113 protein-coding genes, 2 pseudogenes and 6 other annotated features (2 of these 121 cut by a window edge) are annotated in these 115,343 nt (G+C 36.9%); of the genes and pseudogenes, 94 read left to right on the top strand and 21 right to left on the bottom strand.

Going from position 1 to position 115,343, the window contains the following annotated elements; translation table 11 throughout:
- From spoVID to pheA, 26 genes are all read left to right on the top strand, one after another.
- Window positions 1-234: the final stretch of a stage VI sporulation protein D gene (spoVID, locus tag MKY90_RS22745; protein ID WP_002015360.1), read on the top strand. 774 nt of this gene lie to the left of the window's left edge; 234 of the gene's 1,008 nt are visible here — the last part of the coding sequence; the start codon falls outside the window, past its left edge; its stop codon occupies window positions 232-234.
- A 72-nt stretch (window positions 235-306) separates the two neighbouring features.
- Window positions 307-1,332 carry a spore coat protein YsxE gene (gene ysxE / locus MKY90_RS22740; protein WP_002129265.1) on the top strand — a complete coding sequence of 342 codons (1,026 nt, stop codon included), beginning with the start codon at window positions 307-309 and terminating at the stop codon, window positions 1,330-1,332.
- Between the two features lie 134 nt (window positions 1,333-1,466).
- Window positions 1,467-1,698, top strand: a binding site (T-box leader).
- Between the two features lie 38 nt (window positions 1,699-1,736).
- Window positions 1,737-4,382, top strand: coding sequence for a valine--tRNA ligase (locus MKY90_RS22735; RefSeq protein WP_002129263.1), 2,646 nt, complete (start codon window positions 1,737-1,739; stop codon window positions 4,380-4,382).
- Between the two features lie 94 nt (window positions 4,383-4,476).
- Entirely contained in the window at window positions 4,477-5,778 is a 1,302-nt protein-coding gene (locus MKY90_RS22730; RefSeq protein WP_002129261.1) for a bifunctional folylpolyglutamate synthase/dihydrofolate synthase, read from the top strand.
- A gap of 164 nt (window positions 5,779-5,942) precedes the next feature.
- Window positions 5,943-6,905 carry a hypothetical protein gene (locus MKY90_RS22725; RefSeq protein ID WP_002129259.1) on the top strand — a complete coding sequence of 321 codons (963 nt, stop codon included), beginning with the start codon at window positions 5,943-5,945 and terminating at the stop codon, window positions 6,903-6,905.
- Between the two features lie 219 nt (window positions 6,906-7,124).
- On the top strand, window positions 7,125-7,700 hold the full coding sequence (locus tag MKY90_RS22720; RefSeq protein ID WP_002129258.1) for a Maf family protein: 576 nt from the start codon (window positions 7,125-7,127) through the stop codon (window positions 7,698-7,700).
- 51 nt (window positions 7,701-7,751) lie between these two features.
- Complete coding sequence (radC, locus tag MKY90_RS22715) at window positions 7,752-8,429, top strand: DNA repair protein RadC (RefSeq protein ID WP_002015368.1); 678 nt, start codon at window positions 7,752-7,754, stop codon at window positions 8,427-8,429.
- A 158-nt stretch (window positions 8,430-8,587) separates the two neighbouring features.
- Window positions 8,588-9,607 carry a cell shape-determining protein MreB gene (gene mreB / locus MKY90_RS22710; protein ID WP_002015369.1) on the top strand — a complete coding sequence of 340 codons (1,020 nt, stop codon included), beginning with the start codon at window positions 8,588-8,590 and terminating at the stop codon, window positions 9,605-9,607.
- 41 nt (window positions 9,608-9,648) lie between these two features.
- Window positions 9,649-10,500: a rod shape-determining protein MreC gene (gene mreC, locus MKY90_RS22705; RefSeq protein WP_002129256.1), complete on the top strand. Its 852-nt coding sequence runs from the start codon at window positions 9,649-9,651 to the stop codon at window positions 10,498-10,500.
- Window positions 10,501-10,514: 14 nt separating this feature from the next.
- Window positions 10,515-11,060, top strand: coding sequence for a rod shape-determining protein MreD (mreD, locus tag MKY90_RS22700; protein ID WP_002015371.1), 546 nt, complete (start codon window positions 10,515-10,517; stop codon window positions 11,058-11,060).
- Window positions 11,061-11,095: 35 nt separating this feature from the next.
- On the top strand, window positions 11,096-11,782 hold the full coding sequence (minC, locus tag MKY90_RS22695; RefSeq protein WP_002015372.1) for a septum site-determining protein MinC: 687 nt from the start codon (window positions 11,096-11,098) through the stop codon (window positions 11,780-11,782).
- Window positions 11,783-11,784: 2 nt separating this feature from the next.
- Window positions 11,785-12,582 carry a septum site-determining protein MinD gene (gene minD / locus MKY90_RS22690; RefSeq protein ID WP_000503308.1) on the top strand — a complete coding sequence of 266 codons (798 nt, stop codon included), beginning with the start codon at window positions 11,785-11,787 and terminating at the stop codon, window positions 12,580-12,582.
- Window positions 12,583-12,715: 133 nt separating this feature from the next.
- Window positions 12,716-13,462: a M23 family metallopeptidase gene (locus tag MKY90_RS22685; RefSeq protein WP_002034147.1), complete on the top strand. Its 747-nt coding sequence runs from the start codon at window positions 12,716-12,718 to the stop codon at window positions 13,460-13,462.
- A complete protein-coding gene (locus MKY90_RS22680; protein WP_002088816.1) occupies window positions 13,455-14,315 on the top strand; it encodes a M50 family metallopeptidase in 861 nt (286 codons plus the stop codon). The genes MKY90_RS22685 and MKY90_RS22680 overlap by 8 nt, the downstream gene beginning before the upstream one ends.
- A 42-nt stretch (window positions 14,316-14,357) precedes the next feature.
- Window positions 14,358-15,767 (top strand): Rne/Rng family ribonuclease, encoded by a 1,410-nt coding sequence (locus MKY90_RS22675; RefSeq protein ID WP_002015376.1) that lies wholly within the window; start codon window positions 14,358-14,360, stop codon window positions 15,765-15,767.
- Between the two features lie 77 nt (window positions 15,768-15,844).
- Window positions 15,845-15,923, top strand: a sequence feature (ribosomal protein L21 leader region).
- Window positions 15,924-15,937: 14 nt separating this feature from the next.
- On the top strand, window positions 15,938-16,246 hold the full coding sequence (gene rplU, locus MKY90_RS22670; protein WP_000270907.1) for a 50S ribosomal protein L21: 309 nt from the start codon (window positions 15,938-15,940) through the stop codon (window positions 16,244-16,246).
- An 11-nt stretch (window positions 16,247-16,257) separates the two neighbouring features.
- Window positions 16,258-16,602, top strand: coding sequence for a ribosomal-processing cysteine protease Prp (locus MKY90_RS22665; RefSeq protein ID WP_002138477.1), 345 nt, complete (start codon window positions 16,258-16,260; stop codon window positions 16,600-16,602).
- Between the two features lie 3 nt (window positions 16,603-16,605).
- A complete protein-coding gene (rpmA, locus tag MKY90_RS22660; protein WP_000944957.1) occupies window positions 16,606-16,896 on the top strand; it encodes a 50S ribosomal protein L27 in 291 nt (96 codons plus the stop codon).
- Window positions 16,897-16,959: 63 nt separating this feature from the next.
- The gene (locus MKY90_RS22655) at window positions 16,960-17,508 is read left to right on the top strand and encodes a sporulation initiation phosphotransferase B (protein ID WP_002015377.1); all 549 of its coding nucleotides are present in this window, start codon (window positions 16,960-16,962) and stop codon (window positions 17,506-17,508) included.
- Window positions 17,508-18,791 (top strand): GTPase ObgE, encoded by a 1,284-nt coding sequence (gene obgE / locus MKY90_RS22650; protein WP_002015378.1) that lies wholly within the window; start codon window positions 17,508-17,510, stop codon window positions 18,789-18,791. Before MKY90_RS22655 ends, obgE begins: the two co-directional genes overlap by 1 nt.
- Before the next feature lie 170 nt (window positions 18,792-18,961).
- Window positions 18,962-19,669, top strand: coding sequence for a response regulator transcription factor (locus MKY90_RS22645; protein WP_002034150.1), 708 nt, complete (start codon window positions 18,962-18,964; stop codon window positions 19,667-19,669).
- A complete protein-coding gene (locus MKY90_RS22640; RefSeq protein WP_341092592.1) occupies window positions 19,659-20,741 on the top strand; it encodes a HAMP domain-containing histidine kinase in 1,083 nt (360 codons plus the stop codon). Before MKY90_RS22645 ends, MKY90_RS22640 begins: the two co-directional genes overlap by 11 nt.
- 93 nt (window positions 20,742-20,834) lie before the next feature.
- Entirely contained in the window at window positions 20,835-21,611 is a 777-nt protein-coding gene (locus tag MKY90_RS22635; protein ID WP_002145597.1) for an ABC transporter ATP-binding protein, read from the top strand.
- The gene (locus MKY90_RS22630) at window positions 21,586-23,499 is read left to right on the top strand and encodes an ABC transporter permease (protein WP_341092590.1); all 1,914 of its coding nucleotides are present in this window, start codon (window positions 21,586-21,588) and stop codon (window positions 23,497-23,499) included. The genes MKY90_RS22635 and MKY90_RS22630 overlap by 26 nt, the downstream gene beginning before the upstream one ends.
- 49 nt (window positions 23,500-23,548) lie before the next feature.
- Window positions 23,549-25,462, top strand: coding sequence for an ABC transporter permease (locus MKY90_RS22625; RefSeq protein ID WP_098167968.1), 1,914 nt, complete (start codon window positions 23,549-23,551; stop codon window positions 25,460-25,462).
- Window positions 25,463-25,559: 97 nt separating this feature from the next.
- Window positions 25,560-26,411 (top strand): prephenate dehydratase, encoded by an 852-nt coding sequence (pheA, locus tag MKY90_RS22620; protein ID WP_002167625.1) that lies wholly within the window; start codon window positions 25,560-25,562, stop codon window positions 26,409-26,411.
- Between the two features lie 112 nt (window positions 26,412-26,523).
- Here the strand turns inward: pheA and MKY90_RS22615 are convergent, their stop codons facing one another.
- The 3 genes from MKY90_RS22615 to MKY90_RS22605 form a co-directional block, all read right to left on the bottom strand.
- A complete protein-coding gene (locus MKY90_RS22615) occupies window positions 26,524-27,171 on the bottom strand; it encodes an MOSC domain-containing protein (RefSeq protein WP_098167969.1) in 648 nt (215 codons plus the stop codon).
- Window positions 27,172-27,255: 84 nt separating this feature from the next.
- A complete protein-coding gene (locus tag MKY90_RS22610; protein WP_002034157.1) occupies window positions 27,256-27,798 on the bottom strand; it encodes a transcription repressor NadR in 543 nt (180 codons plus the stop codon).
- Window positions 27,798-28,940: an IscS subfamily cysteine desulfurase gene (locus MKY90_RS22605; protein ID WP_002190770.1), complete on the bottom strand. Its 1,143-nt coding sequence runs from the start codon at window positions 28,938-28,940 to the stop codon at window positions 27,798-27,800. Before MKY90_RS22605 ends, MKY90_RS22610 begins: the two co-directional genes overlap by 1 nt.
- Window positions 28,941-29,093: 153 nt before the next feature.
- Between MKY90_RS22605 and nadB the strand changes: the two genes are divergently transcribed.
- From nadB to MKY90_RS22580, 5 genes and pseudogenes are all read left to right on the top strand, one after another.
- Complete coding sequence (gene nadB, locus MKY90_RS22600) at window positions 29,094-30,623, top strand: L-aspartate oxidase (RefSeq protein WP_098167970.1); 1,530 nt, start codon at window positions 29,094-29,096, stop codon at window positions 30,621-30,623.
- A 19-nt stretch (window positions 30,624-30,642) separates the two neighbouring features.
- The gene (gene nadC, locus MKY90_RS22595) at window positions 30,643-31,476 is read left to right on the top strand and encodes a carboxylating nicotinate-nucleotide diphosphorylase (RefSeq protein WP_063218768.1); all 834 of its coding nucleotides are present in this window, start codon (window positions 30,643-30,645) and stop codon (window positions 31,474-31,476) included.
- Window positions 31,477-31,506: 30 nt separating this feature from the next.
- Window positions 31,507-32,613: a quinolinate synthase NadA gene (nadA, locus tag MKY90_RS22590; protein ID WP_341092585.1), complete on the top strand. Its 1,107-nt coding sequence runs from the start codon at window positions 31,507-31,509 to the stop codon at window positions 32,611-32,613.
- Between the two features lie 224 nt (window positions 32,614-32,837).
- Window positions 32,838-32,994 (top strand): annotated as a pseudogene (safA, locus tag MKY90_RS30455) (SafA/ExsA family spore coat assembly protein); the annotation flags it as partial.
- 1,826 nt (window positions 32,995-34,820) lie between these two features.
- Window positions 34,821-35,465 carry a YhcN/YlaJ family sporulation lipoprotein gene (locus tag MKY90_RS22580; protein ID WP_016100589.1) on the top strand — a complete coding sequence of 215 codons (645 nt, stop codon included), beginning with the start codon at window positions 34,821-34,823 and terminating at the stop codon, window positions 35,463-35,465.
- Between the two features lie 32 nt (window positions 35,466-35,497).
- Here MKY90_RS22580 and MKY90_RS22575 read toward each other — a convergent pair whose 3' ends face one another.
- Window positions 35,498-35,932: a hypothetical protein gene (locus tag MKY90_RS22575; RefSeq protein ID WP_063219503.1), complete on the bottom strand. Its 435-nt coding sequence runs from the start codon at window positions 35,930-35,932 to the stop codon at window positions 35,498-35,500.
- A gap of 433 nt (window positions 35,933-36,365) precedes the next feature.
- On the opposite strand from MKY90_RS22575, the gene MKY90_RS22570 reads away from it, so the two are divergent.
- Window positions 36,366-36,881, top strand: coding sequence for a BofC C-terminal domain-containing protein (locus MKY90_RS22570; protein ID WP_063219502.1), 516 nt, complete (start codon window positions 36,366-36,368; stop codon window positions 36,879-36,881).
- Between the two features lie 11 nt (window positions 36,882-36,892).
- Here the strand turns inward: MKY90_RS22570 and MKY90_RS22565 are convergent, their stop codons facing one another.
- Window positions 36,893-37,837, bottom strand: coding sequence for an iron-hydroxamate ABC transporter substrate-binding protein (locus MKY90_RS22565; protein ID WP_215599326.1), 945 nt, complete (start codon window positions 37,835-37,837; stop codon window positions 36,893-36,895).
- Window positions 37,838-38,026: 189 nt separating this feature from the next.
- Between MKY90_RS22565 and ruvA the strand changes: the two genes are divergently transcribed.
- From ruvA to yajC, 6 genes are read left to right on the top strand one after another with little or no spacing between them, the layout of a single operon-like run.
- A complete protein-coding gene (ruvA, locus tag MKY90_RS22560) occupies window positions 38,027-38,644 on the top strand; it encodes a Holliday junction DNA helicase RuvA (RefSeq protein ID WP_002088786.1) in 618 nt (205 codons plus the stop codon).
- Window positions 38,645-38,649: 5 nt separating this feature from the next.
- Window positions 38,650-39,651 carry a Holliday junction branch migration DNA helicase RuvB gene (gene ruvB / locus MKY90_RS22555; RefSeq protein ID WP_000344470.1) on the top strand — a complete coding sequence of 334 codons (1,002 nt, stop codon included), beginning with the start codon at window positions 38,650-38,652 and terminating at the stop codon, window positions 39,649-39,651.
- On the top strand, window positions 39,648-39,848 hold the full coding sequence (locus MKY90_RS22550) for a DUF2905 domain-containing protein (RefSeq protein WP_000138161.1): 201 nt from the start codon (window positions 39,648-39,650) through the stop codon (window positions 39,846-39,848). The genes ruvB and MKY90_RS22550 overlap by 4 nt, the downstream gene beginning before the upstream one ends.
- A 19-nt stretch (window positions 39,849-39,867) precedes the next feature.
- Complete coding sequence (queA, locus tag MKY90_RS22545; RefSeq protein WP_002167633.1) at window positions 39,868-40,920, top strand: tRNA preQ1(34) S-adenosylmethionine ribosyltransferase-isomerase QueA; 1,053 nt, start codon at window positions 39,868-39,870, stop codon at window positions 40,918-40,920.
- Between the two features lie 12 nt (window positions 40,921-40,932).
- On the top strand, window positions 40,933-42,072 hold the full coding sequence (tgt, locus tag MKY90_RS22540) for a tRNA guanosine(34) transglycosylase Tgt (RefSeq protein WP_002015319.1): 1,140 nt from the start codon (window positions 40,933-40,935) through the stop codon (window positions 42,070-42,072).
- A gap of 27 nt (window positions 42,073-42,099) precedes the next feature.
- Window positions 42,100-42,360 (top strand): preprotein translocase subunit YajC, encoded by a 261-nt coding sequence (gene yajC, locus MKY90_RS22535; protein ID WP_002015317.1) that lies wholly within the window; start codon window positions 42,100-42,102, stop codon window positions 42,358-42,360.
- 37 nt (window positions 42,361-42,397) lie between these two features.
- Here yajC and MKY90_RS22530 read toward each other — a convergent pair whose 3' ends face one another.
- A complete protein-coding gene (locus MKY90_RS22530) occupies window positions 42,398-42,781 on the bottom strand; it encodes a TIGR04086 family membrane protein (RefSeq protein ID WP_098167974.1) in 384 nt (127 codons plus the stop codon).
- A 104-nt stretch (window positions 42,782-42,885) separates the two neighbouring features.
- Here MKY90_RS22530 and MKY90_RS22525 point away from each other — a divergent pair, with 104 nt between their 5' ends.
- Complete coding sequence (locus MKY90_RS22525) at window positions 42,886-43,542, top strand: DUF421 domain-containing protein (protein WP_002143230.1); 657 nt, start codon at window positions 42,886-42,888, stop codon at window positions 43,540-43,542.
- Between the two features lie 29 nt (window positions 43,543-43,571).
- Here MKY90_RS22525 and spoVB read toward each other — a convergent pair whose 3' ends face one another.
- Window positions 43,572-45,131, bottom strand: a complete 1,560-nt coding sequence (gene spoVB / locus MKY90_RS22520) for a stage V sporulation protein B (protein ID WP_002015313.1) — start codon at window positions 45,129-45,131, stop codon at window positions 43,572-43,574.
- A 186-nt stretch (window positions 45,132-45,317) separates the two neighbouring features.
- Here spoVB and MKY90_RS22515 point away from each other — a divergent pair, with 186 nt between their 5' ends.
- The 11 genes from MKY90_RS22515 to MKY90_RS22465 all read left to right on the top strand — a co-directional run bounded on the left by MKY90_RS22515 (window position 45,318) and on the right by MKY90_RS22465 (window position 60,026).
- The gene (locus tag MKY90_RS22515) at window positions 45,318-45,602 is read left to right on the top strand and encodes a post-transcriptional regulator (protein ID WP_002112000.1); all 285 of its coding nucleotides are present in this window, start codon (window positions 45,318-45,320) and stop codon (window positions 45,600-45,602) included.
- 282 nt (window positions 45,603-45,884) lie between these two features.
- Window positions 45,885-48,149: a protein translocase subunit SecDF gene (secDF, locus tag MKY90_RS22510; RefSeq protein WP_098167975.1), complete on the top strand. Its 2,265-nt coding sequence runs from the start codon at window positions 45,885-45,887 to the stop codon at window positions 48,147-48,149.
- Window positions 48,150-48,456: 307 nt separating this feature from the next.
- On the top strand, window positions 48,457-49,350 hold the full coding sequence (locus tag MKY90_RS22505; protein ID WP_098167976.1) for a cation diffusion facilitator family transporter: 894 nt from the start codon (window positions 48,457-48,459) through the stop codon (window positions 49,348-49,350).
- Window positions 49,351-49,451: 101 nt separating this feature from the next.
- Window positions 49,452-51,773 (top strand): single-stranded-DNA-specific exonuclease RecJ, encoded by a 2,322-nt coding sequence (gene recJ / locus MKY90_RS22500; protein ID WP_098167977.1) that lies wholly within the window; start codon window positions 49,452-49,454, stop codon window positions 51,771-51,773.
- Between the two features lie 65 nt (window positions 51,774-51,838).
- Window positions 51,839-52,351, top strand: coding sequence for an adenine phosphoribosyltransferase (locus MKY90_RS22495; protein ID WP_002015305.1), 513 nt, complete (start codon window positions 51,839-51,841; stop codon window positions 52,349-52,351).
- Between the two features lie 211 nt (window positions 52,352-52,562).
- On the top strand, window positions 52,563-54,746 hold the full coding sequence (relA, locus tag MKY90_RS22490) for a GTP diphosphokinase (RefSeq protein ID WP_002015304.1): 2,184 nt from the start codon (window positions 52,563-52,565) through the stop codon (window positions 54,744-54,746).
- Window positions 54,747-54,763: 17 nt separating this feature from the next.
- Window positions 54,764-55,204 (top strand): D-tyrosyl-tRNA(Tyr) deacylase, encoded by a 441-nt coding sequence (locus MKY90_RS22485; protein WP_002015302.1) that lies wholly within the window; start codon window positions 54,764-54,766, stop codon window positions 55,202-55,204.
- Between the two features lie 268 nt (window positions 55,205-55,472).
- A complete protein-coding gene (locus tag MKY90_RS22480) occupies window positions 55,473-55,649 on the top strand; it encodes a hypothetical protein (protein ID WP_001242605.1) in 177 nt (58 codons plus the stop codon).
- 54 nt (window positions 55,650-55,703) lie between these two features.
- Window positions 55,704-55,934 (top strand) — a binding site (T-box leader).
- Window positions 55,935-56,003: 69 nt separating this feature from the next.
- A complete protein-coding gene (gene hisS / locus MKY90_RS22475) occupies window positions 56,004-57,275 on the top strand; it encodes a histidine--tRNA ligase (protein WP_012261743.1) in 1,272 nt (423 codons plus the stop codon).
- A gap of 12 nt (window positions 57,276-57,287) precedes the next feature.
- A complete protein-coding gene (gene aspS, locus MKY90_RS22470; protein ID WP_002015297.1) occupies window positions 57,288-59,063 on the top strand; it encodes an aspartate--tRNA ligase in 1,776 nt (591 codons plus the stop codon).
- Window positions 59,064-59,258: 195 nt separating this feature from the next.
- A complete protein-coding gene (locus MKY90_RS22465) occupies window positions 59,259-60,026 on the top strand; it encodes a tRNA threonylcarbamoyladenosine dehydratase (protein ID WP_000903181.1) in 768 nt (255 codons plus the stop codon).
- A gap of 156 nt (window positions 60,027-60,182) precedes the next feature.
- Here the strand turns inward: MKY90_RS22465 and MKY90_RS22460 are convergent, their stop codons facing one another.
- The gene (locus MKY90_RS22460) at window positions 60,183-60,824 is read right to left on the bottom strand and encodes an RsfA family transcriptional regulator (protein WP_098167978.1); all 642 of its coding nucleotides are present in this window, start codon (window positions 60,822-60,824) and stop codon (window positions 60,183-60,185) included.
- A 37-nt stretch (window positions 60,825-60,861) separates the two neighbouring features.
- A complete protein-coding gene (locus MKY90_RS22455; RefSeq protein WP_002167638.1) occupies window positions 60,862-62,148 on the bottom strand; it encodes a replication-associated recombination protein A in 1,287 nt (428 codons plus the stop codon).
- Window positions 62,149-62,543: 395 nt separating this feature from the next.
- Between MKY90_RS22455 and cymR the strand changes: the two genes are divergently transcribed.
- From cymR to MKY90_RS22420, 7 genes are all read left to right on the top strand, one after another.
- Entirely contained in the window at window positions 62,544-62,960 is a 417-nt protein-coding gene (gene cymR, locus MKY90_RS22450; RefSeq protein ID WP_000704117.1) for a cysteine metabolism transcriptional regulator CymR, read from the top strand.
- A 35-nt stretch (window positions 62,961-62,995) separates the two neighbouring features.
- Entirely contained in the window at window positions 62,996-64,141 is a 1,146-nt protein-coding gene (locus MKY90_RS22445) for a cysteine desulfurase family protein (RefSeq protein WP_002129219.1), read from the top strand.
- 16 nt (window positions 64,142-64,157) lie between these two features.
- Window positions 64,158-65,273, top strand: a complete 1,116-nt coding sequence (mnmA, locus tag MKY90_RS22440; RefSeq protein ID WP_002088752.1) for a tRNA 2-thiouridine(34) synthase MnmA — start codon at window positions 64,158-64,160, stop codon at window positions 65,271-65,273.
- Window positions 65,274-65,383: 110 nt separating this feature from the next.
- A complete protein-coding gene (locus tag MKY90_RS22435; RefSeq protein ID WP_098167979.1) occupies window positions 65,384-66,043 on the top strand; it encodes a tetratricopeptide repeat protein in 660 nt (219 codons plus the stop codon).
- Between the two features lie 107 nt (window positions 66,044-66,150).
- Window positions 66,151-68,487, top strand: a complete 2,337-nt coding sequence (gene recD2, locus MKY90_RS22430; RefSeq protein WP_098167980.1) for an SF1B family DNA helicase RecD2 — start codon at window positions 66,151-66,153, stop codon at window positions 68,485-68,487.
- Window positions 68,488-68,614: 127 nt separating this feature from the next.
- Window positions 68,615-68,803, top strand: coding sequence for a hypothetical protein (locus tag MKY90_RS22425; RefSeq protein WP_002015288.1), 189 nt, complete (start codon window positions 68,615-68,617; stop codon window positions 68,801-68,803).
- Between the two features lie 18 nt (window positions 68,804-68,821).
- The gene (locus MKY90_RS22420) at window positions 68,822-68,950 is read left to right on the top strand and encodes a YrzQ family protein (RefSeq protein ID WP_002015286.1); all 129 of its coding nucleotides are present in this window, start codon (window positions 68,822-68,824) and stop codon (window positions 68,948-68,950) included.
- A gap of 36 nt (window positions 68,951-68,986) precedes the next feature.
- Here the strand turns inward: MKY90_RS22420 and MKY90_RS22415 are convergent, their stop codons facing one another.
- Window positions 68,987-69,199 (bottom strand): hypothetical protein, encoded by a 213-nt coding sequence (locus MKY90_RS22415; RefSeq protein ID WP_002015285.1) that lies wholly within the window; start codon window positions 69,197-69,199, stop codon window positions 68,987-68,989.
- A gap of 177 nt (window positions 69,200-69,376) precedes the next feature.
- Between MKY90_RS22415 and MKY90_RS22410 the strand changes: the two genes are divergently transcribed.
- Window positions 69,377-70,444, top strand: coding sequence for an AI-2E family transporter (locus MKY90_RS22410; RefSeq protein WP_098167981.1), 1,068 nt, complete (start codon window positions 69,377-69,379; stop codon window positions 70,442-70,444).
- Window positions 70,445-70,482: 38 nt separating this feature from the next.
- On the opposite strand, the gene MKY90_RS22405 is transcribed toward MKY90_RS22410, so the two are convergent.
- The gene (locus MKY90_RS22405) at window positions 70,483-70,827 is read right to left on the bottom strand and encodes a PH domain-containing protein (protein WP_002129215.1); all 345 of its coding nucleotides are present in this window, start codon (window positions 70,825-70,827) and stop codon (window positions 70,483-70,485) included.
- Between the two features lie 237 nt (window positions 70,828-71,064).
- Window positions 71,065-71,283, top strand: a binding site (T-box leader).
- Window positions 71,284-71,324: 41 nt separating this feature from the next.
- Here MKY90_RS22405 and alaS point away from each other — a divergent pair.
- From alaS to MKY90_RS22345, 12 genes are all read left to right on the top strand, one after another.
- Window positions 71,325-73,967: an alanine--tRNA ligase gene (gene alaS / locus MKY90_RS22400; RefSeq protein ID WP_002015283.1), complete on the top strand. Its 2,643-nt coding sequence runs from the start codon at window positions 71,325-71,327 to the stop codon at window positions 73,965-73,967.
- 78 nt (window positions 73,968-74,045) lie between these two features.
- Complete coding sequence (locus MKY90_RS22395) at window positions 74,046-74,312, top strand: IreB family regulatory phosphoprotein (RefSeq protein ID WP_000348591.1); 267 nt, start codon at window positions 74,046-74,048, stop codon at window positions 74,310-74,312.
- Between the two features lie 3 nt (window positions 74,313-74,315).
- Window positions 74,316-74,729, top strand: coding sequence for a Holliday junction resolvase RuvX (ruvX, locus tag MKY90_RS22390; RefSeq protein WP_001221204.1), 414 nt, complete (start codon window positions 74,316-74,318; stop codon window positions 74,727-74,729).
- Window positions 74,730-74,741: 12 nt separating this feature from the next.
- Window positions 74,742-75,020, top strand: a complete 279-nt coding sequence (locus MKY90_RS22385; protein WP_002034112.1) for a DUF1292 domain-containing protein — start codon at window positions 74,742-74,744, stop codon at window positions 75,018-75,020.
- Between the two features lie 241 nt (window positions 75,021-75,261).
- The gene (mltG, locus tag MKY90_RS22380) at window positions 75,262-76,332 is read left to right on the top strand and encodes an endolytic transglycosylase MltG (protein ID WP_098167982.1); all 1,071 of its coding nucleotides are present in this window, start codon (window positions 75,262-75,264) and stop codon (window positions 76,330-76,332) included.
- Window positions 76,333-76,547: 215 nt separating this feature from the next.
- Window positions 76,548-77,189 (top strand): O-methyltransferase, encoded by a 642-nt coding sequence (locus tag MKY90_RS22375; protein ID WP_002129210.1) that lies wholly within the window; start codon window positions 76,548-76,550, stop codon window positions 77,187-77,189.
- Window positions 77,190-77,196: 7 nt separating this feature from the next.
- Window positions 77,197-78,126, top strand: a complete 930-nt coding sequence (locus tag MKY90_RS22370; protein ID WP_002015276.1) for a peptidase U32 family protein — start codon at window positions 77,197-77,199, stop codon at window positions 78,124-78,126.
- An 18-nt stretch (window positions 78,127-78,144) separates the two neighbouring features.
- Window positions 78,145-79,425: a peptidase U32 family protein gene (locus tag MKY90_RS22365; protein WP_002015275.1), complete on the top strand. Its 1,281-nt coding sequence runs from the start codon at window positions 78,145-78,147 to the stop codon at window positions 79,423-79,425.
- A gap of 17 nt (window positions 79,426-79,442) precedes the next feature.
- Entirely contained in the window at window positions 79,443-80,081 is a 639-nt protein-coding gene (udk, locus tag MKY90_RS22360) for a uridine kinase (protein ID WP_002015274.1), read from the top strand.
- 276 nt (window positions 80,082-80,357) lie between these two features.
- Window positions 80,358-80,834, top strand: coding sequence for a transcription elongation factor GreA (greA, locus tag MKY90_RS22355; protein ID WP_078213491.1), 477 nt, complete (start codon window positions 80,358-80,360; stop codon window positions 80,832-80,834).
- A 92-nt stretch (window positions 80,835-80,926) separates the two neighbouring features.
- Window positions 80,927-82,681, top strand: a complete 1,755-nt coding sequence (locus MKY90_RS22350; RefSeq protein WP_098167983.1) for a peptidoglycan D,D-transpeptidase FtsI family protein — start codon at window positions 80,927-80,929, stop codon at window positions 82,679-82,681.
- 116 nt (window positions 82,682-82,797) lie between these two features.
- The gene (locus MKY90_RS22345; RefSeq protein WP_002138429.1) at window positions 82,798-83,448 is read left to right on the top strand and encodes a YrrS family protein; all 651 of its coding nucleotides are present in this window, start codon (window positions 82,798-82,800) and stop codon (window positions 83,446-83,448) included.
- A gap of 36 nt (window positions 83,449-83,484) precedes the next feature.
- On the opposite strand, the gene MKY90_RS22340 is transcribed toward MKY90_RS22345, so the two are convergent.
- Window positions 83,485-83,700 (bottom strand): YrzA family protein, encoded by a 216-nt coding sequence (locus tag MKY90_RS22340; protein ID WP_002015268.1) that lies wholly within the window; start codon window positions 83,698-83,700, stop codon window positions 83,485-83,487.
- Window positions 83,701-83,837: 137 nt separating this feature from the next.
- Here MKY90_RS22340 and MKY90_RS22335 point away from each other — a divergent pair, with 137 nt between their 5' ends.
- The 13 genes from MKY90_RS22335 (at window position 83,838) to MKY90_RS22275 (ending at window position 95,678) form a co-directional block, all read left to right on the top strand.
- Window positions 83,838-84,476, top strand: coding sequence for a class I SAM-dependent DNA methyltransferase (locus MKY90_RS22335; protein ID WP_002015267.1), 639 nt, complete (start codon window positions 83,838-83,840; stop codon window positions 84,474-84,476).
- 14 nt (window positions 84,477-84,490) lie between these two features.
- Window positions 84,491-85,186, top strand: coding sequence for a 5'-methylthioadenosine/S-adenosylhomocysteine nucleosidase (mtnN, locus tag MKY90_RS22330; protein WP_016106205.1), 696 nt, complete (start codon window positions 84,491-84,493; stop codon window positions 85,184-85,186).
- An 82-nt stretch (window positions 85,187-85,268) separates the two neighbouring features.
- Window positions 85,269-86,192: an O-acetylserine dependent cystathionine beta-synthase gene (locus MKY90_RS22325; protein ID WP_002129198.1), complete on the top strand. Its 924-nt coding sequence runs from the start codon at window positions 85,269-85,271 to the stop codon at window positions 86,190-86,192.
- A 3-nt stretch (window positions 86,193-86,195) separates the two neighbouring features.
- Window positions 86,196-87,329 carry a bifunctional cystathionine gamma-lyase/homocysteine desulfhydrase gene (locus MKY90_RS22320; protein ID WP_098167984.1) on the top strand — a complete coding sequence of 378 codons (1,134 nt, stop codon included), beginning with the start codon at window positions 86,196-86,198 and terminating at the stop codon, window positions 87,327-87,329.
- A 259-nt stretch (window positions 87,330-87,588) separates the two neighbouring features.
- Entirely contained in the window at window positions 87,589-90,192 is a 2,604-nt protein-coding gene (gene adhE / locus MKY90_RS22315; RefSeq protein ID WP_098167985.1) for a bifunctional acetaldehyde-CoA/alcohol dehydrogenase, read from the top strand.
- 126 nt (window positions 90,193-90,318) lie between these two features.
- Window positions 90,319-90,555 carry a YrhC family protein gene (locus MKY90_RS22310; RefSeq protein WP_002034123.1) on the top strand — a complete coding sequence of 79 codons (237 nt, stop codon included), beginning with the start codon at window positions 90,319-90,321 and terminating at the stop codon, window positions 90,553-90,555.
- A gap of 147 nt (window positions 90,556-90,702) precedes the next feature.
- A complete protein-coding gene (locus MKY90_RS22305) occupies window positions 90,703-91,650 on the top strand; it encodes an ABC transporter substrate-binding protein (RefSeq protein ID WP_215599329.1) in 948 nt (315 codons plus the stop codon).
- A 5-nt stretch (window positions 91,651-91,655) separates the two neighbouring features.
- A complete protein-coding gene (locus MKY90_RS22300; protein ID WP_002015259.1) occupies window positions 91,656-92,684 on the top strand; it encodes a FecCD family ABC transporter permease in 1,029 nt (342 codons plus the stop codon).
- Window positions 92,671-93,489: an ABC transporter ATP-binding protein gene (locus MKY90_RS22295; RefSeq protein ID WP_002129193.1), complete on the top strand. Its 819-nt coding sequence runs from the start codon at window positions 92,671-92,673 to the stop codon at window positions 93,487-93,489. The genes MKY90_RS22300 and MKY90_RS22295 overlap by 14 nt, the downstream gene beginning before the upstream one ends.
- Complete coding sequence (locus tag MKY90_RS22290; RefSeq protein ID WP_002129192.1) at window positions 93,456-93,851, top strand: ankyrin repeat domain-containing protein; 396 nt, start codon at window positions 93,456-93,458, stop codon at window positions 93,849-93,851. Before MKY90_RS22295 ends, MKY90_RS22290 begins: the two co-directional genes overlap by 34 nt.
- A 294-nt stretch (window positions 93,852-94,145) precedes the next feature.
- Complete coding sequence (locus tag MKY90_RS22285; RefSeq protein WP_002015253.1) at window positions 94,146-94,673, top strand: GNAT family N-acetyltransferase; 528 nt, start codon at window positions 94,146-94,148, stop codon at window positions 94,671-94,673.
- 58 nt (window positions 94,674-94,731) lie between these two features.
- On the top strand, window positions 94,732-95,190 hold the full coding sequence (locus tag MKY90_RS22280; protein ID WP_002015252.1) for a GNAT family N-acetyltransferase: 459 nt from the start codon (window positions 94,732-94,734) through the stop codon (window positions 95,188-95,190).
- A gap of 110 nt (window positions 95,191-95,300) precedes the next feature.
- On the top strand, window positions 95,301-95,678 hold the full coding sequence (locus MKY90_RS22275) for a MaoC/PaaZ C-terminal domain-containing protein (protein ID WP_002015250.1): 378 nt from the start codon (window positions 95,301-95,303) through the stop codon (window positions 95,676-95,678).
- Window positions 95,679-95,717: 39 nt separating this feature from the next.
- On the opposite strand, the gene MKY90_RS22270 is transcribed toward MKY90_RS22275, so the two are convergent.
- The gene (locus MKY90_RS22270) at window positions 95,718-96,263 is read right to left on the bottom strand and encodes a helix-turn-helix domain-containing protein (protein ID WP_002015249.1); all 546 of its coding nucleotides are present in this window, start codon (window positions 96,261-96,263) and stop codon (window positions 95,718-95,720) included.
- Window positions 96,264-96,419: 156 nt separating this feature from the next.
- On the opposite strand from MKY90_RS22270, the gene MKY90_RS22265 reads away from it, so the two are divergent.
- Window positions 96,420-96,824, top strand: a complete 405-nt coding sequence (locus MKY90_RS22265; RefSeq protein ID WP_002015248.1) for a DoxX family protein — start codon at window positions 96,420-96,422, stop codon at window positions 96,822-96,824.
- Window positions 96,825-96,845: 21 nt separating this feature from the next.
- Complete coding sequence (locus MKY90_RS22260; protein WP_098167987.1) at window positions 96,846-97,703, top strand: VOC family protein; 858 nt, start codon at window positions 96,846-96,848, stop codon at window positions 97,701-97,703.
- 16 nt (window positions 97,704-97,719) lie between these two features.
- On the opposite strand, the gene MKY90_RS22255 is transcribed toward MKY90_RS22260, so the two are convergent.
- The 3 genes from MKY90_RS22255 to MKY90_RS22245 form a co-directional block, all read right to left on the bottom strand.
- On the bottom strand, window positions 97,720-98,034 hold the full coding sequence (locus MKY90_RS22255; protein WP_002167644.1) for a 4a-hydroxytetrahydrobiopterin dehydratase: 315 nt from the start codon (window positions 98,032-98,034) through the stop codon (window positions 97,720-97,722).
- On the bottom strand, window positions 98,015-99,769 hold the full coding sequence (locus MKY90_RS22250) for an aromatic amino acid hydroxylase (protein WP_002167645.1): 1,755 nt from the start codon (window positions 99,767-99,769) through the stop codon (window positions 98,015-98,017). The genes MKY90_RS22255 and MKY90_RS22250 overlap by 20 nt, the downstream gene beginning before the upstream one ends.
- 162 nt (window positions 99,770-99,931) lie before the next feature.
- Window positions 99,932-100,159: a binding site (T-box leader), on the bottom strand.
- Between the two features lie 51 nt (window positions 100,160-100,210).
- Window positions 100,211-100,439: a binding site (T-box leader), on the bottom strand.
- A 70-nt stretch (window positions 100,440-100,509) separates the two neighbouring features.
- Entirely contained in the window at window positions 100,510-103,257 is a 2,748-nt protein-coding gene (locus MKY90_RS22245; RefSeq protein ID WP_341092565.1) for a S8 family peptidase, read from the bottom strand.
- A 229-nt stretch (window positions 103,258-103,486) separates the two neighbouring features.
- Here MKY90_RS22245 and MKY90_RS22240 point away from each other — a divergent pair, with 229 nt between their 5' ends.
- Window positions 103,487-104,725: a TolB family protein gene (locus MKY90_RS22240; RefSeq protein ID WP_050000296.1), complete on the top strand. Its 1,239-nt coding sequence runs from the start codon at window positions 103,487-103,489 to the stop codon at window positions 104,723-104,725.
- A gap of 43 nt (window positions 104,726-104,768) precedes the next feature.
- On the opposite strand, the gene MKY90_RS22235 is transcribed toward MKY90_RS22240, so the two are convergent.
- Both MKY90_RS22235 and MKY90_RS22230 read right to left on the bottom strand, forming a co-directional pair.
- Entirely contained in the window at window positions 104,769-104,891 is a 123-nt protein-coding gene (locus tag MKY90_RS22235) for a DUF4023 domain-containing protein (RefSeq protein ID WP_000071861.1), read from the bottom strand.
- A 72-nt stretch (window positions 104,892-104,963) separates the two neighbouring features.
- The gene (locus MKY90_RS22230) at window positions 104,964-105,302 is read right to left on the bottom strand and encodes a hypothetical protein (RefSeq protein ID WP_002167648.1); all 339 of its coding nucleotides are present in this window, start codon (window positions 105,300-105,302) and stop codon (window positions 104,964-104,966) included.
- Between the two features lie 169 nt (window positions 105,303-105,471).
- Between MKY90_RS22230 and MKY90_RS22225 the strand changes: the two genes are divergently transcribed.
- The 3 genes and pseudogenes from MKY90_RS22225 to MKY90_RS22215 all read left to right on the top strand — a co-directional run bounded on the left by MKY90_RS22225 (window position 105,472) and on the right by MKY90_RS22215 (window position 107,157).
- Window positions 105,472-106,047 (top strand): histidine phosphatase family protein, encoded by a 576-nt coding sequence (locus MKY90_RS22225; RefSeq protein ID WP_002129176.1) that lies wholly within the window; start codon window positions 105,472-105,474, stop codon window positions 106,045-106,047.
- Window positions 106,048-106,332, top strand: a pseudogene (locus MKY90_RS22220) (delta-aminolevulinic acid dehydratase); the annotation flags it as partial. It lies immediately after the preceding gene.
- 324 nt (window positions 106,333-106,656) lie between these two features.
- The gene (locus tag MKY90_RS22215) at window positions 106,657-107,157 is read left to right on the top strand and encodes a DoxX family protein (RefSeq protein WP_098167989.1); all 501 of its coding nucleotides are present in this window, start codon (window positions 106,657-106,659) and stop codon (window positions 107,155-107,157) included.
- A gap of 36 nt (window positions 107,158-107,193) precedes the next feature.
- Here the strand turns inward: MKY90_RS22215 and MKY90_RS22210 are convergent, their stop codons facing one another.
- Both MKY90_RS22210 and MKY90_RS22205 read right to left on the bottom strand, forming a co-directional pair.
- On the bottom strand, window positions 107,194-108,078 hold the full coding sequence (locus MKY90_RS22210; RefSeq protein ID WP_002129173.1) for an alpha/beta fold hydrolase: 885 nt from the start codon (window positions 108,076-108,078) through the stop codon (window positions 107,194-107,196).
- A gap of 15 nt (window positions 108,079-108,093) precedes the next feature.
- Window positions 108,094-108,933 (bottom strand): GNAT family N-acetyltransferase, encoded by an 840-nt coding sequence (locus MKY90_RS22205; protein ID WP_002129172.1) that lies wholly within the window; start codon window positions 108,931-108,933, stop codon window positions 108,094-108,096.
- 269 nt (window positions 108,934-109,202) lie between these two features.
- Between MKY90_RS22205 and MKY90_RS22200 the strand changes: the two genes are divergently transcribed.
- Together MKY90_RS22200 and MKY90_RS22195 are read left to right on the top strand one after the other, a co-directional pair.
- Entirely contained in the window at window positions 109,203-110,588 is a 1,386-nt protein-coding gene (locus MKY90_RS22200; RefSeq protein ID WP_002129171.1) for an alkaline phosphatase, read from the top strand.
- 54 nt (window positions 110,589-110,642) lie between these two features.
- The gene (locus MKY90_RS22195) at window positions 110,643-111,107 is read left to right on the top strand and encodes a hypothetical protein (protein WP_098167990.1); all 465 of its coding nucleotides are present in this window, start codon (window positions 110,643-110,645) and stop codon (window positions 111,105-111,107) included.
- A 76-nt stretch (window positions 111,108-111,183) separates the two neighbouring features.
- Here MKY90_RS22195 and MKY90_RS22190 read toward each other — a convergent pair whose 3' ends face one another.
- Complete coding sequence (locus tag MKY90_RS22190; RefSeq protein WP_002015229.1) at window positions 111,184-111,834, bottom strand: GTP pyrophosphokinase; 651 nt, start codon at window positions 111,832-111,834, stop codon at window positions 111,184-111,186.
- A 304-nt stretch (window positions 111,835-112,138) separates the two neighbouring features.
- On the opposite strand from MKY90_RS22190, the gene MKY90_RS22185 reads away from it, so the two are divergent.
- From MKY90_RS22185 to MKY90_RS22175, 3 genes are all read left to right on the top strand, one after another.
- On the top strand, window positions 112,139-113,635 hold the full coding sequence (locus tag MKY90_RS22185) for a YcdB/YcdC domain-containing protein (RefSeq protein ID WP_341092561.1): 1,497 nt from the start codon (window positions 112,139-112,141) through the stop codon (window positions 113,633-113,635).
- 183 nt (window positions 113,636-113,818) lie between these two features.
- Entirely contained in the window at window positions 113,819-114,532 is a 714-nt protein-coding gene (sigK, locus tag MKY90_RS22180) for an RNA polymerase sporulation sigma factor SigK (RefSeq protein ID WP_000051382.1), read from the top strand.
- Between the two features lie 291 nt (window positions 114,533-114,823).
- Window positions 114,824-115,343 carry the 5' portion of a phosphatidylserine decarboxylase gene (locus MKY90_RS22175; RefSeq protein WP_002129166.1) on the top strand. Its footprint extends 269 nt past the window's final position, so the window shows 520 of its 789 coding nt (coding positions 1-520); it begins with the start codon at window positions 114,824-114,826; its stop codon lies beyond the right edge, outside the window.

The following is a 115,343-nucleotide window of genomic DNA, read 5'->3' as shown; positions in this document are numbered from 1 at the left end:
TCACAGCGAGATGAAAATGCACTTTATTTAACGAAATTATTTACGAAAGAACCAGAAGAAGAATTTACGAAGTTAAGAATGTACTTCGTACAAGAAGGAGATACAATTGAATCGGTTGCAGAACGTTATGAAACGACTGTACAAAGCTTATATCGTGTAAATCAATCAGAAGATATATATTTAACTACAGGGCAAATTATATATATTCCTGTTTCAAAAGCAACAGTGAAATAAGTGAGTGAGTTTTTTCACTCACCTCTTTTCTTTTCCTAGAAGCTATGTTTTGAATAAGAAAGGGTTATTCGTATGGATATTGAATTACGAAATCGCTATGAACCCATTGTGAGGCAATATAGATTGGACACTCAGCATATGGAAGAGCACGGAAGTGTAATGAAAATTTATACGAATCAAGGTCCGTATGCGTTAAAGAAAATACAAGATAGAAAATTAGAGCGGAATAATTTTTTACACCATATTCAATATTTGAAGGAGAAAGGTTTTTCGAATTATGTACCTATCTATCACACGACGGACGGGAATTATGTTTTAAGTGATGGGGCGTATAGCTATTATTTAATGCCTTGGTTAGAACGTGCGGAAGGAAATGGCGAAGATAATGATCAATACCATAAGATGTTTCAAACGCTCGGGACGTTGCATCAAAAAACGGTGAAAGAGGAGACTTATACAGAAGAAGATTTAGAAAAACATTATACAAATATATCCGACCGTTGGGAAAATGATGGTGAGATATTAGAAGAGTTTCTTGTAGAATCAGAAGCGAAGTGGTATATGTCTCCATTTGAATTACAATATTGTACGTATTATCACCACGCTATGAGAGCACGTGAGTTCGCAACGAAACAATTAAGTGAATGGCATGATGCAATGAAAGAAAAGGAAAAAACACGTACTACTTTCGTTCATGGAAATGTATCGCTTAATCACTTTTTATTTGATTATGAACGAAACGGTTATTTTATTAGTTTAGAAAAGTCTCAGTTTGCTACACCGGTACAGGATATCGTCAGCTTTTATTCAAGGTCTTTGAACACATATCCAATTGCGCGGAGCGACCGCTTTGAATGGTATCAAATGTATCAAAAAAATTTTCCATTTACGAAAGAGGAGCAGCTTCTTATGTTTGCGTATATGACGTACCCGTCGCATTTTATTCGGCAAATTCAGTCGTATACGAAAAGAAGAAAGAGTCGTAATGAAGAAAATGAGCTTCGCGGGGTAAAAATTCTGCAGCAATCGCATTGGCTCATTAGTAATACAGAATATTTCCTTTCGCAATTACAAGCTGCCCAGCAAGGGAACGGATAAAGAAGATAAGTAGGGAGAACCCTGCTTATCTTTTTTTATTAGTTCCATAAAGAGATAAAAGCCGTAGTTTCAAATTTATCTTGACGAATAAGGTTTCGTTTTTTACACTATTGTATATAATAATTAACAATCACATAAATGCATTGAAGGGGAAGAGTATAACATGAAACGTCTTCAGAGAGGGGAACCATTGGCTGGGAGGTTCTCTAGATAGTTATGTTAGAAGGTAGCCCTGGAGCATCTTTTCTGAACGGAATGATTCTTATTAGGAAAAGACGGATTTGTCCGTTATCAAATTAAGAGTATAAGCAAATTCTGAATTTGTTTGTAAATAAAGGTGGTACCGCGATGTCCCTCGTCCTTTTTTGGATGAGGGGCATTTTTTATTTTAAGGAGGGAAAATAATGTCAAACACGGAAAATAATTTACCAACTAAATATGATCATATGTCCGTTGAAGAAGGCCTTTACAAGTGGTGGCTTGAAGGCAAATATTTCGAAGCAACAGGAGATGAGAAGAAACAACCATATACAATTGTAATTCCACCTCCGAACGTAACTGGTAAGTTACACTTAGGTCACGCTTGGGATACGACGCTTCAAGATATTTTAACTCGTACAAAGCGTATGCAAGGTTACGATGTATTATGGCTTCCAGGAATGGACCATGCTGGTATCGCAACGCAAGCGAAGGTAGAAGGAAAACTTCGTGAAGAAGGTATTTCACGTTACGATCTTGGTCGTGAGAAATTCCTTGAAAAAGCTTGGGAATGGAAAGAAGAATACGCTTCTCACATTCGTCAACAATGGGGAAAAGTTGGTTTAGGACTAGACTATTCTCGTGAACGCTTCACATTAGACGAAGGTTTATCTAACGCTGTTAATAAAGTATTCGTTCAATTATATGAAAAAGACTTAATTTATCGCGGTGAGTATATCATCAACTGGGATCCAGCAACACGCACAGCTCTTTCTGATATTGAAGTAATTCATAAAGAAGTTCAAGGTGCATTCTACCATATGAACTATCCGTTAACAGACGGTTCTGGTCACATTCGCCTTGCAACTACTCGTCCAGAAACAATGCTTGGTGATACAGCGGTAGCAGTTCATCCAGAAGATGATCGCTACAAACATTTAATCGGAAAAACAGTTACACTTCCAATCGTAGGCCGAGAGATTCCGATTATTGCTGATGAATACGTAGAAAAAGACTTCGGAACAGGCGTTGTGAAAATTACACCAGCTCATGACCCGAATGACTTTGAAGTAGGTAACCGTCATGACTTACCACGTATTTTAGTAATGAACGAAGATGGAACGATGAACGAAAAAGCTGGTAAGTATAACGGTATGGATCGTTTCGAATGCCGTAAAGAGTTAGTGAAAGACTTACAAGAAGCTGGCGTATTAGTAGAAATCGAGCCTCATATGCACTCAGTAGGTCATAGTGAGCGTAGCGGTGCAGTTGTTGAGCCTTATTTATCAACACAATGGTTCGTAAAAATGGCTCCACTTGCAGAAAAAGCGGTAGAACTTCAACAAAAAGAAGAAGAAAAAGTAACGTTCGTACCAGAGCGTTTTGAAAACACATACTTACGCTGGATGGAAAACATTCATGACTGGTGTATTTCTCGTCAATTATGGTGGGGACACCGCATTCCAGCTTGGTATCATAAAGAAACTGGTGAAGTATACGTAGGTACAGAAGCGCCAGCAGATCTTGAAAACTGGAATCAAGATAATGACGTGCTTGATACATGGTTCAGTTCAGCATTATGGCCATTCTCAACACTTGGCTGGCCGAATGAAGATGCAGCAGACTTTAAAAAGTTCTATTCAACAGATGCTTTAGTAACTGGTTATGATATCATCTTCTTCTGGGTATCTCGTATGATTTTCCAAGGTTTAGAGTTTACAGGAGAGCGTCCATTTAAAGATGTATTAATTCACGGTTTAGTTCGTGATGAGCAAGGACGTAAAATGAGTAAATCTCTTGGTAACGGTATTGATCCGATGGATGTTATCGAGAAGTACGGTGCAGATGCGATGCGTTACTTCTTATCAACAGGAAGTGCACCAGGTCAAGATTTACGTTTCAGCATGGAAAAAGTAGAATCTACTTGGAACTTCATTAATAAAATTTGGAACGCATCACGTTTCGTATTAATGAACATGGATGACATGAAGTATGAAGAAATCGATTTAACTGGTGAAAAATCAGTTGCAGATAAGTGGATTTTAACTCGCTTAAACGAAACAATCGAAAGTGTAACACGTAACATGGATAAATATGAGTTCGGTGAAGCTGGTCGTTCATTATACAACTTCATTTGGGATGATTTCTGTGACTGGTACATTGAGATGGCGAAACTTCCACTATACGGTGAAGATGAAGCAGCTAAGAAAACAACTCGTTCGATTTTAGCTTACGTATTAGACCAAACAATGCGTCTATTACATCCATTCATGCCATTTGTAACAGAGAAAATTTGGCAGCATTTACCGCATGAAGGCGAGTCTATTACAGTAGCAGCATGGCCAACAGTTCGCGAAGATTTACAAGATAAAGAAGCGGCAGCAGAAATGCACCTTCTAGTTGATATCATTCGCTCTGTTCGTAACATCCGTGCGGAAGTAAATACACCAATGAGCAAAAAAGTTCAAATGCAAATTAAAGCAAAAGACGAGGTAGTACTAGCTCAGCTTACGAAAAACAGTTCTTACATCGAGCGTTTCTGTAACCCAAGTGAACTAACAATTAAGATTGATTTACAAGCGCCAGAAAAAGCGATGACTGCAATCGTATCAGGTGCAGAGTTATTCTTACCGTTAGCTGATCTTATCAATCTTGATGAAGAGAAAGCGCGTCTTGAAAAAGAACTTGAGAAGTTTGATAAAGAAGTAGAACGTGTACAGAAGAAACTTTCAAACCAAGGATTCGTAGCGAAAGCTCCTGCAGAAGTTATTGACGGAGAGCGTGCGAAAGAGCAAGATTACCTAGAAAAACGCGAAGCGGTTCGTCAACGTCTAGCGGATCTTGAGAAATAAAAATGTTTTTCAGAGACTCACTATATTGGTGAGTCTCTTTTCTTTGCGTATAATAGAATTAAGAAGTTTGTCTTTTGAAAGGGGAATAGCAAACGTGATACATACATACGAAGAAGCGATAAACTGGATTCATAGCCGATTGAAATTTGGGATAAAACCAGGGCTAGAAAGAATGCAATGGATGTTAGAAGAACTCGGAAATCCAGAGCGTCATATAAAATGTGTTCATCTTGCCGGCACAAATGGAAAAGGTTCAACTTTAACATATATGCGCTACATGTTAGAAGGCGCGAAATATAAAGTAGGAACGTTTACATCGCCTTACATAGAAACATTCAATGAACGTATTAGTGTAAACGGAATACCGATTGCAGATGAAGAGATTGCGGAACTTGTAAATATGGTAAAGCCAGTCGTTGAAAAATTAGATGAGACGGACTTAGGAGAAGCGACTGAGTTTGAAATCATTACAGTAATGGCAATTTATTATTTCGGTAAAGTTAATTTCTGTGATGTTGTTTTATTTGAAACGGGGCTTGGGGGAAGATTTGATTCTACAAATGTTATTCATCCGGTTCTCACGATTATTACGAATATCGGCCACGATCATATGCATATTTTAGGCAATACACTAGGAGAAATTGCATATGAAAAGGCAGGGATTATTAAGTCTGGTGTTCCAGTTATTACTGGTGTGAAAAATGAAGAAGCATTGCAAGTAATTCAAAAGGTTGCTAAGGAAAATCATGCAAGCTTATATGAACTTGGAAAACAGTTTACAACACTACATAAACATTCTAATAAAGATGGGGAACACTTTGATTTTGATTGTCCATTTGCCTCGTTTGAAAATGTTCGGATTTCAATGAAAGGCATTCACCAAGTAGGCAATGCAGCACTAGCGCTTATGGCAGTAATGTATTTAAAAACATATTTATCATTTTTAATTAATGAAGAGGAGATGAAAGTTGGCTTACAAGAAGCATACTGGATTGGTCGATTTGAAAAGTTACAAAGTAATCCAGATATTATAATAGATGGTGCTCATAATCCAGAAGGTATTGAAAGTCTTGTAAAAACAGTAGAGGCACATTATAAAAAGAAGAATGTAATAGTTTTATTTACTGCTCTTGGTGACAAACAGTTACATAACATGGTAGGGCAATTAGAAAAAGTTGCTGATGAAATAATATTTACGACGTTTGCCTTTGATCGTGCCATTTCTGCTGACAAGCTTGCATCGTATTCACAACAAGAGTCAAAATTAGTTTTTGAAGATTGGAAAGAGGCAATTGATACAAAGGTTGACAGGATAGGAGAACATGATGTTTTTATCATAACAGGTTCTTTGTATTTCATTTCCGAAGTTAGAAAATATATTCGCGAGAAAAACTAGATAGTCTTTGCTATCTAGTTTTTTGTTCTACAAATGAAGTCAAATGCATACATATAAGATAATAATATAGGGTTATTTGACGAATTCCTCTGACAAATATCTCGTTTTTTTGTGGAATGAATATGATATGATGCGGACAATGACAAGAGGTGAGGTGTGAGTGTATGGACAAGCAATCACGAACGATCTCGGTGAAAGTAAATGGAACAGAAGCGAAGTATGAGGAAAAAAAGAAGGATGAGTTTGACTGGATGATAGCAGAAAGTGAGAGACCGAAAAATGTAGTTCCGTTTCAAAAAGCGAAATCAGTATCTATGGAAAAATATCGAAAGAAGTGGAGCAATACAATAATCGCAATCGTTGCAACTGCAATAATTATCGGTACTGCATTTGGGATGGGTATGATTCATTTATTAACTGGACAAGGGACGACAGGAGAAGGTAAGGTAACGGCTTCGAAGCAGACAGGTAATGAGGAACAAAAGGTGGGTGGAACGGCAGAACAAACACCAACACCGAAAGAGGAAAAACCAAAGGCACAGGTAGGAACGTCATTAGAACCAATGAAACTATTTTTCGTTCAAGGAGGGCTTTATTCCTCTGAAGAAAAAGGACAGGCTGCTATTGAAGAGTGGAAAAGTAATGGGGGCGTGGCTACTTTGAAACCGAGTGGTGATAAGTATGCGTTAGTTGTTGCTATTACGAGCGATGAACAGGCTGTTAATCAATTAATAGATCAGTATAAGCAAGATGGTGTTTCAGTTTTGAAAAAAAATTGGGATATTACAGATAAAGCATTGCTCAAAAATGATAAAGAAGTAGGAATGTTTTTAGCGAAAGTGCAGCCATTATATACTCATTTAGCAAAATATGTGTCCAGCGTACAAACTAGTGGAAAAAGTAATCCAAAAGATATAGAAGCGATTCAAAAAGAGTGGAAAGCTATGGAAAAGGAAGGGAAGAGTATGAAGCGTGAAGATGCAAAGAAGCTTTATACGTATACGTCAATAGCGGTGCAAACGATTAAGGAAGGGAAGAGCGATAAGGAATCTGTAGCTAAATTAAATCAAGTTATTATTGATGGTATACTTTCGTATGAAAAAATGGTTTCACAAAAAGTGAAATAATAGGATAATGAAATGACGAAGAAAGAAGTACATATACTTCTTTCTTTTCTTTTGAATTTAGAACAAAGTGCTTTCTGTATGGGCAGCATATAATCGTATTTAAAAAGAACTATTATTTTGTTTAGAGAAAATGATATTTCTAGAATTTGTGGGGAAACTATTCCTTTGATACGATTGATTTGAATTATTCTGCTTCATGTGAGAAGGGAAGGAGAAAATATGAGGAAAATTATTTTAGCTTCAGGGTCACCTAGGAGGAAGGAACTGCTTGAATTAGCAGATGTGCCATTTGAAATCGTTGTTAGTGAAGTAGAAGAGACGATTGGTGCATATTCATCACCTTCTGATATTGTTATGTCGCTTGCTTTGCAAAAAGCATCTGCTGTGGCAGAAAACCATAGTAATCACGTTGTACTAGGTGCAGATACAATTGTTACATATGATTCGCGTATTCTTGGAAAGCCGTCTAATGAGGCTGAGGCGAAAGAAATGTTACGATTATTATCGGGGAAAACACACGAAGTATACACAGGTGTTGCAATTATATCGAAAGAAAAAACGGTAACTTTTTATGAACGTACAGAAGTAACATTTTGGGGATTAACAGAAGAGGAAATAGACGTATACGTTGCATCGAAGGAACCACTTGATAAAGCAGGGAGCTATGGAATTCAAGGTAAAGGGTCTATTTTTGTTCAACATATTCAAGGGGACTACTACAGTGTAGTTGGCTTGCCAATTGCGCGTCTTGTCCGTGAATTAAAACAGTTTGATAGCGATGTAACCCATGCGTAAAATTGCATGGGGTTTTCTTTAGGAGAAATCGTAAAAAAAAGGGGTGGAGAGATGAACGGTATTCGTGATGTTGTGAGAGAAGAACAGCCACGGGAGCGTTTATTGTTAGAAGGAGCAGGAAGTTTATCGAATCGAGAACTTCTTGCAGTTTTACTCAGAACGGGTTCTAAAGAAGAAACGGTGTTAACGTTATCAGATAATATTCTCCATCATTTTGACGGCTTACGAATGTTAAAGGATGCAACGTTAGAAGAGATGATGAGCATTCATGGTGTTGGGATTGCAAAGGCGTCGCAGCTTATGGCTGCTTTTGAATTAGGTAGAAGAATGGTACGTTTAGAATATCAAAATAGATATAGTATTCGAAGTCCAGAAGATTGTGCGAGTTATATGATGGAAGAGATGCGTTTTTTGCAACAGGAGCATTTTGTTTGTTTATATTTGAATACGAAAAATCAAGTTATACATAGGCAAACTATTTTTATTGGAAGTTTAAATACGTCGATTGTGCACCCAAGGGAAGTTTTTAAAGAAGCGTTCCGTCGGGCAGCAGCCTCTATTATATGTCTTCATAACCATCCCTCAGGAGATCCGGCGCCGAGCCGTGAAGATATTGAAGTTACAAAACGATTAGTAGAATGTGGTCGAATTATCGGAATTGAAGTACTTGATCATATCATAATAGGTGACCATAAATTCGTGAGTTTAAAGGAAAAAGGTCATATTTAAGACTATTCTTTTTACTTATTTTGTTTTATAATGTGATTTATGAGTTTTTTGTAGAAAATTATCTACAAAAAGGATGCAGATATAAAAAAACGTACTGTTTTTATAAATATAAAGTAAGAAAAATGAGTCCGTGAAAATAAGAAGGGAAGATAAATGATATGTTTGGATTTGGTGGATTTACTCGCGATCTTGGAATAGACTTAGGAACAGCGAATACGCTTGTATATGTGAAAGGGAAAGGTGTAGTTTTACGTGAACCTTCAGTAGTAGCATTACAAACTGATACGAAACAAATCGTTGCGGTAGGTAGCGATGCAAAACAAATGATTGGTCGTACACCAGGAAACGTAGTGGCACTTCGCCCTATGAAAGATGGTGTAATTGCTGATTACGAAACAACAGCAATAATGATGAAATACTACATTCAACAAGCTCAAAAATCAAATGGATTCTTCTCACGTAAACCATACGTAATGGTATGTGTACCATCTGGTATTACAGCTGTAGAAAGACGTGCAGTAATCGATGCGACTCGTCAAGCTGGTGCTCGTGATGCTTATCCAATCGAAGAGCCATTTGCAGCAGCAATTGGTGCAAACTTACCTGTTTGGGAGCCGACTGGTAGTATGGTTGTTGATATCGGTGGTGGTACAACAGAAGTTGCAATTATTTCTTTAGGTGGTATTGTAACAAGTCAATCAGTTCGTGTTGCTGGTGATGATATGGACGATTCAATCATTCAGTACATTAAGAAAAGCTACAACTTAATGATTGGTGAAAGAACAGCAGAAGCACTAAAATTAGAAATCGGTTCTGCAGGCGAGCCAGAAGGTATTGAGCCTATGGAAATTCGCGGTCGTGATTTAGTAAGTGGTTTACCGAAAACAGTACTAATTCAACCAGAAGAAATTGCAGATGCATTAAAAGATACAGTAGATGCAATTGTAGAATCAGTTAAAAATACGTTAGAAAAAACTCCACCTGAATTAGCAGCGGATATTATGGACCGCGGTATCGTATTAACGGGTGGCGGGGCATTACTACGTAACTTAGATAAAGTTATTAGTGAAGAAACAAATATGCCAGTTCTTGTTGCAGAGGATCCATTAGATTGCGTAGCAATTGGAACGGGTAAAGCATTAGACAATATCGACCTTTTCAAAACTGCTGCTCGATAATATTGCAAAATAAAAATCAATGAAATTAAGAGGGTGTGAACGTGCCACAGTTTTTCTTAAACAAAAGATTAATTGTTTTGTTAGTTAGTATTATTCTTCTCGTGGCATTGATTGGAATCTCATTGAAAGAACGGAACAGTTTATCATGGCCAGAGCAGTTTATAAAAGATACTGTCGGTGTTGTAGAACGTGTATTCCAAAAGCCAGCGAATTATGTTGCCGGATTCTTCGAGAATGTAGAAGATGTAAAGCGCACGTATGAAGAGAATAAAAAGCTGAAAGCAAAATTAGATTCTACCGCAGATTTATCTGCCGTAGTGAAAAATTTAGACGATGAGAATAAAAAACTACGAGAATTAACTGGTAAAGAAAAGTCCCGTGGTGATTATACGGAAGTACAAGCTAGTGTGGTTTCTCGTAATCCCGATAAATGGTACGATTTAGTTGGAATTGATAAAGGAGCACAGCAAGGGATCAAAAAAGATATGGCTGTTGTAACTCCGAAAGGTTTAGTTGGACGCGTAAAAAGTGTATCTCAGTTTACATCGTCAGTAGAGTTGTTAAGTTCGATGAGCCGAACAAACCGTGTTTCTGCTATTGTACAAGGACAAGAAAATATCTTTGGATTAATTGAAGGTTACGATAAAGAAAAACAACTACTTCTTTTCACAAAGATTAGCTCTGATGCAGAGGTACAAAAAGATCAACTAGTTGTAACATCTGGACTTGGTGATATCTTCCCTAAAGGTCTTGCGATTGGGAAAATTGTTGATGTTCAGCCAGATCCATACGGTTTAACAAAAACGGCTTATGTAAAACCATCCGCTGATTTGAATGATGTAGAGCATATTATAGTTGCAAAACGTGATATGCCTACAGCGCCGTTAGAATAGGAGGGAGAGAAGAGATGATGACGATTTTAAAAAGAGCAGCTCTTCCTCTTTTGCTCCTTTTTGTTTTTTTATTTGAAAATATGTTCTCTACTGTTGTTCCAACAGACGTCTTTTGGAAAGGCAGTATAGCAGCACCGCATTTCTTTATAATTGTGTTATGTTTTATTACAGTGTACTATAGTCCGGTTCAAGGGATTTACTACGGACTATTATTTGGTTTCTTATTTGATACCGTATACACGGAACTTGTCGGTATATATATATTTGCTTATCCGATTTTAGCTTATTTAGTTTATAGTGTGATGAAAGTATTACAATTGAATTTATTTATTGTCGCTTCTATCGTACTGGCTGGCATTGCAGCATTAGAGTATTATGTGTATGGGTTTTTAACTTTGTTAGGACGTACTCACATGTCAGCATCTGTCTTTTTCACAGATCGTCTCCTTGCTACTTTATTGCTAAATGGAATTTTCTTATTAATAGTTTGTTTCCCACTGAGACGATATTTAGTGCGTCTTTCAAAAGCGATAGAAGAAAAAGAAAAAAGGATTTTCTAATTTTATGTCGAATTGAATCGGTGGGGTGAACTTTAGTGGAAGAAAAAAAGCAACAAAATGTAACGATAAAAGGGACAAAAGATGGAATAACACTTCATTTAGATGATTGCTGTTCATTCTCTGAGCTACTAAAAGAATTGGATGAAAAGCTTTCTACACATTACTATGAGAGTGACGGACGTTCTTTAATTGAAGTGCGTGTTAAAGTAGGAAATCGCTATTTAACAGAAGTACAACAAGAAGAGATTCGTACGTTAATTCGCAATAAGAAGAACCTTGTTGTAGAATCAATCGAAAGTGATGTTATAACAAAAGCAGAAGCAATAGCTTGGAAAGAAGAAACAGAAATTGTCCCTATTTCCAAAATTGTTCGCTCTGGACAAGTGTTACATGTAAAAGGCAATTTATTATTAATTGGAGATGTTAATCCAGGCGGAACGGTTATCGCTGGGGGGAATATTTTTGTCTTGGGATCATTAAGAGGAATTGCACATGCGGGGTATGATGGAGATTCAGAAGCTGTTATTGCTGCATCTATTATGAACCCTATGCAACTCCGAATTAGTGATGTGACAATGCGGGCTCCGGAAGAGAAAGAAGACGGAGCAGAGGCGGCAGAATGTGCGTACATTAATGAGAATAATCACATTGTTGTCGATCGCCTGCAACTTCTCACTCATCTTAGACCTAATTTAACAAAGTTAGAAAGGGGAATTGTATAGCTGTGGGAGAGGCAATAGTAATTACATCTGGAAAAGGCGGAGTAGGTAAAACTACAACGTCTGCGAACATTGGTACAGCCCTTGCGTTATCTGGAAAAAAAGTGTGTTTAATTGATACAGATATCGGTTTACGCAATTTAGACGTAGTAATGGGGCTAGAAAATCGTATTGTATTTGATCTTGTTGATGTCGTTGAAGGGCGTTGTCGTTTACCTCAGGCTCTTATTAAAGATAAGCGTTTTGATGATCTTTATTTATTACCTGCAGCACAAACGAGCGATAAATCGGCGGTAACACCTGAACAAATGGATGAATTAATACAAGTATTACGTCAAGATTATGATTACATATTAATTGATTGTCCTGCGGGGATTGAGCAGGGGTTTAAAAATGCAGTAGCAGGTGCGGATAAAGCAATCGTTGTAACAACACCAGAAGTATCCTCAATGCGTGATGCGGATCGTATTATCGGGCTTTTAGAGAAAGAGGATATTGAACCACCGAAACTTGTAATTAACCGTGTGCGTAGTCATATGCTTCATGAACAGGATATGTTAGACGTTGATGAAATTGTACGTACACTGTCAATCGAGCTTCTTGGAGTTGTCGAGGATGATGATGAAGTTATTCGTGCTACGAATACAGGTGAACCTGTAGCGCTGCAACCTAGCGGGAAAGCAGCAATAGCTTATCGTAATATTGCAAGACGCTTGTTAGGTGAGAATGTACCATTACAAGCATTTGAACAAGAAAAAGTATCGGTATTTACAAAGATGAAAAATTTCTTTGGAATCCGTTAAAAGCACTTCGCATAAATGCGGAGTGCTTTCTTTTTTCTTCGCATGAATATCTTCCTTCTATAACTCATACATATGTACAAACTGTATATAACTGTTTCTATTTGAATAAGGCTAACGAAAGAAAGGAGACAGTATGAAGAATAGACGTGTGGAAGAAATTAAAAAGCGGATTGCGAAAAGGAAAGCAGAGCAAGAATTGCTAGAAGAAGAGCAGTATTTTGCGGGAGGAGATTTTGATAGCGAAACGGTCTTTATTGAAGAGGGGGAGAAGGAAATTCATCCTCTATTTCGAAAAGAAGTTTTTCTCTTCAAAGTTTTGCTATCAGCAATATTAGTTCTTTCGGTTGCTATTTTATTTAAGAACGCACCTTCTTCTTTTGATGGTACTAGAGCTGTTACAGAAAAAGTTATGCAAGAAGAATTTCAATTTGCTACTATATCGAAATGGTATGAAAATCAGTTTGGAAAACCTCTCGTGTTCTTTTCTCCAAATGAGAAAAAAGAAGAGGCTATTCAGCAAAAGGATTATGCGATTCCTGCCTCTGGAAAGGTGATGCAAGGATTTCAAAAAAACGGCCAGGGTGTATTTGTTCAAACGGCTACAAATGCAACGGTGGAGTCAGTAAATGAAGGTATAGTTGTTTTTGCGGGCAAGAAAGAGGAACTTGGAAATACAGTTCAAATTCAGCACGCTGATGGTACGGAGTCATGGTATGCAAATTTAAATGATATGTCAGTAAAATTATATGATTACGTTTCAAAGAAACAAAAAATTGGAATAGTGAGTAATGATGAAAATAATAAAAATGGCAAATTTTATTTTGCAATAAAAAAGAATGAAAAATTTATTGATCCAATTCAGGTGATTTCATTTGATTAAATATAGGGATGTTTTCACGAAAATTTCTGTGCATCCGTTGTTTTGGGTTATTATTGTCATTGGTATTTTTACAGCACGTTTTAAAGAGTTACTATTACTATTTTGTATCGTTTTAGTTCATGAACTTGGGCATGCTTTTGCCGCAGCGTATTATAATTGGCGTATTAAACAAATTCAGCTTTTGCCGTTTGGTGGCGTAGTTGAGATGGAAGAACATGGGAATAAATCTTTAAAAGAAGAATTAATTGTCGTTATGGCGGGGCCAATTCAGCATATATGGATGATTGCGGTCGCTTACATTTTGTATAAAGCGGGCTGGGTAACTGACGATTTGTACCATTTCTTTGTATGGAATAATGTCATTATTTTAGGGTTTAATTTATTGCCTATTTGGCCACTTGATGGTGGAAAAGTATTATTTAATGTATTATCATATCGTTTTCCCTATTTACAAGCACATGAAAAGATGATGAAATTGTCATGTGTTTTTTTTAGTGTAATATTAGGATGGCAGTTACTTTGGAATAGTAATAACATTATGATGTGGGTATTACTCGTTTTTCTAGCGATTTCTTTATATCAAGAATGGAAACAAAGACGGTACGCATTTATGCGTTTTTTATTAGAGCGTTATTATGGGAATAAAAGAGATATTGAAAAAATAGCACCTATTGAGGTGAAAACGGAAGATCATTTATATACGATTTTCACAAAATTTCGCAGAGGATATAAACACTCTATTATCGTCCATGGAAAATATAAAGAGCATTACACATTGGACGAAAATGAATTGTTGTATGCGTATTTTGCTGAAAAACGAACAACCTCATCTGTTGAAGAATTAATTGGTTAGTGTTGACGACGACACTAACCTTTTATATTGTAAGGAAAAGAAATGAAAAGTGAGGAAAGAATTTTGAAGACGTTATATATTAACTACACTGGTTCGGAAAAGCGTGTTGCGATAGAAGAGAAACAAAAAATTGTAGAGCTTTTATGGAAACGGAATGAAGAGCAGGAGATTGTCGGACATATTTATGTTGGGCGTATCGTAAGAACAATTGCTGGAATGAACGCAGCCTTTGTAAATATCGGATTAGAAAAACATGCATATCTTTCATTTGATGATGTACCATCTTCATATCGCATACATGAAGGACAGGCGATACTTGTACAAGTTGTGAAAGAGGCAATTGATACGAAGGGGCCAAAATTAACGGCGAAGATAGAAGTTACCGGAAAATATGTCGTTTACATGCCCTATGATGACATGCGCGCTGTTTCTCGGAAAATAAAAAATAATAAAAGAAGACAACAGTTACTGGGAATTGAAGTAGAAGGAACAGGTGGATACATTTTCCGTTCTGCTTCTGAAAAAGGAACGATCGATGAAATACAAGCTGAAATGCAAGGGTTGCAGCAGTTATATGAAGAGTTAAAAAGAAAAGAAGATCAAGGGAAGGCGCCCTTACTACTTCATCAACCAGCGACGTTTTTAGATCGTGTATTTCAGGAGAACCCAATTGAAACAATTGAAAAAATAGTTGTAGATACGAGAAGTATAGTAAAAGAATTAGAAGAAAAAGTAGGGAAAGAAAGAGTATCCTTTTATAATGAAAAATCTTCGATGTTTAACCACTTTGGAATAGATCGTGAAATCGAGAAAGCACTTCAAAAAATTGTGTGGCTACCAAATGGTGCCTATCTAATTGTAGAACAAATGGAGACGATGACTGTAATTGATGTGAATACAGGTAAATTTACTGGAAAACAAAATTTACAAGATACCGTATTTCGCACAAATGAAATGGCTGCTGAAGAGATTGCTCGTCAATTAAGACTTCGTGATATTGGCGGGATGATATTAATTGATTTTATTAATATGAAAAGACGGGAAGATAAAGAGAAGGTAAGAGAGCGTTTAATGATAGCTTTACAAGATGATCGCACATATACAAGAGTGCTTGGGTTTACAGAGTTAGGTATTTTAGAGATGACGCGTAAGCGCAAGAAACATTCGTTACGTGACGTATTATTAGAAGAGTGTGCGCCTTGTAAAGCGACAGGTTACGTTATATCTAATGAAACAATTGCGTATGAGCTAGAGAGAGAGCTTATTACTTATGGTAATATAGAGGATGAAGCTGTATTGATTGGTGCTTCAAAAAAAGTACAAAAACATTTTTCACAAAAAGAATTACAAAAAAATATTCCATTTGAAATTTATTTCAAAGATGATATTATCGAAAAGTACGCTATTATCCGTTTTGGAAGTAAGAAAGAAATTGTAGAACGGAAAAAATAGTTAGCAGAACATTCATTGACAATAGTCAATGAGTCATGGTAATATTTTTATGTTATAGTTTATAGCACCTAAACTGCTATATGCTACAACCGCACAAGACAGGTTCCCTAAAGACATTTTATGTCTACCTCGTTTTTGGCGAGTCTTAGTAATTAAGAGGAGGTGCAAGTATGTACGCAATTATCGAAACAGGTGGAAAACAAATTAAAGTTGAAGCTGGTCAAGCAATCTACATTGAAAAATTAGATGTTGAAGCTGGTGAAACTGTTACTTTTGACAAAGTTCTTTTCGTTGGTGGCGAAAACGTGAAAGTTGGTAGCCCAGTTGTAGAGGGTGCAACAGTTACTGCGAAAGTTGAAAAACAAGGTCGCGCTAAGAAAATCATCGTTTTCAAATACAAAGCGAAAAAGAACAATCGTAAGAAACAAGGTCATCGTCAACCTTACACTAAGCTAGTAGTTGAAGCTATCAACGCTTAATTCTGGTTAAGATGATTAAGATTACGATAAGTCGCACGAAACTAGGAAGTATCCGATCATTTAAAATGACTGGACATGCCAATTATGCGCCACATGGACAAGATCTTGTCTGTGCTGGAACTACAGCGGTTGTGTTTGGTTCTATAAATGCAGTGGAAGAACTTTGTAATGTGCAGGCAACTATTGAACTCGGAAGTGATGGCGGATTCTTGACGTATGAATTGCCTAATGATTTAGACGTTCATACAGCAGAAAAAGCACAAATACTTTTAGAAGGATTGGTTGTTTCACTTAAGACGATTGAACTTGATTACGGAAAGTATATCCGTTTAATAGAAAAAGTGCAGGAGGTGTAACGTATGTTAAGATTAGATCTTCAGTTTTTCGCATCTAAGAAAGGTGTAGGTAGTACAAAGAACGGTCGTGACTCTCAGTCAAAACGTCTTGGTGCTAAACGCGCAGATGGTCAAACGGTTTCAGGTGGTTCAATTCTTTACCGTCAACGCGGTACAAAAATTTATCCAGGTGTTAACGTTGGTCGTGGTGGCGATGACACTTTATACGCGAAAGTTGACGGCGTAGTACGCTTTGAGCGTCTTGGTCGTGACCGCAAACAAGTGAGCGTATATCCTGTTGCTCAAGAAGCATAAGAACTCACGGAAAACTCTAACCTGAGTGCAGGTTAGAGTTTTTCTATATTAAGGGGTATCTAAATGAATGAAAAATGGACAATTATAGATGCGTTGAGCCACTCGAGACATGATTGGCTCAATCGTTTGCAGATGGTTAAAGGAAATCTTTCCCTTGGAAAAGTGGAAGAGATTCATAGGCTCATCGATCGTTTTGTCCAAGAAGCGAGACAAGAATCCAATCTGATGGGGCTATCAATGCCTTTATTTTCAGAGTGGATTTTAACATATAATTGGAAACAGCAACCGTGCTTATTGGAGTACGAAGTATTAGGGAAATTACATAACTTATCTCATCTAGATGAGACTGTATGTACATGGACGAATCAGTTTTTCTTAATGCTTCAGCATAGTTTAGACGTATATGTTGAAAATTATGTTTGTATCACAATTGAAAGTGACGCGGAGAATGCTCGTTTCTTTTTTGATTTTCGTGGAAAGCTAACGAATGTAGAAGAACTACAAACGTGGCTTGCGAACGAAAACAATAAATGGTATTCCATTTCTTATACAGTACGAGACGAAGAAGTCTCAGTTATATTACAACTAATCGAAAAAAGTGTGGTGAAATAATGTTTGTAGATCAGGTCAAGATATATGTAAAAGGCGGCGACGGTGGTAACGGAATGGTTGCGTATCGTCGTGAGAAGTATGTACCTAAAGGTGGCCCAGCAGGTGGCGACGGTGGTAAAGGTGCAGATGTTGTTTTTGTTGTTGAGGAAGGCTTACGTACATTAATGGACTTCCGCTACCAACGTCATTTCAAAGCTGATCGCGGTCAGCACGGAATGAGTAAAGGTCAGCACGGTCGTAAATCTGAAGATTTAATCGTAAAGGTTCCACCAGGAACAATAGTGAAAGATGAAAAAACAGGTGAAATTCTTGCCGATTTAGTAACGCATGAACAAACAGCTGTAATCGCAAGAGGTGGCCGTGGTGGCCGTGGTAATTCACGTTTCGCAACAGCGACGAACCCAGCGCCAGAAATCGCTGAGAACGGGGAACCAGGTCAAGAACGTGATGTCACGCTAGAACTTAAAGTGCTAGCAGATGTTGGACTTGTTGGATTCCCAAGTGTAGGTAAATCTACATTATTATCTGTTGTATCATCAGCACGTCCGAAAATTGCAGAATATCACTTTACAACAATCGTTCCGAATCTTGGTGTTGTTGAAACTGGTGATAACCGCAGCTTCGTTATGGCTGACCTTCCTGGACTAATTGAAGGCGCACACTCCGGCGTTGGACTTGGACACCAATTCTTACGTCATATCGAACGTACACGTGTAATTGTACACGTTATCGATATGTCTGGTTTAGAAGGACGTGAGCCATATGAAGATTATGTCACAATCAATAATGAACTAAAAGAATACAATATGCGTTTAACTGAGCGTCCACAAGTTGTTGTTGCAAACAAAATGGATATGCCAGATGCAGAAGAAAACTTACAAGCATTTAAAGAGAAATTGGGAGACGAAGTGAAAATTTTCCCAATCTCAGCTGTAACGAAACAAGGTGTTCGTGACTTACTATTTGAAGTAGCGAACTTATTAGAAACAACACCAGAATTCCCAATGTACGATGATGTAGAAGAATCTGAAGCAAGTGTAATGTACAAATTTGAATCTGAATCTAATTTTGAAATTACACGCGAAAGTGATGGCACATTTGTTATTTCTGGTTATGACATTGAGAAAACATTCAAGATGACAGACTTCTCACGTGATGAATCTGTACGCCGATTTGCTCGTCAAATGCGTGGAATGGGTATTGATGAAGCCCTTCGTGCACGTGGTGCAACAGACGGAGATATTGTGAAAATTCTTGAATATCAATTTGAATTTATCGATTAAGACTGCCGAAATATGGCGGTCTTTTTTTTGTTATTTGAGTCCAGTAAAAACCCAATTCATATAGGTGAACCATAAGTCGATATAGGAAAAAATCCCCATTGATTAAAGTTTCAATTTATAATAGAAAAAGGAGTGATTTTAGAAGAATATTTTATGGGGAGAAAAGGAATATGTATAAAATATTAATTGTAGAAGATGATGAAAAAATTGCAGAGATATTAGAGGAGCATTTAGAAAGGTATGGATATCAATCTTTCAGAGTGAGCGATTTACGGCATATAAAAGATGAGTTTGTAAAAGTAAGTCCTCATCTTGTGTTACTTGATATTAATTTACCATACTTTGATGGCTTCTACTGGTGCCGCCAAATCCGCACTGTATCGAATGCGCCGATTATTTTTGTTTCTGCAAGAACAGGGGAAATGGATCAAGTAATGGCGATTGAAAATGGCGGAGATGATTACATTACAAAGCCATTCCATTTAGATATCGTAATGGCAAAGGTGAAAAGTGCACTCCGCCGCGGGTATGGTGAGTATGCTTTGGCCGCGGAAAGTGACTGCTTAGGTGTTAATGGATTGTTATTATTCCCATCACAGCACACAGTAGAGTGGAAAGGTCAACAAACGGAACTTACAAAAAATGAGTTTTATTTATTAGAATGTTTAATGAAACAAGCAAATCAATACGTGACACGTGAAGAGCTGTTAGAGGCTTTATGGGATGAAGTAGCTTTTGTTGATGATAATACATTAACCGTGAATGTAAAGCGTGTAAGGAAGAAACTTGAGGAGTTAGGCATTAAAAATGCAATTGTCACAAAGCGTGGGTACGGTTATGCTCTTCTTACTGAGTGGGGCGAAGGGCATGAAGGTTAAAAATTACCTCATAGAACGTTTTTCCTTAATCCTTTCTTACATTATAAGCCTTTGTTTATTTGGACTCGTATTGCAGTTGCAAAGCCTTTTAGAAAAGCGTGCGCTGGACTGGAGTACATGGTTATACGGACTTTTATTAGGGACAGTTGTGTTTAGTGTATACCTTATTTACGATTACCGAAAACGAAGTGTGTTTTTAAAGAGAATAGAACAGTATATTGCCGGTGGACATACATTACACGACTCTTTACTTATCGATACTTCTTATACGTCAGAACAAGAACTGGTCGTTGAAGCGTTTACGCTATTAAGGCAGCAATATATGAATGAAGTTCATAAACAGCATGCAAAAGAGCAACAGCAAATGATTTTTATGAACCAGTGGATCCATCAAATGAAAACACCAGTATCCGTTATTGAATTATTGTTACAGAAATACGGTAAGGAACACCGTGAAGCAAGGGGAACGATTGAAAGTATTCGTGAAGAAAATAACCGTATTTTAAATGGGTTAGATTTAGCGTTACATATGGCAAGGTTAGATCAATTTTCGAAAGATTATAAAGTAGAAGTAGTAAATGTTATAGAGGTCATTCGAGATATTATTAATGAAAATCGAAAGTCGTTCATTCAATCTTCTGTATTTCCGAAAATAATGTTTGAAGAAGAGACTTGTATGGTTGCGTCTGATAGAAAGTGGCTTAGTATCGCCTTGGGCCAAATTGTTGTGAATGCAATTAAGTATACAAAAATTTCAGAAGCAGAGAAAAAAGAAATTCAATTTCAAATTGAAGAGAAGGATCAAAAGGTATTACTACATATTAGAGATAATGGAATTGGTATTCCAGAGCAAGATGTAAAGCGTATATTTGATCCGTTCTTTACGGGAATAAACGGCCGTAAAACAAGGGAAGCGACAGGGATGGGTTTATATATTACGAGGGAAATCTGCGGTAATTTACATCATGGAGTGTATGTACAATCAACGGAAGGGGAAGGAACAACAGTTACGTTCCAATTTGCAAAAGATGAAGAATATCATACATTAATGAGAAAAATGACAAAACTGTAAGATAACAAAACGTTTTGTAAGGGAAATCACTCGTTTCTTTTTCTTATTTTTCTTATAGTAAATGTAAGAAGAAAACACGTAGGGGGATTAGAAATGAGTGTTCTTGAAGTAAAAGGGTTAACAAAGGTGTATCAATCAAAAGGTTCAGTAGCGACGACTGCTTTACATGATATAAATTTTAAAATTGAAGAGGGCGAATTTGTAGGAATTATGGGGCCTTCAGGGAGCGGGAAAACAACGCTTTTAAATTTATTAGCGACAATTGATAAGCAAACTTCAGGTCATGTGCTTGTAAATGGTGAAGAAATTAATCAAATGCGCGCTGCAAAATTGGCGGAATTCCGCCGTACACATTTAGGATTCATTTTCCAAGATTTCAACTTACTTGATACGTTATCCATTAAAGAAAATATTATTTTGCCGCTTGTAATGGCGAAGAAATCTGTAAAAGAAATTGATGCGAAAGTACTTGAAATTGCGAGGTTTTTAAACATCGAAGAAATTTTAAATAAAAAAGTATACGAAGTATCAGGCGGACAACAACAACGTGCAGCTGCTGCAAGGGCAATTATTCATGACCCAACATTAATTTTAGCGGATGAGCCAACGGGAAACTTAGATTCGAAATCAGCGAAATCATTAATGGGAGCACTTCAAGATTTACATGAGCAAAAGAAAGTAACGATTGCAATGGTAACGCATGATCCGGTAGCGGCTAGTTATTGTGAACGTATCCTCTTCATACGTGATGGAGAGATCTTCTCAGAAATACATAAAGGAAGAACGAAACAAGCCTTTTTCCAAGAAATTTTGGACGTACTTGCGATGCTAGGGGGGGAATATCATGAACTTTCGCCAGCTCGCGCTTAATAACGTAAAAGGAAATTGGCGTAATTATAAAGCGTTTCTTATTAGTAGTTGTTTATCGATTGTCGTATTTTTCATGTATGCTTCCTTCATTTATCATCCAGATGTCGTAAGCGGTAATATTAGTATGAAGACGATGATTACAAAAGGGTTAGAATCGATGAATTATATTGTAGTCATCTTCTCAGCACTCTTTATTTTATATGCGAATTCAACGTTTTTACGAGCAAGAAAAAAAGAATTTGGCTTATTAACGTTAATAGGTGGAACAAAGTCTCAGCTCGGCCGAATGATTATATTAGAGCAACTGATGTTAGGGAGTATTGCCATTGTAGTAGGTATTGGGATTGGAATGCTTTGTTCAAAACTTTTCTTCCAAGCACTCAGTGTCTTACTAAAAATTGATAAAACACTGCCGCTTGTGTGGAATGGAAAAGCAGTTCTTATTACAGTTGGCATATACTTTGTCCTCTTTTTAATACTATCATTGTTTAGTGTTTGGACAGTAGGCCGCTTGCAAATTATTGATTTATTAAGAGAGGCAAGAAAACAAAAAGTAGAACCTTTTGCATTTACATGGTTAGGGGTAGTTGGTATAGGCTGTATTATTGCTGCATATGTGCTTAGCTTCCAAGTGACATTTATGAATTTTATAATGCTGTTTTTACCGATTGTAGGGCTGACAATAGGCGGAACGTATTTACTGTTTACGCAAGGTAGTACAGTCGTATTAAAAGCACTGCAAAAAAGAAAACAATCTTTTTATACGTATCCAAATATGTTCGTATTTAGCAATCTTATTTACAAAATGAAAGATAATGCTCGTTTTCTATTTGTAATTTCTATCATTACGGCGGTTGTTTCTTCAGCAGTTGGTACACTGTACGTGTTCTTTGAGGATATGAGTTATAAAACAGTGGCTAGTGCTCCGCATGCTATTTCGTATGAAGAAAAGGGGGTAAATACGCATAACATCATTAGTGAAGGGAAAGCACAAGAACTAATAAAAAAACACGGATTTGAAGAAGCGCGAAAAGTAACGTATGTAAAACTTCCTGCAACTCAAAAGGTAACGATGTTTAACGGTGAACATGAGATGCCGTTAGGGATTATCTCTGAAAAGGAATATAATAAAGAAGCGCGTAAACAGAACGTGCCAGAAGTGCAAAATAAGCCGGGAAGTGCAACGATGGTTGTAGTTGATATGATGAATGATATTGTCAAGCCGGATCTTACGAAGCCATTTGAATTTAAATTGAACGGACAAAAACAGTCTATTAAGCTAAATAATCCAGTATCAAAGTCTGTTTTTAATGATGATGGCTATTTGATTGTGAATGATGAGGATTTTGTGAAATATTCACAGCTCGTAGCAGATGAAGAAAAAACAAAATATTATGGATATTATATTGAAGATTGGAAAGGAACAGAAAATCTTGTACTAGACTTAAAGAAAGAAATTGCACAAGAACAACAACAGAATTTCCACAATTCTATCCTTACGTATAAAGCGATAAAGGAGCAAGGAGCGATTACAATGTTCATCGGCTTCTTCGTAGCAGTACTGTTCTTCTTCTTTGCTTGTAGCATGACATACTTTAAATGGTTTAATGATAAAGAACAAGATCGTATTCAATTTAAGTCATTAAAAAGAATTGGTATGACAGATAAAGAAATTCGTAAAATTGCAATTCGACAAATGGGTGTTATCTTCTTTATCCCAATTTTAATCGGTACAATTCATAGTGGATTTGCTCTTCATACGTTAGGAAAAATGCTTTATATTGATTTGTGGAAATCAGGTGCGATAGTAATTGGAGCATATATTTTAGCTTCTACAATTTACTTTATGATTGCGCAAAGAGGATATTTAAAACACGTAAAAAGCTAGGGGAACCTCTAGCTTTTTACGTGTGTAGTAAGTTACAGGAGGACGATAGATGAACATTCGGCAACTAGCGCTGCAAAATATAAAGGGAAATTGGCGTAATTATAAAGTGTTTTTCTTAAGTAGTTGTTTTGCCATATTAGCTTCTTATGCATACATGTCTGTCATTGTACATCCGTATATGCAAGAGACGATGTGGTATCAAAATGTACGCTGGGGGCTTATCATATGTAACGTTATAATTATTTCTTTTTTCGTCATATTTATTTTGTATTCTACTTCTATTTTCATAGAAGCACGTAAGAAAGAATTAGGGTTATATATGTTAATGGGAGCAACGAAATCTAAAGTAATAGGAGTGATTATGACCGAGCAAATATTGATCGGAATTTTCGCTAATATTTTCGGTATTGGGCTTGGCATGATTTCTTTAAAACTCTTTTTTATGGTATTTAGTATGTTACTTCATCTTCCGAAAGAACTCCCTGTCATATTTGACATGAGAGCGATTGGTGTAACGTTTGTTACATATATGCTTGTCTTTGTTCTGTTATCTTTTATAAGTGCTTTACGTATATGGAATATAAAAATCATACGGTTATTAAAAGAATTTCGAACAGATAAACGAGAGAGGAAAACATCAAAGTGGCTTTGTTTATTCGGTTTTGCTTGTTTAGGGACGGGATATGCGTTAGCGCTACAAGTGACGATGACAACGATAGCATTATACTTTTTTCCGGTTGTTATACTCATTTCTTTTGGGACGTATTTTTCATTTACACATGGCGCTACACAAATATTAGAAGTGATAAAAAGAAATAAAAGGATTATGTATACATATCCGTATTTATTTATAGTGAATCAATTGTCACATCGAATGAAGGAAAATAGTCGCTTTTTCTTTCTGTTGTCTATGGCAACAACGTTTGTCGTTACGGCGACAGGTACGGTGTTCTTATATTTTTCTAGCATGCAAGATATGTGGCGTGGCGGAGGAGTACACTCATTTTCATACATAGAAAAAGGCACTTCTGCTCATGAAGTTTTCGAGAAAGACAAGGTTGAAAACTTATTACATCAATATGGATATGATGATTTTCAATATATGAGTTTTGTTGGAGTGTATGCATCTTTTCAGTCCAATAAGGGAGAAACAGAGGTAGCGCCGCTTATAAAGGAAAGTGAATATAATCAAGAGGCGAGAAAACAAAAACAGAAAACGTATCATCCTAAAAAAGGAACAGTTACACTTGTCTATTATAATAAACGCAATTATCCAAATGTATATAATCAAAAAGAGATTCAATTGCAAGTAATGAATCAAGCGTATCCATTCGCATTTAACGGTCAGAAAGAAGGGGTACAATTTAACTATCACCCTTCATACATTAATGGTCTGTTTTTTGTCATGAATGATGAAGATTTTAACAGTATAGCAAATACAATTCCGGATTCTGAAAAAATGATATATAGAGGGTATACATTACCAAATATCGAAAATACGAAGGAATTAAACGAAGCTTTACGGAAACATATGAAACATGATACAAATGATGCGTTTCGAAGTAATATGGAATTATATGTGAATATGAAAGAAGGTGGTGATATTACTCTATTTATAGGCTCATTCATTAGCATATTATTCTTCCTTACGTCATGTAGCATCGTATATTTTAAATGGTTTCATAATATTGCATCCGATCGAAAGCAGTACGGGGCGCTCTCTAAACTTGGAATGACGAAGGAAGAAGTGTGGAAGATTTCTCGTTGGCAATTGTGTATGCTATTTTTTGCGCCAATTATAGTAGGGAGTATGCATAGTGCAGTTGCGTTATATACGTTTCATAATACGATCTTTATGGACGGTTCATTAAGAAAAGTAGGCTTGTTTATTTTATTTTACATTGCTGCATGCATTATGTATTTCTTCTTCGCTCAAAGAGAATATAGGAAACATTTAGACTAGCAAATGCTAGTCTTTTTTAAATATTCGAAATTTACATAGAAGAATATTTAAAATTGTGGTATAACAGTAAGAAAACGAAAAAGAGAGGGAAAAGACGATGATTCGAGTAGGATATTTAGGACCAGAGGCAACATTTACAAATATGGCGGTGAGTCGTTTTTTTCCGGAAGCAGAGCATGTACCGTATCGAACGATTCCAGATTGTATTGATGCAGCTGCAAATGAAAATGTAGATTATGCGGTTGTACCGTTAGAGAACGCCATAGAAGGTTCAGTTAATATAACGGTTGATTATCTCGTACATGAGCAGCCACTTTCCATTGTAGGAGAAATTACAGTGCCAATTCAGCAACATTTACTCGTACACCCGCAGTACGAAGGAGTGTGGAAAGAAGTATACGCTGTGCATTCTCATCCGCATGCCATTGCACAGTGCCATAAGTTTTTAAATGAAGAATTAAAAGGAGTAACTGTTCGAGATATGACATCCACAAGTGCCGCTGCACAATATGTGAAAGAACATCCTGAAGAAAAAATTGCAGCTATTGCAAATGAAGCAGCGGCAGAAAAATACGGATTAACAATTGTAAGGCGTGATATTCATACGCATAAAAACAATCATACACGTTTCCTTGTTCTCCATAAGAAAAAGAAAGCAGTACTCCCAAATAACGGAGAAAACCGAGGAGAGAAAACGACGCTTATGATAACGTTACCTGCTGATTACGCAGGGGCACTATATCAAGTGTTATCAGCTTTCGCATGGAGAAAATTAAACTTATCCAAAATTGAATCGCGCCCGATGAAAACAGGCCTTGGAAATTACTTTTTCTTAATCGACGTCGACAAAGCATACGATGATGTATTATTGCCAGGCGTAACAATGGAACTTGAAGCACTCGGGTTTTCTGTTACTGTGCTGGGGAGTTATTCTTCTTATTGGTTGTAAGAGAGGTGGATGAACTGTCGATATTTCCATTCTAATCGCTGATATAATTTTATCGGATAATACATTTTGTGATAGATAAATAGAATCCCACCTATAAATGGTGGGATTCTATTTATTTTAACTTCGCAAGACGATCCTCTAACTGACCACGCCAAATCTCGGCTAGTTCTGGAACAGCAAGAACCTTCTCAATGCCATCTTTATCTTTCCTATTATGAAAATAAATTTCGTTAGAGAACAAAACAGATACATTGTTTGATGGACGCTCTAATAATGTAATTTTAGAATCTTGACGTACAGTACCTTCTTGAAGAACGCGGCATAAATAACCAGTATATCCAGTTGCTACAATGCGTGGCAAAATGCCAGGAATACCGAGACGTTTTGAAATTGTGCTACAAGGTACTCTCGCTTGTGTAACTTGAATGATTGCTTCGCCTAGTTGATATGTATCTCCGATGCATACATCACGCTCTAACATATTTGTTACGGTAATGTTTTCGCCAAATGTGGAAGCTGGAAGTGTAGTTTGAAATTCCTCTTCCCATAGTGCGTAATGCTCGTGTGGGTACACACAAACTGCGCGATCAGGTCCCCCGTGGTGTTTTAAATCCGCTACATCATCACCACAGAATCCGTCTTTTGAGAGGAAGGCCTCTTCTGTAGGATCTTTACATATACCTGTTATCATTTCTTTATCTTCGCCATATTTCATTTGTTTCGGTTTACCAGTGCTAAAGTGAACGAGTTCAATTCCCATAGTGGATCTCCTTTACAATTGATTTCAATATTATATCACTAAAAAAGCACAGAGAATGATGAAAAACTCTGTGCTGTACATTAATTAATAAACGAGAAATCCAGCTCGATCTAGTGCCTCACAGGCAGCATCTAATTTCTCTTTAGAATCTGCTTCGATTGTATGTAAGTGAATACCATCTGTTAGTTGCGAAAGATAGGAAGCGTTTGTGTTTTCGATTTTTTGTAAATATTGTTCTACATCGAAGCGATTACTTACCATAATCGATGCTGTTAAGTCGCCGTATACAGGATGCTCAACTTTTACGTCTTTAATCGTAACGCCGTGGTCAACTAACATAGTAAGTTCTTGACGTACTTCTGCCGGTTTATGTTGGCATACGATTACGCGTTCGAAAGCTTGTTGTCTTGTTTGTGGCTTTAAATATAAATATCCTTGTGCAGTCGCAATAATTGGTTCATTTCGTGCTTTTAGTAAGGAAATGTCTTGAACGATAACTTGCCTACTTACGTTTGTCTTTTTAGATAGTTCATTCCCTGATAACGGTTCATTTGCAGCAAGAAGCCACTCAAGGATGAGTTGTCGTCTTTCTTCGCCTAAAATCTTTTTTTGATCATTTTGTTTCATTATGATTTAACACCTCTATAAAATTGATTTCCAATTGTGTGTAGTGCATGAATAGTTGTATCAATTTGTTCTTTCGTTGTGTGATGTCCGAAAGAAAAGCGGACATATTGTTTTGCCTCTTCATACGTTTTTCCAATTGCAAGCATTGTTTTTGAAGGGTCTTGTTTACCTACTTGGCAAGCACTTCCAGTTGAAATGGCTATACCATGACGGTTACATTCTAACATTGTATACTGACCTTCTATTCCTTTTATTGTAACCCCAATAATATGTGGTAAACAAGAAGTAGAATGTCCTTTCACTTCAATTTCTAGAGGAAGTGTTTGTAATTGCTCTAAAAAATAAGATCGTAATTGTTTAAAACGAAAGCTCTCTTCCTTTTGATTCTTTAATATATGTTCTGCGGCTGTTAAAAAAGCAGCGATTCCAGGAACGTTCACTGTACCAGGGCGAAAGCCTTTTTCATGAGAAGTTCCTGGAAATACTTGTTCCCAGCGAACTTGGGGATTTATATAGCAAGCTCCAACTCCTTTTGGTCCGTATATTTTATGGGCTGAAACAGAGAGGCTATCAATCTCCATCGCTTTAACGTCTATTGGAAGTTTACCAAACGTTTGAACACAATCCGAATGAAATAAAACATTATATTTTTTTAAAAGTGCTCCGATCTCTGCAATGTTTTGAACGGTCCCGATTTCAGAGTTTCCGTGCTGTATACTTGCTAGAGCAGTATCTTCTGTAATAGCTGCTTCTAAATCTACTAAATGAATTATCCCACTTTTATCAACAGGAATCTCAGTAATAGTATAACCTTGCGATTGTAAGGATTGAAAATAACTTCGAATCGATGCGTGTTCCATAGGTGTCGTAATAATGTGCTTTCCATTTCTAGCATTTAGAAGGGATTGAATCGCAAGGTAGTTAGATTCTGAACCGCCGCTTGTAAAGAATACACCTTGTTCCTTACCCCCAATCATTTCTGCAAATGTTTCTCTACAAACTTGCAATAAAGATGATGCGCTTCCGCCGATATCGTGTAAACTTTGTTCATTTCCGAAATATTTCTTTGCTGCTTCTACATATGTTTCTAAAGCTTCTTCGCTCATAGGTGTTGTCGCTGCATAATCTAGATATATCATCATGTAATTTCCTCTCTTCGGTAAGAGTGACATTTGTTTTCGTTTTTAGAATGGTAGTGAAAATAAGAATTGTAAAAAAACTCTTGTCATTATTTTAAAACTATGTAAATATAGGTGTCAAGACAGTTGGAAAGTGTAAAGTGGGAGGCAACAATTATGCCAAGTGCAGATGTCTTGATTATTGGAAGTGGCGTTGCGGCGCTTCGTGTTGCGAAAGAGCTTTGTCACGAAAAGAATGTGATAATTATCACAAAAAAAACAGGACGTAATAATAATACACATTTAGCTCAAGGAGGAATTGCAGCAGCAGTTGCTACATATGACGATCCGAGTGGGCATTTTGAAGATACATTAGTGGCAGGTTGCCATTATAACAACGAAGAAGCAGTTCGTTATTTAGTTGAAGAGGGACCGAAAGAAATAAGTAAGCTTATTACGAATGGAATGAAATTTGATGGGGATGAAAAAGGGATCCACCTTGGTAAAGAAGGGGCGCATCGAAAACGGCGCATTTTACATGCCGGAGGAGATGCAACTGGTAAAAATCTGTTAGAGCATTTAATACAAGAAGTAGTTCCGAACGTTACTGTCGTTGAGCATGAAATGGTGCTCGATTTTATTATAGAAAATAATAAATGCATAGGAGCTTTAACGCGAAATAGTGAAGGGAAGCTGAAGCGTTACTATGCTGATAATACGGTGTTAGCATCAGGAGGAATAGGTGGTTTGTACGCCTTTACATCGAATGATGAGACAATTACAGGCGATGGACTTGCGATGATATATCGAGCTGGGGGGGAACTTGTTGATTTAGAATTTGTACAATTTCATCCGACGATGTTATACGTGGACGGGCGATGTTGTGGTCTCGTTTCTGAAGCAGTCCGTGGTGAAGGAGCTGTCCTTATAAATGGAAAAGGACAGCGTTTTATGATGGATATACATCCCGGGAAAGATCTCGCACCACGTGATGTAGTGGCAAGGGCTATTCATGAACAACTTCTTGCAGGTGAAAAAGTGTACTTAAACATCGAAACCATTCAAAACTTTGAACAACGTTTTCCGACCGTCTCATCATTATGTAAAAAGAATGGTATTGATTTAAAAGAAAATTCTATTCCGGTCGTACCGGGCGCTCATTTTCATATGGGCGGCGTGAAGACGAATTGTGACGGAGAGACGTCCATTTCAAACTTATATGCGGTCGGTGAAGTGGCTTGTAATGGAGTTCATGGTGCGAATAGATTGGCGAGTAATTCATTATTAGAAGGTCTTGTGTTTGGAAGACGAATAGGAAAACACATTTTAGCTAAGCCAGCAGAGGAAAGAAAAAATGTGCTGGAAGAGAGAGGGAAAAGTTTTATAGCTCTTAATGATTTACCGTTGAAAGAAGAAATACAAGAATGCATGATGAAATATGTTGGGATTGTGCGAACTGAGAAAAATTTATCATATGCTCAGAGATGGTTTAGTAGGTACGGTGTGCGAAATATGATCTTACAATATGATGCACTTACAAATGAAGAGATAACGCTTATTAATATGTTAACAGTTTGTGAGCTTATAACAGTATCAGCTTTGCAAAGAGAAGACAGTGTTGGTGGTCATTATCGCATTGATTATCCAGAAAGAAATAGCGTAAAAAAAGAGATTATCCGAGTGAGAAGAAAACTACAACTTGTTTAATAAGGGGAAGAGGGGTTTTATGAATACGTTAAAAGTTAAGGAAGCATTAAATCGATTTTTTCTAGAAGATATAGGAGAAAGAGATGTAACATCTCAGCTTATCTTTCCCGATAATGCACTTGCGAAAGGAACGTTTCTTGTAAAGGATACAGGGGTATTTGCAGGGTGCTTAGTAATTGAAGAAGGATTTAAATTAATTGATCAGAGAATTGAAGTTGAACTTCATAAAAAAGATGGGGATCTTGTAGAAAAAGGCGAAATAATTGCAACCGTGCAAGGCCCAATCGCATCATTATTAACGGCAGAGCGCGTTATATTAAACGTTATTCAGCGTATGAGCGGGATAGCGACGATGACACGTAAGGCGGTTTTTGCTTTAGATAGCAGTCATACACGCATTTGTGATACGAGAAAAACGATGCCAGGACTACGTATGTTTGATAAATATGCTGTAGTATGCGGGGGCGGATTTAACCACAGATTCGGTTTATATGATGGTGTCATGATTAAAGACAATCATATTGCTTTTGCTGGCTCGATTACAAAAGCTGTTACATCGGTGAAAGAAAGATTGGGACATATGGTGAAAGTAGAAGTCGAAACAGAGACAGAGGCGCAAGTAAGAGAAGCAGTAGAGGCCGGTGCAGATGTTATTATGTTCGATAATCGTACGCCAGAAGAGATTCGTGAGTTTTCAAAAATTGTACCAAGTGTCATCGTTACGGAGGCTTCAGGTGGTATTACAATTGAAGATTTATCAAAATACGGAAAAACAGGGGTAGATTATATTTCACTTGGAGCGTTAACACATTCAGTGAAAGCACTTGATATTAGTTTTAATATTGAGGCCTAATGAGAGTGGTTTAGAGGGGGAGAATCATAAATGGGTATTTTAGAGAAAGTTCAGCCAATCGAAGTAATGTTACTAGAGCGTTATCAAACGATGTCTACATTAGAGATGGAAGAGCGTGTCCGTGAAATTAAAGAAAAAATGGGGGCATTACTATTTATTCCAGGACATCATTATCAAAAAGATGAAGTGGTGCAATTTTCAGATGCAGCAGGGGACTCACTTCAACTCGCGCAAGTTGCAGCGAATAATAAAGAGGCAAAATATATTGTGTTTTGTGGTGTGCACTTTATGGCAGAAACGGCAGATATGTTAACGACAGATGATCAAATTGTCATCTTACCAGATATGCGTGCCGGCTGTTCTATGGCAGATATGGCAGATATTGAACAAACAGAAAGAGCGTGGAAAGAGCTCGCGAAATTATTTGGGGATACGATGATTCCATTAACGTATGTAAATTCAACAGCTGCGATCAAAGCGTTTTGTGGTCGTAATGGAGGGGCAACAGTAACCTCTTCTAATGCAAAACAAATGGTGTCTTGGGCGTTTACACAAAAAGAGCGTCTCGTCTTTTTACCAGACCAACATTTAGGAAGAAATACAGCGTATGATTTAGGTATTCCGTTAGAAAAAATGGCAGTGTGGAACCCGCATACAGATTCATTAGAGTACGATGGAGATATAGAAGAAATTCAAGTGATTTTATGGAAAGGCCATTGTTCTGTTCATCAAAACTTCACTGTGAAAAATATTGAAAATGTGCGAAAAAATCATCCGGATATGAATATTATTGTTCACCCTGAATGTTGTTATGAAGTGGTTGCTGCTTCTGATTATGCAGGATCAACGAAATATATTATTGATATGATTGAAGCAGCTCCGGCGGGAAGTAAGTGGGCGATTGGTACAGAGATGAATTTAGTGAACCGAATTATTCAGCAACATCCAGATAAAGAAATTATTTCGCTAAATCCGTTTATGTGTCCTTGCTTAACGATGAACCGAATTGACTTACCTCACCTGTTATGGGCACTTGAGAACATAGAAAGAGGAGAACAAATTAACGTTATTCGTGTAGAGAAACAAGTAACAGAAGAGGCAGTTCTTGCATTAAATCGTATGTTAGAGCGCGTTTAAAGCAGCGGGATTTCCGTTGCTTTTTTTCGTACATATAATCATAACAAGGATGAAATAGGCATACATTGTGTTGAGGAAATCATTGCGGTTTTTCTATGCTTATTCCACTTCGAATCATATTGAAAATAGAAGAAGTGATAAAAGTAAAAGAAGTTAATGTTGTTTAGAAAGTGTTACTTCAAAGTGTTTTTACTTATAGATAAGTTATACAGGAGGGGGAAAATTTGAAAATTCATATCGTGCAAAAAGGGGAGACCCTTTGGAAAATTGCAAAAAAGTACGGAGTGGATTTTGAAACGCTAAAAAAAACAAATACACAGCTTAGCAATCCAGACCTAATTATGCCAGGGATGAAAATTAAAGTGCCATCGCATAGCGTTCATGTGAAACAACAAACTGGATCGGGTTCAGCGCCCCCGAAACAATATGTAAAAGAGGTGCAGCAAAAAGAGTTTGCATCAACACCAACGCCACTTGCAATAGAAGATGAAGATGAGATCACGTATCAATCAACACCTATTACACAACAACCAGCTATGCAACAAACGCAAAAAGAAATGCAGATAAAACCGCAAAAAGAAATACAGGTGAAGCCGCAAAAGGAAGTGCAAGTGAAGCCACAAAAAGAAGTGCAAAAAGAAATTCCGATTCAAAAAGAGAAGCCAGTTGAAAAGCCGCCTGTCATTCAAAAACCACCTGTTGTAGAGAAAGTAGAAAAACTAAAACCTACTACGAAAGAAAACACTAAATTTTCTATCAATGTATTACCGCAGCCGCCGCAACCACCAATTAAAGCGAAAAAAGAATATAAAATTTCAGACGTAATAAAAAAGGGAAGCGAGTTAATTGCTCCTCAAATTAATAAAATGAAACCTAACAATGTCATTTCTCCGCAAACGAAAAAAGACAATATAGGAAACATAGTGTCACCGCAAGTGAAAAAAGACAATATAGGGAATATAGTGTCACCGCAAGTGAAGAAAGAGAATGTAGGGAATATAGTGTCACCGCAAGTGAAGAAAGAGAATGTAGGGAATATAGTGTCGCCGCAAGTGAAGAAAGAAAATGTAGGGAATATAGTGTCGCCGCAAGTGAAGAAAGAGAATGTAGGGAATATAGTGTCGCCGCAAGTGAAGAAAGAAAATATAGGGAATATAGTGTCGCCGCAAGTGAAGAAAGAAAATGTAGGGAATATAGTGTCGCCGCAAGTGAAAAAAGAAAATGTAGGGAACATAGTCTCACCAAACGTATCAAAAGAAAGTGTTATTATCCCGCAAGTAATACCGCCTAATATTCAAGTGCCGAATATAATGCCAATAATGGATAACAATCAACCACCAAATATAATGCCAATAATGGATAACAATCAACCACCAAATATAATGCCAATAATGGATAACAATCAACCACCAAATATAATGCCTATAATGGATAACAACCAAATGCCAAATATGATGCCGATAGTGGATAACAATCAAATGCCGAACATGATGCCAATAATGGATAACAATCAAATGCCGAACATGATGCCAATAATGGATAACAATCAAATGCCGAACATGATGCCGATAATGGATAACAATCAAATGCCGAACATGATGCCGATAATGGATAACAACCAAATGCCAAACATGATGCCGATAATGGATAACAATCAAATGCCAAACATGATGCCATATCAACAGCCAATGATGCCGCCATATCCGCCGTATCAGCAACAAAATCCATACAATCAAATGCCGTATCAACAAATGGCGCCGCAATATACTTCTATGCCAAATCCAAATATTATGCCAATGGATAATAATATGCCGCCACTCGTGCAAGGTGAAGAAGATTGTGGATGCGGAGGAGAAAGTAGGTTATATAGTCCACAACCGGGTGGACCACAATATGCTAATCCTTTATATTATCAACCAACTCAGCCAGCATATGCACCACAGCCAGGAACGATGTATTATCAGCCGGACCCACCAAACGTATTTGGAGAACCAGTTTCAGAAGAAGAGGACGAAGAGGAAGTTTAAAAAAAGGTGGGGTTATTCCCACCTTTTTTGTATTCGTGATAGTCAGGAATATGGTGAATTTACATTAAGTGCTAGAAAATTCCTAGTGAAATATTAACAGTGTAAAAAAACTCTCTGTTACTCATCATAAGGGGGAGCTTTTCGAAAGAGAAGTTCATTCTAACAGAGGGGGTTTTTGTATTGAATACGAAAGTAAAAGTTATTGCTGCTTCTTTGTTAGTTACCAGTGCATTAGCTGCATGTGGTACACCAAAAGATAATAATGCGATGGATGGACGTAACTATAATTACGAGCGTACATCTTATAATGATACACACCGATATAATGATAATGTAACGCGTAACGATCGTTATACAGATTATGTAACATATAGAAACGGTCGTAATGACGCAGGATCCAACTATTATCGTGATGTAAATTACAATGGGCAAATTGCTAATCCACACCCAACTCGTAATATTACAATGAACAATTCATACATTAACAATGATGGTAAAACTGCGGAGAAAATTACGAATCGTGTGAAACGTATGAATAACGTAGATCGAGTTTCTACAGTTGTATATGGAAACGATGTAGCGATTGCGGTAAAACCACGTAATACAGCGACGAATGAAACAGCGATGGCGAACGAAATTCGTCAAGCTGTTGTGAATGAAGTTGGAAATAGAAACGTATATGTTTCTGTAAGAAATGACATGTTTACTCGTGTCGATGCAATGAGTACGCGTTTACGTAACGGCACAGCTACAAACGATTTTAATCGTGACATAACAAATATGTTCCGAGACATTCGTTACGGCCTGACTGGTACTATGCGATAACAAATCAAAGAGGAAGGGATAGCCCTTCCTCTTTATTCATCTTCGTCTTGTAAACGTCGTTTTTTTATAAAATAACTAACGGAGTAAGACGCTAAAAAGCATATGAAGAGAATACCACCTGTTAAAATAGCTTCAAATAGAGGTCTTTCTGGACTGAAAATGATATAAATAATAGCCATGATAATTCCTACAATAAGAGAGCGTAAAATAATTTTGTAATAAGGAGTTAACTTTATTTCCTTTTCGCTTTCTTCTACATCGATAGAAACGCTTAATTGTAAATAACTAAGTACAATACTTGTAAGAATAAATAATAACCACAATGGAGATTTCGTAATTTGATCCATTCCTTCTGTGAATCCGATATAGCCTAAAATTCCGATTATACCAATTGATTGAAAAAGAAAGGCAATGCGTATGTTTTTTAACGTTTGAAGTATGAGGCGTTCATCTTTAATTTTTTTCAAGGCATTCATCCCCTGTTTATATTTATAGTATTAATTGTAACATATATATTACATTAATCAATTTATAATTTACATAAATTTCAATTGGTTGAAAGAGGAAGAAAAATATATTTAGAAATATATTGCGCTTCTACCTTGTTAATGTTATATTAGCAAAGCGATGAGCTAATTTACGTAAGTCGAGAGATATGCTTAAGTGCTAAACACGCGAATGTGGTCGCCTGGTCTTTCGCCGTAAACGCATCAGACGCCTGCTTTGCAGGCGTCTTTCATTTTATATAAAAGTAAATGATACATGCAGATGAGGATTAACCCTTATCTGCATTTTTTATTTTCCTTAGAAATTTAATGCTATTGTTTATATGGATAAAACCCCCATTTCCGGAAAAGCTACAAATGAAAGTATGATTTTGCCTAGAAGAGGTGAACGGAAATGAAATGGATGCTAATTGCAGTGCAAGCTTTCATTGTGATGTTTTGCTTAGCTTATGGATCCGGTGTGAGGGCAGAAGTAGTAGAAAAAGAACCTCAAGTTACAATTTTATTAGAGCGCATGTATGTTGATGGAGAAGTAAGTGAGGAAATACTGACAGAAAAAGTAGCGGATTTAGAAAAGTTTTTGCAGCAATATAAAGAATGGCAACTTGTTGATCGTGATGATGTGCAAATCGTATTACAAAGGAAAGTTGATGATATTTCTCCTTTACTGAAAACGAGCGGTTATTTTGGTGTTTCAGAGGAAGGGATATTGCAAATTTTTAAAGGGGTACCGAAAAGTGATAACGCGATCCATTCCTTCTTTCAAATTGATATGAAAAAGCTTGAGAGTTATGAGCGAGCAAAACTAAAGCGTGGTATTCGTATTAAGTCAAAAGAAGGATTCGTGAAGACAATCGAAAAAATGAAGCAATACGCAGTGCAAAATAATAAAAAAAGCAGCTCAGGGTGAGCTGCTTTTTCTTATTTATTCTTAGCTAAAATCTCTTTTGCGATTTCATCAATTAGCATATCTTTTCCGATTGGATTGAATGCTTTCGTATTGAAGGCTTCATTCGATACTTCATATACGTGATTGTTTTTTACTGCTTTATTATCTTTCCAAACCGCACTGTTTTTATAGTCTTCGTACACTTTATCAGCTTCTCCGCCGAAGTTTACAATAAACATTTGATCAGGCTGGAATGCAACAAGACCTTCTAGTGATACTTGTGCCATCGTTTGTTTTAAATCTGTACCTTTTGTTGCTGGAAGCTTTAAGTCGTTAAAGATGATGTCACCGTATCCGAAGCTACCGTATACACGGAAGTTTTGTGGTGTAACTGCAACGAACATAAAGTTCTCATCTTTTGTTTTCTCTTTAATTTTTTTAGATAAAGAGTCTGCTTTTTTATCGTAATCTGCAATCCATTTGTCTGCTTTCTTTTCTTCGTCAAATAGTTTACCTACTTCTTTAAACTTACCGCGCCAGTCTTCTAGATTTGTTTCCAGAACAACTGTCGGTGCCACTTTTTTTAGTTGATCATAAATTTTCAATTGACGATTGTTTAAAATAATTAAGTCTGGTTTTAAAGCAGTAACAGCCTCTAAATCAACTTTAGGTGCCCAATACCAGCCAACTGCTTTTACTCCGTCTAACTTTTCAGTTAAATGATTTTGGATTTTATCTTTATATGTGTTTGCTGTGCCAACAGGTTTATGTCCAAGGATTAATAATTCCTCTGTTGATCCAGATAAATCAACAATTCTCTTTGGATTAGCTGGAATTGTTGCTTCCCCTTTAGCATGTTTTACAACTTTTGTTTTCGGTTGTTCTTTTGTTTTTTCTTCTTCTTTTTGAGAAGAACAGCCAACGATAGAAAGAACAACTAGCATGATAGTAAATAAAATAAATAGCTTTTGTTTCATCCTGATGTAACCCCTTTAATTAATATTGATAATCATTATTGACTCCTGTATAGTAATGTTCTTTTTGTATTTATGTCAATAGAAAAAAACGGAAATTGTAAACGGGGAACATTTGTTGGGGCAGTCTCGCTTTTCTATTGTTAAATATGTTAAAATGGAATACATGATTTGAGAGGGAGAGATCGTATTTTGTTTGAATATGTTACAGGTTACGTGGAGTATGTAGGACCGGAATATGTCGTAATTGACCATAATGGAATTGGTTATCAAATTTTCACACCAAATCCGTATGTATTTCAAAGAAGTAAGCAAGAAATCCGTGTCTATACATATCATTATGTGAGAGAAGATATTATGGCACTTTACGGTTTTAAAACACGTGAAGAGCGTTTATTATTTACAAAATTGTTAGGTGTATCGGGGATTGGACCAAAAGGCGCTCTTGCAATTTTAGCTTCTGGTCAAACCGGACAGGTCGTTCAAGCGATTGAACATGAAGATGAGAAGTTCTTAGTGAAGTTCCCGGGCGTCGGAAAGAAAACAGCGCGCCAAATGATTTTAGATTTAAAAGGAAAATTAGCAGATGTTGTACCAGATGCGTTTGTTGATTTGTTCTCAGATACTGAAAGTTTTGATACGAAGAAAGGTTCATCAGTTGAACTTGATGAAGCACTGGAAGCACTGCGTGCACTTGGCTATGCAGAACGAGAAGTCTCTCGCGTTGTACCAGAGTTATTAAAAGAATCACTAACGACGGATCAATATATTAAAAAGGCACTTAGTCTTTTACTAAATGGTAAGAGGTGAGTATAATGGACGAACGTCTCCTTTCAGGGGAATCTGGATACGAAGATGCGGATTTAGAGTATTCATTACGGCCACAGACGCTCCGTCAGTACATTGGCCAAGATAAAGCGAAACATAATTTAGAAGTGTTTATTGAAGCGGCGAAAATGCGTGAAGAAACGTTAGATCACGTACTTTTATATGGCCCACCTGGACTTGGTAAAACGACGCTTGCGAATATTATTGCCAATGAAATGGGTGTTAACATTCGAACGACGTCAGGTCCCGCAATTGAAAGACCAGGAGATTTAGCAGCTGTATTAACAGCGCTTCAGCCAGGAGATGTATTATTTATTGATGAAATTCATCGTTTGCATAGATCTATTGAAGAAGTGCTATACCCAGCGATGGAAGACTTTTGCCTTGATATCGTTATTGGGAAAGGACCATCAGCTCGCTCTGTACGCCTAGATTTACCTCCATTTACGCTAGTTGGGGCAACGACGCGTGCAGGTGCATTATCAGCACCACTTCGTGACCGTTTCGGTGTACTTTCACGATTAGAGTACTATACAGTAGATCAGCTTTCTGCGATTGTAGAACGCACAGCAGAAGTGTTTGAAGTTGAAATAGATTCGTTAGCTGCATTAGAAATTGCAAGACGTGCCCGTGGTACACCTCGTATTGCGAATCGTCTATTACGACGTGTACGTGACTTCGCACAAGTTCGCAGTGACGGAACGATTGCGATGGAAATTACACAAATGGCGTTAGAACTATTACAAGTAGATAAATTAGGACTTGATCATATCGACCATAAATTACTGCTTGGTATTATTGAAAAGTTCCGCGGTGGTCCAGTTGGATTAGAAACTGTTTCAGCAACGATTGGGGAAGAATCTCATACGATTGAAGATGTGTACGAGCCGTATTTATTACAAATTGGCTTTTTACAAAGAACGCCAAGAGGCCGGATCGTAACACCGCTCGCATATGAGCATTTCGGAATGGAGATGCCCAAAGTATGACGGAGATGCCAAAGTTGCTTATTACAGCTGGTATTTTGCTCATTGTTGTTGGATTAGCTTGGAAGTTCATAGGAAGGCTTCCAGGCGATATTTTTGTGAAAAAAGGTAACGTTACCTTTTATTTTCCTATCATTACATGTATTGTGTTAAGTATTGCATTATCTTTCATTATGTATATAATAAATCGATTCAAATAAGAAATAGGTGGATACAGTTATGGATATTAATCTGTTTGATTTTCATTTACCAGAAGAACTCATTGCACAAATTCCGCTTGAAGAGCGTGAAACATCAAGATTGATGGTGTTAGACCGTGAAACAGGAGATATTGAGCATAAACATTTTACAGACATTCTTTCTTACTTACAAGAGGGGGATTGTTTAGTTTTAAATGAAACGAAAGTGATGCCAGCTCGCTTGCACGGTGTGAAAGAAGATACAGGTGCACACATTGAAGTGCTTCTTTTGAAACAAGAGGAAGGCGATAAGTGGGAAACGCTTATAAAGCCAGCGAAGCGTGTAAAAGAAGGAACTGTCATCTCTTTTGGTGAAGGGAAGTTAAAAGCAACTTGCATTGGAACAGCAGATCAAGGTGGGCGTCAACTTGAGTTTTCATATGACGGCATCTTTTATGAAATTTTAGACGAGCTTGGAGAAATGCCACTTCCTCCATATATTAAAGAGACGCTAGAAGATCGCGATCGTTATCAAACGGTATATGCGAAGGAAATCGGTTCAGCAGCAGCACCGACGGCTGGCCTTCACTTTACAGAAGAGTTACTTGAGAAATTGAAGCAAAAAGGCGTCGGGTTAGCATTCATTACACTCCATGTAGGACTTGGAACTTTTAGACCAGTTTCTGCAGATACTATTGAAGAGCATCATATGCACGCAGAGTATTACCATATGTCTGAAGAGACTGCGGCGTTATTAAACCGCGTGAAAGAGAATGGCGGCCGTATTATTACTGTAGGTACGACATCAACTCGTACGTTAGAAACGATTGCGACAGATAATAGTGGTAAGCTTTGCGCAGCTTCTGGCTGGACAGATATTTTTATGTACCCAGGATATGAATTTAAAGCAATTGATGGTTTAATTACAAACTTCCATTTGCCGAAATCAACATTAATTATGCTTGTAAGTGCATTTTCAAATAGAGATAATGTACTTCATGCTTATAATGAAGCAGTAAAAGAAAAATATCGTTTCTTTAGTTTCGGTGATGCAATGTTCGTTGCATCTCACGCTAAAATGAGAAACAAATAAAAGGAGTAAATTATGACAGCAATTCGTTATGAATTTATTAAAACTTGTAAACAAACGGGTGCGCGTTTAGGTCGAGTGCACACGCCACACGGCTCATTTGATACACCGACATTTATGCCAGTTGGTACACTTGCAACAGTTAAAACAATGTCACCAGAAGAATTAAAAGCAATGGATTCTGGCATTATTTTAAGCAATACGTATCATTTATGGCTACGTCCAGGCCACGAAATTATTCGTGAAGCAGGTGGCTTGCATAAGTTTATGAACTGGGATCGTGCAATCTTAACGGATTCAGGTGGATTCCAAGTATTTAGCTTAAGTGATTTCCGACGTATTGAAGAGGAAGGTGTTCATTTCCGCAATCACTTAAATGGCGATAAATTATTCTTATCTCCAGAAAAAGCGATGGAAATCCAAAATGCATTAGGTTCAGATATCATGATGGCATTTGATGAGTGTCCACCGTTCCCAGCTACTTTTGAATACATGAAAAAGTCGGTAGAGCGTACAAGCCGCTGGGCAGAGCGTTGCCTAAAGGCGCATGAACGTCCACAAGATCAAGGTTTATTCGGTATTGTACAGGGCGGGGAGTTTGAAGAACTTCGTCGTCAAAGTGCGAAAGATCTTGTTTCAATGGACTTCCCTGGCTATGCTATCGGCGGTCTATCTGTTGGTGAACCGAAGGATATTATGAATCGTGTTCTTGAGTTTACAACACCACTTCTTCCTGATGATAAACCACGTTATTTAATGGGTGTAGGTTCTCCTGACTCGTTAATTGATGGTGCGATTCGCGGTGTTGATATGTTTGACTGTGTACTTCCAACTCGTATCGCTCGAAATGGTACATGTATGACAAGTGAAGGCCGCTTAGTTGTGAAAAATGCGAAATTCGCTAGAGACTTCGGGCCGCTTGATCCGAACTGTGATTGCTACACATGTAAAAACTATTCTCGTGCGTACATTCGTCACTTAATGAAATGTGATGAAACGTTCGGAATTCGTTTAACGTCTTATCACAACCTTCATTTTCTGTTAAACTTAATGGAGCAGGTGAGACAAGCTATTCGTGAAGACCGTCTTGGCGATTTCCGCGAAGAGTTCTTTGAACAGTATGGCTTTAATAAACCGAATGCTAAAAACTTCTAATACATAATTTAAAAGGAGGAACACAAGATGAATGCAGGTATGATGAATATCGTTATGATTGTTGCGATGTTTGCGATTTTCTATTTCTTATTAATTCGCCCGCAACAAAAGCGTCAAAAAGCAGTTGCACAAATGCAAAATGAAATCAAAAAAGGTGATGCTATCGTAACAATCGGTGGTTTACACGCTACAATCGAATCAGTGGATGAAACAAAAATTGTTGTTAAATCTGGTGGTGCACACTTAACTTTCGATCGCAATGCGATTCGTGAAGTTGTGAAAAACTAATGATGAAGGCCCTGCATGAAATGTGCAGGGCCTTTTTTTAACTATTTTGTTTTGACATATTTACACCGAAAATACCTCCGAGTGTACTCGCACCCATTAATGCTAATTGGTAGAGTAACTGTGAGTTCGATAAAGTTTGAGAGAAACCTAAATAGTTAACGAGAAAGACGAGAATAGCGAATGTAAGGCCTGTTGTGAAACCTACTAGCCATCCTTTTCCTTGTGCCTTTTTACCAGCAATAAATCCAGACATAAGCATAGATAGAAGGGCTAGTATAAAAATAGTAATTACTAATGTCCCTTCATTAATATTCGTAAATTTTAATAAAAGAGCCATGATCATACTTGTAATAGATGCGAGGATTAATAGGGTAATAATACCGAAGCCGATTGCGCTCGATAATTTTTTCGTTCCATCCATTATGCATTCCCCCTTTTTAATACAAGCATATTTTCATTTTGTTTAAGTTAGACTAGTTTCTTTTTTTGTAGGGGAGCCTATAAGTAAAAAAAGGGGATGTATAAATGGAATGGGTATCAATAATCGGACGAACAATGCTTTTGTATATAATCATTTTAATTATTTTTCGTCTTATGGGTAAACGTGAAATTGGAGAATTAAGTGTATTAGATTTAGTTGTATTCATTATGCTCGGTGAAATGGCTGTAGTGGCAATCGAAAATACAGATAAATCACTTTGGCATCAATTAGTTCCAATGACTTTTCTTATGTGTATACAAATCATTTTGTCGGTCATTTCTTTAAAGTTTCAGCGTTTTCGGCATTTAATAGAAGGGGAGCCTGCGATTCTTGTGAATGCAGGTAAAATTGATGAAAAAAAGATGCGGAAGCAGCGATATAACATAGATGATTTATTGATGCAACTACGTGAGCAAGGAATCGGAGATGTACGTGATGTAGAATACGCTATTTTAGAACCATCTGGAAAGTTATCTGTCTTTCAAAAACAAAAAAGTAAAAAGAGTAAAAATGATACACCAATTTTTACACTCCCACTAATTATTGATGGAGAAATTCAATACAATCATTTGCAAATGATCGAACATACAGATGGGTGGCTCGTTGAGAAACTGAATAACTTAGGTTATAAAGATGTGAAACGGATTTTATATTGTAGTTTTCAAAATGGACAGTTTTTCGTTGATTTGAAAGAAAATTAGAGGCTTACCATTTTGAATGGCAAGCCTGCTTACTTCAAAAATGAAAGTTTCCGAATGATAGGGAGACGACTTAATTCTTCTTTTCGAATGAGTTTGAAAACGAAGAGGAGAACGATATAAACGATTGTTGTTAAAGTGATTTCCCATAATGTTTGTATGCCAAGTGAATGAGAAAAAACGATATACTTATGAAGATAAAAACCGAAGGTACCAGCAATCCCGATAGCAATTCCGCCGAAAATATAGTCTTTTGCATAAATGGTAAATGCAATTTTCTTTAAAACAGTGGCGTAGTGAAGGAATGTTACGGTTACTATATTTGCTGCGATGGCGAGGGCAACCCCCATCATTTGGAACTCTGGGCGTGAAGCGAGTACAAAGATAACGATTAATTTTACGATAGCGCCAATAAATGTGTTCATCATAGCAGCGCGTGCTAAGTTTAAAGCTTGCAACACAGATGTAAGGGGGCTTTGAAAATAATGAAATAAAAAGCAAGGTGCAAGAAGCTGGATGAAAGCGGCCGCGTTGTCTGATCCGTACATGAGAGTTAAAACTGGAGAAGCAAATACATATAATATAACGACTGACCATCCGCCGGTTATTAAGGAAATTCGAAGTGCTTGTTGTAATCGGTGTTCTACTAATTTGTGTTGTCTCTTTGCCATTGCCTCGCTAATTGATGGGACGAGTGCTGTAGAAAGAGCATATGTAATAAAGGCTGGCAGTGATAGAAGTGGGAACGCATATCCGTTTAATATACCGTATTGCTGAGTTGCGACAGAAGCAGCAACGCCGGCGATCGCTAAGCTTTGCATAACGACGATAGGTTCAAAGAAATAAGAAACGGAACCAATTAAACGGCTTCCTGTAGTTGGTAAAGCAATGTCCATAAGGGAATAAAATGTATTTTTGCTCTCCTTTACAGTAGTGAAAAATCCAGAGCGTATAGATAAATGTTTTTCGCGTTGGAATAAAGTAAGTAAAAATAATAAAGATGCAACTTCACCTAGAACAGCTGATAGCATGGCACCGGCTGCAGCATATTCTACGCCGTAAGGTAAAAATAACCGAATGCATACAGCGATAATTGTAATGCGGACAACTTGTTCTATGACTTGAGCGTAAGCGCTCGGCTTCATGTTTTGTTTCCCTTGGAAATAACCACGTAAAACGGAAGAAACTGCAATAACGGGGACGACAGGTAAAATAGCCATTAATGGATAGTAAGTTCTTTCATCTGTTAATAATGTTTTTGCTAAAATAGGTGTGAGTAGCATAATCCCAATTGTTAAAATGATACTAATAATGGATGTAACGGCTAGTGAGACAGTTAATATTTTTTTTACTCTTTGCTTATCGTTCACTGCTTCTGCTTCTGCTACAAATTTTGCGATTGCAACAGGAAGGCCAATTTGTGTTAATGTAATTGCTAAAATGAAGGTGGGGACAGCCATCATATAAAGGCCAACGCCTTCTTCTCCTAAAATACGTGCCATTACAATGCGGTTAATAAATCCGAGGATTTTTGTAATAAAACCGGCTATCATTAAAATAAATGCGCCTTTTAAAAAGCTTTGTCTCGTCATACTCTTCTCCTACCTTCTCAAAATCAATGGAATGATTTACAATAATTTATATGCACGTATGAGACAAGAATGACAAGCATTTAAGAGAGTGAAGTATGAATGGTACTCTTGAAAGAAGTTATTACTGTCCATTAGAGCGGGATTAAAAGCGACTTTTCGTGCTGAAATAAGAAGGAGATGTTATATATGTTGGATAAAGAGGCTTTGGTAGAATCATACCGCGGACAGTTACAAGTCGTTTTAGAAAGTAAAGTAGAAGAGTTTCAAATGTTCGGTTACGACCGAGTGACAGATAATGATATTTGGAAGTTTCTCAAGGCGAAAAAGTGGAAAAAGATAGATAGTGATGTTAGGTTATATGAATTAGTAAATGATGTATTAAGAGTAAGTACTAATGAATATATGAATTATTTAACTGTTGAAGCATATCAAGCGCCACTTTGGTCGTTTGATGAATATGAAAATAAATAACCGACTGTAATTGGTTTGTTCTTCCTTTTGCAGTATAATGATAGGTATTGATAAAGAGGAATTAATTATGTCTAAGATTATATATAAAGGAGGTAGTGAAGAGGAAAAATAAATAATGAATAGTGTAGGTATTGTGAAAAGCTTACCGACACAGCTAGTGATGAACTAGCGGAAATACATGTATTTTATAGAAAGTAAGTCTACTAACTAGGCGTATGCACACGTGCGAAAATGAATCGTAAGAGATTTATTGAAAGTGTTAGTAGCAGAAAGAGGGTACATATGGCAAAGCGTGGTACAAGAATTGCCGCCTTTTTCCTCATCGTTTTATTAATTGGTGGAGTAATTGGTGCGGCAGGAAAAGACATAGCAAAAGGAATTAGTCTAGGACTAGACCTTCGCGGTGGTTTTGAAATTCTGTATGAAGTAAAACCAGCCAAAAAAGGTGATAAAATTGACCGAGAGGCACTTGTAAGTACAGTAGGTGCTCTTGAAAATCGTGTCAATGCACTCGGTGTAAGTGAGCCGAACATTCAAATCGAAGGGGAAGATCGAATTCGTGTGCAGCTTGCTGGTGTACAAGATCAGCAAAAAGCACGTGAAATGTTATCAACGCAAGCGAAATTAACATTCCGTGATGTAGATGACAACCTTCTTATGGATGGAGCGGATTTAAAAGGCGGCGGAGCGAAGCAAACATTTGATGATAAAGGTCGTCCAAGTGTTGGACTTACGTTAAAAAGCGCTGAAAAATTCCGTGAAGTAACAGAGAAGATTTCAAAAATGCCACCACCAACGAATTTAATGGTAATTTGGCTTGATTTTGAAGAAGGAAAAGATTCGTATAAAGCAGAATCTGCAAAACCGAATCCAAAGTTTTTATCAGCGGCAACAGTAGAACAAGTATTTAATCAAGCTGAAGTATCTATCGTAGGTGGAAACTTTACAGTTGAAAGTGCGAAAGAACTGTCATCTTTATTAAATGCAGGTGCACTTCCTGTTGATTTAAAAGAAATGTATTCAACATCTGTTGGAGCGAAATTTGGTCAACAAGCATTAGAGCAAACGATTTTCGCTAGTGCAATCGGTATTGCTATTATCTTCTTATTCATGCTTGTATTCTACCGTTTACCAGGACTTGTAGCGGTTATTATGTTAGGTTTATACATTTTCGTTACATTACTTGTCTTTAACTGGATGCATGCAGTTCTTACGTTACCAGGTATTGCGGCATTAGTGCTCGGGGTTGGTATCGCAGTTGATGCGAATATCATTACGTACGAGAGATTGAAGGAAGAGCTTAAAATTGGTAAGTCGATGATGTCAGCATTCCGTGCTGGTAACCATCGTTCATTAGCGACAATTTTAGATGCGAACATTACAACAATTGCAGCAGCTGGTGTATTATTCGTTTACGGTACAAGCTCTGTAAAAGGATTCGCAACAAGTTTAATCGTAAGTATTTTAGTTGGTTTCGTTACGAACGTATTCGGTACTCGTTTCTTACTAGGTTTACTTGTAAAAAGCCGTTACTTTGATAAGAAACTATCTTACTTTGGTGTTAAGGAAAAGGATATTATTCCATTAACAAAAGGTGTAGTACATCCGCCAACGAGATTTGATCGTATTAACTTCGTAAATATCGGTCATAAATTCTTCTTATTCTCAATTGCAGTCGTAATTGCTGGGGCAATTATATTACCGATCTTCAAAATGAATCTTGGTATTGACTTTGCAAGTGGTACACGTATCGACTTGCAATCAAAACAAGCAACTACTGTTTCTGATGTTCATAAAGATTTGAAAGAATTGAACATCGATGTGAAGGAAGAAGATATTGTACCGACTGGAGATGATAATAAAGGTTTCGCAGTTCGTACATTAGGTGTTCTATCAAAAGATGAAATTGCGAAAACAAAAACATTCTTCCACGATAAATACGGTACAGATCCGAATGTAAGTACAGTTTCGCCGACAATCGGTAAAGAGATTGCACGAAATGCATTTATCGCAGTATTAATTGCTTCTGCAGTAATCGTTTTATACGTAAGTATTCGTTTCCGTCTTACGTACGCAGTATCTGCAGTAATCGCATTATTACATGATGCATTCGTTATGATTGTTGTATTTAGTCTTTTCCAGATAGAGGTAGACTTAACGTTTATCGCTGCGGTATTAACGATTATTGGTTACTCTATCAATGACTCGATTGTTACGTTTGATAGAAACCGTGAGTTATACAAACAGAAAAAACGAGTTCGCGATATAAAAGATTTAGAAGAAATCGTAAACGCAAGTATTCGTCAAACAATTGGTCGTTCAATTAATACAGTGTTAACAGTGCTATTCCCAGTAATCACACTACTTATTTTCGGTAGTGAATCACTGCGTAACTTCTCACTTGCATTATTAATTGGATTAGTTGTAGGTACGTACTCTTCTATTTTCGTTGCTTCTCAAATTTGGTTAATGCTTGAAAACCGCCGTTTGAAAAAGGGCAAAAACAAGAAGAAGGTTGAGAAAGAAGAACCTGAACCGCAAGTATAAAAAAGATGATGTCTCATTATGAGGCATCTCTTTTTTCGTTTGTGGATACAATAAGATAGCAACTTTTGAAAGAATGAAATGGAATAAAGTGGTGATGTTATCGCTGATTTTGTTAAAATAAAGTGAAACTTTAATAAGTGGGGGTTTTGTTCATCCCCACTTATTATTAGCCCTCACCAATCGGGCTTTTACGGGCAGTTGATCTCCCACCTAACTTCCTTGTATTTGCCGGATTTTGAGGTGGGGGGCTTACTGCCCGCAAATAGCGGGATAAAAAGATAGGTTAAGAAAAGAAGGGATTTCAATTATGGAAAAAGATGAACGTTTTAAACAGGCCGAGTTTGGTGCTATTGTCGGAATCGTTGGTAATATTATATTAGCGATTGTAAAAGCGGTAATTGGTTATATTGGAAACAGTAAGGCACTTTTAGCGGATGCAGTGCATTCTGGATCAGATGTAATTGGCTCGTTAGCTGTACTTTTTGGATTACGAGCGGCAAAGCAACCGCCTGATGAAGATCATCCGTATGGTCATGGTAAAGCGGAATCGATTTCAGCGATTATTGTTGCGGTATTATTATTTATTGTTGGAATAGAGATAGCGATTTCGTCTATAAAAGCTTTTTCACAAGATTTGGAACCACCAAAAGGAATTACGATTTTTGCAGTTATTCTTTCGATTGTAGTGAAAGAAGGGATGTTTCAGTATAAATATCGATTAGGGAAGAGGATAAATAGTGCTGCAATTATTGCAAATGCATATGAACATCGTTCGGATGTGTTTTCTTCAATTGCAGCTTTAATCGGCATTTGTGCAGCTATTATCGGCGGTAAGTTAGGTATAGATTGGCTTGTATATGCCGATCCAATTGCGGGATTATTTGTTTCAATTCTCGTTGCTAAGATGGCATGGAGTATTGGAGCAGAAGCTATTCATGCAACGCTCGATCATGTTCTGCATGAAGAAGATGTTGTTCCGCTTAGGGAGGCAGTTTTTCAAGTGGAAGGTGTGAAAAAAATCGGCTCTTTACATGCAAGAGAACATGGCCACTATGTTATTGTCGATATTAAAGTATCTGTAGATCCATATATCACTGTAGAAGAAGGTCACCGCATCGGAAAACATGTAAAAGAAAAACTTATGAAACAAGATAACGTACAAAACGTTTTTGTACATATTAATCCGTATTCTCCAAATTAAACATAACAGATATTTAATTATATAGATATCGAATCGTAGTTTGCATTATATTGTCACCCCTTAATCTGTCTTGTATAATGGATAGGTTAAGGGGTGATTTCGTGTTACAACCGAAGACGCGTTGGAAAGAAAAAGAATATAATGAGGAACTAGTGAGTGAATTAGCAAATAAATTGCAACTATCACCTCTTGTGACTTCATTATTTCTTGGCAGAGGCTTAAATACAGAAGATAAGATTGTAGACTTTTTAAATACAACAGATCAAGAATTTCATGATCCATTTTTACTTGAAGGAATGGATCGGACTGTAGAACGTGTGAAAAAAGCTATTGAAAATGGAGAACAAATATTAATATTTGGCGATTACGATGCGGACGGAGTAAGTAGTACGACTGTGTTATATCTTGCTCTCAAAGAATTAGGTGCAGAAGTAGAGTTTTATATTCCAAATCGTTTTACTGAAGGCTATGGGCCAAATGAAGAAGCGTTTCGTTGGGCGCACAGTGCAGGGTTCTCACTAATTATTACTGTCGATACTGGTATCGCAGCGGTACATGAAGCGAAGGTAGCGAAGGAACTTGGAATAGATCTTATTATTACAGATCATCATGAGCCACCACCAGAATTACCAGAGGCACTTGCGATTATTCACCCGAAATTAGAAGGCGGTGTTTATCCGTTTCATTATTTAGCGGGTGTTGGTGTTGCATTTAAAGTTGCACATGCACTTTTGGGTCGTGTACCAGAGCATTTGTTGGAAATTGCAGTAATCGGTACGGTAGCCGATTTAGTATCGCTTCATGGTGAAAATAGATTGTTAGTACAGCGTGGACTGAAGCATATGCGAATGACTCGGAATATCGGTTTAAAGGCGTTATTTAAAGTTGCTAACGTTTCGCAAAGCGAAATTACAGAAGAAAGCATCGGGTTCGCACTCGCACCTCGTATTAATGCAGTTGGTCGTTTGGAAGATGCAACACCTGCTGTACACCTTTTATTATCAGAAGATCCAGAGGAAGCGAAAGAGCTAGCTGAAGAAATTGATGAGCTGAACAAACTTCGAAAAGATATTGTAAAGCAAATTACTGAAGAAGCTATCGCTGAAGTCGAAAATAATTTCCCGCCAGAAGAAAATAAAGTATTAGTCCTTGCAAAAGAAGGTTGGAATCCAGGGGTAATTGGAATTGTCGCTTCTAAGTTAGTTGAACGTTTTTATCGTCCAACGATTGTATTAAGCATTGATCCTCATAAAGAAACAGCAAAGGGATCGGCTCGTAGTATTGCAGGATTTGATTTGTTTGCAAACCTTTCAGATTGCCGTGAATTGTTACCGCATTTCGGAGGTCATCCGATGGCAGCGGGAATGACGCTTAATATGAATGATGTGGATGAATTAAGACGCAGGTTAAATGAGCAAGCAGATGTAATTTTAACAGCAGAAGATTTTATTCCGATTACAGCAGTGGATGCATTTTGTAAAGTAGAGGATGTAACGCTTGCCGCGATTGAGGATATGCAAAAGTTAGCGCCATTTGGCGTAGGAAATCCGAAACCGCGTATTGCGGTGAAAGATGCCGAATTAGAAAGTATCCGTGCAATTGGATCTGATGGTTCGCATTTAAAAATGGCTCTTCGTGATGGACAAGCAACACTGGACACGATTGGATTTGGATTTGGTACTTATGCGAAAGAAATCTCTCCAGTTGCGAAGGTTTCTGTAGTAGGAGAAGTGTCCATTAATGAATGGAATAACTTTAAAAAGCCGCAATTAATGGTGCAAGATATTGCTGTAGAGGCATGGCAATTATTTGACTGGCGTAGTATGCGTAATGTAGAAGCAAATTTAGCAGAACTTCCGAAAGAAAAAATAACAATGGTGTATTTTTCTGAAGAGGTATTGAATAAATTTTCTTTAGAAGGCTATAAAGAGCGTATCGTGCATGCATCAGAGGTAGCTCATTTTGATGATCAATACATTGTGCTACTTGATTTGCCGAAAGGAACAGATGAATTAGGTGATGTATTTAAGGCTGGATTCCCAGCTCGAATTTACACGCTATTTTATCAAGAGAATAATCATTTATTTAGTACGGTCCCAACGAGGGAACATTTTAAATGGTACTATTCTTTCTTAAGCCAAAAAACACCATTTTCTTTAAGGCAATATGGGGAACAACTGTGTCGTCATAAAGGTTGGTCAAAAGATACAGTAAATTTCATGACACAGGTGTTTTTTGAGTTAGAATTTGTTACAATAAAAGACGGTGTCATTTTTATGGCAGACAAAAAACAAAAGCGTGATTTAATTGAATCGAACACATATCGTGAGAAAATGAACCACTTACAATTAGAGAAAGAATTGGTTTATAGCACATATCAGCAACTATATACATGGTTTGAAACGATTCGTGATCATAAATAAGTAGAACAGTTAGGGTAAAGGATTTGTATTTACAAACCTTTTATATCTGAGGAGGATTCAGAAATATGGATTTCAAGCAACATATCGCAATTGTACCAGATTATCCGAAAGAAGGTATTGTGTTTAAAGACATTACACCTTTAATGAACGACGGAAAAGCATATAAAGCAGCAACAGATGCAATCGTTGAGTATGCAAATAAAAGAGACATTGATGTTGTAGTAGGACCAGAAGCGCGTGGTTTTATTATTGGTTGCCCAGTTTCTTATGCATTAGAAGTAGGTTTCGCACCAGTTCGTAAATTAGGGAAATTACCACGTGAAGTAATTACAGTTGACTACGGTAAAGAATATGGAACGGACGTTTTAACAATCCATAAAGATGCAATTAAGCCAGGCCAACGTGTATTAATTACAGATGACTTATTAGCTACAGGTGGAACAATCGAAGCGACAATTAAACTAGTTGAAGAACTTGGTGGAGTTGTAGCAGGAATTGCATTTTTAGTAGAGCTTACTTACTTAGATGGTCGTAAAATGTTAGATGGTTACGATGTATTAGTATTAGAAAAATACTAATCATTATATAGGTGAAACTACGGTGATAAAAAAGTACCCGTGAATCTCTTGGAGAGGAGCGGGTACTTTTGTATAATTGCACAAAAAAACATGGTGAAATGTCAGTAAAATCTTTTCCTTTTCACAATTCACAATCATTGGGTTATAATGATAGAATATAATTTATTCTATTCAATAAAGATAAAGTCAATTTTCAATAAAAGGTGATTCGATGGCAAATGAGCAAGTACTAACAGCTGAACAGGTACTCGAGAAAGCAAGTCAATATTTAGCGGATGGAGATATTGAGCTAGTGGCACGTGCCTATGAATATGCGCGTGATGCACATAGCGAACAATATAGAAAATCGGGTGAACCATATATTATTCACCCAATTCAAGTTGCAGGTATTTTAGTTGATTTACACATGGATCCGGCTACAGTATCGGCAGGTTTCTTACATGATGTAGTGGAAGATACAGAAATTACATTAGAAGACATTGAACGGGAATTTAATAAAGAAATCGCTATGCTTGTCGATGGTGTTACAAAGCTTGGAAAGATTAAATATAAATCCCATGAGCAGCAACAAGCAGAAAACCATCGCAAAATGTTTATCGCAATGGCTCAAGATATTCGAGTTATTTTAATTAAACTAGCTGATCGTCTTCATAACATGCGTACATTGAAACATTTGCCTCAAGAGAAGCAGCGTCGCATTGCGAATGAAACGTTAGAAATCTTTGCACCTTTAGCACATAGACTCGGAATTAGTACTATTAAATGGGAGTTAGAGGATACGTCACTTCGCTATTTAAACCCGCAGCAATATTATCGTATTGTGAATTTAATGAAGCGTAAACGTGCAGAGCGTGAAGAATATTTAGATGAAGTAATGACTGGCATTCGCGAGAAATTAAAAGAGGTTTCAATTCAACCTGAGATTTCTGGAAGACCAAAACATATTTACAGTATTTATCGTAAAATGGCATTGCAAAATAAACAATTCAATGAAATTTACGATTTACTAGCTGTACGTGTCGTTGTGAATAGTATTAAAGATTGCTATGCGGTGCTTGGAATTATTCATACGTGCTGGAAACCAATGCCAGGTCGTTTTAAAGATTATATTGCAATGCCGAAAGCAAATTTATATCAATCTCTTCATACGACTGTAATTGGACCAAAAGGTGATCCGCTAGAAGTGCAAATTCGTACGAAAGAAATGCATGAGATTGCAGAATTCGGAATCGCGGCACATTGGGCGTATAAAGAAGGTAAAGCAGCAGAAACAACGGGTACATTAGAGAAGAAACTAACTTGGTTCCGTCAAATATTAGAATGGCAAAATGAAGCTTCTAATGCAGAAGAATTTATGGAGTCATTAAAAATTGATTTATTCTCTGACATGGTATTCGTCTTTACACCAAAAGGCGATGTAATGGAATTACCACTTGGCTCTGTTCCAATTGATTTTTCGTATCGTGTCCATTCGGAAATTGGAAACAAGACAATTGGTGCAAAAGTAAATGGGAAAATGGTGACGCTTGATTATAAGTTGAAAACTGGTGACATCATTGAAATTTTAACATCGAAACATTCGTATGGTCCAAGTCAAGATTGGGTAAAGCTTGCTCAAACATCTCATGCGAAAAATAAAATACGTCAATTCTTTAAGAAACAACGTAGAGATGAAAATATTGAAAAAGGCCGTGAACTTGTTGAAAAAGAAGTGCGTGGCTTAGAGTATGAGATGAAAGAAGTATTAGCGCTTGATAATTTAAAACGTGTCGCTGAGAAGTTTAACTTTGCAAATGAAGAAGATATGTTTGCAGCAGTTGGATATAACGGAATTACAGCAGCGCAAATTGTTACGCGACTAACGGACAAGTTCCGTAAACAACGTGAAGAAGAAGACATCGTTGAAGTTAAAGAAGTTCGTAAACCGATGAAAATTCGAAAATGGGATTCTGGTGTAAAGGTAAGTGGTGCAGATAATTTGTTAATTCGTTTATCAAAATGCTGTAACCCAGTTCCAGGCGATGATATCGTTGGGTATATTACGAAAGGTCGAGGCGTATCAATTCACCGTTGCGATTGCGTCAATGTGCATACAGAAGAAGCGGTGGAGCGTTTATTAGAAGTAGATTGGGAAGGTAGTCCTGAAAAAGAAATTGAGTACAATGTTGATATTGAAATTTCAGGCTATGATCGTCGTGGTTTATTGAATGAAGTATTACAAGCTGTTACAGAAACGAAGACGTATATCTCAGCTGTTTCTGGTAGAAGTGATCGTAATAAGATGGCAACGATTAACATGTCGATTTCTATTCGAAACTTACAACACTTGAAAAAAGTAGTAGAGCGCATTAAACGCGTTCCAGAAATTTATGCCGTACGACGCATGATGCATTAATAGGGAGTGTAGAAAAGATGAGAGTTGTTTTACAACGATCAAAGGAAGCGTCTGTCACAGTAGATGGCGAGATTGTAGGACAAATTCCATTCGGTTTAACATTACTAGTTGGCATTACGCATGAAGATACAGAAAAAGATGCAACTTATATCGCAGAAAAAATTGCAAACCTACGTATTTTTGAAGATGAGAGCGGAAAGATGAACCACTCTGTACTTGATATGAAGGGACAAGTTCTATCTATTTCGCAATTTACATTATACGGAGATTGCCGTAAAGGAAGACGTCCAAACTTTATGGATGCTGCGAAACCTGATTATGCAGAACATTTATATGATTTCTTTAATGAAGAAGTTCGTAAACAAGGACTGCATGTGGAGACAGGACAGTTCGGAGCAATGATGGACGTTTCTTTAATCAATGATGGTCCGGTGACCTTAATTGTAGAAAGTAAATAGTGTTGCCGGGGAAGAGAGGATTATAGGTCCTCTCTTTTTTCATACATTGTTGTATGTTTTGTTCATTTATCCCGCTATTTGTGGGAGATCCACTGCTCGTAAAAGCCTGATTAGTGAGGGCTAATAATGAGTGGCGATGGACAAAACCCCTATTCATTAAAGTTTCACTTTATTTGGAATCAATAGCTGTTTCGGTTATGTATAACTCTTTCATCAATATGGAACAATAAAAAGTAAAACATCTATATTGAATGTGAGGGATATACGTATGCGTATGAATGAAAAAGGGCATTCTGTTACAAATGGTGCAAATCAACTGTTTAACGTAAATTTTCATGATTTTATTTCAAAAGAGCAAAACAATACTTCAATGGAGCTCGCTTCTGAGTTTGGGATTTCTCTTCAAGATGTAAAGCGTCTAAAGAAGCAGATTGAGCGCTCTTAGAGTACTTGACAATCCTACTCAACAAACGTATAGTAATTTTATATTTACATATGAATATAACCGTTGATAGAGAAGAGTAAATGAGACACACATGGAAAGAGAAGAAATGTCTTAGGCTGAAAACATTTCTGCATGATGACTGATTGAATGACACTCTAGAGGTTTCAACTTGAACGGCATATATGCTTAGTAGAGATGAACGCAAATTTAAGCGTTATTAAAAAAGTGGAAGCATACGTGCTTCAATTAGGGTGGCACCACGGGTATAATACTCTCGTCCCTACTGTTCAAACAGTAGAGGCGGGAGTTTTTTTATTTTTATTAAGATTAAAACAATTTGAGGAGGAACTGAATATGTCTATTCAAATCCCACGCGGAACGCAAGATATTCTTCCAGGTAGTGTTGAGTTATGGCAGTATATCGAAGGGCAAGCGCGCGACATTTGCCGTCGTTACAATTATAAAGAAATTCGTACACCAATTTTTGAGCACACAGAGCTATTTTTACGTGGTGTTGGTGATACGACAGATATCGTACAAAAAGAAATGTATTCATTCCAAGACCGTGGAGAGCGTAGTTTAACATTACGTCCAGAAGGTACTGCACCTGTTGTACGTTCTTACGTTGAAAACAAAATGTTCGGTGATGCAACACAACCAACAAAATTATACTATATCGGCCAAATGTTCCGTTATGAAAGACCACAAGCAGGTCGCTATCGTCAATTCGTACAATTCGGTATTGAAGCAATTGGTAGTAACGATCCAGCAATTGATGCAGAAGTAATTGCACTTGCTGTAGAGTTTTACCGCGGTATGGGCTTGAAAAATATTAAAGTTGTATTAAATAGCTTAGGTGATGCAGCGAGTCGTCAAGCGCACCGTGATGCGTTAATTGCTCACTTTGAGCCACGTATCGGTGAGTTCTGTTCTGACTGCCAATCTCGCTTAGAAAAAAACCCTCTTCGTATTTTAGACTGTAAGAAGGACCGTAATCATGAATTAATGAGCACGGCACCATCTATTACAGAATACTTAAACGAAGATTCAGCAGTATACTACGACAAAGTACAAGAACTACTAACGATGATGGATGTTCCATTTGAGAAAGATCCGAATTTAGTACGTGGTTTAGACTACTACCAACACACTGTTTTTGAAATTATGAGTGAGGCAGAAGGTTTCGGTGCTATCACAACATTAAGTGGCGGTGGCCGTTATAACGGACTTGTACAAGAAATCGGTGGACCGGAAATGCCAGGTATCGGTTTTGCGATGAGTATTGAGCGTTTAATTATGGCGCTGAAGGCTGAAAATATTGAGTTACCAATTGAACATAGTATTGATTGTTACGTTGTAGCACTTGGTGAAAAAGCGAAAGACCGTGCTGCAAAAGTTGCGTTCGATCTTCGTAAAGCTGGATTATCAGTTGAAAAAGATTATTTAGATCGCAAAATGAAAGCACAATTTAAATCTGCAGATCGTTTAAATGCGAAATACGTAGCTGTATTAGGGGAAGATGAGCTAGATAAAGGCATCATTAACTTAAAAGATATGGCAACAGGCGGACAAGAAGAAGTAGCGTTAGATGTATTTGCTTCATATGTAGCAGAGAAATTAATATAGGGGGAACTTAAAGTGGCTGAAAGAACACATGCATGCGGAAAAGTAACAGTAGAAGCGGTTGGACAAACAGTTCAATTAAAAGGTTGGGTACAAAAACGCCGTGATTTAGGTGGATTAATCTTTATCGACTTACGTGACCGTACAGGTATCGTACAAGTTGTATTTAATCCAGAAACATCAAAAGAAGCGTTAGAAGTAGCAGAAACGATTCGTAGCGAATACGTATTGCACGTAGAAGGTACAGTTGTTGAACGTGGTGAAGGCGCAATTAATGATAATATGGCAACTGGTCGTATTGAAGTACAAGCATCGAAAGTAAATGTATTAAACGCAGCGAAAACAACGCCAATCATTATTGCTGATGATACAGATGCATCAGAAGATGTGCGTTTAAAATATCGTTACTTAGACTTACGTCGTCCTGCAATGTTCAACACATTCAAAATGCGTCATGACGTAACGAAAACAATTCGTAACTTCTTAGATACAGAAGAGTTCTTAGAAGTTGAAACACCAATTTTAACGAAGAGCACGCCAGAAGGAGCTCGCGACTATTTAGTACCAAGCCGTGTGCATGATGGTGAATTTTATGCATTACCTCAATCTCCGCAGCTATTTAAACAGCTTCTTATGGTCGGTGGATTTGAGCGTTACTATCAAGTAGCACGTTGTTTCCGTGACGAAGATTTACGCGCGGACCGTCAACCGGAATTCACGCAAATTGATATCGAGGCATCATTCTTAACACAAGATGAAATTTTAGAAATGATGGAGCGTATGATGACGAAAGTCATGAAGGATGCAAAAGGTGTAGAAGTTAGTGCACCATTCCCTCGTATGAAATATGCTGATGCAATGGCTCGCTTTGGTTCTGATAAGCCGGATACACGCTTTGAAATGGAACTAAAAGACCTATCTGAATTTGCAGTAGGTTGTGGATTTAAAGTATTTACAAGTGCTGTAGAAAACGGCGGACAAGTAAAAGCGATTAACGCAAAAGGTGCAGCGAGCAAATACTCTCGTAAAGACATCGATGCATTAACTGAATTCGCCAAAGTATACGGTGCAAAAGGTCTAGCTTGGCTTAAAGTTGAAGAAGACGGCTTAAAAGGACCGATTGCGAAATTCTTCGGTGAAGAAGAGGCAAACGTGTTAATGAGTACATTAGAAGCGGATGCTGGTGATTTATTACTATTCGTAGCAGATAAGAAAAGTGTTGTTGCAGATAGCTTAGGTGCACTTCGTTTACGTCTAGGTAAAGAACTTGAGTTAATTGACGAAAGTAAATTTAACTTCCTATGGGTAACTGATTGGCCACTTCTTGAGTACGATGAAGATGCAGATCGTTACTTCGCAGCTCACCACCCATTCACAATGCCATTCCGTGAAGACGTTGAGTTATTAGAAACAGCACCAGAAAAAGCACGTGCACAAGCATATGACCTTGTATTAAACGGTTATGAGCTTGGTGGTGGATCACTTCGTATTTACGAGCGTGACGTACAAGAAAAAATGTTCAAAGCACTTGGATTCTCACAAGAAGAAGCACAAGAACAATTCGGATTCTTATTAGAAGCATTCGAATACGGTACACCACCACACGGCGGAATCGCATTAGGTTTAGACCGTCTTGTTATGTTACTTGCAGGTCGTACGAACCTTCGTGATACAATTGCATTCCCGAAAACAGCAAGCGCAAGCTGCTTATTAACAGAAGCGCCAAGCCCAGTTGCAGAAGCTCAGCTTGAAGAGCTAAGCTTAAAATTGAGCTTGAAAGAAGAGAAGTAAGAATAGAGTCTAGATGGTTATACTAACCCCATCTAGGCTTTTTTTATAGAGGTTGTTTAAAAAGTCCGGTTTACATTATGTTTTCCTTGTTTGAAATATGTATTTTTAGGAATTCTATAACTTTTTCTATACAAATAGTCGGAAAAAGGCTAGAATACATGGTAGACCATTTTTGTAATAGGAGTGTAGAGCTGAATGTTACATCAATTTTCACGTAATGAATTAGCCTTTGGAAAAGAAGGCCTTGAAATATTAAAAAATAGTACAGTCGGTATTTTAGGTATTGGCGGCGTAGGATCATTTTCGGCAGAAGCGTTAGCACGTTCTGGCGTAGGACGTCTTGTATTAGTTGACAAAGATGTTGTAGATATTACAAACGTAAACCGTCAAATTCACGCGTTAGTATCTACTGTAGGACGTTCAAAAGTAGAATTAATGAAAGAGCGTATTGCAGATATTAATCCAGAGTGTGAAGTAATTGGACTAGAGATGTTTTATACAGATGAAACATATGAAGAGTTCTTTAAACACGGTTTAGATTTCGTAGTAGATGCATCTGATACGATTACGTTCAAAATTCATTTAATTAAACAATGTTTACGTCGTAAAATCAAAATTATCTCATGTATGGGTGCGGCAAATAAAATGGACCCAACTCGTTTCCGTATTGCGGACATTTCTAAAACACATACAGATCCAATTGCGAAAGTAATTCGTACGAAGCTTCGTAAAGATGGTATTAAAAAAGGTGTAAAAGTTGTCTTCTCTGACGAAAACCCAATCGTAATTCGTGAAGAAGTACGTAAAGAAATCGTACCAGACGAAAATGCAAAAATTCGTAAAGCGAAATTACCACCTTCTTCAAATGCGTTCGTACCATCTGTGGCTGGTTTAATTATGGCAAGTCACGTTGTACGTGAGCGTATTAAAAACGTAGAAGTGAAGCGTGTAGGGCAAGAATAAAAAGGAAGCATATATCGTTTAGGATATATGCTTTTTGTATGTTTTAAAGAAATGTCGATGTCGAATCGTTAATATAATTTCATTTACTGTGGTGCTTTTTCACTAAGGGAAAATAAACAGGGATGTCACTTAGTTGAAAAAGTGGCATCCCTGTTTTTAGTTTTCTGCAGAATATATAATATCTAAATTTCCATTTTGATCGGTTTTGAAAATCGGAGCAATTTGCTCTTCTTGTTCTTCGACCGAAACAAGTTTTCGAGCACGATCCATAATTCTAACAAGCATTGCATAATCTTCTTCGATTGCTTGTTGTTTTTTTGTGAGAACAGCTAATTTTGCTTCAAGTTCATTATTCATTTTTTGCAGGGAAGTGAGCTGATCTTGTAATACGTCATTTTCAGTTTGTAACTTTGCGAGTGAAGGGTTATTGTGCTCCAAGTTTTGCAAAAATGAGATGACATTTTGCATTGTAAGATCTTGTTTATTTGGGACAATATCTTCTGAAAACTCGGCATCGATTACGAGCTGCCGAGTTTGTGTGAACTGCTCTTTTTCTATTTTAGCTTCCGAACGCTTTAATTCTTTACGTTGTTTTTTTGCGATTTGCACCGCATCTTCATAATATGATCTTACTTCAGCATTCCATCTAAAGCCACAAGCTGCTGAAGTTCGGTTTAATGTATCACCAACTTCATCGAATGCTTTTATTTGTGTACTTCCGCTGCGAATATGTCGTAAAACAGTTTCTGCTAAAAGGAGATCGTCTTCTTTTGTCCATGCATCTTGACGTGTTTTCATAAGCGAACCCTCCGTAATGGTGACGTTTTCGCTTATATTACCCTTTATTCTTCGTTTTATGCGAACTTTGTAATCTTTCATAAACAGTAGAAAGTACTTGTTCAAATTTTCCTGTCGTTTTCGGTTTATAATATTGCTTGTTTTTAATTTTATCAGGTAAGTATTGTTGTTGTACCCAACCGTTTGGGTGATCGTGTGGATATAAGTATCCGATGCCTCTTCCTAACGATTCGGCTCCTTTATAATGACTATCTTTTAAATGACTTGGAATATCGCCTGTTTGGCCATTACGTAAATCGTGTAGTGCGGCATCGAGTGCTTTATAGGCCGAGTTTGATTTCGGTGATAGACAAAGTTCAATAACAGCATTTGCAAGTGGTATGCGTGCCTCTGGGAAGCCGACCCGTTCAGCTGATTCAATCGCTGCAAGTGTACGTTGTCCAGCTTGTGGGCTAGCAAGTCCGATATCTTCATATGCCATAATAAGCAGACGTCTACCGATGCTTTGTAAGTCACCAGCTTCAATAAGACGTGCTAAATAATGAAGTGCGGCGTTCACATCACTTCCGCGTACTGATTTTTGAAAAGCAGATAAAACGTCATAGTGAGCATCGCCACCTTTGTCGTGAACGAAACTCTTTTTCTGTAAGCATTCTTCTGCGATTTCAAGTGTAATTTCCGCGGCTTTGTCGTCAGTTGTAAAGCTAGATAAAACAGCTAGTTCAAGTGCATTATAAGCTGAGCGCATATCTCCGCCTGACGCATTTGCAAAGTGATGTAATGCTTCATCCGTAACAGTTACATCATATTCCCCAAGCCCTTTTTCTTTATCTTCAAGCGCTCGTTTTAAGCCAATTAAAATATCATCTTCTGTTAATGCGTGTAATTCGAAGATTTGACAACGACTTCGAATAGCAGAATTAATAGCATGGAACGGATTGCTTGTCGTTGCACCAATTAAAGTAAGAAGTCCGCTTTCTAAATGGGGTAATAGAAAGTCTTGCTTCGCTTTATCTAGCCTATGAACTTCATCCAAAATTAAAACGAGGTGCCGATGCATCTTCGCTTCCTGTACGACAACTTCCATATCTTTTTTATTATGAGTAACAGCGTTTAAGAGGCGAAACAGGGTTCCAGTACTTCCTGCAATTGCGCTAGCGATTGATGTTTTTCCTGTGCCTGGAGGACCGTATAAAATCATTGATTGAAAATGATTTGCTTGGACCATACGCCATAAAATCTTGCCTTCACCAACTAAATGCTGTTGTCCGATAATTTCTTGAATATTTGTAGGGCGCATTCGATGTGCGAGTGGTTGTTTCATTTGACCCTCTCCCTTAATGTATAATCTCATTCTATCGTACCATTTTTTTTGATGAAATTTGAAATAGGATGCTGTTTTGTGGGGGGGGATGAATATGAATATTCCTATTTTTCTTTCAATTGTAATAATTTCCGAGTTTTTCAATGTGATTTTATGTTATCATTTTGATACACAAGTTGAAATTTCTTATAATACTATATTATGCTATAATTTCATAGGATTTTAAATTGTGTTCTTTTATAAAGTGAAACTTTAATTAGAGGGGGTTTTGTTCATCCCCCACCTAACTTCTTTGCTCCAGCCGAATTTTGAGGTGGGAGTTTTACTGCCCGCAAATAGCGGGATAAATAAGATATAACCAATAGAAGTGAAAATTTGAAATGAGGTGCAAATAGATGAAGATTTCAACGAAAGGCCGCTACGGCTTAACAATTATGATCGACCTTGCAAAAAAGTTTGGTGAAGGCCCAATTTCATTAAAATCAATTGCGCAGGCACATGACCTATCTGAGCATTACTTAGAGCAATTAATTTCACCACTTCGTAACGCTCGTCTTGTAAAGAGTACGCGTGGTGCATATGGCGGATATGTATTATCTGATCAGCCAGTCAACATTACAGCTGGAGATGTAATCCGTGTACTAGAGGGTCCAATTAGTGTTGTAGAAATGATAGAAGAAGAAGAACCAGCACAACGCCAATTATGGATGCGTGTTCGTGATGCAGTGCAAGAAGTATTAGATAGTACAACTTTAGAAGATTTAGTACGTTATGAGGAAGAAAATCACGGGGGCTATATGTTTTACATTTAATTCCTTGTGAAACGATTTGGAAAGAAGGAGATTTAATGGAACGCATTTACTTAGATCATGCTGCGACATCTCCGACTCACCCAGAAGTGGTCGAAAAGATGATTCCATATATGACAGAAACATTTGGAAACCCGTCTAGTATTCACTTTTATGGGCGTCAAACGCGCCATGCGGTAGATGAGGCGAGACGTGTGTGTGCACGTAGCATTCACGCGAGTCCAAATGAAATTATATTCACGAGCGGTGGTACAGAAGCTGATAATTTAGCACTTATAGGTGTAGCGCGTGCGAATCGTCATAAAGGTAACCACGTTATTACAACGCAAATTGAACATCATGCGATTTTGCATACGTGTGAATTGTTAGAGCGTGAAGGATTTGAAGTGACGTATTTACCTGTTGATGAAACAGGGCGTGTTCAAGTTTCTGACATACAAAAGGCACTAACGGAAGAGACGATTCTTGTATCTATTATGTTCGGGAATAATGAAGTAGGGACAATACAACCAATTGTGGAAATAGGTAAGCTGTTAAAAGAGCATCAAGCTTATTTCCACACAGATGCTGTACAAGCTTACGGTTTAATAGAAATAGATGTGAAAGAGTTTGGTATTGATTTATTATCGATTTCCGCTCACAAAATTAACGGCCCAAAAGGTGTAGGGTTCCTATATGCTGGTGCAAATGTGAAATTTGAACCGTTATTAATAGGCGGAGAGCAAGAAAGAAAACGTCGTGCTGGTACTGAAAATGTACCTAGTATTGTTGGACTTCAACATGCAGTTTCGCTAGCAGAAAAAACTCGTGAGCAAAAAAATGCCCAATATGAAGAGTTTAAAGATATAATGGTATCTGTCTTCAAAAATGAGGACATTCATTTCGAGGTAAACGGAGACTTGGAATATCGCTTACCACATGTGTTTAATATAAGTTTTACAGGAATGAATATTGAACCGTTTCTTGTAAACCTAGACTTAGCTGGTATTGCAGTATCAAGTGGTTCTGCTTGTACAGCTGGTTCGATTGATCCATCACATGTATTAGTGGCGATGTTCGGAAAAGACTCCGATCAAATACGTTCATCCGTACGCTTTAGTTTCGGACTTGGAAATACGAAAGAGCAAATTGAAAAAGCGGCGTACGAAACAGTGAAAATCGTGAAGCGATTAACACAAAATTAGCATGGGAGGTGACATGATGAACAAACTACCTCAAGAAACACGCGTTGTCATCGGGATGTCCGGTGGCGTCGATTCATCTGTAGCAGCTCTTTTATTAAAAGAGCAGGGTTATGATGTAATCGGAATTTTTATGAAAAACTGGGATGATACAGATGCAAATGGTGTCTGCACAGCAACAGAAGATTACAATGATGTAATTGAAGTGTGTAACCAAATCGGCATTCCGTATTATGCAGTAAACTTTGAAAAACAATACTGGGATAAAGTATTCACGTACTTTTTAGATGAGTACCGAGCTGGTCGTACACCAAACCCAGATGTAATGTGTAACAAAGAAATTAAATTTAAAGCATTTTTAGAGCATGCAATTGCACTTGGTGCTGATTATGTAGCAACAGGTCATTATGCACGCGTTGCTTATATGGACGGCGAATATAAAATGCTTCGCGGCGTTGATGACAATAAAGATCAAACATATTTCTTAAATCAATTAAGCCAAGAGCAACTATCAAAAACAATGTTCCCATTAGGTGAATTAAAGAAACCACAAATTCGCGAAATGGCGACAGAAGCTGGTTTAGCGACAGCGGCGAAGAAAGATAGTACTGGTATTTGCTTCATCGGTGAGCGTAACTTTAAAGATTTCTTAAGTAACTATTTACCGGCGCAACCAGGTGTGATGCAAACATTATCTGGTGAAGTGAAAGGGAAACATGATGGTTTAATGTATTATACAATTGGACAACGTCATGGCCTTGGTATTGGTGGTAATGGTGATCCGTGGTTTGCTGTGGGGAAAAACTTGAAAGAAAACATTTTATATGTTGATCAAGGATTCCATAACGAACTTCTATATGGTGATGAAGTTATTGCTACGAATGTAGGCTGGGTAAGTAATAAAGCGAAGGAAAAAGAATTTACGTGTACAGCGAAATTCCGTTATCGTCAAGCAGACAATAAAGTAACGGTTCAAATCGTTGATGAAAATACAGTTCGTATTCTTTGTGATGAGCCAATTCGTGCAATTACGCCAGGCCAAGCAGTTGTTTTCTATGATGGAGATGAGTGCTTAGGCGGCGCTACAATTGATGAAGTATATCATAGTGGTAAGAAATTAGATTATTTAGGATAACACGAGAAGCCTCTGCCGATTAGCGGTTAGAGGTTTCTTTTACATAAAGCGAATTTTTGTTCGCTTGGAAAATACATTCTTTGTTATAATTTGTTGTAGAGGTGAAGGATATGTCAAACAAACTTGAAACAGGTATTAAATATATGCAAGAAGGAAACTGGGAAGAAGCAGCTGGAAATTTCACAGAAGCAATCGAAGAAAACCCGAAAGATGCGCTTGGATACATTAACTTTGCGAATTTATTAGATGTATTAGGTGATAGTGAGCGAGCAATTTTATTTTATAAACGTGCATTAGAATTAGATGGTAAATCTGCGGCTGCTTATTATGGCTTAGGAAACGTATATTACGGTCAAGAGCAATTTGCAGAGGCGAAGGCTGTATTTGAACAAGCGATGCAAGTGGGATTACAATCAGCTGACGTAACATTTATGTTAGGTATCACACATGTGCAACTTGGAAATGATCGTCTTGCACTTCCATTTTTACAAAGAGCGACGGAATTAGATGAAGGCGATGTAGAAGCTGTTTTCCAATGCGGACTTTGCTTCGCACGACTAGAACATATTCAAGAGGCAAAACCTTATTTTGAAAAGGTGTTAGAAATGGATGAAGAGCATGCAGATGCGTATTATAATTTAGGTGTTGCGTACGTATTCGAGGAGAATAACGAGAAAGCTCTTACTTTATTTAAGAAAGCGACTGAAATTCAAGCAGACCACTTTTTAGCTGGTAATGGTATTCGTTTATTAGAGCAAGAAGCTGAATAAAGTGAAATTATAGTTTAATGCGCAGTTACCCCTCATCTAAAGATTGTGAAAGAGGTGGGGGATGTACTGCTCATTAAAGTGAAAAGAACTCGGAAAGGAGAGGAAATATGGGAAATCAACATGCAATGGATTTGTTTGAGGAAGAAAAAAAATTTATAAAAGCGCAAGTTCTTCATACCATTTTCCACAACGAAGAAAACCTCTATTCCGTTGTCAGTATGAAAGTCATTGAAACGAATGAAACATACGACGAAAAAAAAGTAATGATAAACGGGCATTTTCCTCGTATGCATGAAGATGAAGTGTTTACATTAACAGGTCATTTTAAAGACCACCCAAAGTATGGAAAACAATATTTAGTTGAAACGTTTAAAAAAGAATTGCCACAAACAAAAGCAGGTATGGTGCAATATTTAGCGAGCGATTTATTTAAAGGGATTGGAAAGCGTACAGCCGAAAAAATCGTGGACCATCTTGGTGAGCATGCGATTTCTAAAATTATGGATGATCTGGATGCGTTAAGTGGTGTTGTAAACAAGCAAAAAGCGCAGGAAATATATGAGACGATTATTGAGCATCAAGGGCTCGAGAAAGTGATGAGTTTTTTAAATGGTTACGGTTTTGGAACAAAACTTTCTATTAAAATTTATCAGCAATATAAAGAGATGACATTAGAAGTGATTCGTAATAATCCGTATAAACTTATTGAAGAAGTGGACGGAATTGGATTTGGAAGAGCAGATGATATAGGGCGTGCAATCGGAATAACGGGCAATCACGACGACCGTGTACGTGCAGGGTGTTTTTATACGTTAGAGAATATTTCATTACAACTCGGTCACGTGTATATGGAAAAAGGTCAGCTTGTAAGAGAAACGATGTCACTTTTAAATAATCAAGAAGGCGGAGTGACTGAGGAAGATATTGTAGGCTGCGTTGAAATGATGCAAGGTGAAGGGAAAGTCATCATAGAAGAAGAGCGTGTGTATTTAGCTTCGTTATTTTACTCTGAAAAAGGCGTTGTAAAGTCCATTCGCAGGCTTATGAATCAAGAGGAAACCCCTGCATTTCCTGAAGCAGAAGTGTTAAAGACATTAGGTGAAATTGAAGAACAGCTAAAGGTACAGTATGCACCGCTTCAGCAAGAAGCAGTTCAAACTGCACTTCATAAGCCGATGATGTTATTAACAGGTGGACCAGGAACGGGGAAAACTACAGTTATTAAAGGAATTGTTGAAATGTATGCGTCGCTTCACGGGCTATCACTAAATCTAAATGAATATAGTGATGACAATCCATTTCCAATACTATTAACGGCTCCAACAGGAAGAGCAGCGAAGCGAATGAGTGAATCGACGGGGCTTCCGGCGTGCACAATTCATCGCCTGCTTGGATGGACGCCAGAAGGGTCTTTCCAGCGCAATGAAACAGACCCTGTTCAAGGGAAGCTCCTTATTATTGATGAGTTTTCGATGGTAGATATTTGGCTGGCAAATCAATTGTTTAAATCCTTGCCGACGAACATCCAAGTAATCGTTGTAGGTGATGAAGACCAATTACCATCGGTAGGACCTGGACAAGTGTTGAAAGATTTATTAAATGCAGGTGCCATTCCAACGGTAAAACTCACAGAAATTTATCGTCAGGCAGAAGGTTCGTCTGTTATTCAGCTTGCCCATGCGATAAAAGACGGGACGCTCCCGCCAGATTTAGCACAAAATAAAAAAGATCGTTCATTTATCAGCTGTGCAGGTGCTCAAATTGTTGAGGTTGTTAAAAAGGTTTGTGAAAATGCTAAGACAAAAGGCTTTAGTGCAAGAGATGTACAAGTATTGGCACCAATGTATCGCGGACCAGCAGGTATTAATGTGTTAAATGAAGCTCTTCAAGAAGTGTTTAATCCGAAAAAAGAAAAGAGTAAAGAAATTGCCTACGGTGACGTTGTATACCGCAGAGGTGATAAAGTACTTCAATTAGTCAATCAGCCGGAAAGCCAAGTGTTTAATGGTGATATTGGAGAAATTGTTTCAGTATTTTATGCGAAAGAAAATGTCGAGCAACAAGATATGATTATCGTTTCATTTGATGGAATTGAAGTAACATATACAAAGCCGGATTTAAATCAAATTACGCATGCCTATTGCTGCTCGATTCATAAATCGCAAGGTAGTGAATTCCCAATAGTTATTATGCCGATTGTAAAGAGCTACTACCGTATGTTACGTCGTAATTTAATTTACACGGGTATTACAAGGAGTAAGAAATTCCTTATTATTTGCGGGGAGGAAGCAGCGTTTCAATCCGGTGTAAATCGCCTTGATGATGCAATGCGTCAAACGACTTTAGCTGGCCGATTGCAAGAATCACAAGGAGAAGTGCAGATGGTGACGGTTAATGGTGAAGAAATGGACGTGGAAAACATTTCACCGTATGATTTCATGTAACAAGGTGAAATTATATAGTGAAACTTTCAAACGTATAACGTTGAAAGGCTCTAGCAATGTATAAATGAATGCAGTTTGGACATAATGGCGAATAGAATCTGGGAGACTGTAAGGAGATGAAAGCCATATGTTCAGTTGTCCAAATTGCAAAGGGAAAGACATCGGAAAAATAGGTGTCAACCAATTTTATTGCTGGAATTGTTATATCGAATTATCGGTTTCAAAGGGGAAAATCCATACACATCAAGTAGAGGAAGATGGTTCATTAAGCTCTCTTGATGATTTATTTGATGATAATGAAAGAACGATCGGATAACGAAAAGGGGGATTTACTTTGAATCTACGCAATTCATTAATCGCATTAGGTGTTGGAGCTGCAGCATATCAATATGCTCGCAAACAAGATGTATTCTCAAAACGCAATGTGAAAAAAGCACGTAAGATGATTAAGTCTTATTTATAAGGCGTAAAAAACTCCCTTCATGATAAGGGAGTTTTTTTATGCGCTTGTATGCAAATATAAAAGTCCGATTTCAGAGAAGAGATAAGATAAACCGTAGCATCCAACGCCAAGCATTCCATAATGCCATAAGTGCTTAGCTCTTTCCTTTCGTGAGGAACGAATAAAGAAGCCTTTCCAAATACCAAACCCGATACAAATCCATTCAAGAAGCATAAAAAGTGCGGATAATGCAAGCATAAATAAGATCATTATGAGCCCTCCTGATTATATTTTGACATTTTGTATTTTCAAGGGGTGGTTGTCCTTATTATGTTAAATATATGTATGTCTTTAAAAAACAGTATGGTCTGTATAAAAAGATTTTAAAACTTTTGCACATAACCTAACCTATTTATTTTCAAAATAAAGATGGAGGAGGTTTTTCGTGTGAAGAATCTTAAAATCATTTGGATATATCGTTTAGGATTATTGTTACTCGTTTTTCTTTGTTTGCTCGTCTTTTTAAAAATTAAGCCACTATGGGCACCGATTATTTTTGTATTTAAAGTGGCAATCACACCGTTCTTTATTGCTTGTTTTATTGCTTATTTATTACACCCTTTAATTGAAAAAATCCATAAGGAAGGAATGCCACGCACACTTGCTATTTTGCTCATTTATATTCTTTTCTTTGGCGGAATTGGCTATGGAATTTATAAAGGAACGCCAGTTGTTATTAAACAGTTACAAGAAATTAATGAACAATTTCCGCAGTTTACAAAAATGTACGATTCTTGGATGGATGGAGTTACAGAACAAACAGCGAATTTCCCATCATTTATTCATGAAAAGGTGAAACAAATTTTTGGTGGTGTAGAAACGAAGATTCAAGCGCTTTTAAATAAAGTTATGAGCACAGCACGTGGTGTACTGGATTCATTGCTCATTATTTTCTTAATTCCGTTCATTGTATTTTACATATTAAAAGATTACGGTGAGTTTTATCATATTTTTTGGAAACTAGTTCCGTGTAAGTGGCGTAGTACGGGTCAAATGCTTGCGAAAGAAATTGATAAGTCACTCGGAAGTTATATTCGAGGACAGTTATTTGTTTGCTTAGTATTAGGGGGAGTATCTGTTCTTTCTTTTTGGTTTATCGGTATGAAATATCCGTTATTACTCGGTATTATTATTGGGGTAACGGATATAATCCCGTACTTTGGTCCTATTTTAGGGGCGATTCCGACGTTGATGATTGCAGCAACGGTATCAACGAGTTTACTCATTAAGGCGGGAATTACGATTGCTATTTTGCAATTTTTGGAAAGTAACATTTTATCGCCTTACATCGTTGGTAAGTCGCTTCGTATGCATCCTGTGATCATTATGTTTGCATTACTAGTAGGGGGAGAAGTTGCGGGGATTGTAGGATTACTAATATCGGTTCCTATTTTAGCGGTCATTCGGACAGTGGTCGTTCATGTGAGGCCTCTTTTGAAAAAAGAAGATGTGTAATATGATAGCCCTCTACTTATAAAAGTAGAGGGCTATCATTATTTAGAGAGTTGCTCGTGTATTTGTTGAACGAGAGAGCTTATATCATTTGTTTGAATATGTTTTATTTTTTTCCATTCATTATCGTACATAAATATAATTTGATTGCTGAAAAGACGCTTTTGCTCTTTTAGATTAGAAATGTTTGCAAAAGAGTACTCTTCAAATATTGGGTTCTTACTTACATCTGGTCCATAAAAGAAGAGCCGTTTGTTCGTTAAAATTAACAGTCCTGGTCTTGCGACGGAACGATATATAAATATATTTAATGAGCATGCTGCATAAAAAAGGATTTTTTCATCAGTTGTTAACATTTCTTTAGCTTGATTCAATAAGGTTGTCATTGTAATCGCTCCTTTATTGTTAATAATTTAATTATAACAAATAATGTAATATTTAGAAAATTGTATAAAGTGTTTTTTGAGAGGAGATTCCTATTTAGTAATAAATGCATAATATATTTAAAGGCTGTTAAGAATGAATAGTAGAATAACTATGATTAATAAGCAATTGATACAATATAAATGATTATCTACATTGACAAACTTAAGAGAATTCTATTATATTTAGTCATATAATACATTAAATCAATGACGGAACAAGTACGTTACAGTCCATTTGTAGAGAGAAGCTTCCACTGGCTGAAAGGAGCTTTAAATGAAGGGTAACAGAAAGCTAATCCTGAGAGCAGCTAATCACTGCCGTCTTGCCACGTTACGGCACCATGAGGTGATGAATTGATTGTTATAATAATCAATTCATAATTAGGGTGGTATCGCGAGTTAACTCTCGTCCCTTTTATTAGGGGCGGGAGTTTTTTATATTTAAGGAGGAAAATACAATGAAACAACTAACAGGCGCACAAATTCGTCAAATGTTTTTAGACTTTTTCCAAGAAAAAGGACATGCAGTAGAACCAAGTGCATCACTAGTTCCTCATGAAGATCCATCTCTGTTATGGATTAATAGTGGTGTAGCGACATTAAAGAAATATTTTGATGGTCGTGTAATCCCACAAAATCCACGTATTACAAATGCACAAAAATCAATTCGTACAAACGATATTGAAAACGTTGGGAAAACGGCTCGTCACCATACATTCTTTGAAATGTTAGGGAACTTCTCAATCGGTGATTACTTCAAAGAAGAAGCAATTACTTGGGCTTGGGAATTTCTAACGAGCGACAAATGGATCGGATTCGATAAAGAATTACTATCTGTTACAATTCATCCGGAAGATGAAGAAGCATTCACAATTTGGAATGAGAAAATGGGTGTTCCAAAAGAACGCATCATCCGTTTAGAAGAAAACTTCTGGGATATCGGTGAAGGACCAAGTGGACCGAATACAGAAATTTTCTATGACCGCGGTGAATCTTACGGTAATGACTTTAGTGACCCAGAATTATATCCGGGCGGAGAAAACGAGCGTTACTTAGAAGTATGGAACCTTGTATTCTCTCAATTTAACCATAATCCAGACGGTTCATATACGCCACTTCCTAAGAAAAACATCGATACAGGAATGGGGCTAGAGCGTATGACATCTATCGTTCAAGATGTACCTACGAACTTTGATACAGACCTATTCATGCCGATGATTGGTGCAACAGAATCAATTTCTGGTGAGAAATATCGTAATGGCGATTTAGAAAAAGATATGGCGTTTAAAGTAATTGCTGACCATATCCGTACAGTAACATTCGCTGTTGGTGACGGTGCTCTTCCATCTAACGAAGGCCGTGGTTATGTATTACGTCGTTTATTACGCCGTGCTGTTCGTTATTCTAAGAAATTAAACATCAACCGTCCGTTCATGTTTGAATTAGTACCGGTTGTTGGAGAAGTAATGAAAGACTTCTATCCAGAAGTACTTGAAAAGAAAGATTTCATCGCAAAAGTTGTGAAGAATGAAGAAGAGCGTTTCCATGAAACACTTCATGATGGTGAATCAATTTTAGCTGAAGTAATTGCAAAAGCGAAAGAAGAAAAAACAACTGTTATTTCTGGCGTAGATGCGTTCCGCCTATACGACACGTACGGTTTCCCAATTGAATTAACAGAAGAATATGCAGAAGAAGCTGGTATGACAGTTGATCAAGCGGGCTTTGAAAATGAAATGGAGAAACAACGTGAGCGTGCACGTGCTGCTCGTCAAGACGTTGATTCTATGCAAGTTCAAGGCGGTGTACTTGGTGAAGTTAAAGTAGCGAGCGAATTCGTTGGTTACGGTACAGTTGCAACAGAAAGTAACGTTGTTGCCCTTGTGAAAAATGGTGAGTATACAGATAGCTTACAAGCAGGTGAAGAAGGACAATTAATGCTTGATGTAACGCCATTCTACGCTGAGAGCGGTGGGCAAATTGCAGACCGTGGTTACCTTCTTGCTGACGGCGTGAAAGTTGTTGTAAAAGACGTACAAAAAGCACCAAATGGTCAAAACTTACACAAAGTAGTTGTGGAAGAAGGTACATTAACGAAAGAAGCGGCTGTAAAAGCTCTTATCGATACGAAAAACCGTAGTAGCGTTGTGAAAAACCATACAGCAACTCACTTACTGCACCAAGCATTAAAAGATATACTTGGAACGCATGTTAACCAAGCTGGTTCTCTTGTAACATCTGAACGTTTACGTTTTGACTTCTCTCACTTCGGTCAAGTACAAGCTGATGAATTAGAAAAAATTGAGCGTATCGTAAACGAAAAAATTTGGGAAAGTATTGATGTTGCGATTTCTCAAAAAGCAATCGAAGAAGCGAAAGAAATGGGCGCAATGGCATTATTCGGTGAAAAATACGGTGATGTTGTACGCGTTGTGCAAGTAGGCGATTACAGCTTAGAGCTTTGCGGTGGTTGTCACGTTGATAACACAGCTTCTATCGGTATTTTCAAAATCGTTGCTGAGTCTGGTATCGGTGCAGGAACTCGTCGTATTGAGGCGGTAACTGGTAAGTCTGCATACGAATTAATGAACGATCAAGTAGGTTTATTAAAAGAAGCAGCAGGAAAAATGAAAACAAATCCAAAAGATATTTTAACAAGAGTTGATGGTTTATTTACTGAAGTAAAACAACTTCAAAAAGAAAACGAATCTCTTGCTGCGAAATTAAGCAATATCGAAGCTGGAAACTTAACTGATTCAGTAATGACAGTTGATGGCGTGAACGTATTAGCGGCGAAAGTAAATGTTGCAGATATGAACAACTTACGTACAATGATGGATGACCTTAAAAATAAATTAGAGTCTGCAGTTGTTGTATTAGCGTCTGTAAATGACGATAAGGTAAACATTTTAGCTGGCGTAACGAAAGATTTAATTAGTCAAGGTTACCATGCGGGTAAACTTGTGAAAGAAGTAGCTTCTCGTTGTGGAGGCGGCGGTGGTGGCCGTCCTGATATGGCACAAGCAGGCGGTAAAAACCCAGCGCAAGTAGAGGAAGCTTTAGCGTTTGTACAAGAGTACGTTAAATCTGTTTCAAAATAAAGAGATAGTAGTGTACAATGGTAGGGAGAGGAGAAGTTCTTCTCCCTATACTTACTACTTACAAGTGAGGTGCTTGAAATGGACGGTTTTGATAAGACAATGAAGTTTAGCATTCAAGATGAAAAACAGAGTGTCCATGTAAATGATGTACTTTTAACTGTGTATGATGCACTTCAAGAAAAAGGTTATAATCCGATTAACCAAATCGTCGGTTATTTATTAAGTGGAGATCCAGCATACATACCTCGCCATAAAGATGCACGAAGCATCGTTCGCAAGCTTGAACGTGATGAGATAATTGAAGAGCTTGTGAAGTCTTACTTGAAACATCATCGTGAGGAGTAGTTTATGCGGATATTAGGTTTAGATGTTGGTACTAAAACAGTCGGTGTTGCAATGAGCGATGAAATGGGCTGGACAGCACAAGGGCTGGAAACAATCAGGATTAACGAAGAACGAGGCCACTTTGGTTTTGACCGTATTTCTGAGTTGGTAAAACAGTACAATGTGGACAAAATAGTAGTAGGTTTACCTAAAAATATGAATGGTACAATCGGCCCTCGTGGTGAAGCGTGCCAGCAATTTGCAGAAAACCTGCGAAATCTGTTACAATTAGAAGTTGTAATGTGGGACGAGCGTTTGTCGACGATGGCAGCGGAACGTCTGCTCATTTCAGCTGATGTGAGCCGTAAGAAGCGAAAACAGGTAATCGATAAGATGGCTGCAGTCGTGATCTTACAAGGATTTTTAGATAGTAAATAAGAGGTGACCAAAATGGAAGAAAATCAAATTACAATTGTAGACGAAAAAGGAAACGAACATTTATGTGAAATTATTTTCACTTTTGATGCTGAAAAATTCGGCAAAAAATCTTACGTAGTCTTCTCTCCAATCGGTGAAGTAGACGAAGATGGAGACCAAATCTTCGATGCAATGGCATATGAGCAAAGTGAAGAAGAGGGTGGAACATTACTTTCAATTGAATCTGAAGAAGAGTGGGAAATGGTACAAGAAATGTTTAACACTCTTGCTGATGAGCAAGAAGAAGAATAGTAATGGATAAAAAGGCGAACTGTGTACACAGTTCGCCTTTTTTGTATTCATATGCAAAATGACAGATTTTTTGTCGAAACTACTTAATTGTTTATAGTATAATAAGACGGGTTGTATGAAAAAAGGCTTTAAATAAGTAGCTGTCACCGATTATTTAGAAATGATTGGTTTTGCTTTATGTTTGTAGGGCATTGTATAGAGGAAGTGTATACGGTCTACAATTGAATAAGGAGGAAGAATTTTGGTAGAAAATCAAGTGAAGAAGAAGCGTAGACGCATTTTTTTAATTTCGATTATCGCACTGCTTTTAGTTTGTGGATCAGTCTATGCGTATATTTCATCTGCATTAGGGCCAGTTGATAGTGGAAATAAAAAAGAGATTGAGGTAGAGATTCCAAAGGGGTCATCTACAAGTAAAATCGGTGAGATTTTAGAAGAAAAAGGTGCTGTGAAAAGCAGTACAGTTTTTAGTTTTTATACGAAATTTAAGTCGAAAAGCTTACAAGCAGGTACATATTTATTAAATCCTTCGATGAGCGCCAACGATGTCATTGAACAAATGTCATCTGGCAACGTACATCGTCCGGCTCTTTATAAAGTGACGATTAAAGAAGGGGCGCAAGTAACTGAAATTGCTGAAATGATTGCGGCAGAATTAAAGTGGAATAAAGATGAGGTTGTGCGTCAATTAAACGATAAAGCATTTATCCAAAAAATGCAGCAAAAGTATCCGAAGCTATTAACGGATAAAATTTTTGATAGTAACATTAAATATCCACTAGAAGGATACTTATATCCAGCAACGTATTCTTTCTATAAAAAGGATACAAAATTAGAAGAAATTGTAATCCCGATGCTTGAGAAAACAAATGCAATTATTGTTCAAAATGAGGCGAAAATGAAAGCGAAGAACTGGGATGTTCATCAACTTCTCACATTGTCTTCACTTATTGAAGAAGAGGCTACTGGCTTTACTGATCGCCAAAAAATCTCTAGTGTTTTCTATAATCGTTTAGCGAAAGGTATGCCGCTTCAAACGGATCCGACGGTATTATACGCGCTTGGAAAGCATAAACAACGTGTATTATACGAAGACTTGAAAGTAAACTCACCATACAATACGTATGTTGTGAAAGGGTTGCCGGTTGGACCGATTGCAAACTCTGGTAAACATTCAGTGGAAGCAGCGTTAGATCCTGCGCAAACAGATTATTATTATTTCTTAGCTGCACCAAGTGGTGAAGTGTATTATGCGAAAACATTAGAAGAACATAATGCATTAAAGCAAAAATACATTACGAAAAAACAGTGAAATGGGGAGGGATAGCGAAAAGGGTCGCATATCCCTCTTTTTTGTGGTAAAATATATCGGGTTAAAAACTGGCAGAAGAATCGTTTTTAATATCAAAACGGGACGTACAAGCTAAGGGTGAAACTGGCTTGTATTTTTATTGCATTCTATGTGTGAAAAGACAAAGGTTGACGCGTCATAGAGGCACTTCTCCATGTAAATAAGGAGGACCAATTATGGAGGATACAGTTAACGAGTACCTATTATCATTTATTGATCCAAAAGATAAATTAATTCTTGAAATGGAAGAGTATGCAACTGAAAACCATGTGCCGATTATGGATCGACTTGGAATGGAATTTATGCTGCAATTTTTACGTTTAATTGGACCGGAAAGTATTTTAGAACTTGGAACAGCAATCGGTTATTCTAGTATTCGTATGATGCAAGCTATTCCGAACTCTCGCATTGTGACAGTAGAGCGCAATCGTGAACGATATGAAAAGGCACTTGAATATATAGAATGTTCCTCGGTAACAGACCGTATTTCTGTTATTTACGGTGATGCTTTAGAAACGGGCGAACAAGTGAAAGAACATGGAACATTTGATGTTATTTTTATTGATGCAGCGAAAGGGCAGTATCGTCGCTTTTTTGACTTATACGAACCGTTATTAAATCCTGGTGGCGTTATTATTTCAGATAACGTTATGTACCATGGTCTTGTGACGACAAAAGAGAAAATTGAAAATAGACGTACCCGTGGTTTGATTCGTCGTATTAAGACGTACAATGAATGGCTTATGAATCATGAAGGATATGATACAACGATTTTCCCAATTGGCGATGGAGTGGCTGTAAGTAAAAAGAGAGGGTGACAAAAGTATGAAGAAACCTGAATTGTTAGTAACGCCTAGAGCGGTGGCGGATATTGAACCTCTTGCGAAAGCAGGGGCAGATGCAGTAATGGTTGGTGAACAAAAGTTTGGTTTACGTTTGGCAGGAGAGTTTTCACGTGAAGATGTGAAACAAGCTGTAAACATTGCGCATGAAAATGGTGTGAAAGTATACGTTGCAATGAATGCGATGTTCCACAATGATAAAGTAGAAGAATTAACGGACTATGTTGCCTTTTTAAATGAGGTAAATGTAGATGCGATTGTTTTCGGAGATCCAGCGGTATTAATGGCTGTTCGTGAAGTTGCACCAAATATGCAACTTCACTGGAATACAGAAACGACAGCAACAAACTGGTTTACTTGTAACTATTGGGGGCAAAGAGGAGCGAAACGCGCTGTATTAGCTCGTGAGCTTAGCTTAGATGAAATTGCTGAATTAAAAGAAAATGCTGAAGTGGAACTTGAAGTACAAATTCACGGTATGACTTGCATGTTCCAATCGAAGCGTTCACTAGTAGGAAACTACTTTGAGTATCAAGGGCGTAATCTCGACATCGAAAAGAAAAAGTATGAAGAGAATATGTTCTTATACGACCCGGAACGTAATAACAAATATCCAATTTATGAAGATGAAAATGGTACTCACATTATGAGTCCGAATGATATTTGTTTCATCGATGAGTTAGAGGAACTAATCGATGCTGAAGTCGATAGCTTAAAAATTGATGGTGTCCTAAAAAGTTCTGAGTACATTATTGAGGTAACGAAGAAATATCGTAAGGCGATTGATTTATGTGTAGAAGATCGTGATGCGTATTATGACGTGAAAGATGATTTATTTAAAGAGATAGAAGAAATACAACCGGTAAATCGTCCGTTAGATACAGGATTCTTCTTTAAAGAAACGGTTTACTAAACGAGGAGGGTGTAGGAAATGACTGTACAAGAAATTTCACGAGTGATCGATGGCAAACGCGTTATTGTGAAAAAACCTGAACTGTTAATCCCTGCGGGTAACTTAGAAAAATTAAAAGTAGCTATCCATTATGGGGCAGATGCTGTATATTTAGGTGGACAAGAATTTGGTCTTCGTTCTAATGCAGGTAACTTTACGCTGGAAGACATGGCAGAAGGCGTTGAATTTGCAAAGAAATATGGAGCAAAAATATACGTAACAACAAATATTTTTGCACATAATGAAAATATGGATGGGCTAGAGGAATATTTAAAAGGGATTGAAAAAGCTGGCGTAACGGGAATTATCGTTGCCGATCCGCTTATTATTGAGACATGTAAACGTGTGGCGCCTTCTGTTGAGGTGCATTTAAGTACACAACAATCACTATCCAACTGGAAAGCAGCACAGTATTGGAAAGAAGAAGGTTTACATCGTCTTGTATTAGCTCGTGAAGCAAGCTATGAAGAAATGAAAGAAATTAAAGAAAAAGTTGATGTTGAAATTGAAGCATTCGTCCATGGTGCAATGTGTATCGCGTATTCAGGGAGATGTACATTAAGTAACCATATGACAGCGCGTGACTCTAACCGTGGTGGTTGTTGTCAATCTTGCCGCTGGGATTATGATTTAGTTCAAACGGTATCACAACATAAAGATGCAAAAGAGCTTCCTCTATTCCAAGAAGAAGATGCTCACTTTGCGATGAGCCCAAAAGATTTAAATTTAATCTTATCAATTCCGAAAATGATTGAAATTGGAATTGATAGCTTAAAAGTTGAAGGACGTATGAAATCTATCCATTACGTAGCGACTGTAGCAACTGTATATCGTAAAGTAATTGATGCGTATTGTGCGGATCCGGATAACTTTGAGTTTAAACAAGAATGGTTAGATGAACTTGATAAATGTGCAAATCGTGATACAGCTCCTGCATTCTTTGAAGGGGTTCCAGGACATCAAGAGCAAATGTTTGGAAATCATAGTAAGAAAACAACGTATGATTTTGCTGGTTTAGTGTTAGATTATAATGAAGAAACGGGCATCGTAACGCTTGAGCAACGTAATCACTTCAAACCAGGACATGAAGTGGAGTTCTTTGGGCCAGAAATAGAAAACTTTACGCAGACGGTGGAGAAAATTTGGGATGAGGATGGAAACGAATTAGATGCAGCGAGACATCCGTTGCAAATCGTGAAATTCAAAGTGGATCAACCAGTGTATGTGAATAATATGATGCGCAAAAACATACTTCAATAAGAAAGAGTGGTAGTCGAATGGGGACGAATAAGCCTGTTGTAATTGGAATCGCTGGTGGTTCAGGATCAGGAAAAACAAGTGTAACGAAAGCGATTTTTGACCATTTTAAAGGTCATTCCATTTTAATCTTGGAGCAAGATTATTATTACAAAGATCAAAGCCATTTACCAATGGAAGAACGTTTAAAAACAAATTACGATCATCCGTTAGCGTTTGATAATGATTTGTTAATTGACCATTTGCAGCAGTTGCTTGCATATGAGCAAGTGGAAAAGCCTATATATGACTATACATTGCATACGCGTTCAGAAAAAATTATTCCAGTTGAGCCGAAAGATGTAATCATTTTAGAAGGAATTCTTATTTTAGAAGACCCACGTCTTTGTGAGTTAATGGATATTAAGGTGTTCGTTGATACAGATGCAGACCTTCGTATTTTACGCCGCATGCAGCGCGATATTGAAGAGCGCGGTCGTACAATGGATTCAGTTATCGACCAATACGTAAACGTTGTACGTCCAATGCATAATCAATTTATTGAGCCTTCTAAGAAATTCGCGGATATTATTATCCCTGAAGGTGGACAAAACCATGTTGCAATTGATATTATGGTTACAAAAATTGCAACAATTCTTGAACAAAAAGTAAATTTGTAATAGCATAGTAAAAGATATACGATAGGAAGGGATTTTTTCCCTTCTTATCGAATACAATGAAACATGAAACCTCACCTACCAATAGGTGAGGGCATATTTATATCAACTTTCCATACATACCTTCTTTATATAAGGAAGAATTGGAGAATAAGGGGTTGTATGTGACAACTCCACTAGTGCTACGTGTGCTAGAAACCTCCGCTATATAAGCGGAGGAGTTTTCATATGGAACTCCTCTTTTTTTCGGGGGATTGGTATATAAAAGGAGTGGAAAACATGGCAACAGAAAAAACATACCCTATGACGCAAGAGGGTAAGCAAAAACTAGAGAACGAAGTTGAACAATTAAAAACAGTAAGACGTAAAGAAGTTGTAGAGCGTATTAAGATCGCACGTAGCTTCGGAGATCTTTCAGAGAACTCTGAGTATGATGCAGCGAAAGATGAGCAAGCATTCGTAGAAGGACGTATTACACAACTTGAAAACATGATTCGTAATGCGGTTATCATTGAAGACAATGGTGAAGAGTCTACAGTTGTAACATTAGGTAAAACAGTAATATTTAAAGAGTTACCAGGTGGAGACGAAGAAGCGTACATAATCGTAGGTAGCGCAGAAGCCGATCCATTTGAAGGAAGAATTTCTAACGATTCTCCAATCGCAAAAAGCTTATTAGGTAAGCAAATTGGTGAGAAGGTAGCAATCCAAACACCAGGTGGAGAAATGCAAGTAGAGATTATCTCTGTAAAATAACGTAAAAAATCACTCGTGTAAAAACGAGTGATTTTTTATTTGTATAAAAGGTGAAACACCTCGTCTAAACTACAATAGACGAGGTGTTTTTTATGAAAATGAAACGGAGAATTATAATTGTTTTAATTTGTTTTATGGGTGTGATTTTTTTATTACTTTGTCGTTTAATCCAAATACAGATTATAGATACGGAATCATTTACTGACCGAAATATCAATCTGATTGAAAAAAGTGTTACGCAACGAACACAATCACTTACAGTAGATAATGGAAGAGGGCATTTTACAGATCGAAATGGTAAGGAAATTGGTGAAGAGAAATATCCATTCTTAATTGTTTTTCCATTTTTACAAATAAAAAATGACATGTTAGAGAAAATTGCGCATATCATTGGTGTGTCGAGACAAGAGATAAGACTGCAAATGAAAAATAAGAATCAAGCATTTATATTACGAAAGGAGAATACCCCATTTCAATTAACGCTCGAGCAGATGAAGAAGGTAAATCAATTAGATATTTTAGGTATTGTAGCAGCAGAAGTTCGACTGAAGCAAATGGGGGAGGCAAATCATTTAATTGGTGATGTGGGAGAGAATGAACAGGAATTTCAAAAGCGTTATGGAGAAATGAAAAAAACTTCGAAACAAACGCCAATTGGTATTTCTGGATTGCAACAATCATTTGATGAATTTTTACTGACTGATGGAGAAGCGAAAGTATTATATCAAGTGGATCGACAAGGAGAACCGATTTTTGGGAAGCAGGCGAAATACACTTCACCAGGAAATCCATTTTATCCAGTTACTATTCAAACAACAATACATAAAACGTTGCAACGACGAGCAGAGAAGATTATAGATGAAAACGGAATAAAAAAAGGTGGGTTAGTATTACTAGACATAAAGAATAGTGAAGTTTTAGCAATGGTAAGTAGGCCTTCTTTACAGATGAATGATAGGAGGATATATAAATCTACACTTGAAAATCAAATGTTAACTCCTCATTTTCCGGGGTCTGTTTTTAAAACAGTAGTTGCAGCAGCAGGAATTGATGAGAATTTGGTGCGGTTTAATCGTACATTTAACTGTAATACGGATTTATACGGTGAAAATCTTCCACAAGTTATGATGGGGTCATTAAACTTTAAGGAAAGCTTTGCTAGAAGCTGTAATCGAACGTTTGCCGTATTAGGTGATGAACTAATGCAAAAGGATAGGGAAGTATTAGAAACGTATTTAGAGGCCTTAGGAGCAAGTGAGAAGGTAGGTTGGAAAGGTTCAGTGTTTCATACACCAGAATTTGAGCAATTGCCAGAAGAAAAGAGTGCTATTATTTGGGGAAGCGAAGAAAATAAAGATAGTAGAAAAGCGATTGCTCAAACGATGGTCGGACAAAAAGATGTACGTGTGTCACCTCTAGCTATAGCGAATATGATGGCGACAATTGCTAGAGGTGGAGAGAAGATGGAAGTGAAAGTCGTTAAAAAAATAGTGTATAAAAATGGAACCGACTTTTTTGCATTTGAAAATCATAAATTAAATGGGAAACAGCTTTCTTATGAAACGATGAAAAAATTACAACAGTTGTTAAGAGCCGTTGTAACGATGGAGAAAGGAACGGGAACCGCATTCCGTTCGTTGCCACTAACTGTCGCTGGAAAATCTGGGACGGCACAAACAGGAAAAGGAGAGAGGGTGAATCGCTGGTTTGCAGGTTATTTTCCATATGAAAACCCAAGATATGCTTTAGTTGTAGTTGATATAGAAACAGATAGTAATGAAAATGTAGTCACACCAGTTTTTGCAGAAATGGTAGAGGCAATTCATCAATTAGAAATCGAAAAGTAATCTTGCAATTATTTATGAAATGTTTTCATTTCGTGAAAATATTATTGTAAATGTTCAACCTTTCTAGATTTAATGTTACAATAGCAAGTATGAAAAACTGCATGGAGGTTTGAAGAATGGCAGGAGGATCTAGATTCCAACAGAAACAACAAAAACGTCGTCAAAACGGTGTTTTAAATATTGCAATCGCTATTGTATTAGTAGCAGTAGCTATTGTAGCATATCAATTGTTTGTTCCTGACACAAAAGAGCAAGCGTCTTCTAATGATAAAAAGGTAGCTCAGCAAACAACAAAAGAGAATAAAGCTGAGAAAGCTAAAGGTAAAGAAGAGCCGAAGAAGAATGAGCAAGATAAGACAGAGGCTAAGAAGAAGGAAGAAGAAGAGAAGCAAAAGGCTGAGGAAGAAAAGAAAAAAGCTGAAGAAGAAGCGAAAGCTAACGAGAAAGCACCAGCTGAAAAAACACAGTCACAGGCAACAGATGCTTATACGAAATCTTCTTGGAAGCCAGTAGGTACAGAGCAAGGTGCAACACCTGCGATGACGTTTAAAAAAGGTACAGCAGATTGGAATGAGATGAATCAAGCGATTTCAGCTGCAATTGACGTTCCAGTAAATCAATTAGTTATCCATAGAATTGGAAATAACGGTAAGAATAAAGCTTACGGTAACGTACAAGATAAACAATCAGGTAAAAAATATTATGTAAATATTGATTGGGTAGACAATGAGGGCTGGAAACCAGTACTCGTTCAAACTCTAAACTAAAAAAAGAGAGGCTCTTAAGAGCCTCTCTTTTTTTAGTTAGCGTAATTTCTTTAATTTAAAATGAACAACCGCACTATAATAAGGTCTTTTGCTTTCAGGATCCATAATCATTTGGTGAGAAATATGATGAACTTCGAGCATAAGTGCTTTATTATTATCAATTTGTTCGTTAATTTTTTTTTCTAGAGAAACTAAGTTTGCAGCCTCGAAAAATTCTACTTTATCTTCTAACATTTCAAAGGTAAATGACACGAAGATGCCCCCTCTCCTATGATAATCACCTATAGTGTAACAAAGAAAAGAAGGAAATACTACGTACATTTCAATTGACATTTTTAGAAAGAGAGAATATCATACTGATAAAACCGATAAGAAAAAGGGGAATTTTTATGGGAACAGAATTTAATGGTTTATTTGATGAATGGGCTCATACGTACGACTCATTTGTACAAGGCGAAGATATACAATATAAAGAAGTTTTCGCCCATTATGAGGACATTTTAGAGGATGTAGTTAACAAGTCATTTGGCAACGTATTAGAATTCGGTGTTGGTACTGGCAATTTAACAAATAAATTATTACTTGCTGGTCGCACAGTTTACGGTATAGAACCGTCACGCGAAATGCGTACTATTGCAAAAGAGAAATTACCAAAAGAATTTTCAATTACAGAGGGTGATTTTCTTTCATTTGAAGTCCCAAATTCAATCGATACTATTGTGAGCACTTACGCATTTCATCATTTAATAGATGAAGAAAAAGACGTAGCAATTGCGAAGTATAGTCAATTGCTAAACAAAGGTGGTAAAATAGTGTTTGCTGATACGATATTTGCAGATCAAGATGCATATGATAAAACTGTCGAAGTAGCAAAACAAAGAGGTTTTCATCAGTTAGCAAACGATTTGCAAACAGAATACTATACACGTATTCCGATCATGCAATCTATTTTTGAAAACAATGGCTTCCACGTAACGTTTACGAGATTAAATCATTTCGTTTGGGTAATGGAGGCAACTAAGCAATAGAAAGAGGGATTAGATTGAGAATTGCTGTAATTGGAGCAATGGAAGAAGAAGTACGTATTTTACGTGACAAACTAGAACAAGCAGAAACAGAAACTGTTGCAGGTTCTGAATTTACGAAAGGGCTATTAGCAGGACATGAAGTAATCTTGCTAAAGTCTGGTATTGGTAAAGTAAATGCAGCGATGTCAACGACAATTTTATTAGAAAAATATAAGCCTGAAAAAGTAATTAATACTGGTTCAGCTGGTGGATTCCATCACTCTCTAAATGTTGGTGATGTAGTTATTTCAACAGAAGTTCGTCACCATGACGTAGATGTAACAGCATTTAACTACGAATATGGTCAAGTGCCAGGAATGCCACCTGGATTTAAAGCTGATGAGGCATTAGTTGCATTAGCTGAGAAATGTATGCAGGCAGAAGAAAATATTCAAGTCGTAAAAGGTATGATTGCAACAGGTGATTCATTTATGAGTGATCCGAACCGCGTTGCAGCAATTCGTGATAAATTTGAAGACCTTTATGCAGTAGAAATGGAAGCAGCAGCTGTTGCGCAAGTATGCCACCAATATGAAGTTCCGTTTGTTATTATTCGTGCACTTTCTGATATTGCTGGTAAAGAATCAAATGTTTCATTTGATCAATTTTTAGATCAAGCAGCTCTTCATTCTACAAACTTTATCGTAAAAGTACTAGAAGAGTTAAAGTAATGTAACAAAAAGGCAACTGTCTCATATAAAGAAAATACATACAGTTGCCTTTTCTTTATTGGCAAATAAGGGGGAGAACACGATGAATGTATATCGTGGAGTTCATGAGTTGATTGGCCATACACCAATCGTAGAAATTACTCGTTTTTCACTTCCGAAAGGAGTCCGTTTATTTGCAAAGCTTGAATTTTACAACCCAGGCGGAAGCGTTAAGGATCGTTTAGGAAGAGAATTAATTGAAGATGCGCTAGAAAAAGGGCTTGTTGCAGAGGGCGGAACAATTATTGAACCGACGGCTGGAAATACCGGCATTGGACTGGCACTTGCAGCGTTAGAACATGATTTACGCGTTATTGTTTGTGTACCAGAGAAATTTAGTATTGAAAAACAAGAAATAATGAAAGCGCTAGGTGCAAAGGTCGTGCATACACCGACTGAGCAAGGAATGACCGGCGCAATTGCAAAGGCAAAAGAATTAGTAAATGAAATACCGAATTCATACTCTCCAAGTCAGTTTGCGAATGAAGCAAACCCTCGTGCTTATTTCAAAACATTAGGTCCTGAACTTTGGGATGCATTGAATGGAGAAATTAACATATTTGTTGCAGGGGCAGGAACTGGCGGTACGTTTATGGGAACTGCGTCTTATTTAAAAGAGAAAAACATTGATATTAAGACGGTTATTGTAGAACCAGAAGGATCTATTTTAAATGGTGGTAAAGCTGGTTCACATGAAACAGAAGGGATTGGTCTTGAATTCATCCCGCCATTTTTAAAAACATCTTATTTTGATGAAATTCATACAATTTCTGATCGACATGCATTTTTACGAGTGAAAGAGTTAGCGCAAAAAGAAGGCCTTCTCGTTGGGAGCTCTTCAGGAGCAGCGTTTCATGCAAGCTTACTTGAGGCAGAGAAAGCAGCACCAGGTACGAATATTGTAACGATTTTTCCTGATAGTAGTGAGCGCTATTTAAGTAAAGACATATACAAAGGATGGGAATAAAAAATGAGAGCAAAGACAAAATTAATTCATGGTATTCGCATAGGAGAACCTTCAACTGGATCTGTAAACGTACCGATTTATCAAACAAGTACGTATAAACAAGAAGCAGTTGGTAAGCATCAAGGATATGAATATTCACGTACAGGCAACCCAACACGTGCAGCTTTAGAAGAAATGATTGCTGTATTAGAAAACGGTCATGCTGGATTTGCATTTGGTTCAGGAATGGCTGCTATTACAGCAACAATTATGTTGTTCTCAAAAGGAGATCACGTCATTTTAACAGATGATGTTTATGGCGGAACGTACCGTGTTATTACGAAAGTATTAAACCGCTTCGGTATTGAGCATACATTTGTAGATACAACAAACCTAGAGGAAGTTGTAGAAGCGATTCGTCCAAATACGAAAGCGATTTATGTAGAAACACCAACGAACCCATTACTAAAAATTACTGATATTAAGAAAATATCTGCTCTTGCTAAAGAAAAAGATTTATTAACAATTATTGATAACACATTCATGACGCCATATTGGCAGTCGCCAATTTCTTTAGGAGCAGACATTGTGCTTCATAGTGCAACGAAATATTTAGGAGGACATAGTGACGTAGTTGCAGGCCTAGTAGTTGTAAATAGCCCGCAATTAGCAGAAGACCTTCACTTTGTACAAAACTCAACAGGAGGTATTCTTGGCCCACAAGATAGCTTCTTACTACTTCGTGGTTTAAAAACATTAGGAATTCGTATGGAGGAGCATGAAATAAATTCACGCGCAATTGCTGAGTTTTTAAATAACCATCCGAAAGTAAATAAAGTATATTATCCAGGTCTTGAATCACATCAAAATCATGAATTAGCAAAAGAACAGGCGAACGGATTTGGTGCAATCATCTCATTCGATGTAGATAGTGAAGAAACATTAAATAGAGTACTTGAGAAGTTACAGTACTTTACACTTGCTGAAAGTTTAGGAGCAGTAGAAAGTTTAATTTCGATTCCATCACAAATGACACATGCATCAATCCCAGCAGATCGCCGTAAAGAATTAGGAATTACAGATACATTAATTCGAATCTCTGTTGGTATTGAAGATGGAGAAGATTTAATTGAAGATTTGGCACAAGCACTAGCATAATAAAAATGCACTGCTAATATAGAGCAGTGCATTTTATTATATTAATTTGTGAAATATTTCACAAATTAGACATACACAAATGAAATGATTTCATGTATATTGAATTCATGAAATGTTATTCACGAACAAACTTGTGAAATGTTTCACAAACAATGAGATTCATGTAGGACGGTAACTCTATTTTTTTTCGCTAATCGGGACTTGTTATGACCTATAGGGACTTATAAAGACCGTGATAACAGAATAGGAGGAAATTTACATGGTAGTCAAAGAGAAAGTTGTAAATGAAATGCAAGAGGTAAAAGAGATGATTGATACGTTAGTAAATAACGGTCAAGAAGCTTTACAAGCATTAGAAAGTTTTACACAAGAGCAAATTGACAACATTGTTCATGAAATGGCGCTTGCGGGTGTCGATCAACATATGCCGCTTGCGAAATTGGCTGTTGAAGAAACGGGCCGTGGTGTCTATGAAGACAAATGCATAAAAAATATTTTTGCCACTGAATATATTTGGCATAGTATAAAGAAAGATAAAACGGTAGGAATTATTCATGAAGATCCTCATGAAGAAATAATAGAAATCGCAGAACCTGTCGGTGTAGTAGCTGGTGTAACGCCAGTAACGAACCCAACATCGACAACAATGTTTAAAGCATTAATCGCGATAAAAACGAGAAATCCAATTATTTTTGCATTTCATCCTTCTGCACAAAACTGTTCCGTTGCAGCGGCAAAAACAGTATATGATGCAGCAGTGAAAGCTGGTGCACCAAAGCATTGTATTCAATGGATTGAAAGACCTTCTGTGGAAGCAACGAAACAATTAATGAACCATGATGGTGTCGCACTCGTTCTAGCAACTGGAGGGGCTGGTATGGTGAAATCGGCTTATTCTACTGGTAAACCCGCGCTAGGTGTAGGGCCAGGTAATGTACCATGTTATATAGAGAAATCGGCACATGTAAAACGCGCTGTTAATGATTTAATTTTATCGAAAACATTTGATAACGGTATGATTTGTGCGTCAGAACAAGCCATCATTGTAGATAAGGAAATCTATAATGATGTTAAAGCAGAAATGATTGCAAATAATTGTTATTTTGTAACAGAGGAAGAGAGAAAGAAATTAGAAAAGCTTGTTATTAATGAAAATACATGTGCAGTAAATAGTGATATTGTGGGGAAATCAGCACAGTATATTGCTGAATTAGTAGGAATTACTGTACCTGAACATACAAAAATGCTTGTAGCTGAAATTAAAGGCATCGGAGCAGCGTATCCACTATCTCGTGAGAAACTGAGCCCAGTGTTAGCTTGTGTAAAAGCAAATTCATTAGAAGAAGGATTTACATATTGCGAAGAAATGTTAGAGCTTGGTGGCCTAGGGCATTCAGCGGTTATCCATTCTACAAATAAAGAAGTACAAAAACAATTTGGGTTACGTATGAAAGCCTGTCGTCTCATTGTAAATGCACCTTCATCACAAGGTGGAATTGGTGATATATATAATGGATTTATTCCATCACTTACGCTTGGTTGTGGCTCCTACGGGAAAAACTCAGTTTCCCAAAACGTAACGGCGACTCATTTATTAAATATAAAAAGGTTGGCAAATAGAAAAAAGAATATGCAGTGGTTCAAATTACCACCCAAAATTTATTTTGAAAAACATGCGACAGCATATTTAGCAAACATGCCTAACATTTCCCGCGCATTTATTGTAACGGATCCAGGGATGGTTGAGCACGGTTATGTAGATACAGTTACGCACTATTTACGTAAGCATGCAAATGATGTGAAAGTTGAAGTTTTCTTTGAAGTTGAGCCAGATCCATCAGATGAAACTGTATTTAAAGGTGCGGACATGATGAAAAGCTTTAAACCAGATGTAATTATCGCGCTTGGTGGCGGTTCAGCTATGGATGCAGCAAAAGGGATGTGGCTATTCTATGAGCACCCAGAAACGACATTCTATGGAATAAAACAGAAGTTTTTAGATATAAGAAAACGTACATGTAAGTATCCGAACTTGGGAAATAAAGCACAATTTGTTGCCATTCCAACAACATCAGGGACGGGATCAGAAGTGACGCCATTTGCGGTTATTACAGATAAGAAAAATAATATTAAATACCCGCTTGCGGATTATGAATTAACACCAGATGTAGCGATTGTTGATCCGCAATTTGTAATGACAGTACCACCTCATGTGACGGCAGATACTGGTATGGACGTATTAACACATGCAATTGAAGCGTATGTGTCTGTTCTGGCAAATGACTATACTGATGGTTTAGCATTAAAAGCAATTGATCTCGTATTTAAATATTTACCGAGAGCATATAAAGATGGAAATGATGAAGAAGCACGAGAAAAAATGCATAATGCTTCCGCAATCGCAGGGATGGCATTTGCAAATGCTTTCCTAGGTATTACTCATAGTTTAGCGCATAAAATTGGACCGGAATTCCATATTCCGCATGGACGTGCGAATGCAATTCTTATGCCGCACGTAGTTCGCTATAATGCTATTAAGCCAAGAAAACACGCATTGTTCCCAAAATATGAGCACTTTGTGGCTGATGAACGCTATGAACATATTGCGAGAATGCTCGGGCTTCCAGCAAGCTCAACAGCGGAAGGTGTGGAATCACTCGTCCAAGCAATTATTGAGCTTGGAAAAAGCTTAAATATAAATATGAGTATTGCAGGACAAGGAGTTGCTAAAGACCAATTTGAAGGGGTTGTTGGATTATTAGCAGAAAGAGCTTTTGAAGATCAATGTACAACAGCTAATCCAAAATTACCGCTCATTTCAGAGCTGAAGGAAATCTATATGGAAGCATATAAAGGCGTATAATAGATAAAAAAGAGCCGCGAGTAAGCGGCTCTTTTTTACTTTGGAAAACATCTCCCAGATTGGTTCTATTTACTTGTCTTTAAGCTTGATAGAATGTGATAAAGTGAGGATGGGAGTGATAAGCAGATGAAAGAATTACAAGAAAAAATAGCAGATTATACCCGGTTTGCACAAGTACTTTTAGCTATAAGTACATTTTTAATGATCGGTTTATTAATTCCAAGTGGAATAAAAAGTATGGTACAGTCTTTTGTTATGATGGGGAGTATTATTGTATTTTTAGTTCTTGCTTTTTTCTTCTTTAAGCGTGTTAGAACGATGCGTGATCAATTAGAGGAGAGCGAATATGAAGAAAATTGTTAAATAGGGCGCTACGAAAAGAAGAAATCTTTTTGTAGCGTTTTTTCATTTTTGTAGAAAATGTATGCGTTTCATATTGACAATGATAATCTTTATCAATTAAAGTAGAATAGTAGTTAATGATTATTATTATCAATTAGAGGTGAAAGAATGAACAAATCTATTACGCTGTTCACAGCGATCTTATCTATTTTTTTCTTATTAATAGGTTGCAGTGCAAAAGAAAACGAAAAAGCATCCGCAACAAAAACAGACAAAGGAACAGACAAAATCGAAATTACCGATCTCTCAGACAGAACGATAACATTCAATAAAGTTCCTGAAAGTTTTGCTACGTTGAGTATGGGAGACATGGATATTATTCATGCTTTAGGTGGAAAAATAGTAGGTCGTCCGGATACAAAATTAACTCTCCCAGAGGAATTAAAGAAAGCACAAGTAATCGGGAATGCACATCAACCGAATTTTGAGCAAATTGCTAGTTTAAAACCGGATGTACTTGTTGCTAACAATGGATTCCAAAAGAACATTCCAACGGTCGAAGGACAAGGAACAAAAGTAATCATTTCTTCAGCCAACTCTGTAAAAGATATTCAAAAGGGTATTGAAATGTATGGAACAGTAATGAAGAAAGAAGATAAAGCAAAAGAGCTTAACCAAAAAATTAATGATCAAATGAAGAAATATGAGAAAAAGAGTGACGTTAAAGCGTTGCTAGTTTATGGAGCACCAGGCACTTATTTAGCAGCATTACCAACATCTCTATCAGGGGATATTTTAGAAAAAACAGGCGGGAAAAATATCGCAGCTAGTTTTCCAGAAATGAAAGAGTATCCGCAATATGCACAGCTAAGTGTAGAACGTATTATTGAAGCAAATCCAGATGTGATTTATTTAATTACACATGGAGATCCCAATAGTGTGAAAAAAGCATTTGAAGGCGAAATGATGAAAAATGAAGCATGGAAAAATTTAGATGCAGTAAAACAAAATCGTGTAGTTATTTTACCACCAGATTTATTTGGATCAAATCCTGGGACAAAAGTTACAGAAGCGATGGACTTTATGTATAAAAGTATACAAGATGTAAGGAAATGATAAGTATGGAGAGTAGTGAAATAGTAAGAGAAAAGGAACATCCTTTTGCGAGAAAAAGGTGGATAATAACAGTTACTTTAGTCGTATTAACTGTTCTAGGTCTTTTTTATGGCCTTTTTGCAGGGAGCTTATCTTTTTCTTTACGAGACATTATAGAAGGTATACAAGATGAAGGTTCGACAGTTCATCGAATTGTATGGGATCTTCGTATACCGAGAGTGCTCGTTGGTTTTATAGTAGGAACGTGTTTAGCTGCATCAGGAGCATTATTGCAAGGGGTTATGAGAAATCCTCTTGCAGATCCTGGAATTATCGGAGTTTCATCAGGAGCAGGTCTTGTAGCAATTATAATCATGATTTTATTTCCTCAACATATGGCATTCTTACCACTAGGAGCGTTTTTAGGAGCTTTTATTACAGCAATGGTCATTTACGCACTATCATGGCAAAAGGGGGCGCCACCTTCACGAATTGTATTAGTAGGTGTTTCAATAAACGCCTTAATTGGTGCAGCGACTTCGGCGCTAATGTTATTACATAGCGACAAAGTACAATCAGTTTTACCGTGGTTAGCTGGTGGTATTGGTGGTGTTAGTTGGGCACATTTAAATATGATTATTTACTATGCGATATTCGCTATTATATTAGCTTTCTTCGGTATTAAACATATTCGAGTATTAATGCTTGGGGATGAAATGGCAAAATTATTAGGGTATAACGTGGAAAGAAGTCGGTTTTATTTAATAGTAGTAAGTACAATGTTAGCTGGAATAGCAGTTAGTGTTTCTGGTCTTATTGGATTTGTCGGTCTTGTTGTACCGCATATGTTACGTTTATTAGTTGGAAATGACTATAAATATTTACTGCCATTATCATGCCTTGGCGGTGGGATATTACTTGTTTTTGCGGATGCGATAGCTCGAAGTTGGTTCGATCCAATCGAATTGCCTGTTGGTATTTTATTGTCCTTCTTAGGTGGTCCGTTCTTCTTATATTTAATCCATAGAGGAGGAAAACAACGTGATTTCCGTTAACAAAGTGTTTTACGCACATTCTGAAAGATTTCAAATGCAAAATATGAATGTACATATTAAAGCTGGAGAAATCGTTAGTTTAATCGGCCCGAATGGATCGGGGAAATCTACTTTGCTTCGTTTAATAGCACGGCTACTTAAACAAAGCGAAGGAGACATCATTTTAGATGGGGAAAATATTTATACGATGAAGAGTGCAGATGTAGCGAAGCAATTAGCGATGTTACCACAAATGCACGATCATCAATTAGATTTAACAGTGAAAGAACTAATAGAGTTCGGAAGAGGTCCTCATAAATCATGGAGTAGTCGCTTAAATAAAGAAGATGAAGAAATTGTTGATTGGGCATTGTCTGTTACAAAGCTTGAAGGGTATGAATATCGTCTTTTACAATCCTTATCAGGAGGAGAAAGGCAGCGTGCTTGGATTGCAATGACGCTTGCACAACGCACAAATGTCTTACTATTAGATGAACCAACAACCTTTTTAGATATCGTCCATCAGTTAGAAGTAATGGAACTTGTTAAACGATTAAACGAAGAGTTTGGTATGACGATTGTAATGGTTTTACATGATATTAATCAAGCGGCTCAATATAGCGATCGTTTACTCGTATTAAAACAAGGGAAGATTCAGTATGATGGCGTACCAGAAGAAGTACTATGTCATCAAATGTTTCAGCGTGTATTTGGAATTGAAGTTGATATATTCCAAGGGAGTGACAAGCCATTTTTTACACCGAAACGAATTTGTGAAAAGGGAGAAGAGAGATGCAAACAGACGAGCGTATTACCACTGAGTTAGTAAGGGAATTTGTTATGGCAGCTCACGGAGATCTAGAAAGAGTACAGGAGCTTTTGGCCGAATCACCGAGCTTACTTCATGCTTCTTATAATTGGGGTGGCTCAGATTGGGAAAGTGCCTTAGGAGCAGCGGCCCATGTAGGCCGTAAAGATATTGCTCTTTATTTACTGGAAAAGGGAGCTCGGATGGATATTTTTGCAGCAGCTATGCTGGGTGAACTTGAAGTCGTACAAGCCATTTTAGTAGCACAACCAGAAGCATTACGTGCATCTGGCCCACATGGCATCTCTCTTCTTCAACATGCACGAATGGGTGGAGAAAAAGCTCAGCGTGTATTTGAGTACTTAACAGTGCTTTCTTAATGACCGCAAAGTTCTTATGTGCGGTAAACTTTCCACTCAAAGGATTGGAAGGTTTACCGCCCGTTAGAACGGGATAAGTATCTAGTATATTTGAAAATCCTACACCCCCTCAATTGTAGTTTTCTTTATACTAGTTATGATATGGATGCAGTAGACACTCTTTTGTCTACTGCTTTTTTTTGATATAATACACTTTTATAAGATTGAATTTTCTTTCTTTTTGGTAACTTTCTTGATATGAATTATTCAACACTTACGTAGTTTGAAATATGTTGTTATGTAATGAGGTTCAAAATGATGGGAGTGAATAAAAGAGTGTTCCATACAGATCGCTTACAATTTCGCAAATATACAATGGATGATTTACCATTTTATGCTTCTTTATGGGGGGATGAGAAGGTAATGCGCTATATTGGAAATGGAACGTTAAAAACATTTATGCAATGTAAAAAAAGTTTGGAGGAGAGGGTACTTCCAAATTATAAAAATGGTCTCGGTTTATTTGTAATGATTGAAAAGGAAACAGGGATAAGAATTGGTCATGCAGGACTTGTCAAGCAGAAGGTAGATGGAAAAGAGGAAATTGAGATTGGCTATTGGCTACTTCCTAAATATTGGGGGAAAGGGTATGCGAAAGAGGCTGCGGCGGCTTTTCGAGACTATGGTTTTCAAGCATTACAAATGAATAAATTAATTTCACTTATTAATCCGAACCACCCAGCTTCAATATTTGTTGCTAGAAAAACAGGGCTTAGTTATGAGAAAACAACTTCATTTCATGAGATGGATGTTCTCGTTTATTCCATTAAGCGGGTTGGATGAAAAAAGGTGAATTGCATTTTTTGGAGAATGGTATATAAAAAATAAAAGGAGGGATTACATGTATATTTATCATAATGGACTAATTATTCGTGAAGGAACGAATGGAGTGCCAGCATATGCGATTAAGACATTATTTGAAGATGCTGGCTGGAGTAATGATAATATCCCTTCTTGGCAAATTGAAAAGTTTACGATTGCATTTGAAAATTCAACATGGGCTTTCACAATTTGGGATGAAGAAGAAATGGTCGCGATGGTTAGAGTGATTTCTGATCAAATCATGGTTGCTAACATAGTAAATTTAGTTGTGAAGTGTGAGTATAGGGGGAAAGGGTTAGGTAAGAAACTTGTAGCTCTTTGTTTACAAAAGCTTCCGCATGGCGATTGGTTTGCGCATACGTCCGCTAACAATTTTGATTTTTATAGAAGTTGTGATTTTGAAGTAAGAGAGTTATCAAGAAATGGAACATGTGCGTACTATGGGTATCAAGTGGCAAAAAAGGAAGGGCATCGATAACTTATAAGGTAATAAAGAAAAAGGATTGTTATTTTAATAATATAAACTGAACTGAGACTCATTTTGTGGTAAAATAAAAGAAAATTCAGTTTATTAAACGGGGGATAAAAATGAATGTAAAAGTTGGGGATATATTTAAATACGAAAGAAGATTTACCGAGGAAGAAGTTTTTGAATTTGCAAATATTACAGGCGATAAAGGTAGACATCATATGGAATATGATGAGAATGGACGATTAATGGTCCATGGTTTATTGACTGCTAGCATTGGGACGAAAGTAGGCGAAGAGTTACATTACATAGCGAGGGAATTAGTAAGTGAGTTTATTAGACCAGTTTTTACAGGAGATACGGTTACTTGTGAATTAACTTTAACAAATATTGAGCAAATGGAAGGATATAAAAAAGTTTCAATTGAGTCAGTTTATCGCAATCAACATGAAAAGACCGTACTAGTTGGGACGAGTTATGGAATTATAAGGGAATAAAAAAGAAGCCTGTTACGAAACAGGCTTCTTTTTTATCGTTTAGTAAACACGTTTTCGATTTTCCGCATGACTAGAGATAAGTAATAATGCAGATTCTTCACCTATATTGCGAACAATATGAGGAACGCATGCATTCCAAGAGAAAGAATCACCTTCTTCTACAATCGCAATATCTTCTCCATGTTGAACTTCTAGTTTTCCGCGTAATACAAGATGACACTCTTCACCTTCATGAGCATTTGGTGAGTTTTCTTTCGGGAATCCGGCAGAAATTTCTACTAGAGATAGGCGGAGACCACCTTGCTCCGCAACATGCTCAATTCTTTGTTCATCTTTTCCATACACACTGTATTTACGCTCTTCTTTTTTTACAATTTTCAAACGATCTTTTTGTTCTAACAATAAATATGGAAGGGGAACATTTAAAAAATTAGCGATCATTTCTAAAGTTGAGATAGATGGTGATGTTTTATTGTTTTCAACCTGACTCATAAAGCCTTTAGAAAGACCTGTTCCTTCACAAATTTGGGCAATCGTAATTCCTCTACGTTGACGAATTTCACGAATCGCAGAACCGATATTCATAAAATCATGCTCCTTTTTGTAAACAACTATTTGTATCATAGCAAAAAAAAAATATTTTTTCTCATGAAAAATTAATTGACGAATAAAAATAATTAGTGTATGTTTTGTAATGTGAATAAAAGTTTTGTATAACAAAACTATAAAGGAGAGAAAGAAATGAATCAACATATTGGTAACTTAATTATTCGTATCGTGTTAGGGGTAACGTTCTTTATGCACGGTTTAACAAAATTCCAATCAGGAATTGACAATATTGCAGGGTGGTTTACAAGCATTGGTTTACCAGGAGGACTTGCATACGGTGTAGCAACAGTTGAATTAGTTGGAGGTCTATTGTTAATTCTAGGTTTAGGCGTAAGGTATATTGGCTTATTATTTGCACTTGTTATGGTTGGAGCGATTGTGAAAGTAAAATGGTCAGCTGGTTTGTTAGGAGACGGGAAAAATCCTGGATTTGAGTTAGAACTTGCATTATTAGCGATGGGTGCTTATTTATTTGTTGCGAAAGCTAATGGTTTTGTAGATAATTTCTTAAAAGAGAAAATGTTAAAGAAGAATTAATTAAAATGGGGGTATAACAAAATGGGCTTTCCACTTCATCCCGAAACAACACTTGGGGTTGTTCATTTATATGTATCAAATTTAAAGAAATCGCTAGAGTTTTATACAGAAGTATTGCGTATGAAGGTACTGGAAGAAAAAAGTACAATCGTTACGTTTGGTAATGAGGACAATGAGCCACTTCTCATAATAGAAGAAAAGGAAGATGCTCTTCCGAAGCAAAGAGGTCGAACTGGTTTATATCACTATGCAATTTTATTACCAAACAGACAAGACTTAGCAAATATTCTTCGGCATTTTGTTGAGAGAGTACACCCATTACATGGTGGGGCTGACCATTACTTTAGTGAAGCTCTTTATTTAGCTGATCCAGATGGAAACGGGATTGAAATTTATCATGATCGCCAAAAAGAAGTTTGGCATGATGAAAATGGAGAGCTACCATTTGTTAGTAACCCGTTAGACGGCGAAGGATTATTACAGCAAGGAAGTACATGGAATGGGTTCCCGGCTGGTACTGTGATGGGGCACATTCATTTACATGTAGCTGACTTAGAAGAAGCGAAACATTTCTATGTTGATGGCCTTGGTTTTGATGTAACGATTCCAGCTCGTAATGGAGCGTTGTTCGTATCAGCAGGTGGTTATCATCACCATATCGGTTTAAATACATGGCAGGGTGAAGGTATACCACCACAAATGCCAAATTCCGTTGGTTTGAAATATTTCGCAATTGTACTAGCAGATGAAAAACAAAAAGAGCAAGTGTGTGAAAGTTTAAAATATATTGGCGTAGTTGCTACGTATAAAGATGGAATATTACAGGCCAAGGATCCGTTTGGACATTGTATACATTTTAAAGTGAAAGGAGAAGCCTAAAAAGGCTTCTCTTTTTTCACTTTCTTATAATAGCTTTTTCATTTTGTAAAAATAGTTCATCAAATTGCTTTGCAAGGTCAAAATCTAGTTTCGTTAAACCTTTTGCATTCCATGATGACAAAGTAATAATGACTGCTTTATACTGGATAAGGATAAATGGGTGGTGATTATGTTCTTCTGATAGTTTGGCGGCTTCAGAGACAAATTCGACTCCTTTTAAGTAGTCGGAAAACATATATTTTCTTTCAATCCATTTTTCATCTTTCACTGTCCATTTATCCAGCTTTGTTAATTCCTCTTGTACTTCTTCATTAGTTAATCGTAGCATCATTTTTCACATCCTTTACCTGCAGTAACGCAAGACCATTGTTAATAAGACGTGTTACAGATTCTTCAGTTGTGAAAGTAGAAAGTTGTTGTAATAATGCTGCTGATGCTTCGTGTCCTTTGTTATGTTCTAAAAGCAATTCTAAAATTTCGAGACGAAGCAACCATTCTTTCGGATGAAATTTATTTAATACTTCTTGAATAGCTATTAATTGATCAGTATGAGTATCGTGTAAAATACTATCGTTACGTATATCTCGAACAGTTTGATACATACGTTCAAGCTTATTCAGTACAAGTGGATCAGGCGTTTCTTGTACTTCTTCATTCATCGGGAAAAATGCAGCCGCATCTGCCGCTCCTGGGAATACAGAAGTGATTTGTGAGCCGACAGCCATATCAAATGCTCCCCATGAAGGATCAAATAATAAGCGATCTTTATGAGTAACTGCACAATTTATAAAGGAGATAAGAGCAATTTTTTTATCATTCTTTACAATGTCTGTTACTGTTCCTTTTACATGAATGCCACTTGCAAAAGTAAACTCTGCACTGCTTCCAATTGTAATGCCTAATGATTGTAATTGTTCTTCTGTACAATTTTCTAATGCAATATCTCCATCTAGTAATCCGATTGGTGTCCCGAATCCATCGCTGTGCACAGATGTAGAATGATTTGCTAGTTGTTTATTATGAATTGCTAATGCAGTTGGTGAGCTTGTTCGTGTGTAAATAACTTCACCAGTATCATTTTTAATTGTCTCTGTAAATGTACCCGTAATTTGTAATCCACTACTTAGCTCAGTTGTAGCATGATTTTCGGAGCGGATTGCTTTTTCTAATCCTTCTGTTCCACCTGTTTTAAATGCCATCGTTGTAGAGAACTGCTCAAGGGCCTCAGTCAATTCTTCAAATGATTCACAAACAAATAGCTGTGGTTGCATTTTTGTTACATCATAAGTTGTCCCGGTGCAAGCTTCAATTGAGAATGGGACTTTCTTTACAGCGTTTGTTAAGCAATGCTTACTTTCACCGACAGAGGAAAGGAGACCAGCACCGTAAATTTTCGGATCATTTATATTGCCGATTAAGCCGTATTCCACTGTCCACCAGAATAAACGTGAAATTTGTTCTGCTTCTGATAAACCAGAAACTAAGTTTTGTTTTTCGATTACAGCATTTTCAGCAACTGCAACTTCTTCAGGTGTAGAAGTAGGGCTTTCTTTTACGATCGTTAATGTACGAACGGCTTCAAAAGCATCATGTTCTTCTTTTGTGGAGAAAGCTTTCGCTCCAATTTGTCCAAAGCGTTTCACATATTTTGCATATGTAGAATCAAGCAAAATCGGTGCGTGGCCTGCAGCTTCATGAACGATATCAGGAGCGGGTGTATACTCGATATTTTCTACTTTACGAATATCTGTTGCGATTGGTAGTAATCCATGCCCCTGAAAATCGAAGAATGCGACGCCGGGAATAAGTCCGTCAATCGTTACGGCACCCCAGCCGCTTGGTGCTAAACAGTCATTCATTTCTTCTACTTTTGGAATTGCATCTATATTAATACCAGATGATTGTAGTCCGTTAACATAGGATGGATGAGCAACATCTTTTAAGAAGCTATGGTTTTGTCTCATAATGTAACGCCAAACAGCGTGATTCACCGGTGTGTATTGATCATAATGCTGTGTGGATACGAATGGTTTTAAATGTGATGGAATTTCTTTTTTCTTTGTCATTTAGACGGCCTCCTTTTTCTCTATAAAAATGAATACCAGTTTTGTATAGCTTGTACCACCTCCTTTCAGAATTGTAAGCGCTTATAAAATCTTATCATAAGATTCGGAATTATTTAACAACTGTTTGTGTGAGAAATAGAAAAAGACCCTATCGGAAAATCCGATAGGGGCGAAAAAATCGCGGTACCACCCTATTTGTAAGTGAAAATATACTTACATCTCAACTAATGATAACGGAAAAATCCCGTCTTTTCCTTCATGCATAAAAGCACTACGAAAAAGAAGCTCCAGAATTGTAATTCGTACTTATATATGTACTAATTCCCACCGACCATTAGCTCTCTGAAACAGGGATACAAGATACTACTGCGATTCTTTCAACGCGTATATATGAAGTTATTTAAAAGGGAAGGACGCAAAAAAGCCCCTATCGGAAAATCCGATAGGGACGATAAAAATCGCGGTACCACCCTATTTGTAAACAATTAATTGTTTACCACTTACTTTAAGATAACGGAAAGATCCGTCTTTCTCTTCATGCATAAAAAGCATTACGGGAAAGAAGCTCCAGAATTGTAATTCACGCTTGTATATGTACTGATTCGCACCAACCATCAGTTCTCTGAGACAGGGATATAAGTCGCTACTAGTATTCCTTCAAAGCCGATATATAATTCGTTCAACTAAACTATGTTTTGTATTATAAAACTATATTTAAAAGCTTGTCAACAATAATTTTATTATTTCACTTCTAAATCGACGTTTAAATTAGATTTATTTCCAGCTGCATCGGTTGCTACAATATGAATTGTATTCTTTCCTTGTTGTAATTGACTACGATCGAAATAAATTTCATAGTTTTTCTCCCAAGGATTTAGGTATGCACTTTCCCATGCTCCATTTCCGTTAATTTCATACTGTATCGTTACGGGATGTCCTGGAGCAACCCATCCGGATTCTGCCATCCAATCCAAAAGTATATCATCTACTTTACCTCTAATTACGAGGTTTTCTTGATCTACTTCAGACGATAATTTCGGTGCAGTACGATCGACAAACACAGCTCCTGTCTGTTTCGTTTCTCCACCAGAGTTAGAAGCAACAGCTTCGATTTGGTATAAGCCATCAGGTAGAGGAGATCCGTCGGTTTTCGTACCATTCCATTTGAAAGATTTATAACCAGGTGTTTCGTTTTTACCTTGATGTATCATGCCTTGATATGTTACACGGTCTTTCGTAATTAAATTAGCGTGAAATGTTACATCCTCCACTGGTGTAACTAAATAGTAATTGATCAGGTTGTCATCTAGTATTCCATCATTATTTGGACTAAAAGTAGAATTAACGATTTCAAGACCATCAATACGTTTGTATTCTTTCGGATCAATGCTAAACGTAAATGGAATACGCATTTCTTCAGTCTTACCTTGCTCTTTCACATATAGATTTCCCGTATATACACCTTGTGGTAAGGAGCTATCTACATTAATAGTAAAAGGCTTTTCGATGTTACTATTAGGTTTCACACTAATAGAAGAAGAGAAAGAAGTCTGGACTTTTGTTTTTGTATCTAGTAATTCAATGCGAGTTGAAAAGTTTTTCTTTTTGTTAGAAAGATTTTGTAATGTAATATTTTGTGTTAACTTCACTTTTCCGCTATTAGGTTTAATAAGACCGAAACTTACATTGTTAGGTTTCACTAATGCATCTGTTTGGGCTGCTTTTGGAATGTTAATTAAACCAGATCCTTGTGCCATGACAGGATATGTATTTTCATTGACATCCTTTAATGTTTTTGCAGTGTTGGCAAGAGCTGCTTTCAATTGTTCTGTCGTCCAATCAGGATGCATTTGACGCAGCAGGGCAACGGCTCCCGCCACTTGTGGCGCAGCCATACTTGTTCCGTTGTGAGATTCATAGCCACCTCTCGGCACTGTACTAGTAATTTGTACTCCAGGTGCAACAATATCAGGCTTTATTAGCCAACTACCTTGTGATGGTCCTCTTGAACTAAAGTTACCAATAAGTTCTGTTTGCTTTGGTTGTCCAATTTTTATATTTTTCTTTCGTTTTGTAATTAAAGTTTTTAACTCTTCGCCATTTGTATTTGATAGTTGCATAACTGGAAGAGCTACATCTTCACGTGCAAAATATTCGGGCATAAGATTAATTTCTTTTTCGTTAGAAATTAGTAGCACGCCAAGAGCGCCAGCTTGTTTCGCTTGTTTTGCTTTTACTAACGTGCTTGAAGTTCCTTGTAAAACAAGGGCGAACTTACCTTTCACATCTTGTTTAGCGTAATCACTTGAATTACCGTAGCCAACATATACAAGCTGAGCATCGTTGCCTACTTGGAAATCTGATTTTGATAACGGTAATCCTTGGTAAGATTTATTGGAACCAGCTACTTGGAATGTTGGAAATGGAATAGAAACAGTAGATGCACCAACAGAGATGACACTACTTGCGTTACCAGGAGCGTCAACAGACCAAGGTTTTGGTCCATCATTTCCATTTGAGACGACTGCAGTAACACCAAGTTTTGCTGCGCGTTCTAACGTCATTGTTACAGGTTGATCAGGTACATTCAAATCTTGACCAAGAGATAGATTTAAAACATCGGCACCATCTTGAATAGCTCGCTCAATACCTTGAATAATATCATCGGTCGTACCGGTACCACCATCATTCATGACACGGTAAGCGAGTATAGAAGCATTCGGAGCAATCCCCTTTATTTTTCCGTTACCCGCAATAATTCCAGCAACATGGGTACCGTGGACATTTCCATCCATCGGATCATTATCTTCATCGACTGTATCATAGCCACCGATATAATTTGCTTGTAAATCAGGATGGGTATAGTCGACACCTGAATCGATAATAGCGACTTTCATCCCTTTTCCATCAAGGGGTTTGCCAGTCGGATCTTTTAAATTCCAAGCTTCAGGTGCACCAACTGTAGGGCCTCCAACGTTTGGTGTTTCTTGATCTGCTAGGCTTTTTGACGTTTCATGTAATTTATATGTTAAGTTCGGATAAATTGCTTTTACTTCAGGTAAAGAAGCTAGAGCGGCAATTTGATCCCCTGGGATAGAAATAGAAAATCCAGAAAATAACGTACTATACGTTTCTTTTATGGTTGCTTTTGGTGCTTTTTCTTTTATTTTCTTTGTTGTATCCTCTTGTGCTTTTTTTAGTTGTGCATGGTATGATTGCACATTGCTATTTTGTAGGTCCGGAGCATGTTGAATGTTACTTTGTGAAGCGAGTGGAGCCTGCTGCAATTCTACAATAACTGAAATTTCTTTTGATGTTTTTGTTTCAACATTTTGCGCGATTTTGTTTTCTCCCCATTGTTCAATATTTGCTTTTAACTGTGGACTAAATTGCTTCTCTTTGTGCAGTGATTCAGCATGGGCGCTTAATGCTCCAAAGCTCGAAAAGACGAGCGCCATACTTAATAGTGTTGATGTAGTTTTCTTCATTGAAACTCCCTTTAATAAAAAGTGCCAATTTTCTGAAAATAAATATTACATTTTTATCGTTAATTATAGGAACGGATGTTGGCTAAACTATACATTCGACATAATTCATACCAAACCTCTTTGAATTGAAAATTTCTTGGGAAATTTTTTGGAATTATGTCGAATGGCTAAAATTTGCATACAGTAAGCGGAATATGAGGAATGCTAAAGGGGGAAATGGGGGTGCTATATGAAAAGGTTTATAGTAAGTGGAATCGTAATTTTGTTCCTTTTTTTCTGTTCAAGTTCTATTACTAGCGCAGAAAACAATGGAGTAAAAGTTGCCTTTATTCGTAATCATAATCTATGGATTAAAGTCGGTGAAAAAGAAAAACAAATTACAAAAGGAGAGTACATAACAGGGCCGAAATGGTCACATAATGGAGAATGGCTTGCATATGCAAAAGGAAAGAAGCGAAACCACTTTGAACTGTATCGGCTAAAAGATGGAAAGAAAGTTAGACCATCTCAATCAGAAGCATCGAATTATCAATGGTCACCAACAGAGAATATAATTGCATTTGTATTTGCACGCACATTAAATACATTTGATGCTGAAAAAAAGAAAGCAGATTTTGAAAACGTAGCTAATGGTGTAGGTGACTATGCATGGTATCCTGATGGTAAGAAGTTTCTTGTATCATCAGAAGCGTACTTGCTTCCAACAGGATGGACAGGTGCTCAGTTATATGAAATACAAAAGGATGCAAATATGAATCCTCATAAGATGAAGCATTTATATGCACTACCGAATGAGCATGATGACTTTTTGGCATTAGTTGGAAGTGGATTTAATTGGTCGCCAGATCAAAAATGGATTTCGTTTTTGGCAGTACCAACAGCTTCTTTGTCAGCTGATAGTAATACCCTTTGCTTAATTCGATCAGACGGCAGTCGTTTTGAAACAGTAGATCAAATGTTATTAAACACACAATGGTTCAAATGGGCGCCATCAAAAAATATATTAGCCTATATTGAAGGAAGCGGGAGAGTTGCTTTAGAGAATAAGCATTTAAAAATAAAAGAATTGCCGGCTCTCCAGCAAAATACATTTACTCCAAAAGGCTATGTTGATTGGGATTTCACATGGAAGAACGAGAATGTAATTATCGTTTCAAGGGCAAAGGAAGCAGAGCTATCGGTCCCTCTAGAAAAAAGGCCACTACCATCTTTATATGAAATAAATAGTACAACAGATGAACAACATCAAATTACAAAGCCATCCAATAGCCAAGGCGATTATAACCCTATTTTTAGTAAGAAAAGCAACCAATTAATGTGGCTCCGTTCAAATCGTAAGAAAGCTGATGTATGGCTTGCTCATAACGATGGAAAACATGAAAAGAAATGGATTGAAAATATAGATGTACCAGAGTGGTATTATGAGAAATGGAATTGGGAAGATGTCGTTTCGGTTAAAGACGAGTAAAAAAACCTGCCTGAAATATAATTTCCAGGTAGGTTTTTCAATGTTATTTATGTGTTTTATTTGGCTTTTTTTTCGCAGGGTTTCCGTTCCCTTGGCGCTTTCTATTTTGTTCATCTTTTGCTTGTTTTTCATGTAATGTATCTAAAAAGTCATTTGAGTTACTCATTTTTATATCTCTCCTTTTTTCATTGCGTCCTAGTTACTATAACCATTTAGGAGGATAATCATGAGATAAAAGTTAAGCGCTTAGTTTTCTTCGGTAGTATAAGTAAAATAGTCCATACGTAATGAATAACATAAGTAAAACTTGTAACTCTACATTTTCTTTTAAAATAGTTGCGACAGAAGATGGTAAGTAAGGTGATGTATCGCTCGTTCCTAAACCTAACCATTTGTTTAAGAGGTTAATGATACAAAATATGAAAACACCGGACCAGCTTGCGATAATTGCTTTTTGTTTAATTTTTGTTTCACGCTCATCATCTGTAATCCAAGGATTAGCAGTTTTATCACTATTAAAAAAGCCATTTATGTATCCCCATATGATCATTCCCATAAAGACGATAATCCATTTCATATTTGTAATCCTCCTCTTCTTGTAAAAAATATTTTACATATATAATTGTAATATTTTCCAAATGTTGATGTCAAACACTTTTTACATTCTACTTTTTAAAATAGCAGGAGTAAAGAAAAAAATAGGGAAGAAATATGTGAGAACATTTTCTAGTGAGAGGAAGAGGAGAATGAAACTTATTTTTGTTCGGCATGGTGAAGGTGAACATACGAAAGATTTACCATTAAGTTTACAAGCAGTGAATCCGCCATTGACGGGCGTGGGAAAGAAGCAGGCTGAATTGCTTCAGTGCGATGTACCATTACAAGAAAAGGATATATTAATCGCTAGTCCTACACTTCGAACTTTACAAACTGCGACAATATGGAGTGCGGAAGTTGCTTGTCAAAAAATTGTTCACCCATATATATCCCCGCGAATTTTTCCTTATCGGGAATCCGCCAAAACATTACCGTGCGATCAATTGTTAGATCGAAAGATAATACAAAACTTATTTCCACATTTTTCATTAGAAGAAAGTAGAAATGAATTGTTATGGAATGAGGGAGTCAATATCATCTTGGAGATGGAATTTCAGCAAATAGTAGATGAATTTCTGCACTGGTGCTATCAGTTAAAAGCAGAAAAAATTTGTATCGTTGCACACGATGGAACAATTACAGCGTATAGGCAATATTTACAGAAAGTCGCTTTAACTAGAGCTGATTTTTTGAAAGAAACGGGTATATATGAAATGGACTTATAGGAGAGGAAATTTGTAATGGAAGAGTTAGGAGAAGATGTGTACGACTTAAATGAGCCGAGAGTATACTTTAGCGTAGCGGAAATTAAGCAATATGCAAAATTGCATATTACACATATTGTAAATGGTTGGTATAAGTTTGGGGGGGTGAAACTAGTAGAATCCTTTTTATATAGTGGTGTAAAATCATATGTTGGATTGATAGATTATGTAGATGGAAATGTAGCACTTATGTTTACAATACGCCTATTTTACGGGTTTATTAACCATGACAAAACGTTAGAATAAGTTGTTCGAGAAGCGAGGTTAACCGATGAGGAGACATGTACATTTGGAGTATATAAACAATATGAAACGGATTTATTCTATATTCGAATGAATGCGTTTCACATTTAACTCACAGTTTTTTTACATTTTCTTCAATGAAAATGATTATCACATGTGGTATGATATGTTCAAGTTTTTACAGGTAATAAAAGTTACTATATAAACGTTAGTATGTAATGTTTTTTATGTATGTCACAAATTATTCACGATTAACGTTTTAAAAGTAAGTAACTAATGTTATTATATTATCTGTAACTGAATTAATTACAACTTTAGGAGGAAGATATGATTATTCAATTTTTAAGAGAAAACAAAGCAGTTTCTTTTGTATTAGCGATAATTCGAGTGTATCTTGGTTACACATGGGTAATGGCTGGAATCGGTAAACTACAAGGGAAAGGCTTCGATGCAACTGGTTATTTACAAGGTGCAATTGAAAAATCTAAAGGAGCACAACCAGCTGTTCAATCTTGGTGGGCATCATTTTTACAAGATTTTGCAATTCCAAACGTTGATTTATTTAATACACTTGTGACGTGGGGAGAAATTTTAGTCGGAATTGGTTTAATTGTAGGCTGTTTAACAAAAACAGCGGTCTTTTTCGGTCTTGTAATGAACTTTTCCTATATGTTTAGTGGGTCAATTGGTGTAAACCCTGAAATGGTTATCTTATCCATGTTCGTTCTTGTTTCTGGTATGAATGCTGGAAAACTTGGAATTGATGGCTTAGTTATTCCAAAAGTACTAGGATCAAAAGTTCAAAAACGCCAAAAGCAAGCTGCTTAATATATGAAAACGGGTATCTCAAAAGGAGATACCCGTTTATTTTTCAGCACTTATAGGATTTTTCTCGAAGAAATCTTTTACATACCCTACAAATTCTTGTGGCTCTTGACGAAATGGAGCATGATAACCTTTTTCAATAATATGGAAAGTGCTATTTTTTAAGAATTGATGATAAGTTTCTCCTTCTTTCCAAGAAACGCTACTATCATTTCTTCCCCATATAATTAAAGTTGGTTGCTTGATTTCAGTTGCATTGATTTGAAGACGCCTAGGCCATAATTTCATTTTATTATAATGCTCTTCATCATTACGCTTGAATTTAACTTTGCTCTCATCATAATCTGCAATAGAAGAAACGGCACTTAAATCAGTCGACAACTTTGGTTTTGGTGAACCTTGTTTATTAACGAACGTATGAGGGCCGCCTGTAGCATCAGTTAAAATAAGGTGGGTAACCGCTTCGGGGTATAAATATGTTAAATTAAGAGAAATTTCTCCGCCCATAGAATGTCCCAGTATTGCGAATGAGTCATACCCTAATTTTTTCATTAACTTATAATACAAATTTGCATGAGTTGGGAAAGAATAATAAAAATCCATCGGTTTAGAGGAACGTCCGAATCCTAAAGCATCAACAGAAATAATCGTATGATCTTTTGCTAAATCTGAGTAAACCTTTTGAAAACCATTGGATGATCCTCCAAATCCATGGATCATAAGTAAAGGTGGTTTTTCATCACCAATCTTTTTAAAGTAAATCGTTTGACCATCTATCTCTACCATTTTTTCCTCGGTAGCTAGTTTCGCTGTAATTGTATTTTTAACTTGTTTTACTTGTTCTACTGGCTTTTCTGCTGCACTACATCCTACTAATAGTGTAAGAGTAAGACAACCTACCATAAAATAGCTAAATCGCTTCAATTAGGTGTCCCCTTTCTAACATAACGCTGCATCTATCATAGCAAATAGTATATTACGATTTCCAGGAAGTTGATTACCATTCTTTATCATAAGAGGTGAAAGGAGCGTTTCCTGGAAATTTTCTGTTTGAAGAAATTGACGGAAAATGAATTGTGAGTGCGGAACATCAATGCGTATTGTCCCATTCCACGAGTTGCAAATTATTTCTAATAACTGAATAGCGTCTTTTTCTTTTTTTGAAATAAGTGGAGTGATACATAGTACATCTCCTTTTTGTATGCATAAAGCAAAAGCATCTATTTGATTATCCCGCTCTATTTTAAAGGAGTAAGTTGCTCTCGATAGTAGTGATAAATAAAGCTTAGAACGATCTGCACCAGTCGCAGTTTGATCAAGAAAAATGAGAGATTGAAGATCGGCTTGCTGAATTTGTTTTATGGGAAAAGAATTTGTACTTATATGAGCCGCTTGTTTTTCGAAACGATGAATTGTTGTTATTGATTGAAATCCATAAGATACATATAAGGATTCACCAGCTTTTGTTGCAATGAGTGTAATAGGGAGCGATGGATAAGTTACTTTTAAGCTATTGTTTAACAAAATACGGCCAATTCCTTTTCTTTGAAAATCAGGATGCACGATTAACATACCGATAGAAGAAAATCCAGGGGCAAACGAAAAGACCCCGCCCGCTGCAATAAGTTTATTCTCATGTACATAGCCAAAAATTGTGCCAATGGAAAGGTACATATGGAATTGCTCTTTCATAAAACTCGCATGCTGTAACCACCCAACTGATTCGCAAAGAGAGAGTAAGGCTGGAATGGAAGATTCGTCTAGTTTTACTGTTTTCATAAAGTTCACCATATTTCTATTTAAATTAGAAAAAATAAGAATAATATTAAGAAATGTAAAATAATAGGTTCGTATTAAAAGAAATCCAACCTGTTTATATTTATCTTTGTAAAGGGGAGTATGCTTGATATGAAAAGACAAACTTATACAAATTATAACTTAAATTTACATAAGTTAACAAAAAATTTACATATAACTCATTTTCTCTTAACAGTCTTCTATTAAATTTGATAGTGGGAAATGAATAACCTAATTAGGGGGACAAGACAGTGAAAAAGTTTGTAAAAAAAGCATGGCCATTTGCAGTTGTGGCGTCGTTAGCAGTTACTTCGGTAGCAACATGGAATTTTACGCGTTCTAGTGAGGTTAATGCAGATGAGAACGGAAACAATGCAAAAATTAAAAATGTCATTGTATTAATTGGGGACGGTATGGGGCCTTCATATATGACAGCTCATCGTTATATGAAAGATAATCCAAAAACATTTGAGATGGAATCTACAGAATTTGATAAGCATCTTGTAGGAACACAAAAAACATATCCAGAAGATGAACATGAAAATATTACAGACTCTGCATCGGCAGCTACTGCGATGTCAGCAGGTATAAAAACATATAACGCAGCTATTGCAGTAGATAATGATAAAGCTGAAGTGAAAACAGTATTGGAGCAAGCGAAAGAAAAAGGGAAGTCAACGGGACTCGTTGCAACTTCTGAAATTACACATGCAACACCAGCTGCATTCGGTGCACATGATATTAGTCGTAAAAATATGGACGCAATTGCAAATGATTACTTTGATGAAAAAATTAAAGGTAAGCATAAAATAGATGTTATGCTTGGCGGGGGCGTAAAGAACTTTGTTAGAAAAGACCGCAATCTTACAGAAGAATTTAAGAAGTCTGGTTATAGTTATGTAACAGATCGTAATCAATTATTAAATGATAAAAGCGATCAAGTTCTTGGCTTATTTGCACCAGGTGGTTTAGACAAAATGATTGACCGTACTGACAAAACACCTTCATTAGAAGAGATGACAAATGCAGCGATTGAGCGCTTGAACAAAAATAAAGACGGTTTCTTCTTAATGGTCGAAGGTAGTCAAATTGATTGGGCTGGACATGATAATGATATTGTCGGTGCAATGAGTGAAATGGAAGACTTCGAAAAAGCGTTTAAAGCAGCAATTGAGTTTGCGAAAAAAGATAAGAACACATTAGTTGTTGCAACTGCAGACCATGCTACTGGCGGATTATCTTTAGGTGCGAATGGTGAGTATAACTTTAAAGTAGATCCGATTAAAGCTGCGAAACGTACGCCAGACTTTATGGCAAATGAGATTGTAAAAGGTGCAAATGTAGAAGAAACATTGAAAAAGTATATTGATCTACAATTAACACCAGAAGAAATTAAAGCTGTAAATGATATAGCTCCATCAAAAGATGTAACAAAGATTGATAATGCAATTGAAGATATCTTCAATAAGCGTTCGGTTACAGGTTGGACAACGGGTGGACATACAGGTGAAGATGTGAACGTATATGCATTCGGACCAGGTAAATACTTATTCTCTGGCGTTCAAGAGAATACAAATATAGCTAAACGTGTCTTTGACATCGTTGGCGGCGGCGATCCGAATAAAGGAAGACGCTAATTATAAATGAAAGTGAGGCGAAATGCCTCACTTTTCTTTTTAGGAGATGGAAAGATGAGCGTTTTTTTAGGGAAATTAAGATTCCTTCTAGTATTCGTATTATTGCTAGTTGGATGTCAATCTCAAGAGAATAATATAGAACAAAAATCTGCTGGGAAAACTGAGGAAAAGGTACATATAACGAAAGAAGAAGAGAAATCCATTCAAGATGTTATTGAGGCATTTGTACGGACGACGAATGAAAAAAATCTTGCTGAACATATGGAGTTATTTTCAAAGAAGATGCCTAGTGCTGAAGACTTAAAAACACAAAAGGAAGCGGCATTTCAAAAGGGAAATAAGAAAATAGAGTTAGAACATATGAATATGAAAGCTCTTAAAGGTGGGCTTGTTATTGTTGAAACGGAGGAAAAAGAAGTAGATGGAGAGGTTACTCTTCAGAAGAAAATGCAGTACGCACTTGGAAAAGAAGACGAAGGGTGGAAGATTGAAGAGGTTCGTACGATAGAGAAGAAATAAAGTGAAACTTTAATCAGTGGGAGTCTTACTGCCCGCAAATAGCGGGATAAAAAGGTTCTCATAGGAGAGAACCTTTTTATAGTGGTAATAAAATTTGATTTGAACATGCTTCAATGTCATCAATATCTTGACGGATTGTTGCCATCTTATTATCGAGGTCTTCAGCTTTCATAGCAGCGTCATGTAGTTCATCTTTCAAATAGTCAGGTATATTTCCTTCATATTTGTAGTAAAGTTTATGTTCTAAACTTGCCCAAAAGTCCATGGCAAGTGTACGTAATTGAATTTCTGCAAAGACATCTTTCGTACCAGAATTTAGTGACAATGGATATTTAATAATCATATGCAAACTTTTATAGCCATTTCCTTTTGGATTAGCAATATAATCTTTTACTTCTACAATTTCCATGTCTCCACGATTTTCAATAACTTCTTTTAAATGATAAATATCTTCTACAAAGCAACATGTAATACGGATGCCAATAATATCTTGTAATTGTGTTTGAGCATTTTCAACTGTTGGTGATAAGTTTTTACGCTCAAGCTTCCTAATGATACTTTCGGGTTGTTTAAGTCTTGTTTTTATATGTTCAAACGGGTTGTAGTCTTCTAAAAATTGAGCTTCCCGGTTCATAATTTCAAATTTAGTTTTTAACTCTTCTAAAGCGAATGTATAAGGTAATACAAAAGCTTTCCAGTAGTTAACTGTTGATTGGTTATATTCCATTTCTATACACACCTTTTCTTATTTACAAGTGAAGTTGTTATTATACTAAACACCAAATCATGTAGGCGCAAGCAGCAAATGATGAGATCATAAAGCGATATTTAGTTTTCATCTTTTCAACCCCTTTCAAATGAAATTATATATGAATAAACGTCATTGTTAGTAATTTCACTATGTACAATTCTTATAGTAATAGATTCATGTGAAATTCGTATGAACTAATTGTTTCAGTTTTTTGTCTTTTTGATAACGGCTTTTGGTTTTGTTTGTTATAATTACCTTAAATTGTAATAAAGGAGAGGGTATGATGAATCCAAAAGATAAAAAAAGAAAAGAGCAAGTGGCCCATATTATTGAAATTCCAGATGAATATAGGCTTGTTGTAGATGATCAAGAAGGAGTGGATGATCCGTATCATCTATTATGGTGGGGGCATAAAGAGGATGAGGAGAAAAAGATACAAATTACATTAAATAGGCATACTGGTAATTTATTCGAATTCAGGATAGATGATGAAAATTATTTTTCGAGTGATAAAGAAGTGATAGAGGAGAATAAGGCAAGAGAGATTGCAAATGTATTTATAAAAAAATATGTGGAAGAAGAATTAGAATTTTATACATATGTGTCAGTTAAGGATGACTGGCGTGGTTGGAAAGAAATAAATTATATGCAGGAAGTGAATGGATATCCATTGCCGAATACAGGATGTGTTGTGCGAATTCATCCTTCAGGTAATGTTGTGCATTTTCATTACAATGGACAAAAAGCTATAGGGAAAAAACCGTTATGGCCAATTGAAATTGTTGAGGAGAACGTCGTTTTAGAAACTTTGAGAGCTAGACAAGATATGAGACTTGTATTTGTGGATTTAACACATTCTTCATGTAAATATGAAAATGGTGAGGAAGTAAAAGGCTATCATCTTGTATATGAACCAGAACCTAGTCATGCGTTTATTGATGCAAGTACAGGTAAAGATTTATTTGACCCAGATCATTATAAATTGCCTCCAACTGTAGCTGTTGAAAAACCGAAAAAAGGTAGTCAACAAGATGATATATTCGATTTATTTGACTGGGATAAAGAAAGTTTTACAAAAGTGGCTGAGACAGAAAATGAAGATGGAATAAGGATGAAATTTGTTTCGAAAGAGGAATTACAAAAACAGAAAGAAGAAAAGAATCCATATTTAATGAATGAATTTTTAAAAAAGCATTTACCGATGTTAAAATATAATAATTTAGTTGGCATTACGATTGATAAATCAACCAAGGAATTAATTGGTTTTATAAAACTGGCAGACGATAAAGAAGTAAAACAAATACTGTCTAGAGAGGAATGTTTACAAAAAGCACTTCAATTTTTAGAACATGTTATTCCAGATGTTACACAATATCTTCGCCTTTGGGATGAACGTGACGAAGATGAAGGGATTGAAAGATTTGTCTTTTCAGTATATGTGAATGAAATTCCGGTAGAGTATAGGGAATTCATGGTCAACATTAATACAGAAAATGGTGCTGTGATGCATTACTCGGGAAAATCTAGCAATATAATAGAAGAGTTACTTGCACATGAAACAACACCAAAAGTAACAAAAGAAAAAGCGTTAGAAATATATAAAGAGGTCATTCGAGTAAAATTAGAATGGTGTATAGATCATGATGCAGAGGAAATGAAATATAAACTGCTGTATAAACAAACGAGGAGTGAAAATCATAAAGAATCCGTCGATTGTAGTCGGAAAATTCGTTACATAGATGCGCATACTGGAGAGAAAATTTGGAGTGAATATTAGTAAAAGCCAATCGATACGTTTCGATTGGCTTTTACTATGTTTATAGAAAAATTTAATGATTAGCGTTGAGTGGTTTAAGAATGCCATTAAGTTAAGAGTTCCATATTTACATCGTACAGACACAAACAACCTCATGCCCACATACACATAGTAAAGACCACTATTTTGGCGGAGGTGAAAGGTTTGAGTCTATTCGCCGCAATTGGATATATGGTTCGAGAAGTGTTTGTATTTGTTTCTTATGTGAAGAACAATGCGTTCCCGCAGCCGTTATCATCAGATGATGAGAGAAAGTACTTAGAGTTAATGGAGCAAGGTGATGCTCAAGCGAGAAATCTTTTAATTGAACATAATTTACGGCTTGTAGCTCATATTGTTAAGAAATTCGAAAACACTGGTGAAGATGCAGAAGATTTAATTTCAATTGGTACCATTGGGCTTATTAAAGCGATTGAAAGCTATTCAGCAGGGAAAGGAACTAAGCTTGCAACATATGCAGCACGCTGTATCGAAAATGAAATTTTGATGCATTTACGTGTGCTGAAGAAAACGAAAAAAGACGTTTCACTTCATGATCCGATTGGGCAAGATAAAGAGGGTAATGAAATATCGCTTATTGATATATTAAAATCAGAATCTGAAGATGTAATTGATATGATTCAGCTTAGTATGGAGTTAGAAAAAATTAAAGAGTATATCGATATTTTGGACGAACGAGAGAAAGAAGTAATTGTGAAGCGTTTTGGACTTGGGCTTGATAAAGAGAAAACACAGAGGGAGATTGCGAAGGCACTCGGTATTTCAAGAAGCTACGTATCGCGAATTGAAAAGCGTGCTTTAATGAAAATGTTCCATGAATTTGTGCGGGCTGAGAAAGAGAAAAAAGCAAAAGAATAATGTGTATTGTAAGCAGCTACACTTTAAAAGTGGCTGCTTTTCTTTCGGGAAAACGGAAAGAAAACGAGCTGTTCTAAGAAGAAATACATGTTCACTGTTGAAAATGGCGGGTTCTATCTGTAATATTAGAAGGTGCTAAACAATTTAAGAATAAAAATTATACTTAGTTTTTCTTCGTGTATAACGAGACGGCTCCATTCTATATGTGGGAATAAGAACCAATTTTACATATGATATAGAGAGAAAAGAAGGGGAAACTAAAGTTATAGGCTGATTAGGAGGTTTCGTAATTTGCGACGGACATTATATCGACTTATGATCGAACTTACAAATGGTCGTTTTACTTCTTATATATTACGTAAATTTGCACAATCTCGTTTGAGCTCTATCATTATTCCATCGTATGTGAAAGTTTTTCAAATTAATCAAGATGAGATGGAAAAGGGTTTGAAGGAATATGGAACATTGCATGATTTATTTACACGTAGGCTAAAAGAAGGAAAGCGTAGTATTGATACTGATGCATCGAGTATCGTTAGTCCTGTTGATGGTGTTTTTGCTGATCAAGGTCCTATTGAGGATACAAAAACATTCGATATAAAAGGAAAGCGTTATTCAATTGTGGATATGCTAGGTAATGAAGAGCGTGCAAAGCGATATGCAGGCGGTACATATATGGTGATTTATTTGAGTCCAAGTCATTATCATCGCATTCATAGCCCGCTTTCTGGCTCTGTGACTGAAAGATTTGTACTCGGTAGAAAATCATATCCGGTAAATGCAGCGGGTATGGAGTATGGGAAAGAACCAT

This window comes from Bacillus sp. FSL P2-0099, assembly GCF_038007445.1.
In the GTDB taxonomy this organism is placed as follows: Bacteria; Bacillota; Bacilli; order Bacillales; family Bacillaceae_G; genus Bacillus_A; species Bacillus_A mycoides.
The sequence above is the reverse complement of the archived record's forward strand: the minus strand, read 5'-3'. Positions and strand labels throughout refer to the sequence as shown.

What these genes read in the sequence shown, in the direction of transcription:
- ysxE (WP_002129265.1), top strand. Translation starts at nt 307, where the DNA reads ATGGATATTGAATTACGAAATCGCTATGAACCCATTGTGAGGCAATAT.
- MKY90_RS22735 (WP_002129263.1), top strand. Translation starts at nt 1,737, where the DNA reads ATGTCAAACACGGAAAATAATTTACCAACTAAATATGATCATATGTCC.
- MKY90_RS22725 (WP_002129259.1), top strand. Translation starts at nt 5,943, where the DNA reads ATGGACAAGCAATCACGAACGATCTCGGTGAAAGTAAATGGAACAGAA.
- MKY90_RS22720 (WP_002129258.1), top strand. Translation starts at nt 7,125, where the DNA reads ATGAGGAAAATTATTTTAGCTTCAGGGTCACCTAGGAGGAAGGAACTG.
- radC (WP_002015368.1), top strand. Translation starts at nt 7,752, where the DNA reads ATGAACGGTATTCGTGATGTTGTGAGAGAAGAACAGCCACGGGAGCGT.
- mreB (WP_002015369.1), top strand. Translation starts at nt 8,588, where the DNA reads ATGTTTGGATTTGGTGGATTTACTCGCGATCTTGGAATAGACTTAGGA.
- mreD (WP_002015371.1), top strand. Translation starts at nt 10,515, where the DNA reads ATGATGACGATTTTAAAAAGAGCAGCTCTTCCTCTTTTGCTCCTTTTT.
- MKY90_RS22685 (WP_002034147.1), top strand. Translation starts at nt 12,716, where the DNA reads ATGAAGAATAGACGTGTGGAAGAAATTAAAAAGCGGATTGCGAAAAGG.
- MKY90_RS22675 (WP_002015376.1), top strand. Translation starts at nt 14,358, where the DNA reads ATGAAAAGTGAGGAAAGAATTTTGAAGACGTTATATATTAACTACACT.
- rplU (WP_000270907.1), top strand. Translation starts at nt 15,938, where the DNA reads ATGTACGCAATTATCGAAACAGGTGGAAAACAAATTAAAGTTGAAGCT.
- MKY90_RS22665 (WP_002138477.1), top strand. Translation starts at nt 16,258, where the DNA reads ATGATTAAGATTACGATAAGTCGCACGAAACTAGGAAGTATCCGATCA.
- rpmA (WP_000944957.1), top strand. Translation starts at nt 16,606, where the DNA reads ATGTTAAGATTAGATCTTCAGTTTTTCGCATCTAAGAAAGGTGTAGGT.
- MKY90_RS22655 (WP_002015377.1), top strand. Translation starts at nt 16,960, where the DNA reads ATGAATGAAAAATGGACAATTATAGATGCGTTGAGCCACTCGAGACAT.
- obgE (WP_002015378.1), top strand. Translation starts at nt 17,508, where the DNA reads ATGTTTGTAGATCAGGTCAAGATATATGTAAAAGGCGGCGACGGTGGT.
- MKY90_RS22645 (WP_002034150.1), top strand. Translation starts at nt 18,962, where the DNA reads ATGTATAAAATATTAATTGTAGAAGATGATGAAAAAATTGCAGAGATA.
- MKY90_RS22640 (WP_341092592.1), top strand. Translation starts at nt 19,659, where the DNA reads ATGAAGGTTAAAAATTACCTCATAGAACGTTTTTCCTTAATCCTTTCT.
- MKY90_RS22635 (WP_002145597.1), top strand. Translation starts at nt 20,835, where the DNA reads ATGAGTGTTCTTGAAGTAAAAGGGTTAACAAAGGTGTATCAATCAAAA.
- MKY90_RS22630 (WP_341092590.1), top strand. Translation starts at nt 21,586, where the DNA reads ATGAACTTTCGCCAGCTCGCGCTTAATAACGTAAAAGGAAATTGGCGT.
- MKY90_RS22625 (WP_098167968.1), top strand. Translation starts at nt 23,549, where the DNA reads ATGAACATTCGGCAACTAGCGCTGCAAAATATAAAGGGAAATTGGCGT.
- pheA (WP_002167625.1), top strand. Translation starts at nt 25,560, where the DNA reads ATGATTCGAGTAGGATATTTAGGACCAGAGGCAACATTTACAAATATG.
- MKY90_RS22615 (WP_098167969.1), bottom strand. Translation starts at nt 27,171, where the DNA reads ATGGGAATTGAACTCGTTCACTTTAGCACTGGTAAACCGAAACAAATG.
- MKY90_RS22610 (WP_002034157.1), bottom strand. Translation starts at nt 27,798, where the DNA reads ATGAAACAAAATGATCAAAAAAAGATTTTAGGCGAAGAAAGACGACAA.
- MKY90_RS22605 (WP_002190770.1), bottom strand. Translation starts at nt 28,940, where the DNA reads ATGATGATATATCTAGATTATGCAGCGACAACACCTATGAGCGAAGAA.
- nadB (WP_098167970.1), top strand. Translation starts at nt 29,094, where the DNA reads ATGCCAAGTGCAGATGTCTTGATTATTGGAAGTGGCGTTGCGGCGCTT.
- nadC (WP_063218768.1), top strand. Translation starts at nt 30,643, where the DNA reads ATGAATACGTTAAAAGTTAAGGAAGCATTAAATCGATTTTTTCTAGAA.
- nadA (WP_341092585.1), top strand. Translation starts at nt 31,507, where the DNA reads ATGGGTATTTTAGAGAAAGTTCAGCCAATCGAAGTAATGTTACTAGAG.
- MKY90_RS22570 (WP_063219502.1), top strand. Translation starts at nt 36,366, where the DNA reads ATGAAATGGATGCTAATTGCAGTGCAAGCTTTCATTGTGATGTTTTGC.
- MKY90_RS22565 (WP_215599326.1), bottom strand. Translation starts at nt 37,837, where the DNA reads ATGAAACAAAAGCTATTTATTTTATTTACTATCATGCTAGTTGTTCTT.
- ruvB (WP_000344470.1), top strand. Translation starts at nt 38,650, where the DNA reads ATGGACGAACGTCTCCTTTCAGGGGAATCTGGATACGAAGATGCGGAT.
- MKY90_RS22550 (WP_000138161.1), top strand. Translation starts at nt 39,648, where the DNA reads ATGACGGAGATGCCAAAGTTGCTTATTACAGCTGGTATTTTGCTCATT.
- queA (WP_002167633.1), top strand. Translation starts at nt 39,868, where the DNA reads ATGGATATTAATCTGTTTGATTTTCATTTACCAGAAGAACTCATTGCA.
- tgt (WP_002015319.1), top strand. Translation starts at nt 40,933, where the DNA reads ATGACAGCAATTCGTTATGAATTTATTAAAACTTGTAAACAAACGGGT.
- yajC (WP_002015317.1), top strand. Translation starts at nt 42,100, where the DNA reads ATGAATGCAGGTATGATGAATATCGTTATGATTGTTGCGATGTTTGCG.
- MKY90_RS22530 (WP_098167974.1), bottom strand. Translation starts at nt 42,781, where the DNA reads ATGGATGGAACGAAAAAATTATCGAGCGCAATCGGCTTCGGTATTATT.
- MKY90_RS22525 (WP_002143230.1), top strand. Translation starts at nt 42,886, where the DNA reads ATGGAATGGGTATCAATAATCGGACGAACAATGCTTTTGTATATAATC.
- spoVB (WP_002015313.1), bottom strand. Translation starts at nt 45,131, where the DNA reads ATGACGAGACAAAGCTTTTTAAAAGGCGCATTTATTTTAATGATAGCC.
- MKY90_RS22515 (WP_002112000.1), top strand. Translation starts at nt 45,318, where the DNA reads ATGTTGGATAAAGAGGCTTTGGTAGAATCATACCGCGGACAGTTACAA.
- secDF (WP_098167975.1), top strand. Translation starts at nt 45,885, where the DNA reads ATGGCAAAGCGTGGTACAAGAATTGCCGCCTTTTTCCTCATCGTTTTA.
- MKY90_RS22505 (WP_098167976.1), top strand. Translation starts at nt 48,457, where the DNA reads ATGGAAAAAGATGAACGTTTTAAACAGGCCGAGTTTGGTGCTATTGTC.
- MKY90_RS22495 (WP_002015305.1), top strand. Translation starts at nt 51,839, where the DNA reads ATGGATTTCAAGCAACATATCGCAATTGTACCAGATTATCCGAAAGAA.
- relA (WP_002015304.1), top strand. Translation starts at nt 52,563, where the DNA reads ATGGCAAATGAGCAAGTACTAACAGCTGAACAGGTACTCGAGAAAGCA.
- MKY90_RS22485 (WP_002015302.1), top strand. Translation starts at nt 54,764, where the DNA reads ATGAGAGTTGTTTTACAACGATCAAAGGAAGCGTCTGTCACAGTAGAT.
- MKY90_RS22480 (WP_001242605.1), top strand. Translation starts at nt 55,473, where the DNA reads ATGCGTATGAATGAAAAAGGGCATTCTGTTACAAATGGTGCAAATCAA.
- hisS (WP_012261743.1), top strand. Translation starts at nt 56,004, where the DNA reads ATGTCTATTCAAATCCCACGCGGAACGCAAGATATTCTTCCAGGTAGT.
- MKY90_RS22465 (WP_000903181.1), top strand. Translation starts at nt 59,259, where the DNA reads ATGTTACATCAATTTTCACGTAATGAATTAGCCTTTGGAAAAGAAGGC.
- MKY90_RS22460 (WP_098167978.1), bottom strand. Translation starts at nt 60,824, where the DNA reads ATGAAAACACGTCAAGATGCATGGACAAAAGAAGACGATCTCCTTTTA.
- MKY90_RS22455 (WP_002167638.1), bottom strand. Translation starts at nt 62,148, where the DNA reads ATGAAACAACCACTCGCACATCGAATGCGCCCTACAAATATTCAAGAA.
- cymR (WP_000704117.1), top strand. Translation starts at nt 62,544, where the DNA reads ATGAAGATTTCAACGAAAGGCCGCTACGGCTTAACAATTATGATCGAC.
- MKY90_RS22445 (WP_002129219.1), top strand. Translation starts at nt 62,996, where the DNA reads ATGGAACGCATTTACTTAGATCATGCTGCGACATCTCCGACTCACCCA.
- mnmA (WP_002088752.1), top strand. Translation starts at nt 64,158, where the DNA reads ATGAACAAACTACCTCAAGAAACACGCGTTGTCATCGGGATGTCCGGT.
- MKY90_RS22435 (WP_098167979.1), top strand. Translation starts at nt 65,384, where the DNA reads ATGTCAAACAAACTTGAAACAGGTATTAAATATATGCAAGAAGGAAAC.
- recD2 (WP_098167980.1), top strand. Translation starts at nt 66,151, where the DNA reads ATGGGAAATCAACATGCAATGGATTTGTTTGAGGAAGAAAAAAAATTT.
- MKY90_RS22425 (WP_002015288.1), top strand. Translation starts at nt 68,615, where the DNA reads ATGTTCAGTTGTCCAAATTGCAAAGGGAAAGACATCGGAAAAATAGGT.
- MKY90_RS22415 (WP_002015285.1), bottom strand. Translation starts at nt 69,199, where the DNA reads ATGATCTTATTTATGCTTGCATTATCCGCACTTTTTATGCTTCTTGAA.
- MKY90_RS22405 (WP_002129215.1), bottom strand. Translation starts at nt 70,827, where the DNA reads ATGACAACCTTATTGAATCAAGCTAAAGAAATGTTAACAACTGATGAA.
- alaS (WP_002015283.1), top strand. Translation starts at nt 71,325, where the DNA reads ATGAAACAACTAACAGGCGCACAAATTCGTCAAATGTTTTTAGACTTT.
- MKY90_RS22395 (WP_000348591.1), top strand. Translation starts at nt 74,046, where the DNA reads ATGGACGGTTTTGATAAGACAATGAAGTTTAGCATTCAAGATGAAAAA.
- ruvX (WP_001221204.1), top strand. Translation starts at nt 74,316, where the DNA reads ATGCGGATATTAGGTTTAGATGTTGGTACTAAAACAGTCGGTGTTGCA.
- MKY90_RS22385 (WP_002034112.1), top strand. Translation starts at nt 74,742, where the DNA reads ATGGAAGAAAATCAAATTACAATTGTAGACGAAAAAGGAAACGAACAT.
- MKY90_RS22375 (WP_002129210.1), top strand. Translation starts at nt 76,548, where the DNA reads ATGGAGGATACAGTTAACGAGTACCTATTATCATTTATTGATCCAAAA.
- MKY90_RS22370 (WP_002015276.1), top strand. Translation starts at nt 77,197, where the DNA reads ATGAAGAAACCTGAATTGTTAGTAACGCCTAGAGCGGTGGCGGATATT.
- MKY90_RS22365 (WP_002015275.1), top strand. Translation starts at nt 78,145, where the DNA reads ATGACTGTACAAGAAATTTCACGAGTGATCGATGGCAAACGCGTTATT.
- udk (WP_002015274.1), top strand. Translation starts at nt 79,443, where the DNA reads ATGGGGACGAATAAGCCTGTTGTAATTGGAATCGCTGGTGGTTCAGGA.
- greA (WP_078213491.1), top strand. Translation starts at nt 80,358, where the DNA reads ATGGCAACAGAAAAAACATACCCTATGACGCAAGAGGGTAAGCAAAAA.
- MKY90_RS22350 (WP_098167983.1), top strand. Translation starts at nt 80,927, where the DNA reads ATGAAAATGAAACGGAGAATTATAATTGTTTTAATTTGTTTTATGGGT.
- MKY90_RS22345 (WP_002138429.1), top strand. Translation starts at nt 82,798, where the DNA reads ATGGCAGGAGGATCTAGATTCCAACAGAAACAACAAAAACGTCGTCAA.
- MKY90_RS22335 (WP_002015267.1), top strand. Translation starts at nt 83,838, where the DNA reads ATGGGAACAGAATTTAATGGTTTATTTGATGAATGGGCTCATACGTAC.
- MKY90_RS22325 (WP_002129198.1), top strand. Translation starts at nt 85,269, where the DNA reads ATGAATGTATATCGTGGAGTTCATGAGTTGATTGGCCATACACCAATC.
- MKY90_RS22320 (WP_098167984.1), top strand. Translation starts at nt 86,196, where the DNA reads ATGAGAGCAAAGACAAAATTAATTCATGGTATTCGCATAGGAGAACCT.
- adhE (WP_098167985.1), top strand. Translation starts at nt 87,589, where the DNA reads ATGGTAGTCAAAGAGAAAGTTGTAAATGAAATGCAAGAGGTAAAAGAG.
- MKY90_RS22310 (WP_002034123.1), top strand. Translation starts at nt 90,319, where the DNA reads ATGAAAGAATTACAAGAAAAAATAGCAGATTATACCCGGTTTGCACAA.
- MKY90_RS22305 (WP_215599329.1), top strand. Translation starts at nt 90,703, where the DNA reads ATGAACAAATCTATTACGCTGTTCACAGCGATCTTATCTATTTTTTTC.
- MKY90_RS22300 (WP_002015259.1), top strand. Translation starts at nt 91,656, where the DNA reads ATGGAGAGTAGTGAAATAGTAAGAGAAAAGGAACATCCTTTTGCGAGA.
- MKY90_RS22290 (WP_002129192.1), top strand. Translation starts at nt 93,456, where the DNA reads ATGCAAACAGACGAGCGTATTACCACTGAGTTAGTAAGGGAATTTGTT.
- MKY90_RS22285 (WP_002015253.1), top strand. Translation starts at nt 94,146, where the DNA reads ATGATGGGAGTGAATAAAAGAGTGTTCCATACAGATCGCTTACAATTT.
- MKY90_RS22280 (WP_002015252.1), top strand. Translation starts at nt 94,732, where the DNA reads ATGTATATTTATCATAATGGACTAATTATTCGTGAAGGAACGAATGGA.
- MKY90_RS22275 (WP_002015250.1), top strand. Translation starts at nt 95,301, where the DNA reads ATGAATGTAAAAGTTGGGGATATATTTAAATACGAAAGAAGATTTACC.
- MKY90_RS22270 (WP_002015249.1), bottom strand. Translation starts at nt 96,263, where the DNA reads ATGAATATCGGTTCTGCGATTCGTGAAATTCGTCAACGTAGAGGAATT.
- MKY90_RS22265 (WP_002015248.1), top strand. Translation starts at nt 96,420, where the DNA reads ATGAATCAACATATTGGTAACTTAATTATTCGTATCGTGTTAGGGGTA.
- MKY90_RS22260 (WP_098167987.1), top strand. Translation starts at nt 96,846, where the DNA reads ATGGGCTTTCCACTTCATCCCGAAACAACACTTGGGGTTGTTCATTTA.
- MKY90_RS22255 (WP_002167644.1), bottom strand. Translation starts at nt 98,034, where the DNA reads ATGATGCTACGATTAACTAATGAAGAAGTACAAGAGGAATTAACAAAG.
- MKY90_RS22250 (WP_002167645.1), bottom strand. Translation starts at nt 99,769, where the DNA reads ATGACAAAGAAAAAAGAAATTCCATCACATTTAAAACCATTCGTATCC.
- MKY90_RS22245 (WP_341092565.1), bottom strand. Translation starts at nt 103,257, where the DNA reads ATGAAGAAAACTACATCAACACTATTAAGTATGGCGCTCGTCTTTTCG.
- MKY90_RS22240 (WP_050000296.1), top strand. Translation starts at nt 103,487, where the DNA reads ATGAAAAGGTTTATAGTAAGTGGAATCGTAATTTTGTTCCTTTTTTTC.
- MKY90_RS22235 (WP_000071861.1), bottom strand. Translation starts at nt 104,891, where the DNA reads ATGAGTAACTCAAATGACTTTTTAGATACATTACATGAAAAACAAGCA.
- MKY90_RS22230 (WP_002167648.1), bottom strand. Translation starts at nt 105,302, where the DNA reads ATGAAATGGATTATCGTCTTTATGGGAATGATCATATGGGGATACATA.
- MKY90_RS22225 (WP_002129176.1), top strand. Translation starts at nt 105,472, where the DNA reads ATGAAACTTATTTTTGTTCGGCATGGTGAAGGTGAACATACGAAAGAT.
- MKY90_RS22215 (WP_098167989.1), top strand. Translation starts at nt 106,657, where the DNA reads ATGATTATTCAATTTTTAAGAGAAAACAAAGCAGTTTCTTTTGTATTA.
- MKY90_RS22205 (WP_002129172.1), bottom strand. Translation starts at nt 108,933, where the DNA reads ATGAAAACAGTAAAACTAGACGAATCTTCCATTCCAGCCTTACTCTCT.
- MKY90_RS22195 (WP_098167990.1), top strand. Translation starts at nt 110,643, where the DNA reads ATGAGCGTTTTTTTAGGGAAATTAAGATTCCTTCTAGTATTCGTATTA.
- MKY90_RS22190 (WP_002015229.1), bottom strand. Translation starts at nt 111,834, where the DNA reads ATGGAATATAACCAATCAACAGTTAACTACTGGAAAGCTTTTGTATTA.
- MKY90_RS22185 (WP_341092561.1), top strand. Translation starts at nt 112,139, where the DNA reads ATGATGAATCCAAAAGATAAAAAAAGAAAAGAGCAAGTGGCCCATATT.